This is a genomic window from Micromonospora sp. NPDC048839 (assembly GCF_040649915.1).
Classification (GTDB): domain Bacteria; phylum Actinomycetota; class Actinomycetes; order Mycobacteriales; family Micromonosporaceae; genus Micromonospora.
On sequence record NZ_JBEZGL010000027.1, the window covers coordinates 1 to 86,475 of the forward strand.

The 86,475-nt window shown below is 72.2% G+C and carries 89 protein-coding genes; 41 read left to right on the plus strand and 48 right to left on the minus strand.

Going from position 1 to position 86,475, the window contains the following annotated elements; translation table 11 throughout:
• The first annotated feature begins 144 nt into the window (after nucleotides 1-144).
• Nucleotides 145-1,065: a DNA-3-methyladenine glycosylase 2 family protein gene (locus AB0C25_RS33040; protein WP_357378559.1), complete on the plus strand. Its 921-nt coding sequence runs from the start codon at nucleotides 145-147 to the stop codon at nucleotides 1,063-1,065.
• 4 nt (nucleotides 1,066-1,069) lie between these two features.
• Here AB0C25_RS33040 and AB0C25_RS33045 read toward each other — a convergent pair whose 3' ends face one another.
• The 3 genes from AB0C25_RS33045 to AB0C25_RS33055 form a co-directional block, all read right to left on the minus strand.
• On the minus strand, nucleotides 1,070-1,579 hold the full coding sequence (locus AB0C25_RS33045) for a DUF1990 domain-containing protein (RefSeq protein ID WP_357378561.1): 510 nt from the start codon (nucleotides 1,577-1,579) through the stop codon (nucleotides 1,070-1,072).
• On the minus strand, nucleotides 1,561-1,986 hold the full coding sequence (locus AB0C25_RS33050; RefSeq protein WP_357378700.1) for an SRPBCC family protein: 426 nt from the start codon (nucleotides 1,984-1,986) through the stop codon (nucleotides 1,561-1,563). Before AB0C25_RS33050 ends, AB0C25_RS33045 begins: the two co-directional genes overlap by 19 nt.
• 96 nt (nucleotides 1,987-2,082) lie before the next feature.
• A complete protein-coding gene (locus tag AB0C25_RS33055; RefSeq protein WP_039905709.1) occupies nucleotides 2,083-2,295 on the minus strand; it encodes a hypothetical protein in 213 nt (70 codons plus the stop codon).
• Nucleotides 2,296-2,430: 135 nt separating this feature from the next.
• On the opposite strand from AB0C25_RS33055, the gene AB0C25_RS33060 reads away from it, so the two are divergent.
• Genes AB0C25_RS33060 through AB0C25_RS33070 form a run of 3 tightly spaced genes read left to right on the plus strand, consistent with a single transcriptional unit; the run spans nucleotide 2,431 to nucleotide 5,769 of the window.
• Complete coding sequence (locus tag AB0C25_RS33060) at nucleotides 2,431-3,546, plus strand: ATP-dependent DNA ligase (protein ID WP_357378563.1); 1,116 nt, start codon at nucleotides 2,431-2,433, stop codon at nucleotides 3,544-3,546.
• Nucleotides 3,533-5,176 carry an alpha/beta hydrolase gene (locus tag AB0C25_RS33065; protein WP_357378565.1) on the plus strand — a complete coding sequence of 548 codons (1,644 nt, stop codon included), beginning with the start codon at nucleotides 3,533-3,535 and terminating at the stop codon, nucleotides 5,174-5,176. Before AB0C25_RS33060 ends, AB0C25_RS33065 begins: the two co-directional genes overlap by 14 nt.
• Nucleotides 5,177-5,202: 26 nt before the next feature.
• A complete protein-coding gene (locus tag AB0C25_RS33070; protein WP_357378567.1) occupies nucleotides 5,203-5,769 on the plus strand; it encodes a hypothetical protein in 567 nt (188 codons plus the stop codon).
• Here AB0C25_RS33070 and AB0C25_RS33075 read toward each other — a convergent pair.
• Together AB0C25_RS33075 and AB0C25_RS33080 are read right to left on the minus strand one after the other, a co-directional pair.
• Nucleotides 5,759-6,229, minus strand: a complete 471-nt coding sequence (locus tag AB0C25_RS33075) for an SUKH-3 domain-containing protein (RefSeq protein WP_357378569.1) — start codon at nucleotides 6,227-6,229, stop codon at nucleotides 5,759-5,761. The two genes, AB0C25_RS33070 and AB0C25_RS33075, sit on opposite strands and share 11 nt — an antisense overlap.
• A gap of 20 nt (nucleotides 6,230-6,249) precedes the next feature.
• Nucleotides 6,250-6,732 carry a potassium channel family protein gene (locus AB0C25_RS33080; RefSeq protein WP_357378571.1) on the minus strand — a complete coding sequence of 161 codons (483 nt, stop codon included), beginning with the start codon at nucleotides 6,730-6,732 and terminating at the stop codon, nucleotides 6,250-6,252.
• A 115-nt stretch (nucleotides 6,733-6,847) separates the two neighbouring features.
• On the opposite strand from AB0C25_RS33080, the gene AB0C25_RS33085 reads away from it, so the two are divergent.
• Together AB0C25_RS33085 and AB0C25_RS33090 are read left to right on the plus strand one after the other, a co-directional pair.
• On the plus strand, nucleotides 6,848-7,300 hold the full coding sequence (locus AB0C25_RS33085; RefSeq protein ID WP_357378573.1) for a GNAT family N-acetyltransferase: 453 nt from the start codon (nucleotides 6,848-6,850) through the stop codon (nucleotides 7,298-7,300).
• 25 nt (nucleotides 7,301-7,325) lie between these two features.
• Nucleotides 7,326-7,808: a hypothetical protein gene (locus AB0C25_RS33090; protein WP_357378575.1), complete on the plus strand. Its 483-nt coding sequence runs from the start codon at nucleotides 7,326-7,328 to the stop codon at nucleotides 7,806-7,808.
• Nucleotides 7,809-8,283: 475 nt separating this feature from the next.
• Here the strand turns inward: AB0C25_RS33090 and AB0C25_RS33095 are convergent, their stop codons facing one another.
• The 10 genes from AB0C25_RS33095 to AB0C25_RS33140 form a co-directional block, all read right to left on the minus strand.
• The gene (locus AB0C25_RS33095) at nucleotides 8,284-9,009 is read right to left on the minus strand and encodes an ABC transporter ATP-binding protein (RefSeq protein WP_357378702.1); all 726 of its coding nucleotides are present in this window, start codon (nucleotides 9,007-9,009) and stop codon (nucleotides 8,284-8,286) included.
• Nucleotides 9,010-9,020: 11 nt separating this feature from the next.
• Nucleotides 9,021-10,016, minus strand: coding sequence for an ABC transporter ATP-binding protein (locus AB0C25_RS33100; RefSeq protein ID WP_357378577.1), 996 nt, complete (start codon nucleotides 10,014-10,016; stop codon nucleotides 9,021-9,023).
• 1 nt (nucleotide 10,017) lies between these two features.
• Nucleotides 10,018-12,726: an FtsX-like permease family protein gene (locus tag AB0C25_RS33105; RefSeq protein WP_357378579.1), complete on the minus strand. Its 2,709-nt coding sequence runs from the start codon at nucleotides 12,724-12,726 to the stop codon at nucleotides 10,018-10,020.
• On the minus strand, nucleotides 12,723-15,917 hold the full coding sequence (locus tag AB0C25_RS33110; RefSeq protein WP_357378581.1) for an ABC transporter permease: 3,195 nt from the start codon (nucleotides 15,915-15,917) through the stop codon (nucleotides 12,723-12,725). Before AB0C25_RS33110 ends, AB0C25_RS33105 begins: the two co-directional genes overlap by 4 nt.
• A gap of 253 nt (nucleotides 15,918-16,170) precedes the next feature.
• On the minus strand, nucleotides 16,171-16,335 hold the full coding sequence (locus AB0C25_RS33115; protein WP_357247732.1) for a hypothetical protein: 165 nt from the start codon (nucleotides 16,333-16,335) through the stop codon (nucleotides 16,171-16,173).
• On the minus strand, nucleotides 16,332-16,547 hold the full coding sequence (locus AB0C25_RS33120; RefSeq protein ID WP_357247729.1) for a helix-turn-helix transcriptional regulator: 216 nt from the start codon (nucleotides 16,545-16,547) through the stop codon (nucleotides 16,332-16,334). Before AB0C25_RS33120 ends, AB0C25_RS33115 begins: the two co-directional genes overlap by 4 nt.
• Nucleotides 16,547-17,026: a DUF2975 domain-containing protein gene (locus AB0C25_RS33125; RefSeq protein WP_357378583.1), complete on the minus strand. Its 480-nt coding sequence runs from the start codon at nucleotides 17,024-17,026 to the stop codon at nucleotides 16,547-16,549. The genes AB0C25_RS33120 and AB0C25_RS33125 overlap by 1 nt, the downstream gene beginning before the upstream one ends.
• A gap of 31 nt (nucleotides 17,027-17,057) precedes the next feature.
• A complete protein-coding gene (locus AB0C25_RS33130) occupies nucleotides 17,058-17,690 on the minus strand; it encodes a YdeI/OmpD-associated family protein (RefSeq protein WP_357378585.1) in 633 nt (210 codons plus the stop codon).
• Between the two features lie 55 nt (nucleotides 17,691-17,745).
• Nucleotides 17,746-18,831: a HAMP domain-containing sensor histidine kinase gene (locus tag AB0C25_RS33135; protein WP_357378587.1), complete on the minus strand. Its 1,086-nt coding sequence runs from the start codon at nucleotides 18,829-18,831 to the stop codon at nucleotides 17,746-17,748.
• Nucleotides 18,831-19,493: a response regulator transcription factor gene (locus tag AB0C25_RS33140; RefSeq protein ID WP_357378589.1), complete on the minus strand. Its 663-nt coding sequence runs from the start codon at nucleotides 19,491-19,493 to the stop codon at nucleotides 18,831-18,833. Before AB0C25_RS33140 ends, AB0C25_RS33135 begins: the two co-directional genes overlap by 1 nt.
• A gap of 121 nt (nucleotides 19,494-19,614) precedes the next feature.
• On the opposite strand from AB0C25_RS33140, the gene AB0C25_RS33145 reads away from it, so the two are divergent.
• From AB0C25_RS33145 to AB0C25_RS33155, 3 genes are read left to right on the plus strand one after another with little or no spacing between them, the layout of a single operon-like run.
• A complete protein-coding gene (locus tag AB0C25_RS33145) occupies nucleotides 19,615-20,502 on the plus strand; it encodes an ABC transporter ATP-binding protein (protein ID WP_357378591.1) in 888 nt (295 codons plus the stop codon).
• Entirely contained in the window at nucleotides 20,499-21,488 is a 990-nt protein-coding gene (locus AB0C25_RS33150) for a transporter (protein WP_357378593.1), read from the plus strand. The genes AB0C25_RS33145 and AB0C25_RS33150 overlap by 4 nt, the downstream gene beginning before the upstream one ends.
• Before the next feature lie 26 nt (nucleotides 21,489-21,514).
• Entirely contained in the window at nucleotides 21,515-22,540 is a 1,026-nt protein-coding gene (locus tag AB0C25_RS33155; protein ID WP_357378595.1) for a hypothetical protein, read from the plus strand.
• Between the two features lie 400 nt (nucleotides 22,541-22,940).
• Here the strand turns inward: AB0C25_RS33155 and AB0C25_RS33160 are convergent, their stop codons facing one another.
• Complete coding sequence (locus AB0C25_RS33160; RefSeq protein ID WP_357378597.1) at nucleotides 22,941-24,191, minus strand: DUF222 domain-containing protein; 1,251 nt, start codon at nucleotides 24,189-24,191, stop codon at nucleotides 22,941-22,943.
• Nucleotides 24,192-24,279: 88 nt separating this feature from the next.
• Between AB0C25_RS33160 and AB0C25_RS33165 the strand changes: the two genes are divergently transcribed.
• The 5 genes from AB0C25_RS33165 (at nucleotide 24,280) to AB0C25_RS33185 (ending at nucleotide 28,823) form a co-directional block, all read left to right on the plus strand.
• Nucleotides 24,280-25,128: an MBL fold metallo-hydrolase gene (locus AB0C25_RS33165; protein ID WP_357378599.1), complete on the plus strand. Its 849-nt coding sequence runs from the start codon at nucleotides 24,280-24,282 to the stop codon at nucleotides 25,126-25,128.
• Nucleotides 25,125-25,580, plus strand: a complete 456-nt coding sequence (locus AB0C25_RS33170) for a MarR family winged helix-turn-helix transcriptional regulator (protein ID WP_357378601.1) — start codon at nucleotides 25,125-25,127, stop codon at nucleotides 25,578-25,580. The genes AB0C25_RS33165 and AB0C25_RS33170 overlap by 4 nt, the downstream gene beginning before the upstream one ends.
• A 118-nt stretch (nucleotides 25,581-25,698) precedes the next feature.
• Nucleotides 25,699-26,265 (plus strand): sigma-70 family RNA polymerase sigma factor, encoded by a 567-nt coding sequence (locus AB0C25_RS33175; protein ID WP_357378603.1) that lies wholly within the window; start codon nucleotides 25,699-25,701, stop codon nucleotides 26,263-26,265.
• The gene (locus AB0C25_RS33180) at nucleotides 26,262-27,356 is read left to right on the plus strand and encodes a hypothetical protein (RefSeq protein WP_357378605.1); all 1,095 of its coding nucleotides are present in this window, start codon (nucleotides 26,262-26,264) and stop codon (nucleotides 27,354-27,356) included. Before AB0C25_RS33175 ends, AB0C25_RS33180 begins: the two co-directional genes overlap by 4 nt.
• Before the next feature lie 297 nt (nucleotides 27,357-27,653).
• Entirely contained in the window at nucleotides 27,654-28,823 is a 1,170-nt protein-coding gene (locus AB0C25_RS33185; RefSeq protein ID WP_357378704.1) for a helix-turn-helix transcriptional regulator, read from the plus strand.
• Here AB0C25_RS33185 and cutA read toward each other — a convergent pair.
• Both cutA and ligD read right to left on the minus strand, forming a co-directional pair.
• Nucleotides 28,798-29,121, minus strand: coding sequence for a divalent cation tolerance protein CutA (gene cutA, locus AB0C25_RS33190; RefSeq protein WP_357378608.1), 324 nt, complete (start codon nucleotides 29,119-29,121; stop codon nucleotides 28,798-28,800). The two genes, AB0C25_RS33185 and cutA, sit on opposite strands and share 26 nt — an antisense overlap.
• Before the next feature lie 577 nt (nucleotides 29,122-29,698).
• A complete protein-coding gene (gene ligD / locus AB0C25_RS33195; protein ID WP_357378610.1) occupies nucleotides 29,699-30,733 on the minus strand; it encodes a non-homologous end-joining DNA ligase in 1,035 nt (344 codons plus the stop codon).
• Nucleotides 30,734-30,780: 47 nt separating this feature from the next.
• On the opposite strand from ligD, the gene msrB reads away from it, so the two are divergent.
• Entirely contained in the window at nucleotides 30,781-31,185 is a 405-nt protein-coding gene (gene msrB, locus AB0C25_RS33200) for a peptide-methionine (R)-S-oxide reductase MsrB (RefSeq protein WP_357247712.1), read from the plus strand.
• 31 nt (nucleotides 31,186-31,216) lie between these two features.
• Here msrB and AB0C25_RS33205 read toward each other — a convergent pair whose 3' ends face one another.
• The 3 genes from AB0C25_RS33205 to AB0C25_RS33215 form a co-directional block, all read right to left on the minus strand.
• Nucleotides 31,217-31,816, minus strand: coding sequence for a DUF305 domain-containing protein (locus tag AB0C25_RS33205; protein ID WP_357378612.1), 600 nt, complete (start codon nucleotides 31,814-31,816; stop codon nucleotides 31,217-31,219).
• Between the two features lie 64 nt (nucleotides 31,817-31,880).
• Complete coding sequence (locus tag AB0C25_RS33210; protein ID WP_357378614.1) at nucleotides 31,881-32,615, minus strand: lytic polysaccharide monooxygenase; 735 nt, start codon at nucleotides 32,613-32,615, stop codon at nucleotides 31,881-31,883.
• 110 nt (nucleotides 32,616-32,725) lie between these two features.
• Nucleotides 32,726-33,001: a glycoside hydrolase gene (locus tag AB0C25_RS33215; protein ID WP_357378616.1), complete on the minus strand. Its 276-nt coding sequence runs from the start codon at nucleotides 32,999-33,001 to the stop codon at nucleotides 32,726-32,728.
• A 154-nt stretch (nucleotides 33,002-33,155) separates the two neighbouring features.
• Here AB0C25_RS33215 and AB0C25_RS33220 point away from each other — a divergent pair, with 154 nt between their 5' ends.
• The 4 genes from AB0C25_RS33220 to AB0C25_RS33235 all read left to right on the plus strand — a co-directional run bounded on the left by AB0C25_RS33220 (nucleotide 33,156) and on the right by AB0C25_RS33235 (nucleotide 36,309).
• On the plus strand, nucleotides 33,156-33,416 hold the full coding sequence (locus tag AB0C25_RS33220) for a Prokaryotic metallothionein (protein WP_355051720.1): 261 nt from the start codon (nucleotides 33,156-33,158) through the stop codon (nucleotides 33,414-33,416).
• A 233-nt stretch (nucleotides 33,417-33,649) separates the two neighbouring features.
• Nucleotides 33,650-34,591: a DMT family transporter gene (locus AB0C25_RS33225; RefSeq protein WP_357378618.1), complete on the plus strand. Its 942-nt coding sequence runs from the start codon at nucleotides 33,650-33,652 to the stop codon at nucleotides 34,589-34,591.
• A 19-nt stretch (nucleotides 34,592-34,610) separates the two neighbouring features.
• Nucleotides 34,611-35,066, plus strand: a complete 456-nt coding sequence (locus AB0C25_RS33230; protein ID WP_357378620.1) for a GNAT family N-acetyltransferase — start codon at nucleotides 34,611-34,613, stop codon at nucleotides 35,064-35,066.
• Between the two features lie 118 nt (nucleotides 35,067-35,184).
• Nucleotides 35,185-36,309: a lytic polysaccharide monooxygenase gene (locus AB0C25_RS33235; protein WP_357378622.1), complete on the plus strand. Its 1,125-nt coding sequence runs from the start codon at nucleotides 35,185-35,187 to the stop codon at nucleotides 36,307-36,309.
• A gap of 64 nt (nucleotides 36,310-36,373) precedes the next feature.
• On the opposite strand, the gene hemQ is transcribed toward AB0C25_RS33235, so the two are convergent.
• The 3 genes from hemQ to hemE are packed head-to-tail and all read right to left on the minus strand — an operon-like array spanning nucleotide 36,374 to nucleotide 39,585.
• Nucleotides 36,374-37,075, minus strand: a complete 702-nt coding sequence (gene hemQ / locus AB0C25_RS33240) for a hydrogen peroxide-dependent heme synthase (protein WP_357378624.1) — start codon at nucleotides 37,073-37,075, stop codon at nucleotides 36,374-36,376.
• Nucleotides 37,072-38,481 (minus strand): protoporphyrinogen oxidase, encoded by a 1,410-nt coding sequence (gene hemG, locus AB0C25_RS33245; RefSeq protein WP_357378626.1) that lies wholly within the window; start codon nucleotides 38,479-38,481, stop codon nucleotides 37,072-37,074. The genes hemQ and hemG overlap by 4 nt, the downstream gene beginning before the upstream one ends.
• A 6-nt stretch (nucleotides 38,482-38,487) precedes the next feature.
• Complete coding sequence (gene hemE / locus AB0C25_RS33250; protein ID WP_357378628.1) at nucleotides 38,488-39,585, minus strand: uroporphyrinogen decarboxylase; 1,098 nt, start codon at nucleotides 39,583-39,585, stop codon at nucleotides 38,488-38,490.
• A 136-nt stretch (nucleotides 39,586-39,721) separates the two neighbouring features.
• Between hemE and AB0C25_RS33255 the strand changes: the two genes are divergently transcribed.
• From AB0C25_RS33255 to AB0C25_RS33275, 5 genes are all read left to right on the plus strand, one after another.
• Nucleotides 39,722-40,294: a DUF3000 domain-containing protein gene (locus AB0C25_RS33255; protein ID WP_357378630.1), complete on the plus strand. Its 573-nt coding sequence runs from the start codon at nucleotides 39,722-39,724 to the stop codon at nucleotides 40,292-40,294.
• Between the two features lie 191 nt (nucleotides 40,295-40,485).
• Nucleotides 40,486-41,805 (plus strand): ribonuclease D, encoded by a 1,320-nt coding sequence (locus AB0C25_RS33260; RefSeq protein ID WP_357378632.1) that lies wholly within the window; start codon nucleotides 40,486-40,488, stop codon nucleotides 41,803-41,805.
• A 370-nt stretch (nucleotides 41,806-42,175) separates the two neighbouring features.
• Entirely contained in the window at nucleotides 42,176-43,372 is a 1,197-nt protein-coding gene (locus AB0C25_RS33265; RefSeq protein WP_357378634.1) for a thiolase family protein, read from the plus strand.
• Nucleotides 43,373-43,392: 20 nt separating this feature from the next.
• On the plus strand, nucleotides 43,393-45,489 hold the full coding sequence (locus tag AB0C25_RS33270) for a 3-hydroxyacyl-CoA dehydrogenase NAD-binding domain-containing protein (protein WP_357378706.1): 2,097 nt from the start codon (nucleotides 43,393-43,395) through the stop codon (nucleotides 45,487-45,489).
• 170 nt (nucleotides 45,490-45,659) lie between these two features.
• Nucleotides 45,660-46,538 (plus strand): hypothetical protein, encoded by an 879-nt coding sequence (locus AB0C25_RS33275; RefSeq protein ID WP_357378636.1) that lies wholly within the window; start codon nucleotides 45,660-45,662, stop codon nucleotides 46,536-46,538.
• 63 nt (nucleotides 46,539-46,601) lie between these two features.
• On the opposite strand, the gene AB0C25_RS33280 is transcribed toward AB0C25_RS33275, so the two are convergent.
• Nucleotides 46,602-47,105, minus strand: coding sequence for a levansucrase (locus tag AB0C25_RS33280; RefSeq protein ID WP_357378638.1), 504 nt, complete (start codon nucleotides 47,103-47,105; stop codon nucleotides 46,602-46,604).
• A 134-nt stretch (nucleotides 47,106-47,239) separates the two neighbouring features.
• Here AB0C25_RS33280 and AB0C25_RS33285 point away from each other — a divergent pair, with 134 nt between their 5' ends.
• Both AB0C25_RS33285 and AB0C25_RS33290 read left to right on the plus strand, forming a co-directional pair.
• Nucleotides 47,240-47,578 (plus strand): metalloregulator ArsR/SmtB family transcription factor, encoded by a 339-nt coding sequence (locus AB0C25_RS33285; RefSeq protein ID WP_357378640.1) that lies wholly within the window; start codon nucleotides 47,240-47,242, stop codon nucleotides 47,576-47,578.
• On the plus strand, nucleotides 47,575-48,051 hold the full coding sequence (locus AB0C25_RS33290) for an SRPBCC domain-containing protein (protein WP_357378642.1): 477 nt from the start codon (nucleotides 47,575-47,577) through the stop codon (nucleotides 48,049-48,051). Before AB0C25_RS33285 ends, AB0C25_RS33290 begins: the two co-directional genes overlap by 4 nt.
• Nucleotides 48,052-48,199: 148 nt before the next feature.
• Here the strand turns inward: AB0C25_RS33290 and AB0C25_RS33295 are convergent, their stop codons facing one another.
• The 7 genes from AB0C25_RS33295 to AB0C25_RS33325 all read right to left on the minus strand — a co-directional run bounded on the left by AB0C25_RS33295 (nucleotide 48,200) and on the right by AB0C25_RS33325 (nucleotide 54,952).
• Nucleotides 48,200-48,619 (minus strand): VOC family protein, encoded by a 420-nt coding sequence (locus AB0C25_RS33295; protein WP_357378645.1) that lies wholly within the window; start codon nucleotides 48,617-48,619, stop codon nucleotides 48,200-48,202.
• The gene (locus AB0C25_RS33300) at nucleotides 48,616-49,023 is read right to left on the minus strand and encodes a VOC family protein (RefSeq protein WP_357378647.1); all 408 of its coding nucleotides are present in this window, start codon (nucleotides 49,021-49,023) and stop codon (nucleotides 48,616-48,618) included. Before AB0C25_RS33300 ends, AB0C25_RS33295 begins: the two co-directional genes overlap by 4 nt.
• Before the next feature lie 162 nt (nucleotides 49,024-49,185).
• Nucleotides 49,186-50,361: a HAMP domain-containing sensor histidine kinase gene (locus AB0C25_RS33305; protein ID WP_357378649.1), complete on the minus strand. Its 1,176-nt coding sequence runs from the start codon at nucleotides 50,359-50,361 to the stop codon at nucleotides 49,186-49,188.
• Nucleotides 50,358-51,026, minus strand: a complete 669-nt coding sequence (locus AB0C25_RS33310; protein ID WP_357247659.1) for a response regulator transcription factor — start codon at nucleotides 51,024-51,026, stop codon at nucleotides 50,358-50,360. Before AB0C25_RS33310 ends, AB0C25_RS33305 begins: the two co-directional genes overlap by 4 nt.
• Nucleotides 51,027-51,111: 85 nt before the next feature.
• Nucleotides 51,112-52,401, minus strand: coding sequence for a PQQ-binding-like beta-propeller repeat protein (locus tag AB0C25_RS33315; RefSeq protein WP_357378651.1), 1,290 nt, complete (start codon nucleotides 52,399-52,401; stop codon nucleotides 51,112-51,114).
• Nucleotides 52,398-53,681: a PQQ-binding-like beta-propeller repeat protein gene (locus AB0C25_RS33320; protein WP_357378653.1), complete on the minus strand. Its 1,284-nt coding sequence runs from the start codon at nucleotides 53,679-53,681 to the stop codon at nucleotides 52,398-52,400. The genes AB0C25_RS33315 and AB0C25_RS33320 overlap by 4 nt, the downstream gene beginning before the upstream one ends.
• On the minus strand, nucleotides 53,678-54,952 hold the full coding sequence (locus AB0C25_RS33325; RefSeq protein ID WP_357378655.1) for a PQQ-binding-like beta-propeller repeat protein: 1,275 nt from the start codon (nucleotides 54,950-54,952) through the stop codon (nucleotides 53,678-53,680). Before AB0C25_RS33325 ends, AB0C25_RS33320 begins: the two co-directional genes overlap by 4 nt.
• Before the next feature lie 110 nt (nucleotides 54,953-55,062).
• On the opposite strand from AB0C25_RS33325, the gene AB0C25_RS33330 reads away from it, so the two are divergent.
• Nucleotides 55,063-56,958: a hypothetical protein gene (locus tag AB0C25_RS33330; RefSeq protein WP_357378708.1), complete on the plus strand. Its 1,896-nt coding sequence runs from the start codon at nucleotides 55,063-55,065 to the stop codon at nucleotides 56,956-56,958.
• Here the strand turns inward: AB0C25_RS33330 and AB0C25_RS33335 are convergent, their stop codons facing one another.
• Complete coding sequence (locus AB0C25_RS33335; protein ID WP_357378657.1) at nucleotides 56,959-59,085, minus strand: hypothetical protein; 2,127 nt, start codon at nucleotides 59,083-59,085, stop codon at nucleotides 56,959-56,961. It abuts the gene before it with no gap.
• Between the two features lie 155 nt (nucleotides 59,086-59,240).
• On the opposite strand from AB0C25_RS33335, the gene AB0C25_RS33340 reads away from it, so the two are divergent.
• Complete coding sequence (locus tag AB0C25_RS33340) at nucleotides 59,241-60,434, plus strand: hypothetical protein (RefSeq protein ID WP_357378659.1); 1,194 nt, start codon at nucleotides 59,241-59,243, stop codon at nucleotides 60,432-60,434.
• A 122-nt stretch (nucleotides 60,435-60,556) separates the two neighbouring features.
• Here AB0C25_RS33340 and dxs read toward each other — a convergent pair whose 3' ends face one another.
• The 3 genes from dxs to AB0C25_RS33355 all read right to left on the minus strand — a co-directional run bounded on the left by dxs (nucleotide 60,557) and on the right by AB0C25_RS33355 (nucleotide 66,001).
• Nucleotides 60,557-62,503, minus strand: coding sequence for a 1-deoxy-D-xylulose-5-phosphate synthase (gene dxs / locus AB0C25_RS33345; RefSeq protein WP_357378661.1), 1,947 nt, complete (start codon nucleotides 62,501-62,503; stop codon nucleotides 60,557-60,559).
• A 134-nt stretch (nucleotides 62,504-62,637) separates the two neighbouring features.
• On the minus strand, nucleotides 62,638-63,861 hold the full coding sequence (locus AB0C25_RS33350) for a TRAM domain-containing protein (RefSeq protein WP_357378710.1): 1,224 nt from the start codon (nucleotides 63,859-63,861) through the stop codon (nucleotides 62,638-62,640).
• Nucleotides 63,862-63,922: 61 nt separating this feature from the next.
• Nucleotides 63,923-66,001, minus strand: coding sequence for an APC family permease (locus AB0C25_RS33355; RefSeq protein ID WP_357378662.1), 2,079 nt, complete (start codon nucleotides 65,999-66,001; stop codon nucleotides 63,923-63,925).
• Nucleotides 66,002-66,165: 164 nt separating this feature from the next.
• Here AB0C25_RS33355 and AB0C25_RS33360 point away from each other — a divergent pair, with 164 nt between their 5' ends.
• Nucleotides 66,166-66,831 carry a TrkA family potassium uptake protein gene (locus tag AB0C25_RS33360; RefSeq protein WP_357378664.1) on the plus strand — a complete coding sequence of 222 codons (666 nt, stop codon included), beginning with the start codon at nucleotides 66,166-66,168 and terminating at the stop codon, nucleotides 66,829-66,831.
• A 3-nt stretch (nucleotides 66,832-66,834) separates the two neighbouring features.
• Entirely contained in the window at nucleotides 66,835-67,524 is a 690-nt protein-coding gene (locus AB0C25_RS33365) for a TrkA family potassium uptake protein (RefSeq protein ID WP_357378666.1), read from the plus strand.
• A gap of 29 nt (nucleotides 67,525-67,553) precedes the next feature.
• Here AB0C25_RS33365 and AB0C25_RS33370 read toward each other — a convergent pair whose 3' ends face one another.
• From AB0C25_RS33370 to dut, 4 genes are all read right to left on the minus strand, one after another.
• On the minus strand, nucleotides 67,554-68,237 hold the full coding sequence (locus AB0C25_RS33370) for a DUF3159 domain-containing protein (RefSeq protein WP_357378668.1): 684 nt from the start codon (nucleotides 68,235-68,237) through the stop codon (nucleotides 67,554-67,556).
• A gap of 25 nt (nucleotides 68,238-68,262) precedes the next feature.
• Nucleotides 68,263-68,643: an OB-fold nucleic acid binding domain-containing protein gene (locus AB0C25_RS33375; protein ID WP_357070298.1), complete on the minus strand. Its 381-nt coding sequence runs from the start codon at nucleotides 68,641-68,643 to the stop codon at nucleotides 68,263-68,265.
• 114 nt (nucleotides 68,644-68,757) lie between these two features.
• Nucleotides 68,758-69,420, minus strand: coding sequence for a DUF3710 domain-containing protein (locus tag AB0C25_RS33380; RefSeq protein ID WP_357378670.1), 663 nt, complete (start codon nucleotides 69,418-69,420; stop codon nucleotides 68,758-68,760).
• Between the two features lie 25 nt (nucleotides 69,421-69,445).
• Nucleotides 69,446-69,982: a dUTP diphosphatase gene (gene dut / locus AB0C25_RS33385; protein ID WP_357378672.1), complete on the minus strand. Its 537-nt coding sequence runs from the start codon at nucleotides 69,980-69,982 to the stop codon at nucleotides 69,446-69,448.
• A gap of 91 nt (nucleotides 69,983-70,073) precedes the next feature.
• Between dut and AB0C25_RS33390 the strand changes: the two genes are divergently transcribed.
• On the plus strand, nucleotides 70,074-70,601 hold the full coding sequence (locus tag AB0C25_RS33390; RefSeq protein ID WP_357378674.1) for a DUF3093 domain-containing protein: 528 nt from the start codon (nucleotides 70,074-70,076) through the stop codon (nucleotides 70,599-70,601).
• Between the two features lie 18 nt (nucleotides 70,602-70,619).
• Here the strand turns inward: AB0C25_RS33390 and AB0C25_RS33395 are convergent, their stop codons facing one another.
• On the minus strand, nucleotides 70,620-71,597 hold the full coding sequence (locus AB0C25_RS33395) for a hypothetical protein (RefSeq protein ID WP_357378676.1): 978 nt from the start codon (nucleotides 71,595-71,597) through the stop codon (nucleotides 70,620-70,622).
• 116 nt (nucleotides 71,598-71,713) lie between these two features.
• Nucleotides 71,714-72,010 carry a DUF4193 domain-containing protein gene (locus tag AB0C25_RS33400; protein WP_007075406.1) on the minus strand — a complete coding sequence of 99 codons (297 nt, stop codon included), beginning with the start codon at nucleotides 72,008-72,010 and terminating at the stop codon, nucleotides 71,714-71,716.
• 433 nt (nucleotides 72,011-72,443) lie between these two features.
• Between AB0C25_RS33400 and AB0C25_RS33405 the strand changes: the two genes are divergently transcribed.
• On the plus strand, nucleotides 72,444-72,959 hold the full coding sequence (locus AB0C25_RS33405; protein ID WP_357378712.1) for a LytR C-terminal domain-containing protein: 516 nt from the start codon (nucleotides 72,444-72,446) through the stop codon (nucleotides 72,957-72,959).
• A gap of 36 nt (nucleotides 72,960-72,995) precedes the next feature.
• Here AB0C25_RS33405 and AB0C25_RS33410 read toward each other — a convergent pair whose 3' ends face one another.
• Nucleotides 72,996-73,817 carry an inositol monophosphatase family protein gene (locus tag AB0C25_RS33410; protein WP_357378678.1) on the minus strand — a complete coding sequence of 274 codons (822 nt, stop codon included), beginning with the start codon at nucleotides 73,815-73,817 and terminating at the stop codon, nucleotides 72,996-72,998.
• A gap of 289 nt (nucleotides 73,818-74,106) precedes the next feature.
• Between AB0C25_RS33410 and AB0C25_RS33415 the strand changes: the two genes are divergently transcribed.
• Together AB0C25_RS33415 and AB0C25_RS33420 are read left to right on the plus strand one after the other, a co-directional pair.
• Nucleotides 74,107-75,708, plus strand: a complete 1,602-nt coding sequence (locus AB0C25_RS33415; RefSeq protein ID WP_357378680.1) for an RNA polymerase sigma factor — start codon at nucleotides 74,107-74,109, stop codon at nucleotides 75,706-75,708.
• Between the two features lie 245 nt (nucleotides 75,709-75,953).
• The gene (locus AB0C25_RS33420; protein ID WP_030489368.1) at nucleotides 75,954-76,187 is read left to right on the plus strand and encodes a hypothetical protein; all 234 of its coding nucleotides are present in this window, start codon (nucleotides 75,954-75,956) and stop codon (nucleotides 76,185-76,187) included.
• 639 nt (nucleotides 76,188-76,826) lie between these two features.
• Here AB0C25_RS33420 and AB0C25_RS33425 read toward each other — a convergent pair.
• From AB0C25_RS33425 to AB0C25_RS33435, 3 genes are all read right to left on the minus strand, one after another.
• On the minus strand, nucleotides 76,827-78,560 hold the full coding sequence (locus AB0C25_RS33425; protein ID WP_357378682.1) for a DEAD/DEAH box helicase: 1,734 nt from the start codon (nucleotides 78,558-78,560) through the stop codon (nucleotides 76,827-76,829).
• A 168-nt stretch (nucleotides 78,561-78,728) separates the two neighbouring features.
• The gene (locus tag AB0C25_RS33430; protein ID WP_357378684.1) at nucleotides 78,729-79,391 is read right to left on the minus strand and encodes a trimeric intracellular cation channel family protein; all 663 of its coding nucleotides are present in this window, start codon (nucleotides 79,389-79,391) and stop codon (nucleotides 78,729-78,731) included.
• A gap of 40 nt (nucleotides 79,392-79,431) precedes the next feature.
• Entirely contained in the window at nucleotides 79,432-79,650 is a 219-nt protein-coding gene (locus AB0C25_RS33435; protein WP_088946800.1) for a DUF3039 domain-containing protein, read from the minus strand.
• An 88-nt stretch (nucleotides 79,651-79,738) separates the two neighbouring features.
• Between AB0C25_RS33435 and AB0C25_RS33440 the strand changes: the two genes are divergently transcribed.
• Nucleotides 79,739-80,674, plus strand: a complete 936-nt coding sequence (locus tag AB0C25_RS33440) for a pseudouridine-5'-phosphate glycosidase (protein ID WP_357378686.1) — start codon at nucleotides 79,739-79,741, stop codon at nucleotides 80,672-80,674.
• Nucleotides 80,671-81,570, plus strand: a complete 900-nt coding sequence (locus AB0C25_RS33445) for a PfkB family carbohydrate kinase (RefSeq protein ID WP_357378688.1) — start codon at nucleotides 80,671-80,673, stop codon at nucleotides 81,568-81,570. The genes AB0C25_RS33440 and AB0C25_RS33445 overlap by 4 nt, the downstream gene beginning before the upstream one ends.
• A gap of 130 nt (nucleotides 81,571-81,700) precedes the next feature.
• Here the strand turns inward: AB0C25_RS33445 and AB0C25_RS33450 are convergent, their stop codons facing one another.
• On the minus strand, nucleotides 81,701-82,057 hold the full coding sequence (locus tag AB0C25_RS33450) for a DUF3099 domain-containing protein (RefSeq protein ID WP_357378690.1): 357 nt from the start codon (nucleotides 82,055-82,057) through the stop codon (nucleotides 81,701-81,703).
• A 107-nt stretch (nucleotides 82,058-82,164) separates the two neighbouring features.
• On the opposite strand from AB0C25_RS33450, the gene AB0C25_RS33455 reads away from it, so the two are divergent.
• Both AB0C25_RS33455 and AB0C25_RS33460 read left to right on the plus strand, forming a co-directional pair.
• Nucleotides 82,165-82,452: a hypothetical protein gene (locus AB0C25_RS33455; protein ID WP_074318059.1), complete on the plus strand. Its 288-nt coding sequence runs from the start codon at nucleotides 82,165-82,167 to the stop codon at nucleotides 82,450-82,452.
• A gap of 13 nt (nucleotides 82,453-82,465) precedes the next feature.
• Complete coding sequence (locus AB0C25_RS33460; RefSeq protein WP_088951534.1) at nucleotides 82,466-82,777, plus strand: hypothetical protein; 312 nt, start codon at nucleotides 82,466-82,468, stop codon at nucleotides 82,775-82,777.
• Nucleotides 82,778-82,780: 3 nt separating this feature from the next.
• Here AB0C25_RS33460 and AB0C25_RS33465 read toward each other — a convergent pair whose 3' ends face one another.
• Complete coding sequence (locus tag AB0C25_RS33465) at nucleotides 82,781-83,365, minus strand: HhH-GPD-type base excision DNA repair protein (RefSeq protein ID WP_357378692.1); 585 nt, start codon at nucleotides 83,363-83,365, stop codon at nucleotides 82,781-82,783.
• Here AB0C25_RS33465 and AB0C25_RS33470 point away from each other — a divergent pair.
• From AB0C25_RS33470 to dtd, 3 genes are read left to right on the plus strand one after another with little or no spacing between them, the layout of a single operon-like run.
• Nucleotides 83,337-84,443 (plus strand): type II CAAX endopeptidase family protein, encoded by a 1,107-nt coding sequence (locus AB0C25_RS33470; protein ID WP_357378694.1) that lies wholly within the window; start codon nucleotides 83,337-83,339, stop codon nucleotides 84,441-84,443. The two genes, AB0C25_RS33465 and AB0C25_RS33470, sit on opposite strands and share 29 nt — an antisense overlap.
• Nucleotides 84,444-84,480: 37 nt before the next feature.
• Nucleotides 84,481-85,965, plus strand: a complete 1,485-nt coding sequence (locus AB0C25_RS33475; protein ID WP_357378696.1) for a methyltransferase — start codon at nucleotides 84,481-84,483, stop codon at nucleotides 85,963-85,965.
• Nucleotides 85,965-86,387 carry a D-aminoacyl-tRNA deacylase gene (dtd, locus tag AB0C25_RS33480; protein WP_357378698.1) on the plus strand — a complete coding sequence of 141 codons (423 nt, stop codon included), beginning with the start codon at nucleotides 85,965-85,967 and terminating at the stop codon, nucleotides 86,385-86,387. The genes AB0C25_RS33475 and dtd overlap by 1 nt, the downstream gene beginning before the upstream one ends.
• Nucleotides 86,388-86,475 lie beyond the last annotated feature (88 nt).

Below are 86,475 nucleotides of genomic sequence, written 5' to 3' on the forward strand. Positions count from 1 at the left end.
CCAGGCGGTGGGCCCGACGAGCCGACCGTAGTCGGTCAGGTCGTCCACGGCCGGTCGCAGCCGGGGAGGGCGCGACCGGCCACCGTCGTGCCCGCGGGGGCCGGCGGTGGCCGCGACCACGCCGCGACCTGGCAAAGTAGTGGGGTGACCGACACCGAACCCGCCGCGACCCGGGTGCTGCGCCCGCCGGTCGGCTACCGGCTGGCGGCGTCGGTCCACGCGCTGACCTTCACGCCGTACGACCCGTGCGCACGGTTCGTCGGCGGCACCTTCTGGTGGGCCACCCGCACCCCGGACGGGCCGGCCACCCTGGCGCTGCGGTCGTCCGGCGGTGAGCTGCTCGCCGAGGGTTACGGGCCGGGCGCCGCGCACGTGGTGGCGCGGGCCGACGCGATCGCCGGGCTGCACGACGACCTGACCGGGTTCGCCGAGCTGGCCGGGGCGCACCCCCTGGTGGCCCGGCTCGCCCGGGAGCACCGGGGGCTGCGGATGCCCCGCACCGGGCAGGTCTTCCCCCGGCTGCTGCGCGTCGTCTTCGAGCAGAAGGTCACCGTCAAGGAGGCGTACCGGGCGTACGCGGCGACGGTGCGGCACTTCCGGGAGCCGGCGCCCGGCCCGTCGCCGTCGCTGCTGCTGCCGCCCGAGGCCGCCGCGGTGGCCGCCACCCCGTACTGGGTATTCCACCCGTTCGGCGTGGAACAACGTCGGGCCGACACACTGCGTCGCGCCGCCGCGCTCGCCGACCGACTGGAGCGCAGCGCCGACGCCGCCGACGCCACCCGTCGACTGACCGCCATCCCGGGCATCGGGCCGTGGACGGCCGCCGAGGTGGTGCGGGTCGCGTACGGGGACCCGGACGCGGTGAGCGTCGGCGACTACCACGTCCCGAACACGGTGGCCTGGGCGCTCGCTGGCGAGCCCAGAGGCGACGACGCCCGGATGTTGGCCCTGTTGGAGCCGTTCCGGGGGCACCGGGGCCGGGTCTGCCTGCTGCTGGGGGCCGCCGGCATCGGGGCGCCGAAGTACGGCCCGCGCTCCCCGATCCGCTCGTTCGCCCGGTACTGAACGGTCACCGCCCGGCGCAGAGCCGGCGCAGGGTGCGGCCGAGCCACCACGCGTACGCGTGCTGCACCGCCCGGACCGCCGGGCCACCGGCACGGGTGAACCAGCGGCTCGGGCGGCTGAACGCGCGTACCTCGAACCAGACCGCGCCGTCGTCGTCGCGGCCGACCACGAACGCCTCCTCGCCCCGCTCCGGGTGCCCGGCCAGGGTGCCGTAGCCGAAGCCCGCGCGTCCCGGCGACTCCTCGCTCCAGATCACCCGACACGGCCCCCAGATGCGGGCCGGGCCAACGCCCAGGCCGGCGCTGACCAGCACACCCTCGGTGGCGCGGGGTGCATCGGTGCGGATCCGGACCCCGGCGGCGCGGTGCAACCGCCACGTCAGCACCGCCTCGGCCGCCGGCTCGAAGCAGCCGACCGGCAACGGATACCGGTGACGCAGATGGTGGTACCCGCCGGGCAGCGGCCCGTGCCGGGTCGCCCCCACCTCCGGGTACGTCAGGTCCACTGCTCGCACCGGCGCTTGAGACCGTCGGCCTCCAGGCGCAGGTAGCGCCGGAGCAGGCCGCCGTACAGCCGGCCGATCAGGCCGGCCAGCGGCCCGGACTGGTCGATGGCCAACTCGACCCGGGTACGACCGTCGGGCAGCGGCAGCAGCCGGTGCTCCCCACGGGTCCGTACCCCGGGGGTGTCGGACACCCAGGTGAACTCCCGTCCCTCGGTCAGCTCGGTGACCCGCCACATCGCCGGCCGCAGCTTCGGCTGGGTCAACCGGGCGGTCGCGCCGACGGCGAGCGGCCCCGCTTCCCCCCGCTCGACCCGGGTCACCGAGGCCGTCCACTCCGGCCAGCGTTCCACGTCGACGAGCACCGCCCAGACCTGCTCGGCGTCGGCGACGATCTCCGCCGTGGCTTCGAACCGCATCACGTCCCCTCCCTGGGCGGTGCCGTCGCGCACCGCCCACGGGTGCGGACAAGGCCGCCGGGTGGATCGTGACACCCGCGCGCAACCCCGGCCGGATCAGGCGGCCTCGCGGAGGTCGGCCAGGCTCAGCGGGGTACGCCGCCGCAGCAGTTCCTCCAGCTCGGCCACCGAACCGACCTCGCCGAGCACGTTCCGGCCGCCACCGAACCGCTGCGGATAGCGGCGGGTCAGCCGGTAGCGGTAGCGGCCCCGGATCAGCTCGACGCTCACCCGCCACCGCCCGCAGCAGTCACAGACCCACTCGGACACCTCGCGAAAGTAGCTCTGACCTGCGGATATCCGATGCGCCCGGTCGGGACGAGCGACGCGTGGGCGGACACGCCACCCCGGTGCCCACCGTGATCTGCCTCACGACTGTCGGTGCCGTCTGATTGACTGGTCGCCGTGGACCTGCCGATCAATCCTCCGGTCGAGCCGATGCTGGCCAAGAGTGTCGCCAAGCTTCCCACCGCCGCCGGGCTGACCTACGAGCCCAAGTGGGACGGGTTCCGGTGCATCGTGTTCCGCGACGGTGACGAGGTCGAGCTGGCCAGCCGGGGCGGCAAGTCGATGACCCGCTATTTCCCGGAGGTGGTCGACCAGGCCCGCCGGCAGTTGCCCGAGCGGTGCGCGGTCGACGGCGAGTTGATCGTCATCCGGCGCGACGGGCCGAGCGGCCAGCCCCGGTTGGATTTCGAGTTGCTGGCCCAGCGCATCCACCCGGCCGCGTCCCGGGTAAAGCTGCTGGCCGAGACCACACCTGCCGATTTCGTCGCGTTCGACCTGCTGGCCATCGGCGACGAGGCGCTGCTCGACCAGCCCTACCCGATCCGCCGCGAGCGGTTGGTCGAGGCGCTGGCCGGAGTGCGCCCGCCGGTGCACGTCACCCAGGTCACCACCGATCCCGACACCGCCCGCCGTTGGTTCGACGTGTTCGAGGGCGCCGGGCTGGACGGGTTGATCGTCAAGCCGGCCGACCTGCCGTACGAGCCGGGCAAGCGGCTGATGTCCAAGGTCAAGCACACCCGCACCGCGGACGCGGTGGTGGCCGGCTTCCGCTGGCACAAGTCCGGCCCGGTGGTGGGCTCGCTGCTGCTCGGCCTCTACGACGACGCCGGGGTCCTGCACCACGTGGGGGTGAGCGCGTCGTTCACCATGGCCCGTCGCGCCGAGCTGCTCGACGAGCTGGCCCCCTACCGGGACATCGGCGGCGAGCATCCGTGGGTGCACGGCGACCACGAGCGCGGCCAACGCATCCCGGGTGGGGTGAGCCGGTGGACCGGCACCAAGAACCTGGAGTGGGAGCCGGTCCGCCCGGAGCTGGTGGTCGAGGTGGGCTACGACGCCATGGAGGGCGAACGGTTCCGGCACACCGCCCGGTTCGTCCGCTGGCGCCCGGACCGAGATCCCCGGTCATGCCGTTACGACCAACTCGACCGGCCGATCCGCTTCGATGTGGACCAGGTGCTGCGCGGTGACCCGGCGGCCACCGTGGACCGTGCCGCCGATGGCTCGGCGTAGCCTGGCCGTCGACCCGACCCCGGAGGAGCACGTGATCCGCACCGCCCAACAGCCTCGGCTGGCGACCAGTCGCCGGGTCCGTCGCACGCTGGCCGCCCTCGTCGTCACGGCGCTGCTCACCGCCGGTTGCACGCTGCCGGCGTTCGCGCCACGCACCGAGGTGGAGGGCGCGGCCGCGCCAACCGGCAGCGCGCCCACCTGGCGGCCCTGCCCGGACGTGCCCGACGACCTGGTCGGGCGCGGCGCACCCGACATGCGCTACGAGTGTGCCCGGATCGCGGTACCCCGAGACTGGGGCACCGGCGGCGGGGCGAGCACCGGCCCCGGCGCCGGGGAGACCTTCGAGATCGCCCTGCTGCGCGCCCGCTCCACGAAGCAACGTGACCGGGTGGGCTCGCTTGTGGTCAACCCGGGCGGTCCGGGCGGCTCCGGCGTCGACACCGCCGTCTACCTGTCGTTCGGTCCCCAGTTCGGCGGGCTGCCCGCCTCGATCACCGAGCGTTTCGACATCGTCGGTTTCGACCCGCGTGGGGTCTCCCGGTCCAGCCCCGTGAAGTGCATCTCCGACGCCGACCTGGACGCCAGCTTCGGCTTCGACCCGGACCCGGCGAGCCAGTCGGAGTTCGACGGCTTCGTCGGCCTGAGCCAGCGGATCGGGCGCGGCTGCGGCGAACGGTACGGTGACCAGTTGCCGTTGTACGGCACCGAGCAGGCTGCCCGCGACATGGACGCGGTGCGTGCCGCCGTGGGTGACGACAAGCTCACCTACCTGGGCTACTCCTACGGCACCCTGCTCGGTGCCACCTACGCCCAGCTCTACCCGCAGCGGGTGCGGGCGCTGGTGCTCGACGGGGCCGTCGACCCGCAGCAGCGGCTGGTGGAGGGTTCGGAGAGCCAGGCCCGCGGCTTCGAGCGGGCCTTCACCAACTTCACCCGCTGGTGTGCGGCGAACGCCGGCCGTTGCCCGATCGCCCCGGACGCTCGGGCCGCGGTCACCACGGCCATCGACAAGGCCAAGGCCTCCCCGGTACGCGGCGCCGGCGGGCGGGAAGCCACCGCCGGTTGGGTGTTCTACGCGGTCATCTCGTCGCTCTACACCGAATCGGGCTGGCAGGAATTGGCCCAGGCGATCGACAAGCTGGCCGAGGGCGATCCGAAGGACGTGTTCCGGCTCGCCGACGCGTACGCCGGCCGGGGCGACGATGGGCGTTACTCGAACCTGTTCGACGCCAACCTGGCCATCAACTGCGCGGACGAGACGGAGAAGCCGAGCCGGGAGCAGATCCGGCAGTTGCAGTCCGAGTGGCGGGGGAAATATCCGCTGTTCGGGCCGGCGCTGGCGGTCGGCATGCTGAGCTGCGTCGAGTGGCCGGGCGGGCGTGACCCGTACCCGACCGGGAAGGCGAACGGCGCACCACCGATCGTGGTGGTCGGCACCACCGGCGACCCGGCGACGCCCTACGAGCAGACCCCACGGCTCGCCTCGATGCTGGGTGTCGGGCGGGTGCTCACCTGGGAGGGCGAGGGGCACACCGCGTACCCGCAGACCTCCTGCATCACCGACGCGGTCGACGCCTACCTGCTCGACCTGACGGTGCCACCGGAAGGGAAGCGCTGCCCGGCCCGGTGACCGGCCTGCCCGGCTACCGTGTGCCTGTGGACGCCGTCGACTGGTTTGGGTATGACGAGCCGCTCGCTCCGCACCTCGCCGCGTTTGTCGAGATATTGCGTAGCCGCGCAACGGCATGGCCCGGGGATCCCGCCGATACGTATCTCCTGGCGCCTGACCCGAACGACGTTGCCGAGGTGGCCGCGTGGAATGCGGACGGGCATGAACTGCTGGCCTGGATGGACGTTGTCGACGATGCCGAGGGCCGGGTTCTGTTGACCCTGGGGGCGTACCTGGCTGGCGAACGCGTGCGCGGAGACGAGATCCACAACCAGACCCTGCATCTCCCGGAGGAGCCAACAGAACTAGCGTTCGAGGCCGCCGGAACCGTTGAGGAGTGCGCAGAGGCAACAGCGTCGTGGATGGAGACCCAACTACGCAGGCCCATCGTGCGTCAGGAGTGGCTCCATGGTGGCGTGGTTCGGGCACGGCGGTGCCGGTTCGCAGACACGGGCAGCGAGGTGAGTCGGTCGGGTTTTCGGACCGGCGACGAGCCACCGGATCGCACAATCCAGGTTCGCGGTGACCAACTAAACACAGGTCTTATTCGTTGACCAAAAGCTGATACAACGCCACCGCTGGAGATCCGGCAAACCACCGAACCCAAGTAGAGTCCAGTGACAGCAGTACCCCATCCTTGCTACCAACGAAGACATTGTGCACAACATCCCATTCGCCGATCGGGCAGAATTGCTGCCCGTAGCGCGCCGGCCACTCGGAGAACGGTGAATCCTGGTAACCCTGCACCAGAGTCGGGTCGATCACCAGGCTGGATCGCCGACCCGTGCTGAGCAACTCCAAGCCGCCCAGGGAGCGCCAGATCTGGGTGGCCACCTGCGGTACGCGAAAGCCGTCCGACATGATCTCCTCCGTCCAGGCGGTCACATCGACCGCCCGACCGGGATACCAACCGTTCCGTTCGAATTCGGCCAGAACCTCGGCTGGAACCTCTCGGAGCCACTCGTCTCCCCCGCCCACTCGCTCTGGAAGATCCTGATCCGCAATCGATTCCATAAGCTTCACCTTCCTGATACTCATCGATTCTTGTGGTGACCCGCGGCGCTGACCGGCGCGCTGACCGGTTGCCTCGGCGGCAGCGCGGGCACCTCGATGCCCTGCCGGCTGGCCAGTTCCTCCAGCAGCGCCCGCATCCGGCGGACGTCGGCCTTGAGTTGCTCCTGCTCCTCGTGCTCGAAGGCGTTGTCGTCGACGATGAGCCGGCTCGCGAAGTGCGCGGTGATCAGCGGGATGACCAGCAGCACCATTGTCGAGATGAGCAGCGCGGCCAGCGTCCGGCCCGCCCAGGTGGTCGGCGAGATGCCGCCGTACCCGACGGTGGAGGCGGTCACCACCGCCCACCAGACGGCGTCGGCCGGGCTGCGCTGCTCGACCTCGCCGTAGATGACCCCGGCCACCACGATCATCAGCAGGTACGAGGTGATCAACGTACGGGGCGAGTTGGCGAACCACACCAAAGCCCGGTAGATCCACCGGAACGGCAGCAGCAGAAGCTCCATGCCGCCATGCTGCCCGCCACCAGCAAACAGCGCTGGCCCCTTGTGCGTCCGGAGTGGCTTCGAACAGGCTCGGCAGTGCCAGTTCGATTCCCGTCGTTGTGGGATTCTCACCGGCATGACCGACGTGATCTACCGGGAGGCGGTCCGGGCTGACCTGCCCGCCGTCATCGCCCTGCTCGCCGACGACGTTCTGGGCAAGGCCCGCGACTTCACCGAGGTCGACGAGGCGTACGAGAAGGCGTTCGCGGCCATCGACGCGGACCCGCGCAACCAGCTGATCGTGGCGGAGCAGGCCGGTGACCTGGTCGGCTGCCTGCAGATCACCTACATTCCGGGCCTCGGTCGACACGGCAGTGAGCGGTCGCTGATCGAGTCGGTCCGGGTCCGCTCGGACCGGCGCGGCCAGGGGCTGGGCCGGGACCTGATGACCTGGGCCGTCGACCAGGCTCGCGAGCGTGGCTGCGCGCTGGTGCAGCTCACCACGGACAAGTCCCGCGCGGACGCCCACCGCTTCTACCTGGGCCTCGGCTTCGTGGCCAGTCACGAGGGCATGAAGCTCGCGCTCTGAACGGGGCCGGACTACATTCGCTGCCATGAGTGAGCCGGCGGTGACCGACGGTGGGCAGCCGCGCGCGTCGTGGAGGTGGGCGGGCCGCGCGCTCCTGATCGTCGGCGTCCTGCTGGTCGTCGTCGCGTTCTGGCTGCCCGCCTGGCGGAGCGTGTACCCCGGCTCGACGGATGTCACCCCGGGCCGGAGGGTGATCGGCTGGGCGCTGCCGTTCGCGGTGATCGCCGCCGTGTTCGCGGTGCTGTCGCTCGCCAACGCCGGTCCGTCCCGGTGGGTGTGGCAGCAGGCCAGCCTGGGGATGCTCGTCTCCAACGTGCTGGCCTGCGGCAGCCTCACCGGCGTGTTCTGGTACTTGGAGGCCAATGACCCCTACGCCGAGGAGGAACTGCTCGCCAGCAGGCCGGGCGTCGGGACTCTGCTGGCCCTGCTGGGCTGCCTGCTGATCCCGCTCGCCGGTGCCCTCCCCAATGGCCGCGAGGGCGCCGACCGAGCCGCCCAGGCGACGTAGGGAATCGCAACGACCGCCGAAGCACCACGCGGACGACGCACCACGCGGTCGCGGTCCCGGGTGCCGGTCGCGCCCCGGGTGCCGGTCGCGCCCCGGGTGCCGGTCGCGCCCCGGGTGCCGGTCGCGCCCCGGGTGCCGGTCGCGCCCCGGGTGCCGGTCGCGCCCCGGGTGCCGGGGTCACCCCTCGGCACCTGTAGAGCTGCCCCGGATCTGGGGCACCGAGTCGCGCCGACGCCAGGCCGGCGCAGACCACCGCCCGGCCCACCGCGCGGTCCAGATCTGGGGCAGCTCTACAGGGAGCGAACACACCCCTCAGCCGTCGCTGACCGAGTCCGCAATCCACAACCCGGCGGCCCACGGCCCACGCTCCACGGCCCACGCTCCACGGCCCACGCTCCACGGCGCAGAGCCACCGCCCAGAGCAGCCACCGCCCAGAGCCACCGCCCAGAGCAGCCACAGCCGTGGGCGCAGCGGTCAGCCGTCGACCAGGCGGCCGTCGCGCAGGACGAGCACCCGGTCGGCGAGGTCGATCAGGGCCGGGTCGTGCGTGGCCACCAGCGCCGTCATGCCGCGCGCGTGTACCACCGCGCGCAGCAGGTCCATGATGGACCGGCCCGTCTCCGAGTCGAGCTGACCGGTGGGCTCGTCGGCGATGAGCAGATCCGGCTCGTTGGCCAGGGCGCGGGCGACCGCGACCCGCTGTTGCTGCCCGCCGGAGAGCTCGTACGGGCGCTGGGCCGCGTGTCCGCCCAGGCCGACCATCTCCAGCAACACCGCGACCCGCTGCTCGCGCTCGGCGGCCGGCACCTGCGCCAGCCGCAACGGCACGCCCACGTTCTCGGCGGCGGAGAGGATCGGCACCAGCCCGAACGTCTGGAACACGAACCCGACGGTGCCCCGACGCAGTCGCAGCAGTTCCGCCTCACCGGCCGCGGTCACCTCGTGCCCGGCCACCACCACCTGACCGCTGTCCGGGCGGTCGAGACCACCGATCAGGTTCAGCAGCGTGGTCTTTCCGGCCCCGGACCGACCCCGGATGGCGACCAGCTCGCCCCGGTTGGCGCTGAACGAGACGTCCCGCACCGCGTGCACGGCGTGCTCGCCCCGACCGAAGGTGCGGCTCACCCCGCTGACCCGGACCACCTCGACCGGTTGCCCGGCGGTTCCGCCGTCGAACCCGGCCGCACCGGTCACCACCATGTCCCGCTGACTCATGCTCGTGCCCCCCGCTCGTCCTCGGCCCGGTCGCCGGGCCGTACCTGCACGTGGTCCGGCTCCAGGTCGAGCCGGACCCGCTCCTTCAGCGCGAGCGCGTCGACGAATGCGGCCGGCAGCTGCATCCGGCCGTTGCGGTCCAGCACCGCGTACTCCTCGCTGACCAGCTCGGTGTTGCCGTCCGCGTCGGTTCGGGCGGTTCGGCGTACCTCGGAGGCGGTCCGGCCGTCGCGGATCGCGACGGTCCGGCGGACCTGTGTGGCCACGGCGTGGTCGTGGGTCACGACCACGATTGTCACGCCCAGCTCGGCGTTGATGGTGCGCAGCGCCGCGAAGACCTCGGCGCCGGTCGCCTCGTCCAGTTCACCCGTTGGCTCGTCGGCGAAGAGCACCTCCGGATCGTTCGCCACCGCCACCGCCACGGCGACCCGCTGCTGCTCTCCGCCGCTGAGCTGCCCCGGCCGGCGGTCCGCGCAGTAACCCACACCGACCATGTCGAGCAGCTCCCGCGCCCGCTCGCGGCGGGCCCTGCCGCCGCGTTTGCCGGCCAGCTGCATCGGCAGCTCGACGTTCTCCAGGGCGGTGAGGTACGGCAGCAGGTTGCGGCCGGTCTGCTGCCAGACGAAGCCGACCAGTTCCCGCCGGTAGCTCAGCCGACGCTTGGTGGACAGCGTGAGCAGGTCGTAGTCGGCCACCCGGGCGATGCCGGCGGTGGGCGTGTCCAGGCCGGAGAGGATGTTGAGCAGGGTCGACTTGCCCGAGCCGGACGCACCGACGATCGCCACCAGCTCCCCCCGGTCGATGACCAGGTCGAGCCCCTGCAGGGCGACCACCTCCACCCCCTCGGTCTTGAAGATGCGCACCAGACCGTCGCAGACGATGTGTCCGCGCAGTCGGTCCTGCCCGCCGGCCCGCTCGGCGGCGCGTTGCGCTGCCCGCTGTTGCAGGGAGGCCAGGTCGGGCACCAGTGAAGTCTGGGCGGTAGCGGTCATCTCAGCTCTCCTCTCCGAGCCGAAGCACCTCACCGAGGCGCAACCGGCGGTTGTTCAGGGCCTCGACGGCGACCGCGAAGCCGAGGGCGACCACCCCGAGCGCGAGCACCGCCGCCACCAGGCCGGGCTCGAAGGCCACCCGGACCGGCATGCCACTGGTGAACGCGGACAGGCCGAGCACCGGGTTGAGCAGCAGGGGCAGCACCGCACCGACGAGCGCGCCGGTCAGCACCGACACCCCGACCAGCGGGGCCAGTTCGACCAGCAGCAGCCCGCGCCACTGCCGGCGGGACAGGCCGAGGGTACGCAGCCGGGACAGCACCTGGCCGCGGGCCCGCGCGCCGGCCAGCACGGTGAACGCGATGGCCAGCAGCCCGAGCACCGAGCCACCGACGGCACCGGCGACGAACCCGAAGGCCAGTACGCCGTTCGCGCCGCCCGCGCCGAGATCCCGGCGGACGTCCGCCCGGGTGTCGACGACGACCCCGAGCGGGCGTTGCCCCCCGGTGACGGCCCCCTGCTGCTGGTACCGCAACTGCCCCTCGTCACCGGCGCGGCGCAGCGCCTCGACGTCCAGCCGATCGCCGGCGACCAGCAGGCTGGTGGCCACGGGCGTGGTGGGGCGCGCCGGGAGCGCCTGCCAGGGCAGGATGACGAACCGGTCGGTGTTCGCCGACAGCAGGGGGAAGCTCTCCTCGCTGCCGGCCACCCGGAACTCGTACCGCTGGTTCTGCACCGAGATGAAGGCCGAGCGGTCCAGTCCGGCCTTGGCCAGATCGGCGGCGACCGCCGGCGAGACGATCGCGGGTACCGGCCCCGACTCGGGCCGGGCGGTGCGCAACGCCGCCGGCAGCGGCAGATCCACAGCCGATTGCTTGGCCACCTCGGCCACCCTTGAGCCGTCGATCAGCAGCACGGCCGTGTCCCCGAGCCGCGCGTCGGTGCCGAGTTCGTCGGCTGCCAACCGCTCGGCGGACGCGAACAGCACGCCGGTGGCGGCCCGGACCCCCGGCAGGCGACCCACCTCGTCGGTCGTGTCGGGAGCGAAGCGCTCACCTCGGATCACCGCGTCGGCGGGCACGATCCGTTCGGCGGCCCGGTCCCGGCTCGCGTCGACGCCGGCGGCGACGACCGCGCAGAACGCCGCGGTGCCGATCGCGAGCACCACGACAACCAGCGGCGCGGCGACGGACGACCGGCCGGCCCGCGCCGTGCCGAGGAAGGCGACGCTGCCCCTCCTCCGCGCGGCAAGCCGGCTGACCAACAGCAACGGCCAGGGGTACGCCCGCAGCGCGAGCACCGCCGCGGCGATCGCGAGCAGCACCGGCACCGACACCAGCAAGGGGTCCACCTCACCGAGGGTGAGGCCACGTCGACGCAGCAGCACCGCGGCGAGCACGGCGAGCAGCAGCACGGACACCTCGACGGTGAGCCGGCGGGTCGACGGGCGCATCCGGACCAGGTCGCGGCGCGACGCCCCGCCGGTCGGCACGGCCAGCGTGGCAAGCGGCAGGGCCAGGGTGACCAGGACGGTCGCGGCGATCGCGTACGGGGTGTTCGGGTCCGGGGCGCCCGGGAACAGGGTGCCCAGCCACCAGCCGAGCGCGGCGGCGACCGGCACCACCAGCAGTGACTCGGCGAGGCTGCGTCGGGCGCCGGCCGTGCTCCCACCGCCACGCGCCCGGATCAGCACGAACTCCGCCCGACGCCGCCGGGTGGCGAGGGTCGCCGCGAGGACGATCAGCCCGGCCAGCGTGGCCAGTACGCCGGCCGCGATCACCGCCAGCAGGGTCCGGGCGGCGTTCATCTGGGCGGCGAACGCGCGCAACGGGATGTCGATGCCCTGGGCCAGCGAGAGGTCGGCCGGCCTGCGCTGCTGCGTCTGTTGGAGGCCGCCGATCAACTGGTCCAGCTGCCGCGTATCGATCTTGTCGGCGCCCAGCCGGTACCGCCAGTTCGACCGGATCGGCCACCCCGCCGCGGCCCGCTTGTCGAGCGTCGACTGGGCGACGACACCGGAGGCGATGAACGGCTGACCGTCCCCTTCCGGCGCGATGATCTGCAGCATCGACGGCAGCCCGTCCCAGATGCCACCCGTACGGTCGACGGGGCGGTACAGCCCGACCACGGTCAGCGGGACGGCGTCGTGGAGCCGCTTCTGCTCATCGACCCGGCCGATGCGCAGTTGGCTGCCGGTGCGCAGGTTGAGTTTGCCGGCCACGTCGGCATCGAGCGCCACCTCGATCGGCCGGTCGGGAAGGTACGTCTCGCTCGGCCACGCCCCCTCCACGAGGGTGCTGGCGTCCTGGACGCCGGGCATGCCCCGCAGACCCAGGTCGACGAGCAGGTTGCGGGCCTTGAGGTCCGGGCCGACCACGCGGGCCGGTTGCGCGTCCACGTTGTACCACCGCTCGGACACCGCCGAGCGCACCTGCGGCGGCAGGTCCCCGGCCAGCGCGTCGAACCGCTCCCGGCCGTAGGCCATCGCCGGCTTCAGGGCGGGGGCGGTCACCACGGCGGTGCTGTACGAGAGGTCCCGCCGTGCCGGCAGCTCACTGTTCAACTGCGCCCGAAGCCCCTGTTCGGCGAGCTGGTTGACCAGCCGGGGCACACCGCTGATCAGCAGCGTGACCACCAGGGTCAGCACCGCCAGCAGGAGGAACTGCCCGCCGTACACCCGGACCCGCCGGGCCACCGCGCCGACGCTCATCGTTCTCCCCCGATTCGCAGCTGTACCGCCGCCACCCGCTGCCGGATGCCGGAGGCGATGAACGCGCTGAAGGCGAGCGCCGCCAGCAGCAGACCGACCGCGGTCAGACCGATCGGCACCCAGGGCAGCGCGAACGTCGCCGGGGGGATCGGCCGACCGGCGGCCGGGGTGAGGATGACGAGTGGGGCCATGGTGGCTCCGACCGCGGCGCCGAGCAGCAGACCGACCCCCACGCCGATACCGGCGAGGAACGCCTGTTCGGCAAGCAGCGCCCGAGCCAGCAGTCGGGGCGTGGCGCCGAGGGTGTGCAGGACCGCGAACTCGCTGAGTCGGCGTCGGGCGGTTGCCCAGACGTCCACCATCAGGCCGACGATGGCGAGCAGCACCGCGCCGAGCGCCGCGGCGAGCATCCCGGTCCGCGAACCCTGCCAGTACGGGTCGTCCGCCGCGGCCGTGATCACCGCCTCCCGGTTGAGCACGGTGACTCCCGGCAGCTCCTCGGCCGCTGCGGCAGCGACCATCGCGTCGGTGGCGCCGATCCACCACTCCGGTGTCGGGCGGATCGTCCCGCCGGAGCCGACAAGCGCGTCGACCGCCGCCGGCAGGTCGAGCAGTACGCCCTCGCCGGTGGTGGTCGGCACGGCTTCCAGTTCACCGACCAGGTGGACCCGCAGCGTCACCCCGGAGAGCGCCAGCTCGACGGTGTCGCCGAGGTGAAGGCTCAGCGCCTCGCGTACCCGGGGGGTCATCAGCACCGGGACGCCGGCGACCGGCGCGCTCGCCGCGCCCGGCACGACGACGAACCGGCTCGCCGGCCGATCCATCCGAGCCCCCTCGACGAGAAGCTGGACGGGGTGGTCGGCGACGAGCCCGGCACCGCTCGACTTGACGAGCGTGCGCGGCCCACCGGGCCACGTCGCCATCCAGTCACCGGGCAGCTCGGCCGACCGGGCCGTGCCGCCGGCATCGACAAACGCCAACCCGTCCAGCTGGAACCCGTAGGAGATGCCGCCCACCGACCCGGCGTCGGCTTCGAAGCCGGCCAGCCGCAGCCGCGTCGTGCCCACGTCCGGGAGCGTGACCGTGAACCGCCTGGCCTGCCCGGTGCTCGGCGCGTCGACCGCCGGCAGCCGGAAGGCGAGGCCGTCGGCGGTGGTGAACAGCAGCGCCACCGCGACCGGGTGCGGCTCGGCGAATTCCGTGACCGGCGTACGGACGGTGCCGGTGACCGATCGGGTGCCCTCCGGCAGCTCGACTCCCCCGCTGGCAGCGCGCGCCTGGATCATGCGCCGGTACTGCTCCGACACCGGGTCGTCACTGAGACGGTCGGGGAGCCGGACGACTCCGGGGGCGCTGGCCGGGTCGACACCGATCACGGTCACCGGCAGGTCCGCCCGGCCGACCCGGATGTCGTCCCGCCACGCCGGCAGCACCCGGTGGACGCCCGGCAGCGCGGCGAGTTCGCCGGCCCGGGTGAGCGGGGCGGCCCCGGCTCGTTCGGTGACCCGCAGGTCGGCGCCGACCGTGTGTCCGGCCTGCTCGACCTGGGACCGCTCCCCCGTGCTGATCAGGGACCAGGCCAGGGTGCTGCCACCGACGGCGAGGGCGAGCAGCAGCACCGGGCCGGCGTGCGGACGGCGGCCGGCCTGCCACATGCCGAACATGGTGGCCGTCCAGGGCCGCCGGTCGACGAACCGCTCGGCGAACCGGGTGACCGGCGGCAGCACCCGCAGCGCCAGCACGGCACCCGCCAGCACCCCGAGTGTCGGGGCGGCGATCAGCAGCGGGTCGAGACCGAGCCGGCCGCCCGAGCCGGCCAGCGGCGAGGCGTACCGGCGCAGCTGCACCCAGGCGAGCACGGCGAGCGCCACGAGCACCAGGTCGACGCTGGCCCGCTGGACGCTCGCCGCCCGGTTCGGGCGGGAACGGGCGGCCATGTCGGCCACGTACGTGCCGGCGCCGCGCAGCGTCGGGGCGACCATGACCACCAGGCAGCCGGCAGCCGTTGCGGCGGCGGCCGCCCAGACCAGGACGGTGTTGCCGCCGGCGCTGGACAGTTGCTCGGCACCGCCGGGTCGGACGAATCGCAGCGCCACACCGGCGATCACCGGCGCCAGCAGAACTGCGGGGGCGACCACCAGGGTCGCCTCGCGGGCGGCCAGGCCGGCCAACTGTCGGCGGGCGGCGCCGCGGGCACGCAGCAGCGCGGTCTGCGCGCGACGGTCCTCGTGCAGGAGCGCGGCGACGAGCACCAGCGCGTACCCCCCGAGCACCAGAATGAGCAGCAGTGGGGTGGCCAGCGCGGATCGGCCGACCAGGTCGGCGCGGCCCATCCGGTCCAGCAGCTGCGGCATCTTGGTCACCGCCTGGCCGGAGCTGCCCAGTTGGGCGGCTTCGGGCACCGCCGTTGACGCCTCGGTGAGGGCCTTCCGCACGGCGGGCAGGTCGGCCGCGTCGACGCCGGCGAGATCCGGTTCGACGAGCCAGGAGGCCGACACCGAGCCGGGGAAGATGGCCGCGAAGTCAGCCGGATCGAGGACGAACGGCCCGTACGACGTGCCGGAGCCCGCGCTGCCCGTCCCCACCCCGGGGGCCAACAGCCAGTACGCGTCCGCCGGGTCGCGGGGCCGCCAGGTGCCGGCGAGCACCAGTTCGCTGCGCCGTTCGGTGGCCCGGTCGCGGACCGGGATGCGTTGGCCGACGCTGAGGCCCAGCGCACCCGCGGCCCGTTCCGGGAGGCTCACCTGCGTCGGGTTGGCCCCCGGGAGCGGCCAGGTTCCGCTGGTCAGCTCCGCGTGCGCGGCGAGGTCGTCGAGGGTGGCCAGGTTGGCGAAGACGGGCTCGTCGCCGGTACGGGGCACGGATCCGAGCGATCCGGTCAGCTCCCGTCCGGTGCCGTACCGGGCGACCGAAACGCCGACCGGGACGCCGGCCAGCCCGTCGGTGAGCTCGGCGCGGACCGCCCCGTCGCGGGTGGCGAACTCGGCCGCGTCCCGCCCACCCGACCCGGTGACCAGGAGGCCACGTTCCTCGGCCGGCGAGGCGGCCACCAACGCCCGCTGTCCGGCGTCCACCGCCCGACGGTTGTAGTCGGACAGCCCGGTGACCAACGCGACGGCGACCAGGGCCGCGATCACCGCGGCGACCAGCAACCCTCGCGCCTCTCGGGCACGCCTCCACACCAGCTTCATCCGACGCCTCCCCTGGCCCTGACGGGCCGACGACCATCAAGACAGGCCACCCACCGGGAAAGGTTCGCGCCCGTTACATGATCGTTACCACGAGAGGGATCGGCGCAGGCCGGCCCGCGCCTCGGGAGGGCTGCCGGCCCGCGCTTCGGAAGGGCTGCCGGCCCGCGCTTCGGAAGGGCTGCCGGCCCGCGCTTCGGGAGGGCTGCCGGCCCGCGCTTCGGGAGGGCTGCCGGCCCGCGCCCGGGACGGCTGGCTAGCTGCCGCCGCGGAGGTTGCGGATGCCGAACGCCACAGCTCCGAGGACGAGCACGACACCCAGGAGCTGGAGACCGGGCGAGTCGTCGGCCTCCCCGTGCACGATGCCGGCGACGCCGAGGGCGACCGCGAGAACGACGCCGACGGTCAGGACGTACCTCACGGGGTGTCCTCCTCGACCCACTCGAGCAGGTCTCCGGGCTGGCAGCCGAGGACCCGGCACATCGCTTCCAGCGTGCTGAAGCGGACGGCCTTGGCACGGCCGTTCTTGAGCACCGCCACGTTGGCGGGCGTGAGCCCGACACGCTCGGCGAACTCACCGACGCTCATCTTGCGTTTGGCCAACTCGACGTCGATGCGCACGACGATGGGCATCAGATCACCGCCTCCATGTCGGTCCGCAGCGTGGTTGCCTGCCGCAGCAGCGCACGCATCACCACCATGAGAAGCCCGAGCACGGTGACACCCATCGTCAGGAGGAACAGCAGGATCGGACCACCCGGATCGTCCGCGTTGAAGCCGACGTAGAGGAAGACCCCCACGAGCAGCACCCACGCGGCACCGACCGCCCACACGATCAGGTCGACCCACCGCAGGGACGCCTCGGTGAAGATGCGGTCGTTCTTGACCAGGCTGAGCAGCTTCCACGTCGACACGATGACCACCTGGACGCACAGCACCCAGAACACCGTGATGGCGGTCAACGGCCACCGGAGGTGGGCCTGCTCCGGCGACTCCTGGGCCATGTGCGCGAACTGTCCGGGCAGCGAGAACGTCTGGAACCCGATCAGGACCACGAACAGCACCCCGAGGAAAACTCTGAGAGCGGCTACCGCTCGATGCTCTGTCACCATGCATCGAGTTTCGCTCGTTACCTATCGAAAGTCAATCGCTCGCCAAGGTGTCACCTCCCGCCTCGGCAGCCGCTGGCCTCGCTTTCTGCGGGTGGATCGTCTCGTGGCGGGCCAGCATGGCGACGAACTCGGCGATCTTCCGCTCGCGGGTCTGCACCCGCTTGACGGCGTTGAGGCGGTGGATGAGCGCGAACCGGTTGGTCTTGGTGAGGACGTCGAACATGGCCTGCGCGGCGGGGTCGGCGGCGATGGCGGCGAGAAGGTCGGCCGGCACCTCGGCCTCCGACGGCGGGGCGTAGGCAGCCGACCAGCGCCCGTCCGCCTTCGCGGCCTCCACCGCGGCGCGACCCGAGGGCAGCATCAGCCCCGCCGCCTCCAGCCGGGCAACGTGGGAGACGTTGCGTTGCGACCAGGCACTGCGGGCGCGGCGCGGGGTGAACCGGATCCAGGAGCTCTCCTGATCCCGTTTCCGGGCCTGCCCGTCGATCCAGCCGAAGCACAGGGCCTCATCGACCGCCTGCTGCCAGGTCAGCGTCGTGACCGTGCCGCCCTTCTTGGCCAGGGCGAGCCAGACACCGGGCGATGTGGCGTGGTTGGCCGACAACCACGCGCGCAGTGCGGCGTTGTCCGCGACGATCAACTCATCCAGCTCTGGGCTCACCATGCCGGCAGGCTAACCGCCACGGCCGACACCGACGCCCCGGCGGACCACGGCTGATTTATCCGGGGAACCCGATTTCGATGTCGAGACCGCCGGCTGGCCTGGCCTGGGCGTCGAGGGCCGCCCCGTGCGCCTCGGCGATCGCGCGGACGATGGCCAGGCCGAGTCCGTGCCCGTGTCCGTCGGGGTGCCTGGTCCGGTGGTTGCCGACCTGGCGGAACGGCTGGAACAGCGCGTCGAGTTCGCCGGGTGGCACTACCGGGCCGGAGTTGCTGACCCGGATGGCGGCGCCGGCCGCGGTGGTCGTCGTGCTGATCTCGACCCAGCCGCCCGGTGCGTTGTGTCGCACGGCGTTGTCGACCAGGTTGACGACCAGGCGCTCGATCAGGTCGGGGTCGCCGGTCGCCGGTGCCCGTTCGAGAGCCGCGTGCATCCGGATGCCGCGCCTGCCGGCGTCCTGGTGGCGGGCGGCGAGCACCTCGGCGGCGATGTCGGCGACGTCGAGTGGGGTGTGTAGTTGGAGGCCCTGTTCGCCGTGCGCCAGGGTGAGTAGCGCCTCGATGAGGCGTTCTTGTTGGTCGTTGAGCGCGAGGACCTCGTGGCATGCCGACCGTAGCGTCTCGGTGGTGGCGTCCGGGTCGGCGAGCGCCACCTGGAGCACCGTTCGCTCGGCGGTGAGTGGGGTACGCAGTTCGTGCGAGGCGTTGGCGACGAAGTGCCGCTGCGACTCGAAGGCGGCCTGCAACCGTTGGAACAGGTCGTCGAGCGTCTCGGCCAGGTCGGTGAATTCGTTGTGCAGACCGGTCCGGCCGAGCCGGCGGTGCAGGTCGCTGGCGGAGATCTCCCGGGCGGTGGCGGTGATGGTGCGCAGCGGGCGCAGGAACCGGCCGGCGACGAACCAGCCGAGCAGCAGGGAGACCACCACCATGCCGGCTATGGTCCACGCCGAGGTGGTGAAGTGCCGGTCCAGGTGGCCGCCCTGGCCGGGGACGCCGACGGGGTCCGCGACTGGGCCTGCCGGGGTGGCCTGATTGTTGCCCAACAGCGGGATGGCGAGCAGCACGACGCCCGAGATCAGGAAGGGTACGGCGTAGAGCAACGTGAGCTGGACGTGCAGGCTCCGCCGGGGAATCCGGACGCGCATCACGGTTCGCCGATCCGGTAGCCGCCCTCGCGAACGGTGTGGATGATCGCAGGGTCGCCGAGCTTGGTCCGCAGCCGGCGGATGGTGGTCTTCACCGCCGTGGTGAACGGGTCGGCCGCCTCGTCCCAGACCCGTTCGAGCAGATCCTCCGCCGACACGAGCCGGCCGTGCGCGGCGAGCAGGCATTCCAGGACGGCGAACTCCTTCGGGCTCAACTCCAGCCGGCGTCCGTCGCGGGTCGCGACCCGCCGGCCGGGATCGAGCGTGAGCTCCCCGTACTCCAGGATCGGTGGCACCGCCGTGCCAGGCCGCCGGCCGAGCGCCCGCACCCGCGCGACCAACTCGGCGAAGTCGAAGGGCTTGGCCAGGTAGTCGTCGGCGCCGAGGCCCAGGCCGTCGACCCGCTGTCGCACCGACGAGGCTGCGGTCAGCATCAGCACCCGGGTCGCCGAGTGCTCGTCCACGATCTGCCGGCACACCTCGTCGCCCGGCACGCCCGGCAGGTCGCGGTCGAGCACCACCACGTCGTAGCGGGTCATGGCCAGGTGATCGAGGGCCGCCTCGCCGTCGAGGACCACGTCGACCGCCATGCCCTCACGGCGTAACCCGACACCCACCGTACGGGCCAGCACTTCGAAATCCTCGACTACCAGCACGCGCATGATCCCTACCCTGCCAGGGCGCGGGTGTCAGAACGGTGTCACCCGGCGGCACCGTCCTGACACCGGCGTCCGCGTAGAACCGAAACCTGCAAACCGCGTCAGCAGGACGGAAGGGCTACGAATGGACATCGTTCTCGAAACTGACCAGCTCGGGAAGAGGTATGGCAGAGCCTGGGGGCTGCGGGACTGCTCGCTGCGCCTGCCGGCCGGGAGGGTGGCCGCACTGGTCGGCCCCAACGGGGCAGGCAAGAGCACCTTGTTGCACCTGGCGGTCGGTCTGCTGCGGCCGGACGCCGGCACCGTACAGGTCTTCGGCCGGACGCCGTACGACGACATCGCCGTCCTGTCCGAGGTCGGTTTCGTGGCCCAGGACACGCCGCTGTACCGGGACTTCACGGCGGACGAGTTGTTCACCATGGGTGCCAAGCTGAACCGGCGCTTCGACACGGCGCTGGCGCACCGCCGGCTGGCGCAGATCGGTATCCCGCGCGACAAGCCGGTCGGCAAGCTGTCCGGCGGTCAGCGGGCCCAGGTCGCCCTCGCCCTGGCGATGGCCAAGCGCCCACGGCTTCTGCTGCTCGACGAGCCGGTCGCCAGCATCGACCCGCTGGCCCGCCGCGAGTTCCTCCAGGCGCTGATGGGCGTCGTCGCCGAGACGGGCACCACGGTGCTGCTGTCCTCGCACATCCTGGCGGACCTCGAACGCACCTGCGACTACCTCATCGTGCTGCACGCCTCGCAGGTGAAGCTCGTCGGCGACGTCAGTGCCCTGCTCGCCGAGCACCGGCAGCTGGTCGGCCCCCGAGACGGCGGCCCGCTGCCCGCCGGGGTCGGCCATGTCGTGCGGGCCGAGCACACCGATCGGCAGTCCACGCTGCTGGTCCGCACGAACACTGCGCTGCGAGATCCGGCATGGAAGGCGTACGACGTGACTCTGGAAGACCTCATCCTCGCCTACCTCGACGACGGCGACTCCCGGCCGCAGACCGCGTGGGAGGTGCCGGCATGATCTGGCTCGCCTGGCGGCAGCACCGCAAGCAGGCACTGTTCACCGCGATCGGCCTCGCGCTCCTCGCCGTGTTCATGGTCCCCACCGGTCTGGCCATGCGGCACACCTTCGCCGACCTGGGCCTGGACGACTGCGTCCGCGCGCTGGGTACCGCCTCGATGATCCCGGCCGACGCCGATACCTGCGGCAAGGCGTCCATCCAGTTCAACGGCCAGTACGGCGTAATGACCATGATCGGTGTGCTCTTCCTCGTCCTGCCGCTGCTGGTCGGGCTGTTCTGGGGTGCGCCGCTGGTCGCCCGGGAGATCGAGCAGGGCACCCACCGCATGGTCTGGACCCAGGGCGTCAGCCGGCGACACTGGGCACTGGTCAAGTTCGGGGTCGCCGGCACGGTCGCGCTCGTCGCCTCGCTGGTCTACGGACTGGGCGTCTCGTGGTGGCTGGCACCGATGAGCCAGGCCGGTCAGCACGGCCGCTTCAACGTCTTCTTCTTCGACATGCAGGGCACGGCCCCGATCGGCTACACGATCTTCGCAGCCGCGGTCGGCATCTTCGCCGGCACCATCTGGCCCAAGGTGCTGCCGGCGATGTCCGCCACGCTCGTCGGGTTCCTCGGGCTGCGCATCGCCCTGACGACGCTCGCCCGGCCGCAGTACCTGCCCGCCCGTGTCGTGACCTTCCCGCTCAAGGACGCTACCGAGCAGACCAACCCGGCCGCCGGCGACTGGATCCTGTCCTACGGCATCCGTGACGCCTCCGGCAAGATGATCACGGCAAACGCGCAGATCGCCTGCGCGCCCGACGCCACCGGACCGGGAGCCGCCTGCGGCTCCGACCTCGGCATCACGTCGGGCGCCTACAACTGGCAGCTGTACCAGCCCGGAACCCGGTTCTGGCTGTTCCAGGGCATCGAGACCGGCATCTTCGTCGCCGTCGCTGTCCTGCTGCTCTACCTCGCCGTCCGCCGCATCCGCCGCGTCGCGTGACCGCGAAGCCGTCCATGGGAGGCACCATGCGCAAACTCACCTGCCTCGCCGCCGTGGCGCTGGCTGCCGGCGCGGCCCTGCTGGCCGCCACGCCGTCCGAATCATCACCGCCTGCCCCCACCGGCGCCCGTCCCCAGGAGGCCCAGAAGGCCATCCTCGCCGCGTTCGACCGCTACGACGTCGTGGCGGGAGCCAGTCCGAACGACATCTTCCTCGACCTGATCCGCAACCCCGCCTTCCCCGGCAAGGTCGACGTCATCGCCGTCGAGTGCGGCAACTCCCTCTACCAGCCACTTCTGGACCGCTACATCGCGGGCGAGGACGTGCCGCTGGCCACGGTACGCCAGGTGTGGCGCAACACCACCCAGCCGACCTGCGGGTTCTCCGCCTTCTACGAGCGGCTCTTCCCACTCGTACGCGAGGTCAACAAGAGCCTGCCGCGGGCGGAGAAACTGCGCGTCCTGGCCTGTGATCCGCCCATCGACTGGAACACGGTGACCAGTCCCGAAGGGCTCGCACCCTTCGAGGAACGGGACCGCACCATCGCCGCGCTGATGAAGAAAGAGGTGCTCGCCAAAGACCGGAAGGCACTCATGCTCTTCGGGATCAGCCACCTGCTGCACGGCGGCGGCAGCGCGGTCGCGATGTACGAGCAGGAGTTCCCCGGCGTCACGTACACCATCGCCACGCACTTCGGCTTCCAGAAGGACAACGAGAAGCTGGAGCAGCGGCTGGCCGGATGGCCGGTGCCTTCGGTCGTTCCGTTCGCGGGAACCTGGCTGGGCCAACTCGACGCGTCATACTTCGAGTCCCGGCCCGGGCAGCCGCCCGCGGCCAAGGGCTACCCCGGCGCCGACGCCTACCTCTACACCGGCCCCCGGGCCCTCATCCTGCGGCAACAGATCGCCGCCTCCACGGTCCTGGACACGGCCTACCTCGCGGAACTCCGGCGACGAGCCGCCGCCACAGAGGATCCCCCCGGCGGCCTCATGCGCCCAGAAACGTTCTTCCAGCGCGAACTCGAGTCGGGCGCATTGGAATTCGGGTCGTAACACATCGGGGGCGAGGAGCTGGCACTCCTCGCCCCAGGCGACGTTGACCGGCGGCGCCACCAAGACCGCTCAGCCGCAGTCGAAGCGGTAGTCCAACGGCCGGCCGCGAGGGCGCGAGCGCGTTACCGAGGGTCGCGCCGGTAGAGGACCGAACGGCCGCCGCGCGCCCGGTCGAGCCGACCGGCCTCGCGGAGTACCGCCGGGTGGTTGCCGCCGCACCGATCACCATCCCGAGCGCGTGGGCCTGGAGGCATCCCGGGCCACGGCTTGTACGACCGCGTGCCGCACGTGCGGCACCCGCTGTAACACCTGCTCCGACGGCATGAACCGGTCACCACGGCGACATTTCGCCTCGGGTGATCTAGTCATTACTCGGGTGATCTAGTCGTTGGAGGATCGGTCACGTCCGCCGGTGGTAGTGATTGCGACGCGGGATCTGGTCGGGGTCGAGCCAGGCCGGCGGGACGAACTCCGGTTTGCCGTCGCCCCCCAGCCGAACCGCCCACTCGCCCAGGTGCAGGTGCCGATGGTGATGGCCGCAGAGCAGCACGGCGTTGTCGAGACTGGTCGGACCGCCGTCGGCCCAGTGTCGAATGTGGTGGGCGGCGCACCAGCGGGGCGGCCGGTCGCAGCCGGGAAAGGCGCAGCCTCCGTCGCGCAGCACGAGCGCCCGCCGCAGCGGGCCGTTGACGAGGCGGCGTTGCCGACCGACGTCGAGGACCTGACCGGCACCGCCCAGCACGGCCGGCAGGATGGCGGCGTCGCAGGCGAGCCGGCGCACCGTCTCCGGGGTGAGCCGCAGGCCGACGTCGAGCGCGCCGACGCGCAACCGCCGCGTCAGCTCGTCTAAGCCAGTGGTGACGACGAGCTGGGCCGGGTCGCCGCCCTGCTCCGGCAGCTCACCGGTGCGCAGGGCCAGCCGGCACACGTCGGCGAGGGCGTCGTGCCGACGCTGGCCGGCGGTGCGCGTGTCGTCGGGCCCGCTGGGTGCGCTGAGCGGGTCGATGGCGGCGCGCACGAGCGCGGCGGTCTCCGCGTCGAGGATGCCGCTGAGCCGTAGCTGCCCGCCGGTCTGCTCGGCGACGGTGAGGTGCCGGTCGCGGGCGGCGCGAGCGGCCTCGGCCTCCAGGGCCGCCGCGGCTGCGGCGTCGGCGATCTCGGGGGCCACGTGGTCGAGGATTCGGCTGCCGAGCCTGCGCAACAGCATGGGGTCGAACTGCCCGGCCCAGTCGACAAGCACGCCCACGGCCTGGTCGGCAACCTCCGGCCCGGCGGCCGTCTGCACGGTGCTGACGGTGTCGGCGATGACCCGGGCCTGCTCCACGGTGACCGTCCCACTCGCCAGAGCGCCTCGCACGGCGGACGGGGCCACGTCGAGTGACGCGGCGAGGCCGACCAGCCGACGGGCAGCGGCGACGTCGAGGCGTAGACGGTGACGCAGCCAGACGGTCGTCGAGCACGCGCCCTGCGCGACGGCGGTGCCCCGACCATCCACCTCCCGGACGAGCGCCAACCGCACCGCCGACAGCCGCTGCAGGAGCCGGTGCGTGACGTCGAGGGCCGCGATCAGGTCATGCTCGGAGAGCGCCCACACCGACGCGTCGGCGCAGGTCGCCACCGCGCTCTCCGCCCGTGCCAACTCACTGATCACCAGCAGAACTTAGAACACGTGTACGACAACTTCTCCGCGCGCTGATGTTCGTCTGGCATCGGATCATCTGAACCCATACGATTACCCGATGACATCGCTCCCCGCTCCCGCCCCGTGGACGGACGCCCTTCCCGAGGCGACACCACCGGCCGGCGTGGCGATCTACCAACTCCCCACCGGCACCTACGAGACCCGAGCGGCATTTGCCGTTCGCGGAGGCTCGTTCCGGGACAAGCGGCAGTTCGCGGCCACCGCCATCCTCGTGGCGCACCCGAACGGTGACTTCCTCATCGACGCCGGCTTCGGCGCCGACGTCGCCGCGCATGTCGCCATGCAGCCGCGGTTCGCCCGTGCCCCGTTCCAGGCCACCCGGACGGTGAGCCAGCAGCTCGACGCCAGCGGTTACGACCGCACCAGGCTCAGCGGGGTCTTCCTGACGCACTCGCACTGGGACCACGCGAGCGGGCTGGACTCGCTCGACCTCCCGGTCTGGATGAACAGGGGTGAGCGTGAGTACGCCCGCAGCGACCGTGACGGCACGGTCTTCCGCGCCGTCTCCCGCGACCACGAGATCCACGAATACGCCTTCGACGGTCCCGCGTACCTCGGCTTCTCCGCGAGCTTCGACGTGCACGGCGACGGGTCCCTGGTGCTGGCGCTGGCCGGCGGCCACACGACGGGGTCCGTGGTCGCGTTCGTGACCCTCCCGTCGGGACAGCGCTACGCGTTCATCGGTGACCTGACCTGGCAGCTCGACGGCATCCACCGCAGAGTCGAACGCCCCTGGCTGCTGCGTACCCTCGCCGACAGCGACCCCGCGCAGGTGCGACAGGGCATCCTGCGGTCGGCCGCACTGACCGAGCTGATGCAGGTGGTCCCCGCGCACGACCGCCGCGCCTACGAGGGCATTCCACTCCTCCCAGGGGCGGCGCGATGACCGAGGGTCCGGCACCGGCGCTCGACTCCGAGATCACCTGGCTGCTGCACCGCGCCGCCCAACGCATGCACGTGGTGACGGGCGAACAGGCCGAGAGGCACGGCCTCCACCTGCGGGACTACATCGTGTTGAGTGCGCTGGACAAGACACCCGGGCTGACCCAGGTCGAGTTGGCCAGAGCGCTCGGCCTCGACAAGACCACGCTCATGACTCAACTGGATCGTCTCGAGCGGGCCACTCTCGTCGTCCGCCACTCCGATCCGCAGGACCGCCGCAGGCGCATCCCGGCGATCACGCCCGCCGGCGAGGACGTACGGGCAGCGGTCGCCCGCGCCAGCGAGGAGGCGGAGAGGACCGGGATGGCCGGCTTCAGCACGGTCGAGATCGCCCTGTTCCGCCGCATGCTGTTCGCGATCATCGGTACCAGCACCGACCCGGGCTCCTGCCTCTGACGCCGCGGCTCAGCCGTCGGCGGCACCGTGCACGTGGCTCGCGACATCGACGGCCGCGTACCGCGAATGTCGGTTCGACAACTGTCACGAGGGGCACCGGACCGGACATGGACTAGACGTGAGTTCCGAGACTGAGCACGAGGAACGCTTCCGACGCGTCTACGCGGACAATTTCGAGCCACTGCTGGCGTACGCGATGCGGCGCGTCGAGCAGCCCGAGGACGCCGCCGACATCGTCGCCGAGACCTTCCTCGTCGCCTGGCGGCGTTGCCGCGAGATGCCGCCGGAGGCCGAGGCCCGGTTGTGGCTGCACGGCGTGGCCCGTCGGATACTGGCCAACCACCACCGTGGCGGGACCCGCCGGGGGCGGCTCGGTGACCGGTTGCGGCAACGGTTCCGGGCGGCCCTTGCCGTCGACCCGGGCAGTGCGGTGCCCGACCGGCTCACCGTCCGGGCCGCGCTGGCCCGACTCAACGAGGTGGACCGGGAGGTGCTGACGCTGACCTTCTGGGAGGGGCTGGAGCCACGCGAGATCGCCGTGGTCCTCCAGGTGAGCCCCGCCGTGGTCCGTACGCGGCTGTCCCGTGCCCGCGCCCGGTTACGAGACATCGTCGGTGACGACGTCGACCCACCCGGACATGTACTCGACGTCATGGCCGTACGCGCCCCCGAGGAGGGCAGATGACCGACGAACAGCTCGACCGGAGGGTCCGCGACGCCGACCCGTACCGACCCGAGGTCGTCGCGCGCCTCGACGGGATCGCGCAGGACCTCCTGGAGGAGATCATGTCCACGCCCGTTCTCGAATCCGTCACCGAGCCGCCGGCGCGGCGCCCCCGACCGCGCCGCCGCCTGCTGGGCGGCTTCGCCACCGCGGGAGTCGCGGCGGCCGTACTCGCCGTCGCCTTCGGCACCGCGATCGTGCAGACCGACCGGCCGGGCGGCCAGGACAGGGCACCGGAACCACGTTCCAGCTCCGTGGCCCCGGGAACGACCGCCTACTCGGCGATGGTGCTCAAGGCGGCCGAGGAGAACCCGCGACTGTTGATCGACGAGCCCGGCTGGAAGGCAACCAGCATGGACGGGTTCGCCAAGCGGGATGGCAGCATCGTCTACAGCAACGGTGCGCGAAGCATCAGGATGAGCTGGTACGAGGCCAGCGAGTACGACGGGCGCTACCAGGACCGGCTCGATGTCAGCAAGCCGGAGTCGGTGCAGGTCGACCGCTGGCCCGGTCACCTGTTCCGCTACAACGAGCGCGAGTTCGAGGTCATCCTCCAGCCGCGCGACGGGTCCATGGTCGAGGTGCGCACCGCGACCGCCTACACGCGCGCCGATTTCGACCGGGTGCTCGCCAGCGTGATCCGCGTCGACGCCCAAACGTGGCTGGCCGCGCTCCCGGCGGAGATCGTCACACCGCAGCGGGTGAACGAGCGGACGGCCGCGGTGCTCGCCGACGTGCCGCTCCCGCCGGGCTTCGACCCCGCGACGCTCAACATCGAAGGCGTCAACGACCCCTACCACTTCGGCATCCAGGTGCTCGGCCCGGTCGGCTGCGCGTGGATCACCGAATGGACGCGCGCGAAGAAGAGTGGCGACGACGCCGCTCTCCGCCGGGCGGCCGACGCGCTGCGCGGCAGCCACAACTGGAAGGCGCTCCAGCAGATCGACAAAGGCGGCGCCTGGGCGGAGGGCTTCTGGGAGATCGCCGACACGGTGGCCGCCGGCAAGCCGGTCCATCCCAAGATGTTCAACCCCTGCAACCCAGAGGGGTAGCAGACCGTCGAGCTGCCCGGGGACGACGTGTCGGCCCCGGGCACGCTCAGTTGATCTCATCCTCCAAAGCCCGCCCCGTCACCAACCCAGCAGACCTGCCACCCGGAGATCGGGCTGGATGGAACGGATGGTGCGGCGCGCTGCACTCATGCTTGCCGCCTTCGGAGCGTGACGGCGATGCATGCGGGGAGTAGCCTCTCGGTCGGCGGCCCACCGGGGTAGAGGCCGGCGGTGCCGCCATCGGGTCCGCTACCCCAAGGCAGGCACGCCGTGACTGAACCGTCGTTCGCCGAACGAATGCGACAGCTCCGCGACGCTCAGCACATCTCCCTGCGCAACCTCGCGAAGATCACCTTTCACGGTAAAACGTATCTGCATGAGCTGGAGACCGGGATGAAAACGCCCACCACCCAGGTTGCCCAGCGCATCGACGATGCACTGAACGCCGCCGGCGAACTTGTCGCCCTCGCTGCTCAGCCCACCATTCCGCGCCGCGAATTCGTGGCCGCCGCCGGACTCGCCGCCGCCCTACCCCACACTCTGGTCAGCCACGGTCGCCACGTCGGACCCGGCACCGCCGGGCGGCTCGCCGAACGCACCGCCCGGCTCCGCCGTCTCGACAACTTCCTCGGCGGCGCCGACACCCAGCAGCTGTACTCGGCCGAAGCTGACTCCACCACCCGGCTCATAAAGGACGGTTCCTACAGCGAGGCCGTCGGTCGGCAACTCCTGGCCGTCCTCGCCGAACAAACCCAACTCGCAGGATGGGCGGCATTCGACGCTGGACGGCATACCGACGCAGACCGGCTCTACCGCACCAGCCTCTCCGCCGCACGCGACGCCAACGACCGCGCCCTCGTCGCCAACGCGTACGCGTTCCTCGCCTACCAACAGATAGCCCTGGGCCGGCCCGCTGCCGACACCGCCACAGCCGCATGCGACGCCGCCGCTGCCGCCACGCCCATCGTTCGCGCGCTGCTGCATCTGAGGGCCGCCTGGGCGCACGCCGTCGCGGGCGACGCCGATGCGGCGGACCAGCAGCTCGCGCAGGGCAGCGCCTGTCTCACCGAACACGACGACCGACCCGAACCCGACTGGGTGTACTGGGTCGACGACGTTGAGGGCGAGATCATGACTGGGCGCTGTTGGACGGTGCTCCATCGGCCGATGCGAGCCATCCCGGTGCTAGAGCGCGCCCTCGCTCGCTTCGATGACACCCACTCCCGCGACAAGGCCCTCTACCTGTCGTGGCTGGCCGACGCCTACCTCGACGCCAACGAGGTTGAGCATGCCTGCGCCACTGCCGCCGCAGCGGTGCGGCTCGCGGGTGGGGTGGGGTCGGTGCGGCCCGCGCAGCGTCTCAACTCGTTCCTCAACCGGATGGGGCCACACGGCGGGATGCCATGTGTCGTTGAGCTTCGGACATTGGCCGCCGAGGCGGCTACCCGCCCTCGACCGTCCGTTTGATCCACGCCAGGTAGGCGGCCGGGGCGTGAACCACCGCCGTGGCGGTGACCTGCGGGTTGTCCCACGGATGCGCGTCGATGAGGTGCGCCTCCAACTGCGGGTACCTGTCGGTCGTGGTGTACAGCAGCACCTGCCATTCCTCGCTCGCGCCCTGCTCGCCGAGGTGCCAGTACACCGACAGCACTGGTCCGGCTACCTGCGCGCCTGCCGCCAGCCGCGCCGCTGTTGCTCCTTCGGCCAGCTCCACTGCCGCTTCCCGGGTGGGGGCGGCTGTTGACACCTGCACGTAGTCGCTCACCTACACAGGCTAGCCGGGCGGATGTCCGCGGACAGGCGCGGACAGGCGGCGGACAGCCACAGCCGTCTGGGCATCCCGGGCAGCCCGTAGCGTCCCATTAACGGGACGGCGGTGGTGAACATCCAAACCCGATCCGATGTGTGCGATCACTGCTGCCGTCCCTCCTAGGGCGGGGGGCGTCCGCGCCGGAGATGACCGGGCGCTCCTCAGCCACACCGACGGAGGCACCGATGATGGCTGAACGCCTGACGACCGTCCGCCAAGCCTGGGAAGCCGAGCTGACCCGAGGGCGGCAGGCGTGCGTCGACCTCGATCGGCGGCTTGCCGGGCAGCACACACCGCGCCGGCCGCAGTGGGACTGCGATACGTGCGGGCGGGTGTGGCCGTGTGATCCCGCCCGAGTTCGCCTGGCTGAGGCGTACGGCCGGGATCGCGTCGGCCTCGCCATGTACTGCGGGGCGCTCTATCCGGTGGCCTCCGCCGAGCTATTCGCCGCCGCCCCGGGTGAATTGTGGGAGAGGTTCGTTGGATGGACCCGGTGACCGATGTCCAGCGAGAGGACACCACCGCGCCTCGCTCAGGAGCTTTCGTCGGGCGTGCGCTTGGCGCGGCTGGGCTGCACCCGCTTGGGTTCGCCGGGCATCTTCGGGTGGTCCGGCGGGTACGGCAGGTCGCCCTGGCCGGCGGCGGCGTCGCGGTCGGCCCACTCCAACAGCGGCGTGATGTCCCACGGGGCGTCGTCGATGTCGGCGTGCGGGTCGCCCCGCTCGGCGAGCCGGGCCGGCACGGTACGCAGGTCGAAGTCGTCCGGGTCGACGTCGGGTAGCTCGTCCCAGCTGACCGGGGTCGAGACGGTGGCCCGCGCGTTGGCGCGCAGCGAGTACGCGCAGGCGATCGTCCGGTCCCGGGCCGTCTGGTTGAAGTCGACGAAGACCCGGCTGCCGCGCTCCTCCTTCCACCAGGAGGTGGTGACCAGGTCGGGGTGGCGGCGTTCCACCTCCCGGGCGAGCGCGATGGTGGCCCGGCGCACCTCGGTGAACGTCCACCGGGGCTGGATGCGCAGGTAGACGTGCACACCCCGACCACCGGAGGTCTTCGGCCAGCCGGCCACGCCCAGCTCGTCGAGGACCGCGCGGACCCCTGCGGCGGCCCGCGCCGCGTCGGCGAAGTCGGTGCCGGGCTGCGGATCGAGGTCGATGCGCAGCTCGTCGGGTCGGTCGACGTCGGCGGCGCGCACCGGCCAAGGGTGGAAGACGATGGTGCCCATCTGTGCCGCCCAGGCCACGTGCGCCAGGTCGGCCGGGCACAGCTCCGCCGCAGTGCGACCGCTGGGGAAGGTGATCTGGGCGGTGGTCAGCCAGGGCGGCACCCCTCGGGTGGGCACGCGTTTCTGGAAGAACGCCTCACCCTCGATGCCCTCGGGGAAGCGTTGCAGCGTGGTGGGCCGCTCCCGCAGAGCACGCATGATGCCGTCGCCCACCGCGAGGTAGTAGTGGAAGACGTCCGCCTTGGTGAAGCCCCGCTGGGGGAAGATCACCCGGTCCGGACTGCTCAGTCGTACGGTGTGCCCGGCCACCTCGACCTCGGTGACCGCTGCCTTGGTGCCCGCCATCTCGCGACCTTATGCCACACCCCCGACGTTCGACGTACCGTTGAGGGGTGAGTCTTGACGACAACGAGCTGCCCCGCACCGACGACGAGTGGCGGGTCCGGTTGACCCCCGAGGAGTTCCACGTCCTGCGGGAGGCCGGCACCGAACGCCCGTGGGTCGGCGAGTACGTGGACACGAAGACCCAGGGGGTCTACCACTGCCGCGCCTGCGGGCTGGAACTCTTCTCCAGTGACACGAAGTTCGATTCGCACTGCGGGTGGCCGAGTTTCGACGACGCCATCCCGGGCCGGGTGAAGGAGATCGAGGACCGCAGTCTCGGCATGGCGCGCACCGAGATCCGCTGCGCCCGCTGCGACAGTCACCTCGGGCACGTCTTCCACGGCGAGGGCTTCACCCCGAAGGACACCCGGCACTGCGTCAACTCGATCTCGGTCCGGTTGGAACCCCGCTGACCTGAGCTGTCCGGGCGCGGTCGACGGGCGCTCACGGCGTACCCCGGAGCAGCTCGACCTCGGCGGTCCGGGACTGCTCGATCCGCCGGGCCAGGTCGCGGACCTGCTCGTTTCGGCCGACGCCGACCTGGGCTCGGGCCAGGTCGGCCGCCGCACGCTGGTGGTCGGCGAGCACCTCGCGCAGCGCGCGGTCGACGTCCGGGTCGGGCGCGGTCCGCAGCCGGTCGAGCGCGGCGTCGTCGCCGTGCCCGTCGTGCTGGTGCGCGCCCGCGCCGGCACCCGGCCCGGCCGTGGGTAACCAGCCGCGCATCGCGGACAGTTCGTCGGCCTCGGTCGCCTCGATGGCGGCGGCCAGGGTGCGCAGCGCGTCGTCGCGCACCCGGTCGCGGGCCAGCGCGACGATCTGCAGGGTGCGTTCGCTGTGCCCGACCATCGTGGTCAGGAAGACCACGTCGATCCCGCTCATCGTGTCCCCGTCGAGCGCGGACCCCGCGCCCCCGGACCCGGCCGACGCCGTCGCGGCGGGGGCCGGTTGCGGCCCGACCGGCGGGCTCGACGTGGGCGACCCACCGCAGGCGCCGGTGAGCAGCACCGCGGCGACAAGGGACACCAGACGGGTACGACTGCGCATGCCGGATGCTCCGTTCACGCGGGGACGGCGACACGGGTGCGGCCACCGGCCGCACCCGTGGGGGTCAGACCTGTTGCCAGAGCGCCGGTACGTTCGGCGGCTCCCAGCCCGGGATCGCCGTGTGCGCCTGCCGGCAGCGGTACGTCGCTCCGCCGTAGGTGACCTGGTCACCGACCTGGTACGCCCGGCCCGCGGTCCAACTGCCGCCCGGGGCGGGCGTCGCGCTCGGCGTGGCGGTCGGGGTGGGTCGTGGGGTGGGTGAGGTGGTGGGGGTCGGGTTCGACCCGCCGCCGCCGATCTGCACGTCGATGCAGGAGTAGAAGGCGTTCGCGGTGTCGGAGATGTTCCACACCGCGAGGATCTTCTGCCGTCCGGAGAAGCCGCCGAGGTTGACGGTGTGCGAGACCGTCGCGCCCGGCTGCTGGCCGTTGCCGTTGACCACGCCGACGCGGGTGTTGCCGATCCAGTACTCCCAGTTGCTGGTGGCGTGGCGGGCGGTGTTCACCCAGGTGAAGGTCAGCGAGCTGCCGACCGAGGTGGCCGGCCAGCCCCGGCTGTCGTCGTTGAGGACGGCGAACTGGGCGATGCCGGCGTTGCAACTGCGCAGGCCCTTGGGTCCCTCGACGCTCTGCGGCTCGTACCTGATCTGCCCGCAGTCGGGCACCCGGCCCTGCGCGCAGAGCGCCTGCCGGCTGGGCGGGGCGGAGACGTAACCGTGCGCCTGCGCGGGAGCGGCGACGGTGAGGGTGGCGGCGACGGCACCGGCCGCCACCAGCGGGATGGTGATTCTTCGACGCATCGGGGCGGCTCCTTCTCCAGGGTCCGGTCGGGTGCCCCTCAACATAATTTAAACATTGTTAACAGTAAAGACTCCCATCGATAAATCCATCGATGATGACGACTTTGGGGTCAGAGGCGGAGCAGGCTGCCCCGGTCGTCGACCTGGTCGGCCGAGTCGTCGTCCAACCAGATGCCGTCGGCGGCGAGGTAGCGGAAGACGTACTCCCCCGGCGGGAGCTTCACGGTGACCGTCCGCATGCCGTCGCGGCGGATCACCAACTCGTGTCGACCCGGCTCCCAGTCGTTGAAGGAGCCGACGACGCTCACCGGGCCGGGCGGGGAGTCCCGGGGCAGGCAGAAGGTCACCCGGGTCTGGCTGCCGAAGAGCTTGTTGCGCTTGATCACTGTGACCCTCCGGGGGTTGCGGCGGTTCACCTGACACAACGGACAACACGCCGGAGCCGACACGCCGCGCCGGCCGCCGGAGAGCGGCATTTCCGTCCGCGCCCGTCCGAGCGTGCGGCATTCTGGGCGGAAAGTCGGAATGAGGGGGTTGGTCATGGCCACGTGCGAGGTCTGCGGCAACGACTACTGGATGGCGTTCGAGGTGCACACCGTCAGCGGCGACGTGCACACCTTCGACTCGTTCGAGTGCGCGATCCACCGGATGGCACCGATCTGCGAGCACTGCCAGGTCAAGATCGTCGGACATGGCGTGGAGGTCAACGGCCGCTTCTTCTGCTGCGGACACTGCGCCCGCGCGGTCGAGGGCGCCGAGGGTGCCGAGATCCGCGACGCCGTCGGCGCGCGCCCGGCCTGACCGCCCGCCCGGCCCGAGCGACCCCGCCGGCCGCGCCGAAACGCCGCGCCCGGTCCCACGATCCTGCGGTACGGTCGTCGCCATGCGGCCACTGCTCGGCGTTCTGCCCCCGCCGCGCTCCTGATCGGAGCGCCGCGCCCTCCCCGACCCGGTGACCGACCCGGCTCGGCCCCCTGCCGTATGCGCTCCGTCGACGTCGTCCCCGTCAACGGCTCACCCTTCGGAGCGCCTCCGTGTCCCTCTCCCGTACCGTGCCGCCGGCCGCCCCGGCCACGACCGCCGGTCCGACCCGCACCGGCCTGATCCAGATCACCGTCACCGGCGTGCTGTGGGGCACCACCGGCGTGGCGGTGCAACTCCTGCGCGACAGCACCGGACTCAGCCCGGTGAGCATCGGTTTCCACCGCCTCGCGATCGCCGCGCTCGTGCTGCTGGCGTGCACCGCCGGCCGACTCGGCGCGCTCCGCTCCGCCCTGCGCGCGACACCCGTACCGCTGCTGCTCACCGGCCTCGGCCTCGGCCTCTACCAGGCGCTCTACTTCGTCGCGGTGGCGTGGGCCGGCGTCAGCGTCGCCACAGTCGTCAGCCTGGGCCTGGCCCCGGTGCTCGCCGCGGCCTGGGAGTCGGCGCGTGCCCGCCGGCTCCCCGGTCCGCTGCGCCTCGCCACGCTGGTCGCGGCCGTGGTCGGCCTCGCCCTGATCACCGGGGCGACGGCGGACCCCACCGCCGCCGCGCCCGCGCCGCTGCTCGGCCTGCTCGCGGCGGCCGGCTCCGGCCTCGGGTACGCGGTGACCACCCTGATCAGCCGCCAGGCGTCCCAGCGCGTCGCGCCGATGACGCTGACCACCATCTCCACGGTGATCGGAGCGCTGACCCTGGCCCCGTTCGCCGTGGTCGCCGGGGTCGGCGTACCGGTCCGCCCCGACACCGTGGCCCTGCTGCTGCATCTCGGCGTGATCACCACGGCGGTGGCGTACGCGCTGTTCTACGCCGGGCTGCGGACCACCCCGGGCAGCGTCGCCGCCGTGCTGACCCTGCTCGAACCGCTCACCGCGGCGGCGCTGGCGGTGGCGCTGCTGCACGAGCCGCTTCCGCTGCCGGTCGTCGGCGGCGGTGTGCTGCTGCTCACCGCCGTGGCCGCCACCTACCTGACACCTCGACGGGACACCCCCTGAGGCGGCCTACCATCGTCGGATGCCCTCGCAGACCACCGAGATCCGGACGGCGTCCTTCGCCGACCTGAACGCCCGCACCCTCCACGACCTGCTCAAGCTGCGCATCGACGTGTTCGTGGTGGAACAGCACTGCCCCTACCCGGAGCTGGACGGGCGCGACGTCGAGCCGGGCACCCGGCACATCTGGCTGACCGACGGCGGCGCGCCGCTGGCGTACCTGCGGGTCCTGGCCGACCCGGACGGCACCGCCCGGATCGGTCGGGTGGTGGTCGCCCCGCAGGCGCGCGGCGGTGGGCACGCCGGCCGGTTGATGAGCGCGGCGCTGGAGGTGGTGGGCAACCGGCCCTGCGTGCTGGACGCCCAGTCGCACCTGGTCGCGTTCTACACCCGGCACGGCTTCGCGGTCAGCGGCCCGGAGTACGTCGAGGACGGGATCCCGCACGTCCCGATGCGACGCGACGTCATTGACGGCTGACGATCGACCTGGCATGGTTCCGGGTAGAGCCGTCGCGGGAGCCAGCGATCAGGCGCGGGAGTGGGCAACTCCCGCCGGTCCGGGTGTCGCCGTCCGACCTTCTCCCCCCGGGGGCTCCATGTCCACTCTCACCCGATCACGACGCGTGCTCTGGTTGTTAGCCATCGCGGCGACCAGCACGCTCCTGTTGACGACCGCTCTGAACACCATGCGGGCAGAGCCCGCCTCCGCGCACGGGTCGGTCGTCAATCCGGCCTCGCGTAGCTACAGCTGTTGGCAACGGTGGGGCGCCGAGTTCCAGAACCCCCGGATGGCCACCGAAGACCCGATGTGCTGGCAGGCCTGGCAGGCCGACCCGCAGGCCATGTGGAACTGGAACGGCCAGTTCCGCGAGGGTGTGGGCGGCAACCACCAGGCCGCCGTCCCCAACGGCCAACTGTGCAGCGGCGGGCGCACCCAGAACGGTCGCTACAACGCGCTGGACACCATCGGCGCGTGGAAGACCACCTCGGTGTCGAACAACTTCCAGCTCCGCTTCTTCGACGGGGCCAGTCACGGCGCCGACTACATCCGGGTCTACGTGACCAAGCAGGGCTTCGACGCGCTCACCGAGCCGCTCGGCTGGGACGACCTGGAGTTGGCCGGTCAGATCGGCAACACGCCGGCCTCCCAGTGGAACCCGGACACCGGCGGCGTCTCCATCCAGATCCCGGTGAACGCGTCCGGGCGCACCGGACGGCACATCGTCTACACCGTCTGGCAGGCCAGCCACTTCGACCAGTCGTACTACCTGTGCAGCGACGTCACCTTCGGGGGCACGACTCCGCCGCCGACCACGCCGCCGCCGACGACCCCGCCGCCCACCACTCCGCCGCCGACCACCCCGCCGCCCACCACGCCCCCGCCCACCACTCCGCCGCCGAGCACCCCGCCGCCGGCTGGGGCCTGCACGGCGACGTACCAGGTCACCGGCCAGTGGTCCGGTGGCTTCCAGGCCGAGGTGAAGGTGAGCGCGGGCGGCTCGCCCACCAAAGGTTGGTCCGTGAGCTGGAACTACAACAACGGCCAGCAGGTCACCTCGTCGTGGAACGCGACGGTCAGCACCAACGGCTCGCTGGTCACCGCACGAAACGCCAACCACAACGGCACCCTCGCCGCCGGCGCGAGCACCACGTTCGGTTTCCTCGGCTCGTGGAACGGCAGCAACCCGGTTCCGCTGGTCTCCTGCACGTCGACCAGTTGACCTCCGTCCGGTGCCGCACCCGGGCGGGGGTGCGGCACCGGCCGGCGGTAACGGGCCGGGCGGGTCAGACCATGCAGTTGACGATCTCGGCGACCGAGCGGCGGCGACCGGTGTAGAACGGGACCTCCTCGCGGACGTGCCGGCGGGCGCCGGACGCGCGCAGGTCCCGCATCAGGTCCACGATCCGGTGCAGCTCGTCGGCCTCGAAGGCGAGCATCCACTCGTAGTCACCCAACGCGAACGAGGCCACCGTGTTGGCGCGTACGTCCGGGTAGCCGCGGGCCATCTTGCCGTGCTCGGCGAGCATCTCGCGCCGCTCGGCGTCGGGCAGCAGGTACCACTCGTAGGAGCGGACGAACGGGTACACGCAGATGTAGGGGCGGGCCTCCTCGCCGGCCAGGAACGCCGGGATGTGGCTCTTGTTGAACTCGGCCGGCCGGTGCAGCGCCATCTGCGACCACACCGGGGTCAACGACCGCCCCAGCGTGGTGCGGCGGAACCGCAGGTACGCGTCCTGGAGCGCGTCGGGAGACGCGGAGTGCCACCAGATCATCACGTCCGCGTCGGCGCGCAGACCGGCGACGTCGTACACGCCGCGCACCACCACGTCCTTGCCGGCCAGCTCGTCGAAGAGGGCCACGACCTCGCCGGTGACGTTGTCCCGCAGCGACGGCAGCGGGGCGCTGGCCCGGAACACCGACCACATGGTGTAGCGGATGCTGTCGTTGAGCTCCCGCAGGCGGGCCGCGTTGGTCTGCTCGGTCATGTCGCCGATCCTCCCAGTGCTGTGATGATCTCGTCGGCCGCCGTCTCGCCGGAGCGGACGCAGACCGGAATGCCGACGCCGTCGTAACCGGCGCCGGCGAGGACCAGGGTGGGGTGCGCGGCGCGCAGGGCCGCGCGTGCGGCGGCGACCCGGTCGGCGTGCCCCGGCGCGTACTGCGGCAGCGCACCGCCCCACCGCTGCACGTGCCCGTCGACCGGGGCGGGCAGCGGGGTGCCGAGCACCGCCGAGAGCTCCCGGTGCACGGTGGTCGCCAGGTCCGCGTCGGGGCACTGAAGGTGCGCCTCCTCGCCGTACCGGCCCACCGACGCCCGCACCAACGCCACGCCGTCCGGCCGGCGCAGGTGCCCCCACTTGGTGGTGAAGAAGGTCGCCGCCTTGATCAGCAGTCCTTCGGTGCTGGGCACCAGGAAACCGGACAGCTCGGGCAGGTGCGGTTGCGGCAGCGCCAGCGTGACAAGCGCGACGCTCGCGTAGTCCAGCTCGCCGACACCCTTCGCGGCCGCCGGGGCCGGACCCGCGAGCAGTCGGGCCGCCGGTCGCGCCGGCACCGCCAGCACCACGGCGTCCACGTCGACGAGCGCGGGGTCGCGCGTCGGGCCGACGGTGAGCCGCCAACCCGTGCCGGTCGGGGTCACCTCGCGGACGGCGGCGTCCCGCCGTACCGTCGCGCCGCTGGCCGCCACCGCGGCCTCGACCAGGGTGCTGAGCCCGCCCACCAGGGTGCCGAAGATCGGAGCGCCGGGAGCGCGGGGCGCGGCGGCCTGCGCGGCCCGGACCGCACCGGTCAGGGTGTGCTCCACCCGGGCCGTGCGGGCCAGCGCCGGCATCGTCGTGACCAGGGAGAGATCGTCGGCGCGGCCCGCGTACACGCCGCCCAGCATCGGGTCGACCAGCCGCTCGACCACCTCGTCGCCGAAGCGGGACCGGACCAGCGCGCCCACCGAGACGTCCGCGTCCGGCCCGACCAGCGGCCGCCCGTCGTCGGTGTCGGCGTCCGCCGCCGGGCGGGCGACCGAGGTCACCCGGTCCAGATCCCCGGGTACGCCCACCAGGGTGCCGCCCGGGATGGGGCGCAGCCCGCCGTCGACGACAAGCGCGGCCTGCCCCACCGTGGGGTGCACGATCCGATCGGCCAACCCGAGCCGCCGGATCAGGGTCACCGCGGCGGACTCCGCCCCGGTCGGGTCACGCATCAGGAACGACTCGGCCCCGAACTCCACCGGCTGGCCGGCCAACTCCCCGGTCCGCAGCTTGCCGCCCAGCGCGCCGGACTGCTCGTACACCGTGATCTCGGTGCCGGCCGGTGCGTGGTCGCGCAGGCGGACCGCGGCGGCCAGTCCGGCGATCCCGCCGCCGACCACCGCCACCCGCCAGGGCTGCCGCATCCCCGCTCAGCCCTGGTCGGCCCGGCGGCTGGACAGCTCGTGCACCAGCGCGACCACCCGGGTCAACACCTCCGGGTCGGTCTCCGGCAGCACACCGTGGCCAAGGTTGAACACGTGCCCGGGGGCCGCCCGGCCCTGCTCCAGGATGCGACGCACCTCGGCCTCCACCACCGGCCACGGCGCGAACAGCACGCACGGGTCCAGGTTGCCCTGCACCGCCCGGTCCGGGCCGATCCGCTGAGTGGCCACGTCCAGCGGGGTACGCCAGTCGACGCCGACCACGTCCGCGCCGGCCTCGCCCATCGCGCCGAGCAGCTCGGCGGTGCCCACCCCGAAGTGGATCCGCGGCACCCCGGAGTCAACCAGCCCGCTCAGCACGGCGGTGGAGTGCGGCAGCACGTAGCGGCGGTAGTCGGCCTCGGACAGCGCGCCCGCCCACGAGTCGAACAGCTGCACGGCGGACACGCCCGCCTCGATCTGCACCCGCAGGAAGGCGAGCGTCACCTCGGACAGCCGGCCGCACAGCGCGTGCCACAGCTCCGGGTTGCCGTACATCAGGGCCTTGGTCTTCGCGTGGGTCCGCGACGGCCCACCCTCGACCAGGTAGCTGGCCAGGGTGAACGGCGCGCCGGCGAAACCGATGAGCGGGGTGTCGCCCAGCTCGACCACCAACTGCCGGACGGCCTCGTCCACGTACGGGACGTCGTCACGGGTGATGGGGCGGATCCGCTCGACGTCGGCGAGGGTGCGGACCGGCTCGGCGACCACCGGACCGGTGCCCGGCACGATGTCCAGATCGACACCGGCCGCCGCGACCGGCACCACGATGTCGCTGAACAGGATCGCCGCGTCCACTCCGTGCCGGCGCACCGGCTGGAGCGTGATCTCGGTGACCAACTCCGGGCGACGGCAGGACTCCAGCATCGGCACGGTCGCCCGGATCTCCCGGTATTCCGGCAGCGAGCGGCCGGCCTGGCGCATGAACCAGACCGGGGTGTGCGGGCCGGGCCGTCGCCGGCAGGCCCTGACGAAGGGCGAGTCGGCCGGTCCGCCGGGGCGGGGTTCTCCGTCTCGGGCGACAGTGCCCGTGGTGTCCGTGGTCATCGCCGCAATCGTGCCACGCCCACCACCCCCGTCCCACCTGGGGTGAAAGGAAGAGTGACTTCCGCGGGCCTCCGGCGGCGCACGGGTGTCGGCGCGCCGTCGGAGCCGGGGGCCGACGGCGGCATAGGCTGCCGACATGGCCCCCCCGATCGCGCTCCCGGAGACGTTCGCCCGCGCGGTCGCCGGGCTGCGATCGGCGACCCCCCGGCCGGAGATCACGCTGGAGGAGGTCGGCGCCCCCCAGCGGTTGGCCCCGTACACGTTCGCGCTCTCCGCGGCCGTGCTGCGCGACGGCGACGAGGTGGCGACCGGCCGGTTGATCCTGCTGCACGATCCGGTCGGCCACGAGGCGTGGCAGGGCACCCTGCGGTTGGTCACCTACGTGACCGCCGAGTTGGAGGTCGACCTGGCCGCCGACCCGCTACTGCCCGGGGTCGGCTGGACGTGGCTGACCGACGCGTTGGACGCCCAGGACGCCGGCCACCGGGCGATCGGCGGCACGGTGACGCAGACCATGTCGACCCGGTTCGGTGACCTCGCCGGCCCGCCGACCGTGGGCGACATCGAGATCCGCGCCTCCTGGACGCCTGTCGACGACGAGCTGACGCCGCACCTGCTCGGCTGGTGTGCGTTGCTCGCCTCCACGGCCGGTCTGCCACCACCGGGGGTCACCGCCCTGGCCGATCGCCGGTCGGCCGGCGCGGCCTGACCGGTCCGGCGCGGGCGGCGGCAGTCCGGCGCGGGCGGCGGCGAAAGGCGCGGTTCGATGGCACTCACCAGCACGAATGGGCTTTGTCCGCCCCAACATCCGGTACGCGCAGGGACACCTCGCGGACACCTGATCGACACACGCCGGACCGGCTGCACCCGCCGGTTCACCGCGCGCACTAGGGTTGGCAGGTGACCGACGAACCACCCCAGCGCCGTCGGCCCGCCGAAGAACTCCCGGGAAACGCACCCCAGCACCCGCCGTCGGCCCAGCCGCAGCCGGCGGACGACAGGGTCGACCCGACCGACGGTGGGCCCGTTCCGCTGATCGCCCCGCGTGACGGCACCCCCGATCCGGTGGCCGCCCCGGCCGAACTCGCCGAGGTCGTGGCCCGCTTCGCGGCGGGCAGCGGCCCCGTCGCCCTGGACGCCGAGCGCGCCTCCGGCTACCGCTACAGCCAGCGCGCGTACCTGGTGCAACTGCGCCGGGCCGGCGCGGGCACGGCGCTGATCGACCCGCTGCCACTGCCGGACCTCAGTGCGCTGGACGCGGCGATCGGGGATGCCGAGTGGGTGCTGCACGCGGCCAGCCAGGATCTGCCCTGCCTGGCCGAGGTGGGGCTGCGCCCGCGCCGGCTGTTCGACACCGAGCTGGCAGCTCGGCTGGCCGGGTTCGAGCGCGTCGGGCTGGCCGCGCTGACCGAACAGCTACTCGGGTTCACCCTGGAGAAGCACCACTCGGCCGCCGACTGGTCGAGCCGACCGCTGCCCGAGTCGTGGCTGACGTACGCGGCTCTCGACGTGGAGCTGCTCACCGACCTGCGCGACGCGCTCGACGCCGAGCTGACCCGACAGGGCAAGTCGGCCTGGGCCGCGGAGGAGTTCGCCGCGCTGGTTCGCACCGGGGCGCGCCCGCCGCGGGTTCGGGCAGAGCCCTGGCGGCGTACCTCCGGCATCCACCGGCTGCGCGGGGCGCGGGCGCAGGCTCGCGTCCGCTCGATGTGGTACGCCCGGGACCAGATCGCTTCCCGGCGGGACGCCGCGCCCGGTCGGGTGTTGCCCGACTCGGCGATCGTCGCCGCCGCCGAGTTGGACCCGAAGGACGAGAAGACCCTGCTGACCCTGCCCGGTTTCGGCGGTCGGTCGGTGCGTCGGTTGGCCCGCACCTGGCTCGCCGCTCTCGACGACGCCCGGCAGTTGCCGGACGACTCGCTGCCGGTCTCCCCGACCGTGGAGGGTCCACCCCCGCCGCACCGCTGGGCCGAACGGGACCCGGTGGCGGCTGGTCGGCTCGCCCGTTGCCGCGAGGTGGTGATCCGCATCGCCGGTGAGCACAACCTGCCGCCGGAGAACCTGATCACGCCGGATTCGGTGCGCCGACTGGCCTGGACGCCGCCGGAGGACCTCACCGAGGAGGCGGTCGCGGAGACCCTGCGCGGCCTCAACGCCCGCGAATGGCAGATCGGCCTCCTGACCCCCGACCTGACCGAAGCCCTGAACCCCACCCCCTAACTCGGAAGTAGACCCACTTCCTCCCGATTAGGGCCGCTTCGCGCAGCGGAGCGACAGCGACTAACCCCCACCCCCACCCACCTACCACCCACCCCGCTCCCCAAGCCCCGGTGATCATGAGGTTGACGGGCCTCCAGGAGATCCACAGCCCCGTCAACCTCATGATCGACGGAAGCTGGACGGGCGCGGGGGCCGGTGTGGGTGTTGGTGTGGGGTGTGGGGTGGATGTGGGGTGGGCCACAGGGGGACGTGACACCAGGGTGGTTACTGGCGAGTAGCATTCGGGGGAACGTGCCCGTGTCGGCGACCCTTGTCCGGTCCGGCATGCCGCATGGCCGAAGGCCGAATCATGGTCGAATAGGAGGCTCAAGTGCCCCGTGAAGTTCGGGATGTCGTCTTTGTCGACGGTGTCCGTACCCCGTTCGGCAAGGCGGGTGGCATGTACGCCAACACCCGCGCCGACGACCTGGTGATCCGCTGCATCCGTGAACTGCTGCGCCGCAACCCGCAGCTGCCTCCGGAGCGGGTCGAGGAGGTCGCCATCGCGGCCACCACCCAGATCGGCGACCAGGGCCTCACCATCGGCCGTACCGCCGCGCTGCTGGCCGGTCTGCCCAAGACCGTTCCCGGCTTCGCCATCGACCGGATGTGCGCCGGCGCCATGACCGCGGTGACCACCGTGGCCAGCGGCATCGCCATGGGCGCGTACGACGTCGCCATCGCCGGCGGCGTCGAGCACATGGGACACCACCCGATGGGCGAGGGCGTCGACCCCAACCCGCGCATCATCGCGGAGAAGCTGGTCGACCCGTCCGCGCTGGTCATGGGTGCGACCGCGGAGAACCTGCACGACCTGGTCCCGCACATCACCAAGGCGCGCACCGACGCGTTCGCGCTCGCCTCGCAGCAGAAGACCGCGAAGGCGTACGCCAACGGCAAGCTCCAGGACGACCTGGTGCCGATGTCCATCCGCGACGAGGAGGGCGGCTGGGGCCTGGCCACGGTGGACGAGGCCCCGCGGGACACCTCGCTTGCGAAGCTCGCCACCCTGAAGACCCCGTTCCGCCCGCACGGCAAGGTCACCGCGGGCAACGCGGCCGGCCTGAACGACGGTGCCACCGCGAGCCTGCTCGCCGACGAGGCCACCGCCCGCGAGCTGGGTCTGCCGGTCGCCATGCGGCTGGTGTCGTTCGGTTTCGTCGGCGTGGAGCCGGAGGTGATGGGCATCGGCCCGATCCCGTCCACGGAGAAGGCGCTGCGTCTCGCCGGGCTCAGCATCGACGACATCGGCCTGTTCGAGCTGAACGAGGCGTTCGCCGTGCAGGTGCTCGCCTTCCTCGACCACTTCGGCATCGCCGACGACGACGCGCGGGTCAACCCGTGGGGCGGCGCGATCGCCATCGGCCACCCGCTCGCCTCGTCGGGCGTACGGCTGATGACGCAGCTGGCCCGCGAGTTCGCCGAGCACCCCGAGGTCCGGTACGGCCTCACCGCGATGTGCATCGGCATCGGCATGGGTGGCACGGTCATCTGGGAGAACCCGCACTGGGAGGGTGGCAACAAGTGAGCGCGAGGAGTGAGCCGGGCTTGCGAGCCCCGCAGTCGCGAACCGAAGGTGGCACTGTGAAGGCACCGAACGAGGTCGTCACCCGGGCGCTGCTGCGGCAGGTGAACGTACCGGGGCTGGACCGACCCGCCGCCCTGATCACGTTGGACAACGGGCTCGACCACACCAAGCCGAACACGTTCGGTCCCGGTGGGCTGGCCAGCCTGGACGAGGCGATCACCGCCGCGCTCGCCGCCGACCCGGCGTTCATCGCGGTCACCGGCAAGCCGTACATCTTCTGCGTGGGCGCGGACATCGTCGGCCTGCCGCAGCTCGCCGACCGCGCGCAGGCGCTGGAGATCGGCCGGCTCGGCCACCGGGTCTTCGCCCGGCTCAAGGACAGCACGGTCCCCACCTTCGCGTTCGTCAACGGGGCGGCGATGGGCGGCGGGCTGGAGTTGGCGCTGCACTGCCACTACCGGACGCTGTCCGGTGGCGCGGCGGCCCTCGCGCTGCCCGAGGTCTCCCTCGGTCTGGTGCCCGGCTGGGGCGGCACCCAACTGCTGCCGAACCTGATCGGCATCCCCGCCGCGACCCAGGTGATCATCCAGAACCCGCTGATGCAGAACAAGATGCTCAAGCCGAAGCAGGCCGCCGAGCTGGGCATCGCGGACATCCTGTTGGAGCCGGCGGACTTCCTGGAGCGTTCCCTGGAGTGGGCCGCCGGCGTGGTCCGGGGTCAGGTCACCGTGACCCGGCCCGAGGTCGACAAGGACATGTGGGCGGGCGTGCTCTACTTCGCCCGGGAGACGCTGAACCAGCGGCTGCACGGCGCGGTCCCGGCCGCGTACAAGGCTCTCGACCTGCTGGAGACGGCGAAGGACGGCGACTTCGCCGCCGGCACCGCCGCCGAGGACGAGGCCCTCGCGGACCTGGTCTTCTCCGAGGAGTTGCGCAGCGGCCTGTACGCCTTCGACCTGGTGCAGCGGCGGGCCAAGCGACCGGCCGGCGCACCGGACAAGGGGCTGGCCCGCACGATCACCAAGGTCGGCATCGTCGGCGCCGGCCTGATGGCCAGCCAACTGGCGCTGCTGTTCGCCCGCCGACTCCAGGTGCCGGTCGTGATGAGCGACCTGGACCAGTCCCGGGTGGACAAGGGCGTCGGCTACGTGCACACCCAGATCGAGAAGGCCGTCGTCAAGGGCCGGATGGACAAGGGCACCGCCGCCAAGCTGTACGGGCTGGTCAGCGGCACCGTCGACAAGAGCGCTTTCGCCGACGCCGACTTCGTCATCGAGGCGGTCTTCGAGGACCTGGGCGTCAAGAAGCAGGTCTGGGCCGAGCTGGAGAAGATCGTCTCCCCGGAGGCGGTGCTCGCCACCAACACCAGCTCGCTGTCGATCACCGAGATGGCCGCCGACCTGGAGCACCCGGAGCGGGTGGTCGGCTTCCACTTCTTCAACCCGGTGGCGGTGCTGCCGCTGCTGGAGATCGTCCGGGGCGAGCGCACCGACGACACCACCCTGGCGACCGCGTTCGCGGTCGGCAGGCAGCTCAAGAAGTCCAGCGTGCTGGTCAAGGACGCCCCGGCGTTCGTGGTGAACCGGCTGCTCACCCGTTTCCTGGGCACCGTCTTCGCCGCCGTGGACGCCGGCACCCCGCTGGACGTGGCGAACAGCGCACTGGACCCGCTGGGCCTGCCGATGCGCCCGCTCGCCCTGCTCCAACTGGTCGGACCGGCCGTCGCGTACCACGTGGGCGGCACCCTGCACGCGGCGTACCCGGACCGGTTCGGTGTCAGCGAGAACCTCAAGCGGATCGCCGACTCCGGTCGGCCGGTCGTGGTCGACGACCAGGTCAACGACGAGGTGGCCAAGCTGCTCGTCGTCGGTGACCAGCCGCTGACCGCCGAGCAGGTACGCCAGAACGCGCTCGACGCGCTCGCGCAGGAGATCCGGCTGATGCTGGACGAGGGCGTGGTCGCCGAGGCGCAGGACATCGACCTGTGCATGATCCTGGGTGCCGGGTGGCCGTTCCACCTGGGTGGCGTCACGCCGTACCTGGATCGGACCGGCACCTCCGAGCGGGTCACCGGTCGGCGGTTCCTGCCGCACGGGGCGGCTAGCCTGCCCGCCTGACGAGCCCACAGCGCCACCGTCGCGGTGGTCGGACCGTCCCTCGTGGACGGCCGACCACCGCGACCGTTTGTGATCACCCGGTCGCCCCGGGGGACCTACGCGGGGGCATCACCGGTTGCCGCACCGGGTTAGGATCACGCGCTTCGCACCCCTTGACTTGGAGCCAACTGATGTCTCAGCCGCCGGCCAACCCGTACGGCCCGCCGCACGATTCCGCCAACCAGCCCCAGCAGCCAGGGCAGCCGCAGTACCCGGGCCAGGCGCAGCCCGGTGGGTGGCCGCAGCAGCCGGGCCAGCAGCAGCAGCCGGGCCAGCCGCAGCAGCCCGCTGGGTGGCCGCAGCAGCCGGGCCAGCAGCAGTACCCGGGGCAGCCGCAGCAGCCCGGTGGGTGGCCGCCGCCGCAGCAGGGGTTCCCGCCCGCGCAGCCGGGTCAGCCGTACCTGCCCGGCGGCCCGCCCCCGGCGAAGAAGTCGAACGTCGGCAAGATCGTGCTGATCGTGCTGGCGGTGGTGCTGGTGCTCTGCCTGGGCGGGGTGGCGGTCGCCTGGTTCGCGCTCAAAGATCCCGTGAGTGACGCCGTCGAGGCTGCCAACACCCGGGTGGTCGCGCCGGCGACCCTCGCCGGCCGGCCGAAGCTCACCGACCCGCAGCTCCAGGCGGCCGCCGACGATCTGGTCACCAAGATGAAGTCGGAGGTGCAGAACGAGACCAGCACGGTCGGCGCGTTCTACGGCGACCCGACCAAGCAGGACATCGTCATGATCGCCGCGGTGTCCGGTCTGATGACGGACCCGAAGAAGGAACTGGACGACGCCGTCAACGGGCTCACCACCGAACTGACCGTGACCAACATGGCCGCGGTCGAGGCCGGCCCGCTCGGCGGCGACGCGAAGTGTGGCGACGGCAAGGCCGCCGGGAACATCCCGTTGGGTGTCTGCGTCTGGGCCGACCGGGGCAGCGTGGGCATGGTGGTGGTCTACTTCAAGACCGCCAAGCAGGTGGAGGCCGAGTTCGCCACCATCCGGGGCCAGATCGAGCAGCGTTCCTGAGCCGCGCGAAGACCGGGGCCCCGGCCACCCTGAGGTGGCCGGGGCCCCGTGCCGTACTCCAGCTCAGATCACCGGGAAGTAGGCGTTCAGCTTGCTCCGCAGGTGGGCCGCGTAGATGAAGCCGAGCATCGGGTTGCCGCGGTAGGCGCTGGCCGTGCCGCTGCCGACCTCCACCGCCACCGGTCGGGCGACCGCGGCGAACTTCACCTGCTGGCCCGCCTGCGCCCACACCGAGGCCGCCGACTCGACCTGGTTGCCGACCAGGGCGGGGAACACCGCGACGCCGTTCTGAAAGCCACGTAGCTGTCCCTTGCGGGCGATCACGTAGTCCATCGCCGTGGCGGTGAACCTCTGCAGGGCGTCCGCCGTGACAAGCGTCGCCGGTGCGGCGACCGTGAACAGGTGCAACTTGGTCGCCATCCACCGCATCCGGAAATCGCCCCGGTGGCCGATCAGCACCGGCACGCCGCCCCAGTCCTCGGTCCGCACCTCGCAGCCGTCGCCCCGAAGCCGCTCACCGGTCGCGGTGAGGTATGCCCGCACCGGCTCGGTCGCCGTCTTCTCCATCTGCCCACACATCCTTCATCTGGCTGCCGTGGCCGCTCATCTAACACCACGGCCGCATGCCCCGCCGCCCCTGTTGATCATGGACAAATACTTTGCCCTTGCGCTAAGTGTCACCTCACGCAACACTTAGCCACATGGCACAGTATTCGGCGCAGCTCGACGGCGTGTTCGTCGCCCTCGCCGACCCGACCCGGCGCTGGGTAATCCGACGCCTCGGCCACGGTCCGACGAGCGTCGGCGATCTCGCCCGCGAGCTTCCGATGACCCTTCCCTCGTTCATGAAGCACGTGCAGACGCTCGAGTCGAACGGACTGATCCACACGACCAAGTCCGGCCGGGTACGCACCTGTGTGCTCAATCGCGAGCGCCTCGCAGTCGTCGACGACTGGCTCGCGGAGCAGCGCCGGATCTGGGAAGAGCGCACGGACCGCCTGGAACGCCTCGTCACCGATCAGCAGGAGAAGCAGCAATGAATCCCGACCTGGACCTGACCATTGCGCGAGTCATCCGCGCCCCTCGCGCCGCCGTGTGGAGCGCCTGGACCGACCCGTCCCGCTTCGCGAAGTGGTGGATTCCGGCACCGTCCCTGTGTCGCGTCGATCGCCTGGACGTCCGGCCCGGTGGCGCGCTCGTGACCCGGCTGAGCGACGACGGGGTGGAGTTCGTCCCGCACCTCGACGCGTGCTTCCTCGTCGTCGACGATCATGAGCGGATCGTGTTCACGAACGTGATCGACAGCGCCTGGCGGCCCACGAACCCGAGCCCGGTCCCGATGACCGCGGAGATCACGATGACGGATCACCCGGACGGCACGGACTACCGGGTCATCGTCCGCCACGGTGATCCCGCCGCTCGCGACCTGCACGAAAAGATCGGCTTTGCGGACGGCTGGGGCTCGGTCACCGCACAACTCGCCGGCGTCGCCGAGAGCCAGGGTGCGCTGTAGAGATCACTGGCCGTCGGGTACGAGCATGCCGGCGTCACTCCGGTGGCGGAATACGAAGGCGTCACAGCCTTCGTAGAGTGCCCGGCGGCGTGAGGCCGAGGCCCCGGCCACCTTCGGGTGGTCGGGGCCTCGACGCGTACGCCAGCGGTCAGGCCGGTTCGCTGTCTCCCGCCGCGGCCCGCGCCGCCGCTGCCGCCGCCCGCTGAGCAGCGTTGCCGAGCACGCAGAACTCGTTGCCCTCCGGGTCGGCGAGCACCACCCAACCCCCGCCGGTCGGGCCGACGTGATCGGCGACGAGCGTCGCGCCGATGCCCAGCAGCCGCTCGACCTCCTCGGCCCGGGTGCGGTCGGCGGGTTGCAGATCCAGGTGCAGTCGGTTCTTCACCGTCTTGCCCTCGGGCACGGCGAGGAAGAGCACCTCCGGGCCGCCCGGCGGCAGGAGCATCGCCTCCGGGTCACCGGGGAAGTCGTCGGGATGCCGGGGGCAGTCGAAGACCTGCGCCCAGAATCCGGCCAGGGCGTACGTGTCGTGACAGTCGATGCTGATGTTGTGGATCGTCGAACTCACAGCTGGTCCTCCACAGTGATGGTGGCGACACGTTCCCCGGCGCTGCGGACCACGCAGAACTCGTTGCCCTCCGGGTCGGCGAGCACCGCCCAGCCCGTACCGTCGGCGTGCCGTCGGTCGGTGACCAGGGTGGCCCCGAGGCCGAGCACCCGCTCGACCTCCTCGTCCCTGGTCCGGTCGACCGGTTCCAGGCAGATGTGCAGCCGGTTCTTGGTCACCTTGTCCTCCGGCACCTCTTGGAAGAACAGGTTCGGCGTGGTCTCGCCCGGCGGCAGCAGAGCCGCCTCCGGCTCACCCGGGGCGTCCTCGGCGTGACGGGCGTACCCGAGCACGGCGGCCCAGAAGCCCGCCAGGGCGTACGTGTCGTGGCAGTCGAAACTGATGTTGCGGATCCGTGGATACACGGGTGTTCCCTCCGTGGTGCGGGATGGGACGCTCCGCCTCCGGGAGTCAGCCGGCGCAGACCCGGGGTGCGGAGTCATGATTGGTGGACATCGACGCACCCCCCTTCACTCTCGAGCTGACAGCGTGATCTTGCCACCGGTCGAGTGCCGCGCGCAACCCCGTCAGCCGGTCGTGACCACCGCGCCGTTCACCGCCGGGGCGTCCGCTGACGGCAGGGTGACCGTCACCTCCAGGCCACCGCCGGGCTGGGCGATGACGCGTACCGTGCCGCCGTGCGCCGTGCAGACCGCCCGGACGATGGACAGCCCCAGGCCGGAACCACGGGCGCCGGTGCGTTCCCGGCCACCGCGCCGGAACGGCTCGAACAGCCCCGGCACGTCGGCCTGGTCCACCTCGAACCCGGTGTTGCCCACGACCAGCCAGGACCGCTCGCCGTCGGTGCCGGTGCGCACCCAGAGCCGACCGTGCAGGTGGTTGTAGCGAACCGCGTTCTCGATGAGGTTGCCGGCCAACCGGTCCAGCAGCCCCGGGTCACCGACGACCGGCGCGGGCTGCAACGACGTCTGCACCCGCAGACCGATCCGCTCCACCTCGCGACGCATCGCGGACAACGCGTTCGCGGTGCCCGCCGAGAGGTCACACTCGGTGCGCCGGCCCAGTTGCCGCCCGGCCTGGGCCTCGCTGCGGGCCAGCACCAGCAGCGCGTCCACCAGGCCGTTGGCCCGCTCGGACGCGTCCCGGACGACCGTCGCCATCCGGCGGTACTCCGCGGCATCCGCGTCGTCGTCGCTGAGCGTCACGTCGATTTCGGTACGCATCACGGCCAGCGGAGTGCGCAGCTCGTGCGATGCGTTCGCCACGAAGCGCTTCTGCGCCTCGAACGCGGACGCGATCCGGTCCAGCATGGCGTCGAACGTCTTCGCCAGCTCGGCCACCTCGTCGTCGGCGCCCGAGTAGCCGATCCGCTGGTCCAGGGTGGCCTCGCCGAGGCGCTGGGCGGTCGCGGTGACCTGGTGCAGTGGGCGCAGCGCCCGGCCCGCCACCGCGTACGCGCCGGCCACCCCGACCACGCTGATCGCCAACAGCGCCACCAGGCCCTTGGCCAGCAGCTCCCCGGACGCGGCGTCGACCAGGCGCCGCTGCCACTCGGCGGCGTCCATCCGCCCGCCGTCGGAGAGCAGGACCGTCGTGCCGGGCAGCAGCTCGTCGGTGGGGCGCAGCGCGTCCCGGACCAACAGCCAGGCCAGCAGCACCAGGATCGCCCCCGCACCGACCAGCAGCACCCCGTTGAGCAGGGTCAGCCGCAACCGCAGGGTGGGCCGGACCCGGCGGCTCACGCGCCCACCTCGGCCGTGCGGTAACCCGCGCCCACCACGGTCTCGATCAGCGGCGGGTCACCGAGCTTCTTGCGCAGCGTCATCACGGTGACGCGGACGATCGTGGTGAACGGGTCGGTGTTCGCGTCCCAGACCCGTTCCAGCAGCTCCTCACTGGAAACCACCGCGCCGCGGGCCTTGAGCAGCTCGCTGAGCACCCCGAACTCCTTGTTGGTCAGGTCGACCGGCACCCCGGCGCGGGTGGCCACCCGGCGGGCCGGGTCGAGCACCAGGTCGGCCAGTTCGAGCACCGGCGGCGCGGCCGGGGTGGCCCGCCGGCCCAGCGCCTGCACCCGGGCGACCAGCTCGTCGAAGGCGAACGGTTTGGACAGGTAGTCGTCCGCGCCGAGCTGCAACCCCTCCACCCGGTCGGCCACCGTGCCGCTCGCGGTCAGCATCAGCACCCGGGTCAGCGCGCCGGAGGCGGCCAGATCCGCGCAGATCTGGTCGCCGTGCACGCCGGGCAGGTCGCGGTCCAGCACCACCACGTCGTACCGGGTGACGAACGCCGCCTCGTGGCCGGCGTCGCCGTCGTACGCCACGTCGACCGCCATCCCCCGTTTGCGCAACCCGCGCGCGATCGCGTCGGCGAGGTTGCGCTCGTCCTCCACCACCAGTACCCGCATCCCGGCCTCCTCGCTGCTGACCACCGACAACCTAGTGCCAGCCGGCAACCATCCTCCCTCGCCGCCCGCCCGGGCCAACCGGTGCTCAGTCGCGCAACTGCCAGATCTGGTACGGGCCGCCCGTGCCGGCGCAGAGCAGATGGCCCACGATCGCCTGGCACCGCCCGGTGGCGTCCGGCAGCAGGTCCGCGACGCGCGACCTACCGGCGGGAACGTCCAACTCGCCGACCAGCACCCCGCCGTCGGGATGCGGGCGGACGCCGAGCAGCCGACCGCTGCTGTCGAGCTGGTACAGCTCCCACCGGCCCAGGTTGGCCGCCTCCTGGCCGGTCCGCACGTCGACGACGAAGACGTCCCCCAACGGATCGCTGCTGCGCGTGCTGGCCACCAGCTGACCGCCGGACGGCCAGGCCCACGCCCAGCGGTCGCTGCGCCAGCGCACCTCGCCGGTCGCTGGGTCGACCCCCCACAGCCCGCTGGAGCGGGTGCCCAGACACAGGACGGCGCCACAGCCCTGCACGAAATCGATCTCGCCGATCGTGGTGCTCCAGCGCCGATCCAGCCGGTCCAGCCCGAACGCGGTGAGCGCGCCCGGTTGCCCGCCGACGGTCAGCAGCAGGTCGCCCTCCACCTGCACGTACCCGAGTGGCCCGCCGTCGGGTGGCCGCAGGTCGGCGCGGGCCAGCACCGCCCCGGTCAGCGCGTCGCGTACCTGGACCGGTCCGCGCACGTCGCTGAGCACCACCCGGTCCGCCTTCTCCCCGACGGGCTGCGCGGTGACGCCGGCGGTGGGGGTGCTCAGCTGCCAGCGCACCGTGCCACAGCAGGGGTCGACCACGCGCAGGCTGAGCGGCTGGTCCTCGCCGACGGACTGCAGCAGCACACTGCCGTCGGCCAGCACGACGGAGCCGCCCGGCTGTTGCCAGCGGTACGCCCCGGTCGCGCGGTCCAGCGCCACGGTGAGGGTGTCCCGCGCGTCCGCGCCGATCTCGTACCCGGTGAGCAGCAGCAGACCGTCCTTCGGCTGGATTCCCCAGAAGCGGGCCTTCCCGGGCAGCGGGGTGTCCCAGACCGGCCCGCCGTCGGACAGCCGGAAGGCGGCCAGCCGCCACTGCGGCGCCTGGACGGTGACCGGGTTGATCACCAGGACCAGGTCGTCGTCGATCTGCACGTCGGCGCCCGCCTCGGCGGGCACCGTCACCACGGTCCGCCCCGGCAGCGGCGGCGCGGCGGCGGCGAGGGTGGCCAGCACGAGCAGCAGGACCAGCGCGCAGCGCAGCGGCCGGCCCTTGGCGCGGGGTGGGCGGGGCGACGGCACCGCCTCCAGCTCCGGTCCGTGCCGCAGCTCACCGAGGTCGATCACCGAGCCGCTCACCGGGGCACCCGGAACAGCCGGTACGACCCGCCCACCAGCTGGCAGAGCAGGAGGCCGGGGATCGCCTGGCAGTTCCCGGCGACGTCCGGAAACACGTCCAGCACGCGCGCCTCCCCGGCGTGGACGTCCAACTCCGCGACGACCATCCCGCCGTCCGGGTGCCGACGCGTGCCGATCAGCGGGCCGTCGCGGTTGATGCTGGCCAGCTCCCACCGGCCCAGGTCGGCCACTTTTTCGCCGGTCATCGGATCGAGTACGACGAGCGGCTGTGGAGGGTCGGCGACGGGCGCGGATACCAGCCGTCCGTCGTACGGCAGGACCCACTCCCAGCGGTCGATGCGCCACCGCACCTGGCCGGTCGCGGGATCGACCCCCCACAGCTCGACGCCACGTCGCTGCGGACACAGGACGGGACCGCAGTCCTCGATGAAGTCGATCTGATCGGTGCTGGTGGTGCTCCAGCGCCGGTCCAGCCGGTCCAGCCCGTACGCGGTGATCGTGGTCGGCGTCCCGTGGCTGGCCAGCAGGAGACCGTTCACCACCTGCACGTACTCGTACGAGCCGCCCTCGGTCGGGCGCAGGTCGGCACGGGCCAGCTCCGCGCCGGTGATCGCGTCATGCACCTCGGTATGTCCCGTCCTCCAGTGGAGCACTATCCGGTCCAATCCGCGGGCGTCCTGCCGGAGGCCGACGTACTCGGCGGCGTCGGTCAGCTGCCAGCGCACGGTGCCGCAGCAGGCATCGACCGCGCGCAGGGTGACCGGCTGGTCGTCCGCGCCGGACAGCAGCAACACGTTGCCGTCGGCCAGCACGGTGGGGTGGCCCTGCCGCTGCCAGCGGTACGCCCCGGTCTCCCGGTCGAACGCCAGGGACTGGACGCCCTGCTCGGGCGGCAGCACCTCGTAGACCGTGACCAGCAGGGTCCCGCCCGCCGACGTGATCGCCCAACTCCGGCCCTGCACCGGCACCGCGGCCTGCCAGAGCAACACGCCGTCGGGCAGCCGGAAGGCGCTCATCCGCCGCCGCGTCGGTTGCTCCGGGTCCGGGTCGAGCACCACGAACAGGTCGGCGGTGAACAGCGTCTCGGCGGCGAGTTGCGCGGGCAACGTCACCACGGCCGGGCGGGGCGGCGGCACGGCGGCGGAGACGAGCGTGGCCAGCACGAGCAGCAGGACCAGCGCAGAGCGCAACAGTCGACCGTTCGCGCCGGGCGGGCGGGGCGGCGGATCCGGCTCCGGGCCGGCCCGGAGCTCACCGAGGTCGATCACCGGGTCGGTCACGGTCCCAACCGCCACAGCGCGGTCGAGCCGTCGAGACGCTGGCAGAGCAGGATCGGTAGCGACGCCTGGCAACTGCCCGCGATGTCCGGCAGCACGTCGAGGATTCGCGCCTGGCCGGCCGGCAGGTCCAGGGCGGCGACGACCAGCCGGCCGTCGTCGCCGTGCCGCAACCCGACCAGCGGATCGTCCAGCCGGAGCACCTGCATCAGGTCCCACTCACCCAGCTCGGTGCGCGTTCGTCCGGTCGCCGCGTCGCGCACCGCGTACTGCCGCCCGAAGCCGGCCATCAGCAAATGGTCGCCGCGTACGTCGGCCAGCAACTCCCGGCCCGGGTCCGACCAGCGCACCACGCCGGTGGCCGGATCGAGGACCCGGAGGCTGCCGTCCTGCCCCGACACGCAGAGCAGGTCAGCGCAACCGACCACGAAGGACACCGGAGACACCTGGGCCGTCCACCGCTGCTCCAGCCCGGCCAGCCCGTACGCCACCACCTTCGGGGCATCCTCGGGTGTGAGGAGCAGCAGCAGATCGCCGACGACCTGGACCCGCTGGAACACCGACCGGTCGCCGGGCAGCGTGTCCACGCTGCGCAGCAGGCGACCGCTGTCGGCGTCGTGCACCTGAACCTCGCCGGTGGGCTGCACCAGCACGAACCTGTCGACCCGACCGTCGATCACGTGGTAACCGGGGCCGGAGGGCGACGGCAGGGGCACCGACCAGAGAACCCGGCCGGTGTCGGGGTCGATCCCGCTCATCCCGTCCGCCCCGTTCTGGCGGACGTCCGTCAGCAGCAGCCCGCCGCCGGCGATCGGTACGGGGGAACCCCGACGCTGCCACCGCTGCTGGCCCGTCTCGGCGTCGAAGGCGGTGGTCTCGAGCACCCCGTTCTCGGCATCGATCCCGGTGAGCAGCACCAGCCCCTGCTCGATCCGGACGCCGAGGTAGTCGTCGCCGCGGGGCACCGGTGCCCGCCACCGCACACCGGCGCCGTTCGGTGCCGGCTGGGTGTACGCGGCCAGGTGCCGGTCCTGGTCGGCTGTCGGTGGGTCGATGACGATGACGCCGTCCGCGGTGAGGAAGACGATGTCCGCCCGCGACGTCGGCACCACGGTCATCGTCCGTTCCGGCTGCGGTGTCGCGCCGGCCGGCAGCAGCACGGCGAGCAGCAGCACGGCGACGCCGCGCAACGGGCGGCCGGCGGCGCGGGGTCGGCGGACCGGCGGACCGGTGGTCGACCCGTCTCCGATCTCACCCAGCTCGATGATCGACAACGACCATCCTCCCCGTGCTGGCCGGCGAGTGACGTCCGGCAAACCGACCGTGAGTGCACCGGCCCGGCAAAAGCGACGGACCCGCGCCTGTACGATGGCGCGTCGTGGCTGTGCCGGTGGTAGACCCTTCGCTGATTCCCGTTACCGACGCCGATCCGGCCGAGGTCGAGCCGACACGGCGGTCTCGACGCCGCCCGGCCCGAGCCGACCTGTTGGCCCTCGGAGCCTATGTGCTGCTGGGCGTCTTCGTCTGCCTCAACTACTGGGGTGACGTCACCGGCCGGGTCTCCTCGCACCTGCCCACCGACCACAGCTGGTTCGAGTGGTTGTTCGCGCACGGCGCGTACTCGGTGCGGCACCTGGAGAACCCGCTGTTCACGGCCCGGCAGAACGCCCCGGACGGCGTGAACATGATGGCCAACACCTCACTGCTCGGGGTGACCCTGCCGCTGGCCCCGCTGACCATGCTGCTCGGCCCCCAGGTGATGTACGCGCTCTATCTGGGTGCGGCGCTGGCGGCCACCGCCGGCACCGGGTACTGGATGCTCTCCCGCCACCTGGTGCGCTCCCGGGCGGCGGCCTTCGTCGGCGGCGCGTTCCTCGGCTTCGCGCCGGGGATCATCCACCACGCCAACGGTCAGCCCAACTTCGTGTCCAACTTCCTGTTGCCGCTGATCGTGGTGCGGGTGCTGCGCCTCGGCGAGCCGGGCCGGTGGCGGCGCAACGGGCTGGTGCTCGGCGCGCTGGTGACGTACCAGATCTTCATCAACGAGGAGATGCTGCTGCTCACCGCGCTGGCCTGCCTGGTCGTCGTGCTGGCGTACGCCGTGCAGCGGCCGCGCGCCGCCTGGGCGGCCGCCGGCACGTTCGCGGCCGGGCTCGGGGTAGCCGGTGGGCTGGCCCTGGTGCTCGCGGCGTACCCGATCTGGTTCCAGTTCAACGGCCCGCAGTCCTACCGGGGCCTGCAGGGTGGCGTCTTCCACAACTGGGGCGAGGACCTGATGGCCTTCGTCACCTTCGCCCGGGACACCTGGGCCGGTGACCCGGCGGTCGAGCAGACGATCGGGCTGACCGAGCAGAACACCTGGTTCGGCTGGCCGTTGGTGCTGCTCTCGCTGGTGTCCCTGGTGCTGCTCGTGCGCCGGTCGCTGGCCACCCGGATCGTCGCGGTGCTGATCGTGGTGTTCACCGTGGCCTCGATCGGGCCGATGGTGCGCTTCGACGGGGTGGAGACCACCGTGCGTGGCCCGTGGTCGTACGTGCCCGACGACCTGCCACTTGTCGAGATGATGATGCCGACCCGCCTGACGCTCGTGGTCGCCGCCGCGGTGGGCGTACTGCTCGCGTTGACCTGGGACGCCGCGCACCGCCAGGGGCGCGCGGTGGCCGACCCCGCGCGGGTGCCGGCCCAGCGCGTCGACGAGCCGACCCCGGCGACGTCCGACGACCCGGCCGCTTCCGCGCCGGTCGCGGCGCGCCGTCGGTGGCTGCGCCCGGTGGGGTACGCGGCGGTCACCCTCGCCGTGCTGCCGCTGCTGCCCCGGCCGCTGCCCGCCCAGCAGATCGACCCGCCACCACACTTCATCACCGCGGGCGGCTGGCGACCGTACGTGCCGGCGGGCCGGACCCTGGTGCCGGTGCCGATCCCGAGCAACGTGCACGGCCTGCCGACGCTGCGCTGGAGCGCGCTGACCGGGCAGGAGTTCCCCGTCCCGGGCGGTTACTTCATCGGGCCGAACGAGCTGGGCGAGGGGGTCTTCGGCGCGCCGAACCGGCCCACCAGCACCCTCATCTACTCCACCATGGACAAGGACGCGGTCCCGGCGCTCACCGACGAGAACCGTCGCCAGGCCGTCGAGGACCTGCGGTTCTGGCGGGCGTCGGTGGTGGTGCTCGGGGCGCACCCGCGCGAGGCGGTGCTGCGCGATCTGGTCACCGGCCTGATCGGGCCGCCGCAGCGGGTCGACGACGTCTGGGTCTGGGACGTCCGCGCCCTGGTGGGTTGATCAGACCGAGCGGTCGCTGAGCGCTCGCACGTCCCAGACCCAGACGTCCAGCTCCTGGCGACCCGGACCAACCAGCTCCTCGACCGTCCGTCGCAGCGGCTCGGCGTTCTGCTGGCGCAACGGCAGCACCAGGATCGCCGCCCGCCAGTGCCGCAGCTCGTCGGCGAATCGACGACGCTGCCGGTCGTCGAGCTTCGGCGTACGGCCGGTCGTCGCGACCTCCTCCAGCATCTGGCCCACCCCGCTGGGCCGGCCGCCGAACCGGCCGGCGTCACCGGTGTTGCCGTTGCGGGGGGCGAGGAAGTAACCGCCGGGGATCTTGAAGTCGAGGTTGGTGGCCGCCGCCCAGCGCATGCCGTGCGTGTTGCCCATGCTGGGCACCGGGATCGGCACCAGCGTCTGGTCGGGCCCGACGTACGCCCGCCAACGGTCGGCGGTGATGAAGTCCGGCACCGGCGGCCGGGAGACCATCCGCAGCGGCATCGGGGCGATCGGCAGCAGGGCGAACGCCAGGCCCGCCGCGGTGAGCGTCCGCACGGTACGCCGGTCGGCGGGGCGCAACGCCCAGGCCCGTTCGACGGCGAGCGCGAGCAGCAGACCGACCACCACGCTGGTGATCAGACCGAACCGGGTCGGCACCACCGCGTCCAGCAGCGGCAGCTGTACCAGCAACTGCCACGGCCCGGTGACCAGCTCCCGATCCCACCAGGAGACCCGCTCCCCGAGCGAGAGGACGGCGAAGAGCACGCCCGTCGCCGCGAGCGCCCGGACGACCAACTCCCGGCGCAGCCAGACCACGATGCCGATGGCGATCAGCGACAGGCTCCAGCCGAAGAAGGCGTTCTCCTCGGAGTAGTTAGGCGCAAGATTGATGTTGGCGCGCTGGTTGCCGCCGAGGGTGGGCGAGCCCTGGGCGAAGAAGGCGGCGATGTCGTTGCCGTAGTCCTTCACCGCGTCGCTGAGCCCGTGGTAGGCCATCGGCCCGGCGAACTGCACGTACAGGGGGTACGCCAGCAGTGCCCCGGCCAGCAGCGCGCAGGTCACCACACCGGCGCCCAGGGGCCGCCACGCGGCCCGCCAGCGGGCCGGCTCCTGCACGAGGACCGCCAGCAGGAAGACGCCGCACGCCAGCGCCGTGAAGAGCAGGATCTCCTCGTTGATGAACGCCTGCACGGCGACCAGCAGGGCGAGCAGCGCGCCGTCCCGGACCGGCCGGGTCGAGCGGGTGAGCACCAGCACCCGCCAGACGATGAACGGCAGCAGGAACTGGCTGATGATGTTCGGGTGCCAACTGGCGTGCGAGAGCATCGCGGGTGAGAAGCCGCAGAACCAGCCGCCGGCCGCCGCCGCGAGCGGGGTGCGCACCAGGTGGCGGGAGAGCATGAGGTACCAGGCCATGGCGGTGCCGGCGAGGCCGAGCGTCACCAGCACCACGAAGGAGACCGCCGGCCCGAACAACAGCGTCACCGGGACCATCGGGATGCCCAGCGCCAGCACGGCCGTGTTGGCCATCAGGTTGACGCCGTCGGGGTAGTTGAACTGCTCGGTGTAGAACGGATACTCGCCGTGCAGCACCACGCGTACCGAGTGGGCGAGGAAGAACTGCACCTGGGCCGGGTCACCGGTGTAGAGCGAGGCCACCCGACCGGACGGGTCGAGCCAGATCCGGCTGGTCACCCAGAGCGCGGCGAGCAGGAACAGCCCGCCCACCGCCAGGTGCTGCCGCCGCCGCGTCCACCCACGCCACCACGCCCGCGACGGTACGGCCGTCGCGCTCTCCACGAACTCGTCCGGCGCGTCGGTCTCCGCCGGCGCCGGCACGACGGTCTCCGCTGGCGGCGCGGCGGCCTCAGCCGGAGCCGGCGCGGCGGCCTCAGCCGGAGCCGGCGCGGCGGCCTCAGCCGGAGCCGGCGCGGCGGCCTCAGCCGGAGCCGGCGCGGCGGCCTCAGCGGGGGTGGTGCGGGTGGGGGCGGTCGCGTGCACCTCGGCCGGCGCGGTGGAGGCGCTGGTCAACGCGGCGGGGCCGGCGAACTGGCCGACCGGAGTGCGACAGCTCACCATCTCGCCGGAGCCGGCTGCCGACTCCGGGTGCGGCGCGGGCAGGGCGCGGGACTCGGCAGGCGTCACAGTCGGCGGAGTCTACCGGAGTAACCAAAACGCACTAAAGCCCCGGTGGCGTCCACTGTAGGTGGTCCGACGACGACCACCTGAGCTCTGGCATCCGACATCTCGTACTATGGCGCTTTCCGACAGCGACGGCGAGGCGATCGGGGGCGGGCCAGGTGACTCCAGGCCGTCGGTACGGCAGGACGCTCGCCGTCCTGCTGAGTGCGCTGTTGGTCAGCACGGCATGCGGTCCGGTCGCGGATCGCAAGCCACAGGACCTGCGGGTCGGGTACGACAGCCTGGATGGCACGCTGGCGGTGTGGCCGCCGCGCGGCGATCTCTCGGGCGACGCCTCGGCGACGGCAGCGGTCACCGACGCCGTTCGTGACTGGCGGTCACCAGCCGATGACCGCGCGCACCTACCCACGTCCGGCATCCTTTTCTCCGGCCGGGTCGATGGTGCCCCGACGGCGATCGTGGCCGCCGACGTGCCCGGCGAGAGCGCCTCCTGGCTGCTGCAACTCACCCGCGACGGCGATCGGTACGCGGTGACCCGTGCCACCGAATACACCGACCCGGGTTATCTCGTCTACTCCGACGTACTGCCGGTGCAGACCGCCGGCGGCCGGCGCTACCTGATCTCCGCCCGGGTGCAGACCCTGGTCGGGCCACAGGATCGGACGCTCACCGTCGCGGACGGCCTCAGCGCACCCGTCGACGTGCCGGCCTGCACGGCCGTCGCGGTGACCGCGACCCTCCGAACCACCGAGTCGTTGCCCCGCGGGCGGGCCGCCGACCGGCTGCTGGATCTGGGCACCGGCACCGTCGATCCGCGCTATCCCCTGGTCCGCGACGAGTCCGGCACGGGACGGCGGGCGCTGACCGGGCTGGACACCTGCGTGCTGGCCGGCGACCGGGGTCCGTTCGGCAGCATTCCACGCCGGATCGGTGACCGGGACGCGCCGCGCTCGGTGCCGACGTCGTGGCCGATGGCGAAACTCACGGTCCGCTCGCTCGGCGAGGTCGCCCTCGGAGGTGGCGCGGCGGCGGAGTTGCAGCAGCTCAACTGGGATACCGACGCCGGCGCGATGACCGCGGTGATCTACCGGCCGGCCGACGGCGGCGCACCCGTCGTCTCGCCCGCGGACCGGGCCACCCCGCTGCAGGCGTACCAACTGCCCGTGCCCGGTCAGCCGCTGGTGGTACTCAGCTGGCGGGCCACCCGGGACAGCTCCCTGTCCGTCCCGCCGGGCACTCCGCTGCTGGTCGAGCGCCCCGGTCTGGCGGTCATCCCCAGCCCGTCCCGCTCCCAGACCTACAGCCTCGCCAACTCCGACAAGACCCACTACCGCTCGGTAAAGCCCCACTGACCCACCCCGTCACGCCCCCGCGATTTTGCACGTTGTGCGGCGACACGTAGCCGCGAAGCGCGCGTTTCGACAAGGCGGCGGGCGGTCCCGGAGGGCCGCCCGCCGTTGGTGTCGCGAGGTGGTCAGTTCTGCGCGGCCGCGTCGCTGGGGGTAAGGCGGTCCGGGGTGGCGTCCAGGCCGGAGATCCAGCCGGTGACGTTGCGGGCCACGTCCTGGGCGGTCAGGCCCAGGTCGGCGAGGATCTGCGCGCGGGTGCCGTGCGGGTGCCAGTCGGCCGGTACGCCCAGGTCCTTGAGCGGTACCCGGACGTCGGCGTCCCGCATCGCCTGGCCGAGCGCGTCGCCCACCCCGCCGACCCGGACGCCGTCCTCGACGCTGACCACCAGGCGGTGGCGGGCGGCGAGGTCGACCAGCTCGGCCGGAACCGGACGCACCCAGCGGGGGTCGACGACGGTGACCCCGTAGCCCTGCTCGGCGACCCGGGCGGCAACCTCCATGCCCAGCTGGCCGAAGGAGCCAACGGCAACCAGCAGTACGTCGGTACGCGCCGACTCGGCCAGCACGTCGACCGGGCCGACCCGGCGCAGCGCCGGCAGGTCCGCGGCGACCGCGCCGGTCGGGAAGCGCACCACGGTCGGGCCGTCGTCGACGGCGAGCGCCTCGCGCAGCTCCTCGCGGAGCGTGGCGGCGTCCCGGGGGGCGGCGATCCGCAGGCCGGGCACCACCCCGAAGACGGACATGTCCCAGATGCCGTAGTGGCTGGGGCCGTCCGGGCCGGTGATGCCCGCCCGGTCCAGCACGAAGGTCACCGGCAGCTTGTGCATCGCCACGTCCAGCAGGACCTGGTCGAAGGCGCGGTTGAGGAAGGTGGCGTAGACCGCGACCACCGGGTGGAGGCCGCCGAGGGCCAGCCCGGCCGCCGAGGTGGCGGCGTGCTGCTCGGCGATGCCCACGTCGTACACCCGCTCGGGGTACTTACGGGCCAGCTTGGCGATGCCGGTCGGCTCGGCCATCGCGGCGGTGATGCCCACCACGTCCGGGCGTTCGTCGGCGATGGCCAGCAGCTCGTCGGCGAAGACGTGCGTCCACTTCACCGACGGGGCGGCCAGCAGCGCGCCGGTCTCGACGTCGAAGGCGCTGCCGGGGCCGTGCAGGCAGTCCGCCTCGTCCTCCTCGGCGGGACGGTAGCCGTAGCCCTTGCGGGTGACGGCGTGCACGATCACCGGGCCGCCGAAGTTCTTGGCCGCGCGTAGCGCCGCCTCGACCGCCGCCACGTCGTGCCCGTCCACCGGACCCACGTACTTGATGCCGAGGTCCTCGAACATGGCCTGCGGGGCGACGGCGTCCTTGATGCCCTTCTTGACCGCGTGCAGCACCTCGTACATCGGCTTGCCGACCAGCGGCGTGGAGCCGAGGGCGTCCTTGACCGTGTCGAGGACCTTCTCGTAGCCGGGGTTGAGCCGCAGCGAGGAGAGGTGGTCGGCCAGCCCGCCGATGGTCGGCGAGTAGGACCGGCCGTTGTCGTTGACCACGATCACGAGGGAGTTGCCCGCGGTGGCGATGTTGTTCAGCGCCTCCCAGCACATGCCGCCGGTCAACGCGCCGTCGCCGACCACGGCCACGACGCTGCGGGCTTCGCCCCGCAGGGCGTACGCCTTGGCCAGGCCGTCGGCGTAGGACAGCGCGGTGGAGGCGTGCGAGTTCTCGATGAGGTCGTGCTCGCTCTCCGCCTGACTGGGGTAGCCGGAGAGGCCACCGCGCTGGCGGAGCTTGTCGAAGCCGGCCTGGCGGCCGGTGAGGATCTTGTGCACGTACGACTGGTGACCGGTGTCGAACAGGAGCCGGTCGCGGGGGGAGTCGAAGACGCGATGCATGGCCAGCGTCAGCTCGACCACACCGAGGTTGGGCCCGACGTGCCCACCGGTGCGGGAGACCTTGGCGATCAGGAAGTCCCGGATCTCGGCGGCGAGGACGTCCAGTTCCTCACCGGACATCCGCTTGACGTCCTGCGGACCGCGGACCGTCCCCAGCAACCGGCCGTGGTTGGCCGTGTCCTCTTCAACACTCATGACCCGAGAGTCTATCGGCCACCCGGCACTCCGCAGCCCGGGCCGAGTGGCCCACGCCGCCCGGGTCGGCTGAGCGCCTGGTCAGAGCCGGATCCGCGGCCGCCGCCGGAGGACCGGAGGACGAGGATTTCCGGTCAGCGCTCGACCGGAGGCAGCAGCAGCCCGACGCACTCGACGTGCTGCGTCATGGGGAAGAGGTCGAATCCCCGCAGCGCCGCCAGCCGCCAACCCAGGTCGGTGAAGGTGCGCACGTCCCGGGCGAAGGCCGCCGGGTCACACGCCACGTACGCGACCGCCCGGGGACCGGCGGCGACGACGTCCCGCACCACCTGGGCACCCGCGCCCGAGCGCGGCGGGTCGAGCACCACCACGTCGACCGGGCCGGTGATCCGTCGACGGGTGAGCGCGGTCTCCACCCGGGCCGCCACCACCTCGACCTGGGGCAGGTCGGCCAGATTGACGCGGGCCGCTTCCACCCCGTCCCGGCTCGATTCGACAAGGGTGATCCGGGCAGCGCCGACCCGGTCGGCGAGGGCGGCGGCGAACAGCCCCGCGCCACCGTAGAGGTCCCACGCGGTCTCGCCCGGCCGCGGGTCCAACAGCTCCAGCACGGCCGCGCAGAGGGTGTCCGCCGCGGCCGGGTGCACCTGCCAGAACCCGGACGCGGGCAGCGCCCAGTCCCGGCCGGCGGCCACCTCGCGGACCTCGGTCGGGCCACTGACCGGGGAGGGCACCCCGTCGCGGACCGCGGTGACTGTCACGTCCCCGCCGGTGCTGGCGACGGTCTCCACCGCCTCGGCGGCCGGCCAACGTTCGGCGAGCACCGGCAGCCGCTGGATGGAGGGGTGGGCGATCCGGCACCTGTCGATCGGCACCACCTCGTGCGAACGGTGCTTGAGCAGGCCGGCCCGGTCCGCGGCGTCCACGGCGTAGCGGACCCGGGAACGCCAGCCCAGCAGCCCGCCGGGCAGCGCCTCGACCCGGACGCCGAGTTGGTCCAGCTCGGCGTCGGTCAGCCCACCCAGGCGGGTCAACTGTTCGCGCACCACTGCGGTCTTCCAGGCCAGTTGCGCCTCCGGGGCGACGTGCTGCAGGTCGCAGCCGCCACACGCACCCGGCTTCGCGTACGGGCAGGGCGGCTCGACCCGGTCCGGTGAGGCGTCCAGCACGGTCACCGCGTCGGCTCGGACGAACCCCCGGTGCACCTCGGTGACCTCGGCGACGACCCGTTCACCCGGCAGCGCGTGCCGGACGAAGACCACCTGCCCGTCCACCCGGGCCACGCAGTGCCCGCCGGGGGCGACCGCGTCGACCGTCAGCTCGACCCGTTCCGCCTCGGCCAGGCCACGCTCAAGCACCGACGGCACCGACGGCACCGACGGCGGGTCGGCCGGGGTGGCGGGCTGGCGTACGCCGGGCTCAGTCACGGCCGGTCCCGACCGGGCCGCCGTCGATCGGGCGAGTCTCGGGCGCCGGGGCGGAGGCGACGGGCAGGCCCTCCGGCGGTACGGTGCCGCGCGGCCCGCGCGCCGGGGTACGGGACAGCGTCGCGTCCAACCGGTCCAGGTTCTTGCTCGCCGTCGAGGCGAGCTGCCACGGCACGCTGACCACCATCACCCCCGGTTCGAAGAGCAGCCGGCCCTTGAGGCGCAGGGCGCTCTGGTTGTGCAACAGGTTCTCCCACCAGCGACCCACCACGTACTCCGGAATGAAGACGGTGACCACGTCCCGGGGTGACTTGCGGCGGGTGGAGGCGACGAAGTCCAGGATCGGCCGGGTGATCTCCCGGTACGGCGAGTCGATCACCGTGAGCGGGATGGCCATCTCCCGCCGCTCCCAGTCGGCCTGCAGGTCGCGAGTGTCCTTGTCGTCCACGTTGACGGTCACCGCGGTAAGCGTGTCCGGCCGGGTGGCCCGGGCGTAGGCGATGGCCCGCAGCGTCGGCTGGTGCAGTTTGCTGACCAGCACGATCGCGTGGTTGCGGGCGGGCAGCACGGCCCGGCCCTCGTCCGGCGGGGTCAGCTCGGCCGCCACCCGGTCGTAGTGCCGGCGGATGGCCAGCATCAGCAGGTAGATCACCGCCATCGCGGCGATCGCGATCCACGCGCCGAGCAGGAACTTGGTGATCAGCACGATCACCAGCACCGTCCCGGTCAGGCCCATGCCGAACGTGTTGATGGCCCGGGACCGGATCATCCGGCGCCGCGCCTCCGCGTCCCGCTCGGTGCGCAGACGCCGGTTCCAGTGCCGGATCATGCCCGCCTGGGAGACCGTGAACGAGACGAAGACCCCGACGATGTAGAGCTGGATGAGCCGGGTCACCTCGGCCTGGAAGCCGACGATCAGCACGATCGCGAACAGGGCCAGGAAGGTGATGCCGTTGGAGAAGGCCAGCCGGTCGCCCCGGGTGTGGAACTGGCGGGGCAGGTAGCGGTCCTGGGCGAGGATCGAGCCGAGCACCGGGAAACCGTTGAACGCGGTGTTCGCCGCCAGGAAGAGGATGAGCGCGGTCATCCCGGCCACCACGTAGAGCAGGATCGAGCCGGAGCCGAAGACCGTCTCGCCGAGCTGGGTGGTGACGGTCTTCTGCACGTAGCCGTCCGGGCCGGCGACGATCTGGAGCGCCGGGTCCTCGACGAACTGCAGGTGGGTCAGGCGGGCCAGCCAGATGATCCCGACCAGCATGCTCACCGAGATCGCACCCAGCAGCAGCAGGGTGGTGGCGGCGTTGCGGCTCTTCGGGGCCTTGAACGCCGGCACGCCGTTGGAGATCGCCTCGACGCCGGTGAGCGCGGCGGCGCCCGAGCTGAACGTCCGCAGCAACAGGAAGACGAGCGCGAAACCGGTCACACTGTGCTCGGCCTGGATGACCAGGTCGGCGCTGGGCGCCCGCAGGTCGTCGCCCAGCACGAAGACCCGGAACAACCCGGTGAGCAGCATCCCGCCCATCACGATGACGAAGCCGTAGGTGGGGATGGCGAACGCGGTGCCGGACTCCCGCAGGCCGCGCAGGTTGACAGCGGTCAGCAGGACCACCGCGATCACCGCGATCAGGACCTTGTGGGTGGCCACGAACGGCACCACCGAGCCGAGGTTGGCCACCCCGGACGAGACCGACACCGCCACCGTGAGCACGTAGTCGACGAGCAGCGCGCTGGCCACCCCGACGCCGAACTTCGGACCCAGGTTGACCGTGGCCACCTCGTAGTCGCCGCCGCCGGAGGGGTAGGCGTACACGTTCTGCCGGTAGCTCGCCACCACGGTGAGCATCACCACGACCACCGCGAGGGCGATCCACGGGGAGAAGAAGTACGCCGAGGTGCCGGCGATGGAGAGGGTCAGCAGGATCTCGTCGGGCGCGTACGCGACGCTGGACAGGGCGTCGGAGGCGAACACGGGTAGCGCGATGCGCTTCGGCAGGAGGGTGTGCTGAAGTCGGTCGGACCGGAACGGTCGACCGAGCAGAAGCCGCTTCAGCAGCGAGGTGGGACTGGCCACGAACGCCAAGAGTACGACCACCACCGTGGGAGCGCGGGGGTGGGCGAGCGTGACTGCCGGGCACGACGGGGTACGGTCGGTCCCCGCTCCGCACCGGGACGTGGCAGGCTCGCACTCGTCAGGCCACCAGCAGACGGAGTGGTACGCACCTTGGGAGGGACAGCGTGCACGTCGTGATCATGGGATGTGGCCGGGTCGGGTCGACCCTCGCCCACAGCCTGGAATCCCGGGGGCACTCGGTGGCGGTGATCGACCAGGATGCCGACGCCTTCCGCCGACTCGGCCCCGACTTCGCCGGAATCACGGTGACCGGGGCCGGTTTCGACGGTGAGGTGCTGCGCCAGGCCGGCATCGAGCGCGCGGACGCCTTCGCGGCGGTGTCGAGCGGCGACAACTCCAACATCATCTCGGCTCGGCTGGCCCGCGAGACGTTCGGCGTGTCCCGGGTCGCCGCCCGCATCTACGACCAGCGCCGGGCGCAGGTCTACGAGCGGCTGGGCATCCCCACCGTGGCGACCGTGCGGTGGACGGCCGACCGGATGCTGCGGCACCTGGTGCCGGAGGGCAACGTGGAGATCTTCCGCGACCCCACGAGCACCGTGTCAATCGTCGAGGTGCCGGTGCACAAGGACTGGATCGGTCGGTCGGTACGCACCCTGGAGGACGCCTCCGGCGCGCGGGTGGCCTATCTGATCCGCTTCGGCATCGGCACGCTGGCCACCGGCTCTACCGTCGTGCAGGAGGGTGACCAGGTGTTCATGCTGGTCAGCGATGACATCGTGGCGACGGTCACGTCGGCGGCGGCGGCGCCGCCGGAAGGGGGGCACTGAGCCATGCGGGTCGCCATCGCGGGCGCGGGCAACGTGGGCCGTTCGATCGCCCAGGAGCTGATCGACAACGGTCACCAGGTGATGCTCATCGAACGTCAACCCAAGATGCTGCGCCCGGACCGGGTGCCGGAGGCCGAGTGGGTGCTCGCCGACGCGTGCGAGGTGGCCAGCCTGGAGGAGGCCAACATCGCCGGGTGCGACGTGGTGGTCGCGGCGACCGGCGACGACAAGACCAACCTGGTGCTGTCGCTGCTGGCCAAGACCGAGTTCGCGGTGCCTCGCGTGGTCGCCCGGGTCAACCGGGCCGAGAACGAGTGGCTGTTCACCGAGCAGTGGGGCGTGGACGTCGCGGTGAGTAAGCCGCGGGTGATGGCTGCGCTGGTCGAGGAGGCCGTCACCGTCGGCGACCTGGTCCGGCTGATGACCTTCCGGCAGGGCGAGGCCAACCTGGTCGAGATCACCCTGCCACCGACCGCGCCCTACGTCGGTCAGCCGATCCGCGCCGTGCCCCTGCCCCGCGACTCCGCGCTGGTGGCGATCCTGCGCGGCAAGCGGGTCCTGGTGCCCAGCCCGGACGACCCGATCGAGGCCGGCGACGAACTGGTCTTCGTCTGCACCGCAGAGGTGGAGGACCAGGTCCGCGCGGTGATCCTCGGACCGGACAGCGTCGAACGGACCCGCGGCTCGCGCTGAGCGGGCGGCCCGGGTAGCCGGGCGCTCGCTCAGGCGCCGGGCAGCGGGGTCGGCTGCGGCTCCCGGGTGACCCGGCGCACCGTCCAGACCGTGATCAGCAGCAACAGCGCGTACGGCGGGTAGCCCAGCGCCAGCCGGGCCACGCCCAGCGCGGTGTCCTGGTGGGCCAGGTAGAGCCCGGCCTGCACGCCCACCTTGGCCAGCCACACCACGCCCCAGAGCACGGTCAGCTGGGTGAAGGTTCGCACCAGTTTCGGATCGTCGCGCCATTCCGAGCGGCCCTTGGCGACCAGCACCGACCAGATCCAGCCCACCAGCGGCTGCCGGATGACCGCCGAGACCAGCAGGGCGATGCCGTACCCGATGCCGTAGAGGATGCCGGGAAGGTAGAAGTCGCGCTCGTCGCCGGTGCGCCAGGCGATGGCAGCGCCGATACCGACGCCGAACAGGCCGTTGACGGCGTGCCGGATCGGCCGGCGCTGGGCCAGCCGCAACCCGGCGATCAGCAGCGCGATCGCGACCGAGGCGATCACCGCCGGTCGCAGCTCACCGATGATGTTGGCGACCACGAAGACGACCACCGGGATGCTGGACTCCACCAACCCCCGCCAGCCGCCGAGCTGGTCGGCCATCTGCTCGGCGATCGTCGGCAGTGGCTCCTCTTCCGGCGGGCCGGTCTCCGGCTGTGCCGCCCGGTGCTGTCCCGTCGTCATCGCCGGCCTTCCGTCCGCAGCGCCGTCACTTCGGCGAGTCCAGCTCGTAATAGGGGTTGTAGATGACCTTGCGGTCGTCGCGTACCGCCACCCGGCCCCGGGCGGTCAGGTGCCGACCCGGCTCGATCCCGGCGATGTGCCGTCGCCCCAACCAGACCAGGGTGACCACGTCGGTGCCGTCGTACAGGTCGGCTTCCAGCGTGGGCAGGTTGGTGCGCGGCGTGTAGACCACCGTGCGCAGCCGACCAGCGACCGAGACCAGCTGGCCCCGCGAGCACTGCTGGGCGGGGATCCCGCCGCACTGGGCGCTCTCCCGACGCAGCTCCTGCGCGTCGATCTCGGCCTCACTGGCGGTGAACCGTTGCAGGATGCGCCGCAGCGACACCCGGCCCTCGTCGGTCGTCATGACCTCCGCGTCACCCTCTCCACGATCGCCGTCCCCGGCCGGCCCCGGCGGCGCCGGAACCGTGCCGCCAGCGTACGCCGACGGGGCTGGTTCCGGCGGGCCGGTGGACGCGGGTCAGACCTGGCGCGGCTCGGCGGCGGCGTCGCCCGCCTCGGCGTCGGTCTGGTCGGAGATCTCCCGGGGCAGCCGCAGCGGCAGTGGCTCGCGGACCGGCTTGGCCTCCTGGCCGCGGTCGACCACCAGGCCGTCCAGGCACTCGACGAGCGGCCCGGCCGCGGCCGGGTCGATGGCCACCGGCCCCTGGAACACGCCGCGGACCATCCAGCGCGGCCCGTCGACGCCGACGAACCGCAGATTCGTCGGGCCGTCCGGGGTGGGCACCTGGGCGTGCAGCTCCGGGCCGTACTCGCCGTCGACCTCCTGCGCGCTCGCCCCGTCGCTGAGCAGCGACTGGCGGATCTCCTCGCGCACCTCGTCCCAGATCCCCTCGGACCGGGGGGCGGCGAAGACACCCAGCTGGAGCGCGTTGTCGCCATGCACCAGCACGACCTGCTGGATCACGCCCTGCGGGTCGGCCTGCACCCGCACCTCGACCTCGGCGATCGCCGGGATGTGCAGGCTGCCCAGGTCGAGCCGCTGCACGTCGGCGTAGCTCTCGGAGATGTCGTACGGGCCGCGCTCCAGCGTCGGCGCCGCATCGCCCTGGTCCGGGACCTCGACGGCCTGATCGTCACGGGTGTGCCGTTCGGCATCGGCCCGCTTTCGGGAGAAGATCACTGCGCCCGCCCTCCGCTGTTCACACTCACCCTGCCACCTCTTCCGTCTGCCCGCGGCCCGGCTCGTCTGGCCGCGGCTCGACCCGGTCCTGGCCCGCCGGAGACGGCACCAGCCCGGCGTGACCACCGGTGGACCCGTGCCCGCCGGTCCCGCGCCGGGACGCGGGCAGCTCGACCACCGGCTCGAACCTCGCCCGCGCGACCTGTTGGACCACGAGCTGCGCGATCCGGTCGCCACGGGAGATCTTCGCCGGCAGATCCCGATCATGGTTGATCAGGTTGACCAGGATCTCACCCCGGTAGCCGGCGTCGACCGTACCGGGCGCGTTGAGCACCGTCACGCCGAGCCTGGCCGCCAGACCGGACCGGGGATGGACCAGACCCACGTACCCCGCCGGCAGCGCGATGGCGACGCCGGTGGGCACCAGGGCACGGCCACCGGGCGGCAGCTCCACGTCCGCGGCCGCCACCAGGTCGGCCCCGGCATCGCCGGGATGGGCGTACGTGGGCAACGGCAGCTCGGAGTCGAGCAGCTGCACGGGCACGGGTACGACGTCGGTCACGGGTCCCCTCTTCTCCTCCGGTTCGCGGGCTGACCCTGCCATCCTGCCGGTTCGCCGAGCCGCCGTGCGCCGTACCCTCGCAGGAGTGAGCATGTCGCCCTCTCCGTCCGCCGACCAGCCGCCGGTCGACGCCCGCACGGCGTACGACGAACGGCTGGATCTGCCCTGGTGGCTGTGGCTGGCCGGGCTGGTGGCCGCCGCGTTGTTGGCCGTCGAGATCTGGATGGGCGCCGACGGCGTCCGCGCCTGGCTGCCGTTCGCCGTGCTGCTGCCGCTCACCGCCGCCGGGTTGTGGTGGTTGGGCCGGATCCGGGTGCGGGTCGCCGACTCGGAGCTGCGGGTGGACGACGCCCGCCTGCCGGTGCGTTTCGTGGCCGACGTGGTCCCGCTGGACACCGCCGGTCGCCGTGAGGTGCTGGGCGTCGGCGCGGACCCGCTCGCCTTCGTCGTGCAGCGACCGTGGATCGGCGGGGCCGTGCAGGTGGTACTCGACGACCCGGCCGACCCGACCCCGTTCTGGGTGGTGAGCACCCGGCACCCGGTCGAGCTGGCCGAGGCGGTGCTGGCCGCGCGGGACGCGCTCGCGGTGACCGGTCCGACGGCGGAGGAGCCCGGCTGATCCGGCGCCACGGGCCGCTCAGGTGCCGGTCGGCGGACCCGGCAGGGCCTGCGGTGGCGCGGGCCGGGCGATGCCCCGCCGGCGCAGGTCCACCTGAAGCTGCTCGGCCATCTGCTGGGTGGCCCGCCGGTTGAGGAAGCTGGCCACCGCGGCGCCGGTCAGGAACGGCCCGAGTGTGGTGAGGTTGCGACCGAAGCGCCGCAGCAGCATGTCCCGCAGCTCCTTGCGGGCGGCGGTGCCGAGCACCGCGCCAACTCCCACGCCGGGCACCATCGGGTTGACCCCGCGCTGGGTGGCCCAGGAGTGCACCAGGGCGACGGCCCGTTGGCTGCCACCGTCCGGGAGCGCCACACCGTGGACCTCGTGCAGCTCACCGACCAGTTTCAGCTCCACCGCCACCACGGCGACGGTCTCGGCGGCGAGCAGCACCGGCGCGGAGAGCAGGGTCGGGGCGATCGTCCACTCGACGGCGGCGACTCCCCCACCGGCCGCGCCGATCGCGGCGGTGGTCCGCGACGCGTTGCGGATGAGCCGGTCGGCCAGGGCGGCGTCGTCCAGGCCGGGGAAGTGCTGGCGCAGGGTGTCCAGGTCTCGCACCGGTATGTGCGGGGCGACGTCCGCGACCGCGTCGACCATCCAGCGCATCGCGGCGCGTGGCTTGAACAGGTCGGAGACGCCCCGGGCACGGGCCTGCCCGACCATCCGGGTCAGTAGTTGGCGGCGACGGGCCGGCTCGATGTCGTCCGCGGTCAACGCCGCGACGGTCGCGCCGAGGTCGTCCGAGCTGCCGTCGGTGGCGCCGGGGTTGCCAGGGCCGCCGTCGGTGGCGTCGGGGTTGCCAGGGCCGCCGTCGGTGGCAGCGAGGTTGCCAGGGCCGCCGTCGGTGGCAGCGAGGTTGCCAGGGCCGCCGTCGGTGGCAGCGAGGTTGCCAGGGCCGCCGTCGGTGGCGCCGGGGTGGTCAGTGCCGCCGTCGGTGCTGCCGCCTCGATCGCTCATCGGACCTCCCGGTGCTGTGGCTACCCGCTACGAGTCAAGCAGGTACCCACCACGGCCGCATGCCTACACCGGCAGCGGCGGCCCCGTTCAGGAGGCCGCCGCTGGTGTCGTGGTTGTCAGACGCACTCGCGGCAGATCAGCTCGCCGTTACGCTCGACCGCCAGCTGGCTACGGTGGTGGACCAGGAAGCAGCGGGCGCACCGGAACTCGTCCTGCTGCATCGGAAGCACCTTGACCGTGAGCTCCTCGTCGGCCAGATCGGCACCGGGCAGCTCGAAGCTCTCGGCCACCTCGGCCTCGTCGACGTCCACCGCGCCCGACTGTGAGTCGACGCGCCGTGCTTTGAGCTCTTCCAGGCTGTCCTCGCCGAGGTCGACCTCGTCGCGACGCGGGGCGTCGTAGTCGGTGGCCATCGGTTTCACTCTCCCATATCGATGTTGTCGCTTCCGGTTGTAACGCCGGACGACGCTGTTTCGGTTCCGCTGGCCGGCCACCACTTGTGTCGGGCACCCGACCCGAGGACCGAACGGGTCGAGCTCGCTGGGGCGACTCCCCTGCGAGCGCGGAACCTTACCCCCCCTTGGGCGAGGCATGTATACCGCCCTTGCGGCTGAGATGTACGCCCCTGCGCGCCAAGTTGTTCCCAATGTGATTCAGGCGACACGAAGATAGGGGTATTAGTACCCGGTCCGCGGTCGGCGCGCCGGCATGTCGGGCTGTTTCCACGCGACGGCCGGACAACCGTTAACCTCAGCGGCGTATTCGACGGCCGGCGGCCCGAGCGATCGCTCGTGGCCGTCACCACCCACCTGGAGTCCGGGGAGTGCTCTGATGAGTTTTGCGCGCGTGCGGGCACTCGTCGTCGTCGGCCTGCTGGCGATCATCGCCCTGGTCTTCGTCGTCGTGGCCGTGGTCCGCGACAGCCAGGGCAACGCGGGCACCGCGGGGGGTTGCCCGGAGGGCTGGCCGCTGGCGGATCTGACCCTGCGCGAGCGCAAGGACGTCAAGATCAACGTGTTCAACGCCACGGACCGGCCCGGTCTCGCCCACACCGTCAGCGACGAGTTCCGCAACCGCCAGTTCCAGGTCACCAAGACCGGGGACGAGAAGAAGCAGGTCGACAACGTCGCGGTGCTGCGGTACGGCCCGAACGGCGTCGGTTCCGCGCACCTGCTCGAGGCGTACTTCCTCAACGAGGCCAAGCGGGCCTACGACGAGAAGCGCACCGACGACACCGTGGACGTGGTGCTGGGTAACAACTTCCAGCAGCTCGCCACCACGACCGAGGTCAACCAGTCCCTCGGCGACTCGGGGCCGCCGAAGGCGCCCGCGGGCTCCTGCCCGTCCCCGGCCGCCAAGTGACGGCGTAGCCACGCCGCGCGCCGTCGGATCGACAGGTCAGGGTCCGCCGGCTGCGTCCAGCTCGGCGAGCCGGTCGTGCAGCGGCGCGAAGAGCGCCGGCGGGGCCGCGACCACCAGGTCCGGCCCCGGCGGCCGACCGGCCAGCCCGGCGACCCGCACACCCGCCTCGGCGGCCACCAGCCCACCCGCCGCCAGGTCCCAGGCCGCGAGGCCCTTCTCGAAGTACGCGTCGAGCCGGCCCTCCGCGACCAGGCAGAGGTCCAGCGCGGCGGCGCCCAGCCGGCGGATGTCCCGGACGTGCGCGATCAACCCGGCCACCACCTGCGCCTGGTGCGCACGACGACGGGCGTCGTAGCCGAACCCGGTACCGACCAGCGCCTGCCCCAGGTCCACCTCGGCGGAGCAGCGCAGTCGGACGCCGTCCCGCCAGGCGCCGCCCCCGGCCGTGGCCGTCCACTCCTCGCCGGTGCTCACGTTGCGCACCACGCCGGCGACCACCACCCCGTCCACCTCGGCGGCCAACGACACCGCGCTGTACGGCAGCCCGTAGAGGTAGTTCACGGTGCCGTCGATCGGGTCGACGATCCAGCGCACCCCGCCCGGCGCGACCGGCCCGGTGTCCCCGCTGCCGTACTCCTCGCCGAGCACCGCGTCGTCCGGCCGCGCCCGCTTCAGCGCGTCGAGCACCTGCCGTTCGACCGCCCGGTCGGCGGCGGTGACCACGTCGGTGACCGTACTCTTGGTCGCGGCCACGGAAACTCCCTCGGCGCGCATCCGGTACGCGGTGGCCGCCGCGTCCCGCGCCACGTCGAGCGCGATCGCCAAAAGATCCCGAGGTGACGGTGCCGAACCGTGCATACCAACGTCCCCTTCCCGCACGACCGGGGTGTTCCGGGCCGCGCGCGGGTATCATCCTTACAAAGTCCAGATCAGCGTCGAATCAGCGGTCCCACCGTCGTTACGCAGTGCGGCGCAGAATGATCGCCGCAGACGGCGTTACAATTCACCCCTGCCCACGCGCCACGGACCGCCGACCACCGGCCGGCCCGGGACGCGAGGGTCCCTCAACCACATCGCCCGGCCCGGTTGCCCCATGCTGTGCCGGACGACCCGGCCGTGCCCGCTCTTCGCCTCCGGAAGGTCATTCGTGACAGAACCCCGCCAGACCGGCGCCGACGTTCGCTCGCTCACCGACACCCTGATCGCCCACGCGCAGAGCGCCGGTGGTCAGCTGACGTCGGCCCAGCTCGCGCGCACCGTCGAGTCCGCCGAGGTGACTCCGGCCCAGGCCAAGAAGATCCTGCGGGCGCTCTCCGAGGCGGGAGTGACCGTAGTGGTGGACGGCTCGGCGAGCACCCGCCGCCGGGTCGCCGCGGCCCGGTCGACCACGCCGGCGTCCCGGGCCACCACCGCCAAGACCACCAAGAAGGCCGCCGCTCCGGCCCCGAAGCAGGCGCCGGCCGGCGATGACGCGCCGGCGACGCCGGCCCCACGCAAGGCGACCGCGAGCAAGGCCACCGGCGCCTCCGCCGTGGCGGCTCCGGCGAAGGCGACCAAGTCGACCCGAGCCACCAAGGCGACGGTGGCCGCGGCTGCCGGTGCCAAACCGACCAAGACCGCCGGCAAAGCCAAGGGCGAGGGCGCTGACGGCGAGATCGACCCGGAGGAACTGGCCGCCGCGATCGAGGACGTGGTGGTCGAGGAGCCGGCCGAGCTGGCCCAGGCCGCCGAGACCGACGCCGCCGCCTCGGCGACCGACAACGACTTCGAGTGGGACGACGAGGAGTCCGAGGCGCTCAAGCAGGCCCGGCGGGACGCCGAGCTGACCGCCTCGGCCGACTCGGTCCGCGCTTACCTGAAGCAGATCGGCAAGGTTCCGCTGCTCAACGCCGAGCAGGAGGTTGAGCTGGCCAAGCGGATCGAGGCCGGGCTCTACGCCGCCGAGCGGCTGCGCGCCGCCGACGAGGGCGAAGAGAAGCTCGTCCGGGACATGGTCCGTGACCTGGGCTGGATCTCCCGTGACGGCGAGCGCGCCAAGAACCACCTCCTGGAGGCGAACCTCCGACTGGTGGTGTCGCTGGCCAAGAGGTACACGGGTCGCGGCATGGCCTTCCTCGACCTGATCCAGGAGGGCAACCTCGGCCTGATCCGCGCGGTGGAGAAGTTCGACTACACCAAGGGCTACAAGTTCTCCACGTACGCCACCTGGTGGATCCGGCAGGCGATCACCCGCGCGATGGCCGACCAGGCCCGCACCATCCGCATCCCGGTGCACATGGTCGAGGTCATCAACAAGCTCGGCCGCATACAGCGCGAGCTGCTCCAGGATCTGGGTCGCGAGCCCACTCCGGAGGAGCTGGCCAAGGAGATGGACATCACACCCGAGAAGGTGCTGGAGATCCAGCAGTACGCTCGGGAGCCCATCTCTCTGGACCAGACCATCGGTGACGAGGGCGACAGCCAGCTCGGTGACTTCATCGAGGATTCCGAGGCCGTGGTCGCGGTCGACGCGGTCTCGTTCTCACTCCTGCAGGACCAGCTCCAGCAGGTGCTGCAGACGCTCTCCGAGCGTGAGGCGGGTGTGGTACGCCTGCGCTTCGGCCTGACCGACGGCCAGCCCCGGACGCTTGACGAGATCGGCCAGGTCTACGGGGTGACCCGGGAGCGGATCCGGCAGATCGAGTCCAAGACGATGTCCAAGCTGCGTCACCCGTCCCGGTCGCAGGTCCTCCGGGATTACCTGGACTGAGCCGGTTTCGTCAACCGAACGTGTCGTTTTGGCCACCTGGTGTGCAACACGAGATGGTGATCGTCCGGATGCACGAATGTGATCGTTGACGTGGCACCCTGGGTGCACGGCACACTGTCCCTGCCAGGTGTGACCTCGGTCCCCCGCGGGCACACAGGGAAGGCAGTGCCTAGCAAGGGTGTTGCACCATAGGTGAGCAACGACCGAAGAGATTGTTCATCGGTGACGACCAGAGGAGGAAGGCGATGACCCCGACCCTCACGCCGCCGCCCGTGACGGCGGCTCCCCCAGCCGCCGATGAACGGTGCGACCGCTGCAATGCTGCCGGGAAGCTCCGGATCACCCTCACGGGTGGGAGCGAGTTGGTGTTCTGCGGGCACCACGCGAACAAGTACGCGGAGGATCTCGTGAAGATCACCGAGCGGTTCGCGACGGAGCCCGATTTCAGCTGGCGTGGCGCCGATCTGATGGCGAACTAAATCCGCTAACCGACATAGCCGACCGGAGGTACCCCGAGGGGACCTCCGGTCGGCTTTTTCTGTCCGAACCGCCACGCCCGCCCCACGCCGCCCGCGCCCTGCGCCCCGGCAACTTCTCCGATGTTGCTGTCTCCGGCACGACCGGAGGCAGCAACATCCCTGATCCTGGACGGATCTTGACGACGAACACCGCCCTCGGGACACCGAGAGCGAGGCCCAGGCGCCAGCAGCCGACCAACGTCACGCTCGAACCAGGATGTAGTGGCCTCAAGACCGCAGGACACCACTGCATCCGGGATCTAGCGCGATCTTGAGATTGGGACGCCCGCGGAGGGGCATGTGCGGCCGTTCCGGGCAGGCAAGCCTCGACACCGCCCCAGACCCCAGTGATTCACTCGGTTTCACGGAAGTCGCGCTTTCCACCCGGCTCGAACACCGCGATTTCAAGGAAGCCGAGTGGATCACGCCGCCGACGCGGCCACGCCGCCGACGCCGCCGACGCGGCCACGCCGCCACGCCGCCACGCGGCCACGCCGCCACGCCGCCACGCGGCCACGCCGCCACGCGGCCACGCCGTCGCCCGCTGGTGCGGTGGGGCTGGCGGGTGGATCCGTACGTGGGGGCCGTTCCTCGTCGGGTCTAGAGGGTCTGGACGGTGGCGATGCGTTCCTCTAGCTGCTCGATGGTGGCCTGGGCGCTCGGCGGCCCGCCGCACAGCCGACGCAACTCGGCATGGATCTTGCCGTGCGGCTGGCCGGTGCGGTGGTGTCGGGCCGCCACCAGAGCGTTCAGTTGGCGCCGGAGCGCCACGCGACGCTGGGCGGCACTCAGAGGTGCCGGAGGCGCCACGGTGGGCGCAGCGGCCGGCTGAGAGGCCGCGTCGGCGGTACGGCGGCGTTGGGCGGCAAGTTGGGCGGCCTGCCGCTTGGTCAGCAGCAGGGACACCTGATCGGCGGTGAGCAGGCCGGGCAGACCGAGGTATTCCTCCTCCTCGGGGGTGCCGGCCTGTGCGGCGGTGCCGAACGACGCCCCGTCGAAGATCACCTGGTCCAGCTCGGCGGTGGCCGACAGCGCGGCGAACCGCTTCTCCAACTCGCCGCTGGCCTGGTCGTCGCGTTGCGCGCGTTCCAGCAGGTCGTCGTCGAAACCGTCGGATTCCTTGGGTTTGCCGAGCACGTGGTCCCGCTCGGTCTCCATCTCGCTGGCCAGGCCGAGCAGGTGCGGCACGCTGGGCAGGAACACCGACGCGGTCTCCCCGGGTCGGCGGGCCCGAACGAACCGGCCGATCGCCTGGGCGAAGTAGAGCGGCGTGCTGGCGCTGGTGGCGTAGACCCCGACCGCGAGTCGGGGGATGTCCACCCCCTCGGACACCATCCGCACCGCGACCAGCCAGCGCTGGTCGGACGCCGCGAACGTCGCGATCCGGGCAGATGCGCCCTGGTCGTCGGAGAGCACCACGGCGGCCTTCTCGCCGGTCACCTGCTCGATCAACTTGGCGTACGAGCGGGCGGTCTGCTGGTCGGTGGCGATGATCAGCCCACCGGCGTCGGCCATTCCCGCGTTGCGGAGCACGGTGAGTCGGGCGTCGGCGGCCCGCAGCACCTGCGGCATCCAGTCCCCGGCCGGGTCCAGGGCGGTACGCCAGGCCTGCGCCACCAGATCCTGCGTCATGGGTTCACCGAGGCGGGCGGCCAACTCCTCCCCCGCGTTGGTCCGCCACCGGGTCTCCCCGGAGTACGCCAGGAAGAGCACCGGCCGGACCACGCCGTCACGCAGCGCGTCGGAGTAGCCGTACACGGAGTCGGCGCGGGAGCGCAGGAGCCCGTCCCCGCTCCGCTCGTAGCTGACGAACGGGATCGGGTTGTCGTCGGAGCGGAACGGTGTCCCGGTCAGCATCAGCCGGCGTACGGCGGGTTCGAAGGCGTTCTTCACGCCGTCGCCCCAGGACCGGGAGTCCCCCGCGTGGTGGATCTCGTCGAGGATGACCAGGGTGCGCCGGGTCATGGTGCGTCGGCGGTGCACCTGCGGGGCCATTCCGACCTGGGCGTAGGTGACCACCGCGCCGTGGAAGTCGGCTGCGGAGTGCAGGTCGGCGTTGCGGAAGGCGGCGTCGAGTTGGATGCCCACCCGGGCCGCGGCGTCGGACCACTGGTTCTTCAGGTGCTCGGTCGGGGCGACCACGGTGACCGCCTCGATGGTGCCGTCGGCGAGCAGTTCGGCCGCGATCCGCAGGGCGAAGGTGGTCTTGCCGGCACCTGGCGTGGCGACCGCGGTGAAGTCGTCGGTACGCCGACGCAGGTATTCCACCAGGGCCTTACGCTGCCAGGAGCGTAGTGCCGGGAACGTCTCGAGCACCGGCGTCCGGGCTGCCACGCGCTGCTCCTCTCCGACCGCACGAACGCGGACCCCGGGCGAGGGCCACGAGTCCCGCCGCCCATGAAAACGCCTCCGCGCAGTAGCTGCCGCGAAGGCCGACTCAGCATAACCAGCACGGGCCCCACGGCCCAGGCGACGCCACGCTGGTCACATCCGCGACCCGTCTCACCACTCCCGGTCGGTACGCGGATCCGCCCCACCGGTGCGCGGAGGGCGCAGCGTCGCCACCGGGGCGGACCAGCGTCGACGCAGTGCGATCAGGCGCAGCCCGAAGACCAGGACGGCGGCCGCGGTGAGCGACGCGGGTCCGGTCTGCCCGGTGACGTACAGCAGCACCACCGTGACCGACCCGGCCAGCGCCGCCAACGCGTAGATCTCGCGGCGCAGCACGACCGGGATCTCGGCGGTGAGCAGGTCGCGGGCAAGCCCGCCGCCGATCGCGGTGAGCATGCCGATGAGGCAGGCGCCGACGGCCGGCACCCGGGCGTCGAGCGCCTTGAGCGTGCCGGTGACGGTGAACAGCGCGAGGCCCGCCGCGTCCAGCACCAGCACGGTGGTGCGCAGTCGGGCCAGTTGTGGGTGCAGCCAGAAGGTCGCCAGCGCGGTGATCGCGGCGGTGGCCACGTACCGCCAGTCGGCGAAGGCCAGCGGCGGTGCCTCGTCGATGACCAGGTCCCGGAAGATCCCACCGCCGAGGGCGGCCACGAACCCGACGAACGCGACGCCGAACAGGTCCAGCCGTTTGGCCACCGCCGCCGACGCCCCGGACGCGGCGAACACCGCGACGCCGGTCAGGTCGGCGAGGAGCAGGGCGGTGGAGGTGGTCACCGCCGCAGGCTACGTCGCCGGCCGGAGCGCCGGCCGAGGTTCACTCGCGGTACGAGTCGTAGATCTCCTTGCACTTCGGGCAGACCGGCGAACCCGGCTTGGCGGCCTTGGTGACCGGGAAGGTCTCGCCGCAGAGCGCGACGACGTAGGTGCCCATGACGGCACTCTCGGCGATCTTCTCCTTGCGGACGTAGTGGAACATCTCGGGACCGGTGTCGGCGTCCTTCAGCTCGGGACGCTCGAGAACCTCTGTGCTCACGTCTGCACCTCCAACCGACAAGTTTGGCAGGTCATCACGGCAGGGTCCACCTGAGGCCTGCGGGAGCCCGACCCCGTACGGTGCCCGGGTGACTGACTTTCACCTCAGCTACGGCACCGAGGTCGCCGACGCCCTGCGCGACGGCCGGCCCGTCGTCGCACTGGAGAGCACCATCGTCTCGCACGGGCTGCCCCGGCCGGAGAACCTGCGGGTGGCCAGGGAAATCGAGCAGGCGGTCCGGGACGCCGGGGCCGTTCCCGCGACGATCGGCATGATCGGCGGCAAGCTGGTGGTCGGCCTGGACGACGCACAGCTGACCCGACTGGCCACGGTCGATGGAGTGACGAAACTCTCCGTCCGCGACCTCGCGGTGGCGGCGGCGACCGGCGTGGACGGCGCCACCACGGTTGCCGCGACAAGCGCCGTCGCCGCAGCGGCCGGCATCGGGGTGTTCGCCACCGGAGGGTTGGGTGGGGTGCACCGGGAGGCCGCGCACACCTTCGACGAGTCGGCCGACCTGGTCACCCTGGCCCAGACCCCGATCGTGGTGGTCTGCGCCGGCGTCAAGTCGATCCTCGACGTGGGAGCGACGCTGGAGCGCCTGGAGACCCTCGGGGTCGCCGTGCTCGGGTACCGCACCCGCCGGTTCCCCGGCTTCTACCGCACCGACGCCGGCTTCGACCTGGACTGGTCGGTGGACTCGCCTGAGCAGGTCGCCGACGTGCTCGCCGCCCGGGACGCGCACGCGCTGCACACCGGCGGGCTGCTCGTCGCCAACCCGTTGCCGGTCGACGAACAGCTCGACCCGGAGCTGCACGACCGGACGCTCGCCGACGGTCTGGCCCTGCTGGAGCGGGACGGAATCACCGGAAAGGCCGTCACCCCGTACCTGCTGGCGCACTTCCACTCGGCCACCGAGGGCGCGAGCCTCACCGTCAACGTCCGGATCATCCTGCGCAACGCCGACCTGGCCGCGCGGATCGCGGTCGCCGCGGCGGCCCGCGACACCGCCGCCGCGGTATGACCCGATCGGCCCGGGTGGTCGTCGTCGGGGACGTGATCACCGATGTGGTCGCCGTGCTGTCCGGGCCGCTCGCGGCCGGCTCGGACACCGGAGCCGAGATCAGTATCGGCGGCGGCGGCCAGGCGGCCAACACTGCCGCCTGGGTCGCGGCGCAGCGGGTGGACGTCACGCTCGTCGCCGCCGTCGGGAACGACGACGCCGGGCGGGACCGGGTCGCCGAGTTGGAGCGGGCGGGTGTCGACTGCGCGATCGAGCGGGTCGAGGACGTGCCGACCGGCACGGTGATCGTGTTGGCGACCGACGACGAGCGCACCATGGTCAACCAGCGGGGCGCGAACCTTCGACTGAGCGTCGCGCACGTCGAGCGGGCCCTCGCGGCGGTGCCCGACGCGGGGCATCTGCACCTGTCCGCGTACACCCTCCTGGACGCCGGGTCGCGCGACGCCGGGCTGCGGGCGTTGGCCGCCGCCCGCGAGCGCGGGCTCACCACGAGCGTCGACGCGGCCTCCGCGGCGCCGCTGCGGCGGGTGGGCGCGGCGGCGTTCCTGAGTTGGGTACGCGACGTCGACCTGCTGCTGGTCAACGCGGACGAGGCCACGGTGCTGGCCGGCGGACTGGACCCGGCGGCGCAGGGGCGGGCACTGTCGGCGACGGCCTGGCGGGTGGTGGTGAAGCGCGGCGCGGCCGGCGCGGTCTGGGTCGACCGCAGCGCGGGGGTCTGGGTTGCGCCCGCCCGGCGGGTGGCGGTACGGGACGTCACGGGGGCGGGCGACGCCTTCGCGGCCGGCCTGCTCACCGCGTGGCTCGCCGGCGCCGCCCCGACCGCGGCGCTAACCCGCGCCACCGACCTGGGCGCGCTGGCCGTCTCCACGGTCGGCGCACGACCACAGCCGTAGAGGTCGGCGCACGGCCACAGCCGTAGCGGTCGGCGCACGGCCACAGCCGTAGCGGTCGGCGCACGGCCACAGCCGTAGCGGTCGGCGCACGGCCACAGCCGTGAGTGTCGGACCCTGGCCCGTTCGCGGGTCAGGGTTCGACGTCGATGACCTTGTGCGGGCGCTCCTCGGCGGTGAGGCTCATCGGCGGGGTGTCGTCCGTGTGCCGGGGGTGGAACCGGTTGGCCAGCCGGTGTTCCTCCTTGGGCGGCCGGTCGTTGGCCAGCAGCACGGCCAGCCACGGGATGAGCACCATGCCGAGGACGCACAACGGCAGCCACAGCCAGAGCAGTGGGGCGTTCGCACCGACCAGGATCGCGCCGACGATGATGCACAGCACCCGGATGCCCATCATCAGGACATAGCGGCGCTGGCGACTGGTGAGCTGATCGTCTTGGCTGCGCGAGGCGTCGGTGATCAGAATCGGCTGGTAGGCCTGACGCTTCACCTGGGACCTCCTCGAGGGGATTACGCCCCATCCTGTCACCGCGGGGCCGTGATCAGCGAAATTCGACTCATCCCCATGCGTGTTACGCCCGTGGTACGCTCCGCGACGTGGGCAGCAGGTTCAGCTTCACCGACGAGGCGTTGGCCAACCTGAGGGTCTACGACGTCACGCCCGGGGAAGTCTGGGAGGCGCTACACAGCGCCCGACGGGTCATTCGCCACCTGGGCGACGACGTCATGGTGGTCTACGCCGCCGCCCGTCGGGGCCGCCGACTGGCGGTGCTGCTCGCCGAGGCCGATGGCACCGACAACGACTGGGACATCCTCTCCGCCCGCGAGTTGAGCGACGTCGAGTCCAAGCGCTACGACGAGGCCGTGCGGAGATCTCGCCGATGAGGAGGCCGTGACGATGCACCGAAACGACGCGACCAAGCAGTTCCACAGCGGCGACGACCGGATCGCCGAGCTGATCGACGAGGGTCCGGGAGTCGACCTCCCCGCCCCCGACACCGACGTCCCGATGGTGAGCCGGTCGGTCCGGCTGCCACTGGAGACCTACGAGCGGGTGCGGGCCGCCGCCGACGCCCGGGGCATCGGGGTCACCACGCTGATGCGCCAGTGGATCGAGGCCGGCCTGGCCGACCTGGACGACTCCGCGACCGTCTCGCTGGCCGACGTCCGGCGCGCGCTGGCCTCGCTGGCGCATCCCACCGCGGCCTGAGCGTCAGCCCCGCGCGGCCTTGGCCGCCGCCTTCATCTGCTGCTTGAACTCCCGCACCCGGCTCAGCGAGTCGGCGTCGGTGACGTCGGCCACCGAGCGGTACGCGCCGGGGTCGCCGTAGTCTCCGGCCGCCTTCCGCCAGTCCTGCGGGGTCACCCCGAAGCGCTTGCCGAGCAACGCGACGAAGATCTGCGCCTTCTGCCTGCCGAAGCCGGGCAGCGCGGAGACCCGCCGCAGCAGCTCCGGCCCGTCGGCCACCTCGGCCCACAGCAGGGCCGCGTCGCCGTCGTAGCGCTCCACCAGCACCTGGCAGACCTCCTGCACCCGGGCCGCCATCGCCTTCGGGAACCGGTGCAGCGCCGGCGGCTGGGCGAAGATCGCGACCAGGGCCTCCGGGTCGTACCCGGCCAGCTCCGCCGCGTCCAGGTCGTGACCGAGGCGCTGCGTCAGCACGTACGGCGAGGAGAATGCCTTCTCCATCGGAATCTGTTGGTCCAGGACCATGCCGAGGAGCAGTGCCAGCGGGCTGCGCTCCAGCAGACGGTTGGCCTCCGGGTCGATGGGCAGCACGAGCGTCATGCCGACCATCCTGCCCGGCCCACCCGGCCGGGCGGACACCGACGCTCCGACCGGGCGCGACAGATGGCGTCCGTCTGCCACGCTCGACGACATGCTTCGGACCGCCCCGCCCGGATCCCCGTACCACCGGCTCGGCCGCACCGACCGGCACCGCTGGTGGCAACCCATCGTCGGCACCCTCGCGCTGGTCGCCGCGGCGCTGGTGGTCGTCTGCCTGATCTTCGGCGTGGCCGCCGCCGTGGCCGAGCTCACCGACCGCCCGTACGACGCCGACGGGCTGCCGACCTTCGGCCCGATTCCGGACGCCGCGCTACCGATCGCCTGGCTGGCACTGCTGCTCCCACTGGTGTTCGGCACCGCCTGGCTCGTGCAGCGCCGACCCGCCGGCACGCTCTCCTCGGTGCTCGGCCGGTTGCGGTGGGGCTGGCTCGGCCGCTGCCTCCTGATCGCCACGCCGCTGATCATCGTCATGCTGGTCGGCGCGGGACTCCTGCTCGATCTGACCGGCGAGAGCGCGATGCCCGCCCCGGACACGTGGGTGGGTGTGCCGGAATTCGCCGCCGGGCTGCTGATGGTCCTCCTGCTGGTGCCGTTCCAGGCCGCCGCCGAGGAGTACGCCCTCCGCGGCTGGCTGTTGCAGGCCGTCGGCGCGTACCTGCGCTCGCCCTGGCCCGCGATCGCCGTCCAGGCGGTGCTCTTCGCCGCCGCGCACGGCTGGGGCACGCCCTGGGGCTTCCTGGACCTGGCCTTCATGGGAGCCCTGATGGGCTGGCTGGCGATCCGAACCGGCGGGCTCGAGGCCGCTATCGCGCTGCACGTGGTGAACAACCTGTTCGCCTTCACCCTGGCGGCGGCGTTCGGCGAGCTGACCGCCGACGAGACGATGGCCGACGCCCCGTGGCAGCTCGTCCTCGTCGACGTGCTGGCCCTGTCGGCGTACGCCCTGGTCGTCGACCGGTTGGCCGCGCGTCGGGGGGTGGCGACAGTCGTACCGCCGGCCCTGGTCGTGGCGGTGCCCGGCGAGCCCTCGGCCCCGACCGGTGCGGAGCCGAGGCTGCCGGGCGTCGGGGTCGAATCTCGCGGGTGATGCTGGCTTCCTCCGCGACGGCAGGCAGGATGTCGGGGTGGACGAACACGACATGCTGCTCTCCCCCGCCGGTGTCGACGCGCTGCGGGCCGCGCTGACCGGGACCGGGTTCACCAGCCAGGGCATCGCCGAGCGGTTGGGCGCGCAGGCGACCGCCGCGGTCGCCCGCAACGACTACCGGGCCGCGCTACGCGCCACCGAGGACGGCGACCCGCTCGGTACCCTGATCCGGCTGTTCATCTGCGCCCAGACCGAGTCGGAGGCCGCGGTGGCCGCCGCGCTGGCACCGCTGGATCTGCCGGAGGCGCTGGCCGGCGGGCTGGTCGAGCGGCACGGCGACGGCCTGCGTGCCGGCATCGACCTGGAGCCGTACGGCGAGGACTGGTGGGTGCTCGCCGACGTGCCGGCCAGCGCCCGTCCGGGCCGCCCGTTGCATGCCGAGCACGTCCTCGGCGTCGGTGGGGCCACCCACACCCTGATCGGCGCGACCATGCGCCGGACGGTCGACACCGCACTGGACCTGGGCACCGGCTCCGGCATCCAGGCCCTGCACCTGGGCACCCACGCCAGGTCGGTGACCGCCACCGACCTGTCCGAGCGGGCGCTGCGCTTCGCCGCGACCACCGCCGCCCTCAACGGGCAGGACTGGGAGCTGCTCCGCGGTGACCTGGTCGCCCCGGTGGCCGGTCGGCGGTTCGACCTGGTGGTGAGCAACCCGCCGTTCGTGGTCGGTCCGGGCACCACCACGCACGTCTACCGCGACTCCGGCCGGGTCGGCGACGCGATCGGCGCCGAACTGGCCGCCGCCGCCCCGGAGCTGCTCACCGAGGGCGGCACCATGCAGTACCTGGCGAACTGGGTGCACGTCGCCGGCGAGGAGTGGGACGAGCGGGTCGCCGGCTGGTTCGCCGGGACCGGCCTGGACGCCTGGGTGATCCAGCGCGAGGTGGCCGACCCGATGGCGTACGTCGACCTGTGGCTCACCGACGTCGGCGAAACCGCCGACCCGCAGCGGATGGCCGCCTGGCTGGACTGGTTCGACGCGCACAAGGTGGAGGGGATCGGCTTCGGCATCGTGTCACTGCGCCGGGGTGGCCACACCGACCCGGTGGTCCGCGTGGAGGATCTGCGCCAGCGGGTGCAGCCACCGCTGGGCGACCAGATCGCCGCCTGGTTCGACCGCCAGGACTTTCTCCGGGTACGCGACACCGAGGGGTTGCTCGCCGAGCGCTACCGGGCCGCCGAGGGCCTCCAGCTGCGGCAGGAGGCCACCATGGGTGACGAGGGCTGGGCGGTGGACCGGCAGGTCCTGGCGATGCCGCACGGCCTGCGCTGGACCGAGGAGATCGACCCGCTGGTGCTGGCGCTGGTCGGTGGGGCCGACGGGCGGCTGCCGCTGCGTGACCAGCTCGCCCTGCTAGCCGCCGCGCACGACGTCGAACCCGACGAGATGGCCGAGGCCGCCGGCCCGATCGTGGCGCACCTGGTGGAGCGCGGGTTCATCGAGCCGGTGACCGCCTGATGCGTGCGGTGGTGCAGACCGTCGGGCGGGCCAGCGTGACCGTGGACGGCGAGGTGGTCGGCGCGATCGAGAACGGACTGCTGGTGCTGCTCGGAGTGACCCACACCGACACCGTGGAGACCGCTCAGACGATGGCCCGCAAGGTGCACGAGTTGCGCATCCTGGACGACGAACGGTCCGCCGCCGACACCGGCGCGCCGATCCTGGTGGTCAGTCAGTTCACCCTCTACGGCGACGCGCGTAAGGGCCGCCGTCCCACCTGGACGGCAGCCGCCCCCGCCGAGGTGGCCGAACCACTGGTGAACGCGGTAGTCGACGCCCTGCGCCAGCGAGGCGCAAAGGTGGAAACGGGCCGCTTCCGCACCCACATGCTCGTGGAAAGCACAAACATCGGCCCCCGAACCCTCCTCCTAGACCTCTAACTCGAAAATCGAACCGTGCGTAGACACGCGGCAGCATCCCGCGTCGCGAAGCGGCGTGGGATGGGTCGTGGTGTGGCGGTGGTTAGGC

Coding starts and splice junctions, on each gene's coding strand:
- AB0C25_RS33050 (WP_357378700.1), bottom strand. CDS start 1,986: ATGCGGTTCGAAGCCACGGCGGAGATCGTCGCCGACGCCGAGCAGGTC.
- AB0C25_RS33065 (WP_357378565.1), top strand. CDS start 3,533: ATGGCTCGGCGTAGCCTGGCCGTCGACCCGACCCCGGAGGAGCACGTG.
- AB0C25_RS33075 (WP_357378569.1), bottom strand. CDS start 6,229: ATGGAATCGATTGCGGATCAGGATCTTCCAGAGCGAGTGGGCGGGGGA.
- AB0C25_RS33080 (WP_357378571.1), bottom strand. CDS start 6,732: ATGGAGCTTCTGCTGCTGCCGTTCCGGTGGATCTACCGGGCTTTGGTG.
- AB0C25_RS33085 (WP_357378573.1), top strand. CDS start 6,848: ATGACCGACGTGATCTACCGGGAGGCGGTCCGGGCTGACCTGCCCGCC.
- AB0C25_RS33090 (WP_357378575.1), top strand. CDS start 7,326: ATGAGTGAGCCGGCGGTGACCGACGGTGGGCAGCCGCGCGCGTCGTGG.
- AB0C25_RS33095 (WP_357378702.1), bottom strand. CDS start 9,009: ATGGTGGTGACCGGTGCGGCCGGGTTCGACGGCGGAACCGCCGGGCAA.
- AB0C25_RS33100 (WP_357378577.1), bottom strand. CDS start 10,016: ATGACCGCTACCGCCCAGACTTCACTGGTGCCCGACCTGGCCTCCCTG.
- AB0C25_RS33105 (WP_357378579.1), bottom strand. CDS start 12,726: ATGAGCGTCGGCGCGGTGGCCCGGCGGGTCCGGGTGTACGGCGGGCAG.
- AB0C25_RS33110 (WP_357378581.1), bottom strand. CDS start 15,917: ATGAAGCTGGTGTGGAGGCGTGCCCGAGAGGCGCGAGGGTTGCTGGTC.
- AB0C25_RS33120 (WP_357247729.1), bottom strand. CDS start 16,547: ATGCCCATCGTCGTGCGCATCGACGTCGAGTTGGCCAAACGCAAGATG.
- AB0C25_RS33125 (WP_357378583.1), bottom strand. CDS start 17,026: ATGGTGACAGAGCATCGAGCGGTAGCCGCTCTCAGAGTTTTCCTCGGG.
- AB0C25_RS33130 (WP_357378585.1), bottom strand. CDS start 17,690: ATGGTGAGCCCAGAGCTGGATGAGTTGATCGTCGCGGACAACGCCGCA.
- AB0C25_RS33135 (WP_357378587.1), bottom strand. CDS start 18,831: ATGCGCGTCCGGATTCCCCGGCGGAGCCTGCACGTCCAGCTCACGTTG.
- AB0C25_RS33140 (WP_357378589.1), bottom strand. CDS start 19,493: ATGCGCGTGCTGGTAGTCGAGGATTTCGAAGTGCTGGCCCGTACGGTG.
- AB0C25_RS33145 (WP_357378591.1), top strand. CDS start 19,615: ATGGACATCGTTCTCGAAACTGACCAGCTCGGGAAGAGGTATGGCAGA.
- AB0C25_RS33150 (WP_357378593.1), top strand. CDS start 20,499: ATGATCTGGCTCGCCTGGCGGCAGCACCGCAAGCAGGCACTGTTCACC.
- AB0C25_RS33155 (WP_357378595.1), top strand. CDS start 21,515: ATGCGCAAACTCACCTGCCTCGCCGCCGTGGCGCTGGCTGCCGGCGCG.
- AB0C25_RS33165 (WP_357378599.1), top strand. CDS start 24,280: ATGACATCGCTCCCCGCTCCCGCCCCGTGGACGGACGCCCTTCCCGAG.
- AB0C25_RS33170 (WP_357378601.1), top strand. CDS start 25,125: ATGACCGAGGGTCCGGCACCGGCGCTCGACTCCGAGATCACCTGGCTG.
- AB0C25_RS33180 (WP_357378605.1), top strand. CDS start 26,262: ATGACCGACGAACAGCTCGACCGGAGGGTCCGCGACGCCGACCCGTAC.
- AB0C25_RS33185 (WP_357378704.1), top strand. CDS start 27,654: ATGCGACAGCTCCGCGACGCTCAGCACATCTCCCTGCGCAACCTCGCG.
- ligD (WP_357378610.1), bottom strand. CDS start 30,733: ATGGCGGGCACCAAGGCAGCGGTCACCGAGGTCGAGGTGGCCGGGCAC.
- AB0C25_RS33205 (WP_357378612.1), bottom strand. CDS start 31,816: ATGCGCAGTCGTACCCGTCTGGTGTCCCTTGTCGCCGCGGTGCTGCTC.
- AB0C25_RS33210 (WP_357378614.1), bottom strand. CDS start 32,615: ATGCGTCGAAGAATCACCATCCCGCTGGTGGCGGCCGGTGCCGTCGCC.
- AB0C25_RS33220 (WP_355051720.1), top strand. CDS start 33,156: ATGGCCACGTGCGAGGTCTGCGGCAACGACTACTGGATGGCGTTCGAG.
- AB0C25_RS33230 (WP_357378620.1), top strand. CDS start 34,611: ATGCCCTCGCAGACCACCGAGATCCGGACGGCGTCCTTCGCCGACCTG.
- AB0C25_RS33235 (WP_357378622.1), top strand. CDS start 35,185: ATGTCCACTCTCACCCGATCACGACGCGTGCTCTGGTTGTTAGCCATC.
- hemQ (WP_357378624.1), bottom strand. CDS start 37,075: ATGACCGAGCAGACCAACGCGGCCCGCCTGCGGGAGCTCAACGACAGC.
- hemG (WP_357378626.1), bottom strand. CDS start 38,481: ATGCGGCAGCCCTGGCGGGTGGCGGTGGTCGGCGGCGGGATCGCCGGA.
- hemE (WP_357378628.1), bottom strand. CDS start 39,585: ATGACCACGGACACCACGGGCACTGTCGCCCGAGACGGAGAACCCCGC.
- AB0C25_RS33255 (WP_357378630.1), top strand. CDS start 39,722: ATGGCCCCCCCGATCGCGCTCCCGGAGACGTTCGCCCGCGCGGTCGCC.
- AB0C25_RS33275 (WP_357378636.1), top strand. CDS start 45,660: ATGTCTCAGCCGCCGGCCAACCCGTACGGCCCGCCGCACGATTCCGCC.
- AB0C25_RS33280 (WP_357378638.1), bottom strand. CDS start 47,105: ATGGAGAAGACGGCGACCGAGCCGGTGCGGGCATACCTCACCGCGACC.
- AB0C25_RS33285 (WP_357378640.1), top strand. CDS start 47,240: ATGGCACAGTATTCGGCGCAGCTCGACGGCGTGTTCGTCGCCCTCGCC.
- AB0C25_RS33290 (WP_357378642.1), top strand. CDS start 47,575: ATGAATCCCGACCTGGACCTGACCATTGCGCGAGTCATCCGCGCCCCT.
- AB0C25_RS33310 (WP_357247659.1), bottom strand. CDS start 51,026: ATGCGGGTACTGGTGGTGGAGGACGAGCGCAACCTCGCCGACGCGATC.
- dxs (WP_357378661.1), bottom strand. CDS start 62,503: ATGAGTGTTGAAGAGGACACGGCCAACCACGGCCGGTTGCTGGGGACG.
- AB0C25_RS33365 (WP_357378666.1), top strand. CDS start 66,835: ATGCGGGTCGCCATCGCGGGCGCGGGCAACGTGGGCCGTTCGATCGCC.
- AB0C25_RS33370 (WP_357378668.1), bottom strand. CDS start 68,237: ATGACGACGGGACAGCACCGGGCGGCACAGCCGGAGACCGGCCCGCCG.
- AB0C25_RS33375 (WP_357070298.1), bottom strand. CDS start 68,643: ATGACGACCGACGAGGGCCGGGTGTCGCTGCGGCGCATCCTGCAACGG.
- AB0C25_RS33390 (WP_357378674.1), top strand. CDS start 70,074: ATGTCGCCCTCTCCGTCCGCCGACCAGCCGCCGGTCGACGCCCGCACG.
- AB0C25_RS33395 (WP_357378676.1), bottom strand. CDS start 71,597: ATGAGCGATCGAGGCGGCAGCACCGACGGCGGCACTGACCACCCCGGC.
- AB0C25_RS33400 (WP_007075406.1), bottom strand. CDS start 72,010: ATGGCCACCGACTACGACGCCCCGCGTCGCGACGAGGTCGACCTCGGC.
- AB0C25_RS33410 (WP_357378678.1), bottom strand. CDS start 73,817: ATGCACGGTTCGGCACCGTCACCTCGGGATCTTTTGGCGATCGCGCTC.
- AB0C25_RS33420 (WP_030489368.1), top strand. CDS start 75,954: ATGACCCCGACCCTCACGCCGCCGCCCGTGACGGCGGCTCCCCCAGCC.
- AB0C25_RS33445 (WP_357378688.1), top strand. CDS start 80,671: ATGACCCGATCGGCCCGGGTGGTCGTCGTCGGGGACGTGATCACCGAT.
- AB0C25_RS33460 (WP_088951534.1), top strand. CDS start 82,466: ATGCACCGAAACGACGCGACCAAGCAGTTCCACAGCGGCGACGACCGG.
- AB0C25_RS33470 (WP_357378694.1), top strand. CDS start 83,337: ATGGGCAGCACGAGCGTCATGCCGACCATCCTGCCCGGCCCACCCGGC.
- AB0C25_RS33465 (WP_357378692.1), bottom strand. CDS start 83,365: ATGGTCGGCATGACGCTCGTGCTGCCCATCGACCCGGAGGCCAACCGT.
- dtd (WP_357378698.1), top strand. CDS start 85,965: ATGCGTGCGGTGGTGCAGACCGTCGGGCGGGCCAGCGTGACCGTGGAC.